The sequence below is a fragment of the Flavisolibacter ginsengiterrae DSM 18136 genome, from assembly GCF_059568575.1.
This window is the reverse complement of the sequence record NZ_JCANTR010000011.1, coordinates 57,672-173,014: the sequence shown is the minus strand read 5'-3', so window position 1 is coordinate 173,014 and position 115,343 is coordinate 57,672. Positions and strand designations below refer to the sequence as shown.

General features: G+C 42.3%; 110 protein-coding genes and 1 tRNA gene (2 of these 111 cut by a window edge). 35 read left to right on the top strand and 76 right to left on the bottom strand.

Annotation, left to right across the window (positions count from 1 at the left end):
- A protein-coding gene (dusB, locus tag BP74_RS13195; RefSeq protein WP_496374823.1) for a tRNA dihydrouridine synthase DusB crosses the window boundary here: on the top strand, positions 1–60 show its 3' end. 975 nt of this gene lie to the left of the window's left edge; the window shows 60 of its 1,035 coding nt (coding positions 976–1,035); its start codon lies beyond the left edge, outside the window; the stop codon is at positions 58–60.
- Here dusB and BP74_RS13190 read toward each other — a convergent pair.
- Positions 57–308: a CBU_0592 family membrane protein gene (locus BP74_RS13190; RefSeq protein WP_496374822.1), complete on the bottom strand. Its 252-nt coding sequence runs from the start codon at positions 306–308 to the stop codon at positions 57–59. The genes dusB and BP74_RS13190 overlap by 4 nt on opposite strands.
- A gap of 7 nt (positions 309–315) precedes the next feature.
- Positions 316–900 (bottom strand): glutathione peroxidase, encoded by a 585-nt coding sequence (locus tag BP74_RS13185; protein ID WP_496374821.1) that lies wholly within the window; start codon positions 898–900, stop codon positions 316–318.
- A 240-nt stretch (positions 901–1,140) separates the two neighbouring features.
- Between BP74_RS13185 and BP74_RS13180 the strand changes: the two genes are divergently transcribed.
- Positions 1,141–4,764: a T9SS type A sorting domain-containing protein gene (locus tag BP74_RS13180; RefSeq protein WP_496374820.1), complete on the top strand. Its 3,624-nt coding sequence runs from the start codon at positions 1,141–1,143 to the stop codon at positions 4,762–4,764.
- 63 nt (positions 4,765–4,827) lie between these two features.
- Here BP74_RS13180 and BP74_RS13175 read toward each other — a convergent pair whose 3' ends face one another.
- Together BP74_RS13175 and BP74_RS13170 are read right to left on the bottom strand one after the other, a co-directional pair.
- Entirely contained in the window at positions 4,828–5,409 is a 582-nt protein-coding gene (locus BP74_RS13175; protein ID WP_496374819.1) for a DUF2911 domain-containing protein, read from the bottom strand.
- A 58-nt stretch (positions 5,410–5,467) separates the two neighbouring features.
- Positions 5,468–6,058 (bottom strand): acyl carrier protein phosphodiesterase, encoded by a 591-nt coding sequence (locus BP74_RS13170; RefSeq protein ID WP_496374818.1) that lies wholly within the window; start codon positions 6,056–6,058, stop codon positions 5,468–5,470.
- 173 nt (positions 6,059–6,231) lie between these two features.
- Between BP74_RS13170 and BP74_RS13165 the strand changes: the two genes are divergently transcribed.
- From BP74_RS13165 to BP74_RS13150, 4 genes are all read left to right on the top strand, one after another.
- The gene (locus tag BP74_RS13165; RefSeq protein WP_496374817.1) at positions 6,232–6,672 is read left to right on the top strand and encodes a hypothetical protein; all 441 of its coding nucleotides are present in this window, start codon (positions 6,232–6,234) and stop codon (positions 6,670–6,672) included.
- Positions 6,673–6,839: 167 nt separating this feature from the next.
- Positions 6,840–7,814, top strand: a complete 975-nt coding sequence (locus BP74_RS13160) for a deoxyhypusine synthase family protein (RefSeq protein WP_496374816.1) — start codon at positions 6,840–6,842, stop codon at positions 7,812–7,814.
- A 90-nt stretch (positions 7,815–7,904) separates the two neighbouring features.
- Positions 7,905–8,402, top strand: a complete 498-nt coding sequence (locus BP74_RS13155; RefSeq protein WP_496374815.1) for a tetratricopeptide repeat protein — start codon at positions 7,905–7,907, stop codon at positions 8,400–8,402.
- Between the two features lie 323 nt (positions 8,403–8,725).
- Positions 8,726–9,538: a hypothetical protein gene (locus tag BP74_RS13150; protein WP_496374814.1), complete on the top strand. Its 813-nt coding sequence runs from the start codon at positions 8,726–8,728 to the stop codon at positions 9,536–9,538.
- Positions 9,539–9,604: 66 nt separating this feature from the next.
- On the opposite strand, the gene BP74_RS13145 is transcribed toward BP74_RS13150, so the two are convergent.
- The 5 genes from BP74_RS13145 to gmk all read right to left on the bottom strand — a co-directional run bounded on the left by BP74_RS13145 (position 9,605) and on the right by gmk (position 14,480).
- Complete coding sequence (locus tag BP74_RS13145) at positions 9,605–11,083, bottom strand: M28 family peptidase (RefSeq protein WP_496374813.1); 1,479 nt, start codon at positions 11,081–11,083, stop codon at positions 9,605–9,607.
- Between the two features lie 33 nt (positions 11,084–11,116).
- Positions 11,117–11,572, bottom strand: coding sequence for a ribose 5-phosphate isomerase B (rpiB, locus tag BP74_RS13140; RefSeq protein ID WP_496374812.1), 456 nt, complete (start codon positions 11,570–11,572; stop codon positions 11,117–11,119).
- 90 nt (positions 11,573–11,662) lie between these two features.
- Positions 11,663–12,517, bottom strand: coding sequence for a twin-arginine translocase subunit TatC (tatC, locus tag BP74_RS13135; protein WP_496374811.1), 855 nt, complete (start codon positions 12,515–12,517; stop codon positions 11,663–11,665).
- Between the two features lie 100 nt (positions 12,518–12,617).
- A complete protein-coding gene (locus tag BP74_RS13130; protein ID WP_496374810.1) occupies positions 12,618–13,874 on the bottom strand; it encodes a hemolysin family protein in 1,257 nt (418 codons plus the stop codon).
- A 27-nt stretch (positions 13,875–13,901) separates the two neighbouring features.
- Positions 13,902–14,480 carry a guanylate kinase gene (gmk, locus tag BP74_RS13125; protein ID WP_496374809.1) on the bottom strand — a complete coding sequence of 193 codons (579 nt, stop codon included), beginning with the start codon at positions 14,478–14,480 and terminating at the stop codon, positions 13,902–13,904.
- A gap of 138 nt (positions 14,481–14,618) precedes the next feature.
- Between gmk and BP74_RS13120 the strand changes: the two genes are divergently transcribed.
- Positions 14,619–15,479, top strand: coding sequence for a helix-turn-helix domain-containing protein (locus BP74_RS13120; protein WP_496374808.1), 861 nt, complete (start codon positions 14,619–14,621; stop codon positions 15,477–15,479).
- Positions 15,480–15,529: 50 nt separating this feature from the next.
- On the opposite strand, the gene BP74_RS13115 is transcribed toward BP74_RS13120, so the two are convergent.
- On the bottom strand, positions 15,530–17,995 hold the full coding sequence (locus tag BP74_RS13115) for a TonB-dependent receptor domain-containing protein (protein ID WP_496374807.1): 2,466 nt from the start codon (positions 17,993–17,995) through the stop codon (positions 15,530–15,532).
- Positions 17,996–18,172: 177 nt separating this feature from the next.
- Here BP74_RS13115 and BP74_RS13110 point away from each other — a divergent pair, with 177 nt between their 5' ends.
- Positions 18,173–18,760 (top strand): nitroreductase family protein, encoded by a 588-nt coding sequence (locus tag BP74_RS13110; protein WP_496374806.1) that lies wholly within the window; start codon positions 18,173–18,175, stop codon positions 18,758–18,760.
- 38 nt (positions 18,761–18,798) lie between these two features.
- On the opposite strand, the gene BP74_RS13105 is transcribed toward BP74_RS13110, so the two are convergent.
- Positions 18,799–19,155, bottom strand: a complete 357-nt coding sequence (locus BP74_RS13105; protein ID WP_496374805.1) for a hypothetical protein — start codon at positions 19,153–19,155, stop codon at positions 18,799–18,801.
- A gap of 92 nt (positions 19,156–19,247) precedes the next feature.
- On the opposite strand from BP74_RS13105, the gene BP74_RS13100 reads away from it, so the two are divergent.
- Positions 19,248–20,456, top strand: a complete 1,209-nt coding sequence (locus BP74_RS13100; RefSeq protein WP_496374804.1) for a hypothetical protein — start codon at positions 19,248–19,250, stop codon at positions 20,454–20,456.
- Positions 20,457–20,463: 7 nt separating this feature from the next.
- Here BP74_RS13100 and murA read toward each other — a convergent pair whose 3' ends face one another.
- Together murA and BP74_RS13090 are read right to left on the bottom strand one after the other, a co-directional pair.
- Positions 20,464–21,768, bottom strand: a complete 1,305-nt coding sequence (gene murA / locus BP74_RS13095; protein WP_496374803.1) for a UDP-N-acetylglucosamine 1-carboxyvinyltransferase — start codon at positions 21,766–21,768, stop codon at positions 20,464–20,466.
- A 107-nt stretch (positions 21,769–21,875) separates the two neighbouring features.
- Complete coding sequence (locus BP74_RS13090) at positions 21,876–22,559, bottom strand: DUF4290 domain-containing protein (protein ID WP_496374802.1); 684 nt, start codon at positions 22,557–22,559, stop codon at positions 21,876–21,878.
- A 547-nt stretch (positions 22,560–23,106) separates the two neighbouring features.
- Here BP74_RS13090 and BP74_RS13085 point away from each other — a divergent pair.
- Positions 23,107–23,814 carry a head GIN domain-containing protein gene (locus BP74_RS13085; RefSeq protein ID WP_496374801.1) on the top strand — a complete coding sequence of 236 codons (708 nt, stop codon included), beginning with the start codon at positions 23,107–23,109 and terminating at the stop codon, positions 23,812–23,814.
- A 77-nt stretch (positions 23,815–23,891) separates the two neighbouring features.
- On the opposite strand, the gene BP74_RS13080 is transcribed toward BP74_RS13085, so the two are convergent.
- The 3 genes from BP74_RS13080 to BP74_RS13070 all read right to left on the bottom strand — a co-directional run bounded on the left by BP74_RS13080 (position 23,892) and on the right by BP74_RS13070 (position 26,094).
- Positions 23,892–24,899, bottom strand: a complete 1,008-nt coding sequence (locus BP74_RS13080; RefSeq protein WP_496374800.1) for a fumarylacetoacetate hydrolase family protein — start codon at positions 24,897–24,899, stop codon at positions 23,892–23,894.
- A 243-nt stretch (positions 24,900–25,142) separates the two neighbouring features.
- Positions 25,143–25,571 (bottom strand): response regulator, encoded by a 429-nt coding sequence (locus BP74_RS13075; protein WP_496374799.1) that lies wholly within the window; start codon positions 25,569–25,571, stop codon positions 25,143–25,145.
- A gap of 394 nt (positions 25,572–25,965) precedes the next feature.
- A complete protein-coding gene (locus BP74_RS13070) occupies positions 25,966–26,094 on the bottom strand; it encodes a hypothetical protein (RefSeq protein ID WP_496374798.1) in 129 nt (42 codons plus the stop codon).
- 436 nt (positions 26,095–26,530) lie between these two features.
- Between BP74_RS13070 and BP74_RS13065 the strand changes: the two genes are divergently transcribed.
- Positions 26,531–27,967: a M48 family metalloprotease gene (locus tag BP74_RS13065; protein WP_496374797.1), complete on the top strand. Its 1,437-nt coding sequence runs from the start codon at positions 26,531–26,533 to the stop codon at positions 27,965–27,967.
- 64 nt (positions 27,968–28,031) lie between these two features.
- On the opposite strand, the gene BP74_RS13060 is transcribed toward BP74_RS13065, so the two are convergent.
- The 11 genes from BP74_RS13060 to BP74_RS13010 form a co-directional block, all read right to left on the bottom strand.
- The gene (locus BP74_RS13060; protein WP_496374796.1) at positions 28,032–28,754 is read right to left on the bottom strand and encodes a murein L,D-transpeptidase catalytic domain family protein; all 723 of its coding nucleotides are present in this window, start codon (positions 28,752–28,754) and stop codon (positions 28,032–28,034) included.
- Positions 28,755–28,862: 108 nt separating this feature from the next.
- Positions 28,863–29,303 (bottom strand): hypothetical protein, encoded by a 441-nt coding sequence (locus BP74_RS13055; RefSeq protein WP_496374795.1) that lies wholly within the window; start codon positions 29,301–29,303, stop codon positions 28,863–28,865.
- Between the two features lie 39 nt (positions 29,304–29,342).
- Entirely contained in the window at positions 29,343–29,612 is a 270-nt protein-coding gene (locus BP74_RS13050; protein WP_496374794.1) for a hypothetical protein, read from the bottom strand.
- A 120-nt stretch (positions 29,613–29,732) separates the two neighbouring features.
- Positions 29,733–30,164 (bottom strand): CBS domain-containing protein, encoded by a 432-nt coding sequence (locus BP74_RS13045; RefSeq protein WP_496374793.1) that lies wholly within the window; start codon positions 30,162–30,164, stop codon positions 29,733–29,735.
- 167 nt (positions 30,165–30,331) lie between these two features.
- A complete protein-coding gene (locus tag BP74_RS13040; RefSeq protein WP_496374792.1) occupies positions 30,332–30,787 on the bottom strand; it encodes a GNAT family N-acetyltransferase in 456 nt (151 codons plus the stop codon).
- Between the two features lie 96 nt (positions 30,788–30,883).
- The gene (locus tag BP74_RS13035; protein WP_496374791.1) at positions 30,884–31,270 is read right to left on the bottom strand and encodes a DUF7793 family protein; all 387 of its coding nucleotides are present in this window, start codon (positions 31,268–31,270) and stop codon (positions 30,884–30,886) included.
- A gap of 21 nt (positions 31,271–31,291) precedes the next feature.
- Positions 31,292–33,625, bottom strand: a complete 2,334-nt coding sequence (locus tag BP74_RS13030; protein ID WP_496374790.1) for a hypothetical protein — start codon at positions 33,623–33,625, stop codon at positions 31,292–31,294.
- Between the two features lie 130 nt (positions 33,626–33,755).
- Positions 33,756–34,469, bottom strand: coding sequence for a 3-keto-disaccharide hydrolase (locus tag BP74_RS13025; protein WP_496374789.1), 714 nt, complete (start codon positions 34,467–34,469; stop codon positions 33,756–33,758).
- Positions 34,470–34,512: 43 nt separating this feature from the next.
- Positions 34,513–35,895: a Gfo/Idh/MocA family protein gene (locus BP74_RS13020; protein WP_496374788.1), complete on the bottom strand. Its 1,383-nt coding sequence runs from the start codon at positions 35,893–35,895 to the stop codon at positions 34,513–34,515.
- A 26-nt stretch (positions 35,896–35,921) separates the two neighbouring features.
- Positions 35,922–37,058 (bottom strand): acyltransferase family protein, encoded by a 1,137-nt coding sequence (locus BP74_RS13015; RefSeq protein WP_496374787.1) that lies wholly within the window; start codon positions 37,056–37,058, stop codon positions 35,922–35,924.
- A gap of 9 nt (positions 37,059–37,067) precedes the next feature.
- Positions 37,068–37,400: a hypothetical protein gene (locus BP74_RS13010; protein WP_496374786.1), complete on the bottom strand. Its 333-nt coding sequence runs from the start codon at positions 37,398–37,400 to the stop codon at positions 37,068–37,070.
- Positions 37,401–37,548: 148 nt separating this feature from the next.
- On the opposite strand from BP74_RS13010, the gene BP74_RS13005 reads away from it, so the two are divergent.
- Positions 37,549–39,447, top strand: a complete 1,899-nt coding sequence (locus BP74_RS13005) for a M1 family metallopeptidase (protein WP_496374785.1) — start codon at positions 37,549–37,551, stop codon at positions 39,445–39,447.
- Between the two features lie 71 nt (positions 39,448–39,518).
- Here BP74_RS13005 and BP74_RS13000 read toward each other — a convergent pair whose 3' ends face one another.
- The 3 genes from BP74_RS13000 to BP74_RS12990 all read right to left on the bottom strand — a co-directional run bounded on the left by BP74_RS13000 (position 39,519) and on the right by BP74_RS12990 (position 43,897).
- Positions 39,519–41,912, bottom strand: coding sequence for a family 10 glycosylhydrolase (locus tag BP74_RS13000; protein ID WP_496374784.1), 2,394 nt, complete (start codon positions 41,910–41,912; stop codon positions 39,519–39,521).
- A gap of 148 nt (positions 41,913–42,060) precedes the next feature.
- Positions 42,061–43,563: a PAS domain-containing sensor histidine kinase gene (locus tag BP74_RS12995; protein ID WP_496374783.1), complete on the bottom strand. Its 1,503-nt coding sequence runs from the start codon at positions 43,561–43,563 to the stop codon at positions 42,061–42,063.
- A gap of 115 nt (positions 43,564–43,678) precedes the next feature.
- Positions 43,679–43,897 carry a hypothetical protein gene (locus BP74_RS12990; protein ID WP_496374782.1) on the bottom strand — a complete coding sequence of 73 codons (219 nt, stop codon included), beginning with the start codon at positions 43,895–43,897 and terminating at the stop codon, positions 43,679–43,681.
- 165 nt (positions 43,898–44,062) lie between these two features.
- Here BP74_RS12990 and BP74_RS12985 point away from each other — a divergent pair, with 165 nt between their 5' ends.
- Positions 44,063–44,893 (top strand): ion transporter, encoded by an 831-nt coding sequence (locus BP74_RS12985; protein ID WP_496374781.1) that lies wholly within the window; start codon positions 44,063–44,065, stop codon positions 44,891–44,893.
- A 52-nt stretch (positions 44,894–44,945) separates the two neighbouring features.
- Here the strand turns inward: BP74_RS12985 and BP74_RS12980 are convergent, their stop codons facing one another.
- The 3 genes from BP74_RS12980 to BP74_RS12970 form a co-directional block, all read right to left on the bottom strand.
- Entirely contained in the window at positions 44,946–46,892 is a 1,947-nt protein-coding gene (locus BP74_RS12980) for a S9 family peptidase (protein WP_496374780.1), read from the bottom strand.
- A 101-nt stretch (positions 46,893–46,993) separates the two neighbouring features.
- The gene (locus BP74_RS12975; protein WP_496374779.1) at positions 46,994–48,763 is read right to left on the bottom strand and encodes a cellulase family glycosylhydrolase; all 1,770 of its coding nucleotides are present in this window, start codon (positions 48,761–48,763) and stop codon (positions 46,994–46,996) included.
- A 43-nt stretch (positions 48,764–48,806) separates the two neighbouring features.
- Positions 48,807–50,222: a glycoside hydrolase family 30 protein gene (locus BP74_RS12970; RefSeq protein ID WP_496374778.1), complete on the bottom strand. Its 1,416-nt coding sequence runs from the start codon at positions 50,220–50,222 to the stop codon at positions 48,807–48,809.
- Between the two features lie 424 nt (positions 50,223–50,646).
- Here BP74_RS12970 and BP74_RS12965 point away from each other — a divergent pair, with 424 nt between their 5' ends.
- Positions 50,647–50,898: a hypothetical protein gene (locus BP74_RS12965; protein ID WP_496374777.1), complete on the top strand. Its 252-nt coding sequence runs from the start codon at positions 50,647–50,649 to the stop codon at positions 50,896–50,898.
- 265 nt (positions 50,899–51,163) lie between these two features.
- Positions 51,164–51,895, top strand: a complete 732-nt coding sequence (locus BP74_RS12960) for an ester cyclase (RefSeq protein ID WP_496374775.1) — start codon at positions 51,164–51,166, stop codon at positions 51,893–51,895.
- Positions 51,896–52,215: 320 nt separating this feature from the next.
- Here BP74_RS12960 and BP74_RS12955 read toward each other — a convergent pair whose 3' ends face one another.
- The 6 genes from BP74_RS12955 to BP74_RS12930 form a co-directional block, all read right to left on the bottom strand.
- Positions 52,216–52,476, bottom strand: a complete 261-nt coding sequence (locus tag BP74_RS12955) for a type II toxin-antitoxin system death-on-curing family toxin (protein ID WP_496374830.1) — start codon at positions 52,474–52,476, stop codon at positions 52,216–52,218.
- A gap of 38 nt (positions 52,477–52,514) precedes the next feature.
- Positions 52,515–52,703 carry a hypothetical protein gene (locus BP74_RS12950; protein WP_496374773.1) on the bottom strand — a complete coding sequence of 63 codons (189 nt, stop codon included), beginning with the start codon at positions 52,701–52,703 and terminating at the stop codon, positions 52,515–52,517.
- Positions 52,704–52,856: 153 nt separating this feature from the next.
- Positions 52,857–53,246, bottom strand: coding sequence for a ribosomal maturation YjgA family protein (locus BP74_RS12945; RefSeq protein WP_496374771.1), 390 nt, complete (start codon positions 53,244–53,246; stop codon positions 52,857–52,859).
- Between the two features lie 35 nt (positions 53,247–53,281).
- On the bottom strand, positions 53,282–53,608 hold the full coding sequence (locus BP74_RS12940) for a DUF5615 family PIN-like protein (protein WP_496374769.1): 327 nt from the start codon (positions 53,606–53,608) through the stop codon (positions 53,282–53,284).
- On the bottom strand, positions 53,592–53,831 hold the full coding sequence (locus tag BP74_RS12935) for a DUF433 domain-containing protein (protein WP_496374767.1): 240 nt from the start codon (positions 53,829–53,831) through the stop codon (positions 53,592–53,594). The genes BP74_RS12940 and BP74_RS12935 overlap by 17 nt, the downstream gene beginning before the upstream one ends.
- Before the next feature lie 396 nt (positions 53,832–54,227).
- On the bottom strand, positions 54,228–55,826 hold the full coding sequence (locus BP74_RS12930; RefSeq protein ID WP_496374765.1) for an N-acyl-D-amino-acid deacylase family protein: 1,599 nt from the start codon (positions 55,824–55,826) through the stop codon (positions 54,228–54,230).
- Positions 55,827–55,924: 98 nt separating this feature from the next.
- Here BP74_RS12930 and BP74_RS12925 point away from each other — a divergent pair, with 98 nt between their 5' ends.
- Positions 55,925–57,454 carry a serine hydrolase domain-containing protein gene (locus tag BP74_RS12925; RefSeq protein WP_496374763.1) on the top strand — a complete coding sequence of 510 codons (1,530 nt, stop codon included), beginning with the start codon at positions 55,925–55,927 and terminating at the stop codon, positions 57,452–57,454.
- 25 nt (positions 57,455–57,479) lie between these two features.
- Here BP74_RS12925 and BP74_RS12920 read toward each other — a convergent pair whose 3' ends face one another.
- Positions 57,480–58,703, bottom strand: coding sequence for an acetyltransferase domain-containing protein (locus tag BP74_RS12920; protein ID WP_496374761.1), 1,224 nt, complete (start codon positions 58,701–58,703; stop codon positions 57,480–57,482).
- Between the two features lie 223 nt (positions 58,704–58,926).
- Between BP74_RS12920 and BP74_RS12915 the strand changes: the two genes are divergently transcribed.
- A complete protein-coding gene (locus tag BP74_RS12915) occupies positions 58,927–59,163 on the top strand; it encodes a YgaP family membrane protein (RefSeq protein ID WP_496374759.1) in 237 nt (78 codons plus the stop codon).
- Between the two features lie 3 nt (positions 59,164–59,166).
- On the opposite strand, the gene BP74_RS12910 is transcribed toward BP74_RS12915, so the two are convergent.
- The 3 genes from BP74_RS12910 to BP74_RS12900 are packed head-to-tail and all read right to left on the bottom strand — an operon-like array spanning position 59,167 to position 61,743.
- Positions 59,167–59,703: a DUF8685 domain-containing protein gene (locus BP74_RS12910; protein ID WP_496374757.1), complete on the bottom strand. Its 537-nt coding sequence runs from the start codon at positions 59,701–59,703 to the stop codon at positions 59,167–59,169.
- A gap of 60 nt (positions 59,704–59,763) precedes the next feature.
- The gene (locus BP74_RS12905) at positions 59,764–60,966 is read right to left on the bottom strand and encodes a dipeptidase (RefSeq protein ID WP_496374755.1); all 1,203 of its coding nucleotides are present in this window, start codon (positions 60,964–60,966) and stop codon (positions 59,764–59,766) included.
- 42 nt (positions 60,967–61,008) lie between these two features.
- Positions 61,009–61,743, bottom strand: a complete 735-nt coding sequence (locus BP74_RS12900; RefSeq protein WP_496374753.1) for a peptidase associated/transthyretin-like domain-containing protein — start codon at positions 61,741–61,743, stop codon at positions 61,009–61,011.
- A gap of 94 nt (positions 61,744–61,837) precedes the next feature.
- Here BP74_RS12900 and BP74_RS12895 point away from each other — a divergent pair, with 94 nt between their 5' ends.
- Positions 61,838–62,365: a class IV adenylate cyclase gene (locus tag BP74_RS12895; protein WP_496374751.1), complete on the top strand. Its 528-nt coding sequence runs from the start codon at positions 61,838–61,840 to the stop codon at positions 62,363–62,365.
- Positions 62,366–62,465: 100 nt separating this feature from the next.
- Positions 62,466–62,786: a hypothetical protein gene (locus tag BP74_RS12890; RefSeq protein ID WP_496374749.1), complete on the top strand. Its 321-nt coding sequence runs from the start codon at positions 62,466–62,468 to the stop codon at positions 62,784–62,786.
- 48 nt (positions 62,787–62,834) lie between these two features.
- Here the strand turns inward: BP74_RS12890 and BP74_RS12885 are convergent, their stop codons facing one another.
- A complete protein-coding gene (locus BP74_RS12885; protein WP_496374747.1) occupies positions 62,835–63,575 on the bottom strand; it encodes a DUF72 domain-containing protein in 741 nt (246 codons plus the stop codon).
- 170 nt (positions 63,576–63,745) lie between these two features.
- On the opposite strand from BP74_RS12885, the gene BP74_RS12880 reads away from it, so the two are divergent.
- Positions 63,746–64,072: a hypothetical protein gene (locus BP74_RS12880; protein ID WP_496374745.1), complete on the top strand. Its 327-nt coding sequence runs from the start codon at positions 63,746–63,748 to the stop codon at positions 64,070–64,072.
- Here the strand turns inward: BP74_RS12880 and nagA are convergent.
- From nagA to BP74_RS12860, 4 genes are all read right to left on the bottom strand, one after another.
- The gene (nagA, locus tag BP74_RS12875; protein ID WP_496374743.1) at positions 64,065–65,162 is read right to left on the bottom strand and encodes an N-acetylglucosamine-6-phosphate deacetylase; all 1,098 of its coding nucleotides are present in this window, start codon (positions 65,160–65,162) and stop codon (positions 64,065–64,067) included. The genes BP74_RS12880 and nagA overlap by 8 nt on opposite strands.
- 14 nt (positions 65,163–65,176) lie before the next feature.
- The gene (locus BP74_RS12870) at positions 65,177–66,850 is read right to left on the bottom strand and encodes a hypothetical protein (RefSeq protein WP_496374742.1); all 1,674 of its coding nucleotides are present in this window, start codon (positions 66,848–66,850) and stop codon (positions 65,177–65,179) included.
- 76 nt (positions 66,851–66,926) lie between these two features.
- A complete protein-coding gene (locus BP74_RS12865; RefSeq protein WP_496374740.1) occupies positions 66,927–67,610 on the bottom strand; it encodes a response regulator transcription factor in 684 nt (227 codons plus the stop codon).
- Positions 67,611–67,637: 27 nt separating this feature from the next.
- On the bottom strand, positions 67,638–69,068 hold the full coding sequence (locus BP74_RS12860) for a sensor histidine kinase (RefSeq protein ID WP_496374738.1): 1,431 nt from the start codon (positions 69,066–69,068) through the stop codon (positions 67,638–67,640).
- A 123-nt stretch (positions 69,069–69,191) separates the two neighbouring features.
- Between BP74_RS12860 and BP74_RS12855 the strand changes: the two genes are divergently transcribed.
- Positions 69,192–69,992, top strand: a complete 801-nt coding sequence (locus BP74_RS12855) for a GLPGLI family protein (RefSeq protein ID WP_496374736.1) — start codon at positions 69,192–69,194, stop codon at positions 69,990–69,992.
- A gap of 93 nt (positions 69,993–70,085) precedes the next feature.
- Here the strand turns inward: BP74_RS12855 and BP74_RS12850 are convergent, their stop codons facing one another.
- Positions 70,086–70,673 carry a hypothetical protein gene (locus BP74_RS12850; RefSeq protein WP_496374734.1) on the bottom strand — a complete coding sequence of 196 codons (588 nt, stop codon included), beginning with the start codon at positions 70,671–70,673 and terminating at the stop codon, positions 70,086–70,088.
- Positions 70,674–70,991: 318 nt separating this feature from the next.
- Positions 70,992–73,847: a TonB-dependent receptor gene (locus BP74_RS12845; protein ID WP_496374732.1), complete on the bottom strand. Its 2,856-nt coding sequence runs from the start codon at positions 73,845–73,847 to the stop codon at positions 70,992–70,994.
- 211 nt (positions 73,848–74,058) lie between these two features.
- On the opposite strand from BP74_RS12845, the gene BP74_RS12840 reads away from it, so the two are divergent.
- Positions 74,059–74,466, top strand: a complete 408-nt coding sequence (locus BP74_RS12840; protein WP_496374730.1) for a hypothetical protein — start codon at positions 74,059–74,061, stop codon at positions 74,464–74,466.
- Between the two features lie 8 nt (positions 74,467–74,474).
- Here the strand turns inward: BP74_RS12840 and BP74_RS12835 are convergent, their stop codons facing one another.
- From BP74_RS12835 to BP74_RS12800, 8 genes are all read right to left on the bottom strand, one after another.
- Positions 74,475–78,227, bottom strand: a complete 3,753-nt coding sequence (locus tag BP74_RS12835) for a DEAD/DEAH box helicase (RefSeq protein ID WP_496374728.1) — start codon at positions 78,225–78,227, stop codon at positions 74,475–74,477.
- A 295-nt stretch (positions 78,228–78,522) separates the two neighbouring features.
- Positions 78,523–79,251 carry a 2-phosphosulfolactate phosphatase gene (locus BP74_RS12830; RefSeq protein WP_496374726.1) on the bottom strand — a complete coding sequence of 243 codons (729 nt, stop codon included), beginning with the start codon at positions 79,249–79,251 and terminating at the stop codon, positions 78,523–78,525.
- Entirely contained in the window at positions 79,248–79,724 is a 477-nt protein-coding gene (locus tag BP74_RS12825; protein ID WP_496374724.1) for an SRPBCC family protein, read from the bottom strand. Before BP74_RS12825 ends, BP74_RS12830 begins: the two co-directional genes overlap by 4 nt.
- Before the next feature lie 56 nt (positions 79,725–79,780).
- Positions 79,781–80,866: a glycine cleavage system aminomethyltransferase GcvT gene (gcvT, locus tag BP74_RS12820; protein ID WP_496374722.1), complete on the bottom strand. Its 1,086-nt coding sequence runs from the start codon at positions 80,864–80,866 to the stop codon at positions 79,781–79,783.
- Between the two features lie 216 nt (positions 80,867–81,082).
- Positions 81,083–83,263 (bottom strand): PspC domain-containing protein, encoded by a 2,181-nt coding sequence (locus BP74_RS12815; protein WP_496374720.1) that lies wholly within the window; start codon positions 83,261–83,263, stop codon positions 81,083–81,085.
- Positions 83,260–83,634 carry a PadR family transcriptional regulator gene (locus tag BP74_RS12810; RefSeq protein ID WP_496374718.1) on the bottom strand — a complete coding sequence of 125 codons (375 nt, stop codon included), beginning with the start codon at positions 83,632–83,634 and terminating at the stop codon, positions 83,260–83,262. The genes BP74_RS12815 and BP74_RS12810 overlap by 4 nt, the downstream gene beginning before the upstream one ends.
- Positions 83,635–84,282: 648 nt before the next feature.
- Positions 84,283–85,227: an isopenicillin N synthase family dioxygenase gene (locus BP74_RS12805; protein WP_496374717.1), complete on the bottom strand. Its 945-nt coding sequence runs from the start codon at positions 85,225–85,227 to the stop codon at positions 84,283–84,285.
- A gap of 172 nt (positions 85,228–85,399) precedes the next feature.
- Positions 85,400–85,831 (bottom strand): ExbD/TolR family protein, encoded by a 432-nt coding sequence (locus BP74_RS12800; protein ID WP_496374715.1) that lies wholly within the window; start codon positions 85,829–85,831, stop codon positions 85,400–85,402.
- A 149-nt stretch (positions 85,832–85,980) separates the two neighbouring features.
- Between BP74_RS12800 and BP74_RS12795 the strand changes: the two genes are divergently transcribed.
- The gene (locus tag BP74_RS12795; protein WP_496374713.1) at positions 85,981–86,775 is read left to right on the top strand and encodes a universal stress protein; all 795 of its coding nucleotides are present in this window, start codon (positions 85,981–85,983) and stop codon (positions 86,773–86,775) included.
- Between the two features lie 26 nt (positions 86,776–86,801).
- On the opposite strand, the gene asnS is transcribed toward BP74_RS12795, so the two are convergent.
- A complete protein-coding gene (gene asnS, locus BP74_RS12790; protein ID WP_496374711.1) occupies positions 86,802–88,238 on the bottom strand; it encodes an asparagine--tRNA ligase in 1,437 nt (478 codons plus the stop codon).
- Between the two features lie 420 nt (positions 88,239–88,658).
- Between asnS and rho the strand changes: the two genes are divergently transcribed.
- The 6 genes from rho to BP74_RS12760 all read left to right on the top strand — a co-directional run bounded on the left by rho (position 88,659) and on the right by BP74_RS12760 (position 94,843).
- The gene (gene rho, locus BP74_RS12785) at positions 88,659–90,305 is read left to right on the top strand and encodes a transcription termination factor Rho (protein ID WP_496374709.1); all 1,647 of its coding nucleotides are present in this window, start codon (positions 88,659–88,661) and stop codon (positions 90,303–90,305) included.
- Between the two features lie 65 nt (positions 90,306–90,370).
- Positions 90,371–90,937, top strand: coding sequence for a hypothetical protein (locus BP74_RS12780; RefSeq protein WP_496374707.1), 567 nt, complete (start codon positions 90,371–90,373; stop codon positions 90,935–90,937).
- A 75-nt stretch (positions 90,938–91,012) separates the two neighbouring features.
- Positions 91,013–92,107: a tRNA 2-selenouridine(34) synthase MnmH gene (gene mnmH / locus BP74_RS12775; protein ID WP_496374705.1), complete on the top strand. Its 1,095-nt coding sequence runs from the start codon at positions 91,013–91,015 to the stop codon at positions 92,105–92,107.
- Complete coding sequence (locus tag BP74_RS12770; protein WP_496374703.1) at positions 92,104–93,213, top strand: hypothetical protein; 1,110 nt, start codon at positions 92,104–92,106, stop codon at positions 93,211–93,213. The genes mnmH and BP74_RS12770 overlap by 4 nt, the downstream gene beginning before the upstream one ends.
- Positions 93,214–93,215: 2 nt before the next feature.
- Complete coding sequence (selD, locus tag BP74_RS12765) at positions 93,216–94,265, top strand: selenide, water dikinase SelD (protein WP_496374701.1); 1,050 nt, start codon at positions 93,216–93,218, stop codon at positions 94,263–94,265.
- Between the two features lie 29 nt (positions 94,266–94,294).
- Entirely contained in the window at positions 94,295–94,843 is a 549-nt protein-coding gene (locus BP74_RS12760; protein WP_496374700.1) for a hypothetical protein, read from the top strand.
- A 41-nt stretch (positions 94,844–94,884) separates the two neighbouring features.
- Here the strand turns inward: BP74_RS12760 and BP74_RS12755 are convergent, their stop codons facing one another.
- A complete protein-coding gene (locus BP74_RS12755; RefSeq protein WP_496374698.1) occupies positions 94,885–95,475 on the bottom strand; it encodes a hypothetical protein in 591 nt (196 codons plus the stop codon).
- A 231-nt stretch (positions 95,476–95,706) separates the two neighbouring features.
- On the opposite strand from BP74_RS12755, the gene BP74_RS12750 reads away from it, so the two are divergent.
- The 3 genes from BP74_RS12750 (at position 95,707) to BP74_RS12740 (ending at position 97,149) form a co-directional block, all read left to right on the top strand.
- Positions 95,707–96,117, top strand: coding sequence for a nuclear transport factor 2 family protein (locus tag BP74_RS12750; protein WP_496374696.1), 411 nt, complete (start codon positions 95,707–95,709; stop codon positions 96,115–96,117).
- Between the two features lie 57 nt (positions 96,118–96,174).
- Positions 96,175–96,468: an antibiotic biosynthesis monooxygenase family protein gene (locus tag BP74_RS12745; protein ID WP_496374695.1), complete on the top strand. Its 294-nt coding sequence runs from the start codon at positions 96,175–96,177 to the stop codon at positions 96,466–96,468.
- Positions 96,469–96,576: 108 nt separating this feature from the next.
- On the top strand, positions 96,577–97,149 hold the full coding sequence (locus BP74_RS12740) for a pentapeptide repeat-containing protein (RefSeq protein WP_496374693.1): 573 nt from the start codon (positions 96,577–96,579) through the stop codon (positions 97,147–97,149).
- A 1-nt stretch (position 97,150) separates the two neighbouring features.
- Here BP74_RS12740 and BP74_RS12735 read toward each other — a convergent pair whose 3' ends face one another.
- The 7 genes from BP74_RS12735 to BP74_RS12705 all read right to left on the bottom strand — a co-directional run bounded on the left by BP74_RS12735 (position 97,151) and on the right by BP74_RS12705 (position 102,559).
- Entirely contained in the window at positions 97,151–97,696 is a 546-nt protein-coding gene (locus BP74_RS12735) for an NADPH-dependent FMN reductase (RefSeq protein WP_496374691.1), read from the bottom strand.
- Positions 97,697–97,774: 78 nt separating this feature from the next.
- A complete protein-coding gene (locus BP74_RS12730; protein WP_496374689.1) occupies positions 97,775–98,560 on the bottom strand; it encodes a cupin domain-containing protein in 786 nt (261 codons plus the stop codon).
- A 231-nt stretch (positions 98,561–98,791) separates the two neighbouring features.
- Positions 98,792–99,397, bottom strand: a complete 606-nt coding sequence (locus tag BP74_RS12725; protein ID WP_496374687.1) for a hypothetical protein — start codon at positions 99,395–99,397, stop codon at positions 98,792–98,794.
- A 104-nt stretch (positions 99,398–99,501) separates the two neighbouring features.
- Complete coding sequence (locus BP74_RS12720; protein ID WP_496374685.1) at positions 99,502–100,053, bottom strand: hypothetical protein; 552 nt, start codon at positions 100,051–100,053, stop codon at positions 99,502–99,504.
- A gap of 35 nt (positions 100,054–100,088) precedes the next feature.
- On the bottom strand, positions 100,089–100,325 hold the full coding sequence (locus tag BP74_RS12715; RefSeq protein WP_496374683.1) for a 4a-hydroxytetrahydrobiopterin dehydratase: 237 nt from the start codon (positions 100,323–100,325) through the stop codon (positions 100,089–100,091).
- A gap of 110 nt (positions 100,326–100,435) precedes the next feature.
- Complete coding sequence (locus BP74_RS12710; protein ID WP_496374681.1) at positions 100,436–100,870, bottom strand: IPExxxVDY family protein; 435 nt, start codon at positions 100,868–100,870, stop codon at positions 100,436–100,438.
- A 27-nt stretch (positions 100,871–100,897) separates the two neighbouring features.
- Positions 100,898–102,559, bottom strand: coding sequence for a M28 family peptidase (locus BP74_RS12705; RefSeq protein WP_496374679.1), 1,662 nt, complete (start codon positions 102,557–102,559; stop codon positions 100,898–100,900).
- A 167-nt stretch (positions 102,560–102,726) separates the two neighbouring features.
- Between BP74_RS12705 and feoB the strand changes: the two genes are divergently transcribed.
- Positions 102,727–104,841 (top strand): ferrous iron transport protein B, encoded by a 2,115-nt coding sequence (gene feoB / locus BP74_RS12700; protein ID WP_496374677.1) that lies wholly within the window; start codon positions 102,727–102,729, stop codon positions 104,839–104,841.
- Here the strand turns inward: feoB and BP74_RS12695 are convergent.
- The 8 genes from BP74_RS12695 to BP74_RS12660 form a co-directional block, all read right to left on the bottom strand.
- Positions 104,826–105,698, bottom strand: a complete 873-nt coding sequence (locus BP74_RS12695; protein WP_496374675.1) for a serine hydrolase — start codon at positions 105,696–105,698, stop codon at positions 104,826–104,828. The two genes, feoB and BP74_RS12695, sit on opposite strands and share 16 nt — an antisense overlap.
- Positions 105,699–106,205: 507 nt before the next feature.
- Positions 106,206–107,045, bottom strand: coding sequence for an arsenite methyltransferase (locus tag BP74_RS12690; protein WP_496374673.1), 840 nt, complete (start codon positions 107,043–107,045; stop codon positions 106,206–106,208).
- A 19-nt stretch (positions 107,046–107,064) separates the two neighbouring features.
- Positions 107,065–107,400, bottom strand: coding sequence for an ArsR/SmtB family transcription factor (locus BP74_RS12685; RefSeq protein ID WP_496374671.1), 336 nt, complete (start codon positions 107,398–107,400; stop codon positions 107,065–107,067).
- Between the two features lie 135 nt (positions 107,401–107,535).
- Positions 107,536–108,687: a methionine aminotransferase gene (locus BP74_RS12680; RefSeq protein WP_496374669.1), complete on the bottom strand. Its 1,152-nt coding sequence runs from the start codon at positions 108,685–108,687 to the stop codon at positions 107,536–107,538.
- Between the two features lie 150 nt (positions 108,688–108,837).
- Positions 108,838–109,230, bottom strand: a complete 393-nt coding sequence (locus BP74_RS12675; RefSeq protein ID WP_496374667.1) for a RidA family protein — start codon at positions 109,228–109,230, stop codon at positions 108,838–108,840.
- Positions 109,211–109,939: a 3'-5' exonuclease gene (locus BP74_RS12670; RefSeq protein ID WP_496374665.1), complete on the bottom strand. Its 729-nt coding sequence runs from the start codon at positions 109,937–109,939 to the stop codon at positions 109,211–109,213. Before BP74_RS12670 ends, BP74_RS12675 begins: the two co-directional genes overlap by 20 nt.
- A gap of 57 nt (positions 109,940–109,996) precedes the next feature.
- Positions 109,997–111,100, bottom strand: a complete 1,104-nt coding sequence (locus BP74_RS12665; RefSeq protein ID WP_496374663.1) for a mannose-1-phosphate guanylyltransferase — start codon at positions 111,098–111,100, stop codon at positions 109,997–109,999.
- A gap of 98 nt (positions 111,101–111,198) precedes the next feature.
- Positions 111,199–112,167, bottom strand: coding sequence for a KpsF/GutQ family sugar-phosphate isomerase (locus tag BP74_RS12660; protein WP_496374661.1), 969 nt, complete (start codon positions 112,165–112,167; stop codon positions 111,199–111,201).
- A gap of 259 nt (positions 112,168–112,426) precedes the next feature.
- On the opposite strand from BP74_RS12660, the gene recQ reads away from it, so the two are divergent.
- Entirely contained in the window at positions 112,427–114,670 is a 2,244-nt protein-coding gene (gene recQ, locus BP74_RS12655) for a DNA helicase RecQ (protein WP_496374659.1), read from the top strand.
- 124 nt (positions 114,671–114,794) lie between these two features.
- Positions 114,795–114,867: transfer RNA gene (locus BP74_RS12650), tRNA-Phe, on the top strand.
- A 304-nt stretch (positions 114,868–115,171) separates the two neighbouring features.
- Here the strand turns inward: BP74_RS12650 and BP74_RS12645 are convergent.
- Positions 115,172–115,343 carry the 3' portion of an agmatine deiminase family protein gene (locus BP74_RS12645; protein ID WP_496374657.1) on the bottom strand. 713 nt of this gene lie beyond the right edge of the window, so 172 of the gene's 885 nt are visible here — the last part of the coding sequence; its start codon lies off the right edge, out of view — the gene reads right to left on this strand; the stop codon is at positions 115,172–115,174.

Sequence of the window (115,343 nt, the reverse complement as noted above, 5' to 3'; positions counted from 1 at the left end):
GGTTATGAATTCAAACCCCGCCAGGTGGACATGGATTCAATGGCCTATAGCTGCGACTAAGTTTTTACTTGTGTTTCTTTCCCTGCCCTTATCCACCCTATTGCAGAAACAATGGCCCAAATTCCTTCCAAAACAACAAATGGCCAGTAAGATATCAGGTAAGAAGCGTAACAGCTTAGGGCAGCACCCAGAGTATTAAGAAAGAAGAATAATTTTCCATGTGCTGACATCCATTTAAAGCTCATACAGAAATAGGCTAACAGGATAATAGCCACACCAACGGATCCGATCCAATCGCTTAGATTCATACTATTTTTATTTAACAGCTGCTACTACCTCACTGGATAAAGGAGAGACCGAAGGCTCAAAATAATGGGTCAGCACCCCCTCATCGTTGAGCAGGTATTTGGAGAAATTCCAGGATGGACCTTGATCGTTCCACCCATTTTCTTCCTTTTTGGAAAGCCATGCAAATAAAGGATTTTGTGACGGGCCTGGTAGTACAGTACTCTTTTTAGCCAGGGGGAAGGTCACTCCATAGTTTACCTGGCAGAATTGTGCTATTTCCTCATCGCTGCCTTTTTCCTGTTCTTTAAAATCATTGGAAGGAAAGCCAAGGATGACCAGCTTGTCTTTGTACTGTTCATACAGCTGCTGCAATTCAGCATATTGGCCGGTATACCCGCAATCACTGGCCGTATTCACCACAAGAACCTTTTTCCCCTTCAAACTGGCAAGTGGCAGCCTGCCGGCCTGATTCAGATCCACATTAAGATCATAGACAGGATGGATCGGCCTTTTATTTTCATTATTTATCCTGACCTGTTCAGATCCTTTGGCCTTTCCCATAAGAACCAATAAAGGGTAGATGCGTTTTAATATGCGTTGCCTCAATGTCATTACAAAAGCTCTTTTTATAATTTAGCAAGGTATTAAATCTGCTATTACCCAATCAACAATGCGGAAATGGAGCATGCAAACCGTCCAAAACCGATGAAAAGCCCTGCCGTACTGCATTTTATAGAGAAATTACGCAGGTTTTAGGGTATTTGTACCCTATTAACTGCCTTCTTTTTTTTACAACTTTGTAATATCCAATAACCTGTAGCGGGCTTGAGTTTCAAGCTGAATTAGTGGCCTATGAAAAAACTATACTCCCTAACCCTTCTGATCTTGTTCCTTGCGAAGGTCCATGCCCAGGATTGCTCCCTTTTACAATTGACCTACACAGTGCATGAATCAAGATGTGTTGCAACGGGTGCTATTGATATCAATGCTTCCGGCGGCTCCCATAATTACAATTACCGGGCAACAGGTACGATCAACACACCATTTACATCTTCCAACAGTATTACCGGCTTACCTCCCGGCTATTATTCTATCCTTGTAAAGGATCTTTACAGTAACTGTACGAAACAGGTGGACAGTGTCTATGTTCCAGGAACCTACTCAGACCCAAGGTTTCAGTTGGTTAAAACAGATGCCAGTTGTTTGGGTAACGACGGAACTATATCTGTCAGCAATCAACTATACGGTAGAAGTCCATTCACTTATACTATTGTAGCCCCTTCAGCTTCCTCCATCGGCACCAGCAATACTACAGGAAATTTTACCGGGTTGATACCGGGAGAATATGCTGTGCAGCTGCAGGATTCCTGCGGTGGCCTCCAGGAAAGAAAGGTCACTATTGAGAATTATAGCTGGTGGTTTGACAGCTATTCTGTTACCAAAACCGATTGTAATAACGCTGATGTGTTCATTGGCTTGAAGGACAATAAAGGAAATACAAATCTTGCGGGAACTGCCTTTGATGGGTATAGTTATGGTATCGTCATCAACCCGGGTGATACATCCTGGTTTACAGCAAATAACTTTAGTATAGCTATTGGCACCCACAGGCAGCTTGACCTGCTGGTGAAAGATAAATGCGGCAATATACAAACAAGGATATGGTCGCTACCCGCAGCTTTACGACCTTCAATTGCAGGCATAGCCATTACAGAGCAAACCTGCTCCACATTTACCGCAACAGTGAATGGACAACATAATCTAACCACACCTGTTTATTGCCTGTATGATTCACTGAACAACCAGCTGGCCTGTAATACAACAGGGTCATTTACCCTGCTTACCTATGGCAATTATTGTATAAAAACAACAGATGCCTGCTATGACACTACCATCAACAATTGTTTTTTGGCAGTGAGACCCGAACCCGGTGTTGACGAAACTGTTGCCATCAGTTACCAGGACTGCTCTTTATTTACAGCTACCATAACAGGTCAACATAATTTGATCGATCCCAATTATTGCCTTTATGATGCTGACAGTAATAAAATATCCTGCAACGGTACTGGTGAATTCCCAAACCTTGCCTATGGCAGCTATTGCATTCAAATCACCAATAGTTGTACGGATACTATTATATCCAGGTGTTTTACAGCAACCCATCCTATTGGACAACTAACATCCTATACTATTTCTTCCAAAACCTGCAGCAGCTTTGATGTGCATGTTTCGGGAGATAACCTTATTCAACCATTATATTGCCTGTACGACAGCACGGGCACCATTCTGACATGTGATTCGACGGGAATATTTAGCGGGCTGGCACATGGCAGTTATTGTGTAAGGGCCATCTCCTGCGCAGATACCACAGCACCTCTTTGTTTTTCAAGCAGCAGACCTGTTCCTTCCGTAGCATCATGGGTGCAGGTATGGGGACGCAATTGTAATGGATTTACAGCAGCTATTGCTGAAAGGGAAAACCTGACAGCACCGGAGTTCTGCCTGTATAACAGCAACGACTCACTGCTGATATGCAATACCACCGGAGAATTCCCAGACCTGGCCTGGGGTTCCTACTGCATCAAAATAAAAGACAGTTGTACTGATTCTACATTGACCAGGTGCTTTACTGAAACAAGGCCTTCCCCTGTCATTGATACCTGGGTACAGCAATCAAATGCTACCTGCAGTACTATCGATGCAACAGTTACCGGTAATAACTTTACCAATCCGGAATATTGCGTTTTCGATTCGCTGGGTAATAAATTAGTATGTAATACCACCGGGGTTTTCAGCAGCCTTTCTTACGGTAAATATTGCTTTACTGTGCATGATGGCTGTGTGGATACTACCATGCAGGTATGCCAAACCTTTTCACTACCTAAGGGCATGAGCATTAATTCATGGAAGTCCTGTAATATAGGCAGTACTGATGTCAGCATTCAGTTCGCTATCAATAATGGTCCCTTCCAGATTAAGATCATTCATCCGGATGGGTCAACCAGGTATGACACGGTTACCCATTCCAATCCATTCAGTATTCAACTACCCGGTCTTCCGGCAGGGAAACAATACACTATTGTTGGTATTGATGGTTGTGGGCAAAAAGACACCTCTAAGCTAACACCTGATGCCAGCAGTATTACTAAAAATGTAATAGTAAGATCTAAATGTCCTTCGGCCACATGGGTCAATGGTGCAGGAGATCTGCAGATCACACTTACTTCTAATTATAACACAATTGAACCAGCAATTATTAAAAAGAATGGTATTTCCAATTACCGCGGTTTTTCATCCGGCACTGGCGATGTGTATACATTTTCTGACCTGGAACCTGCAACCTATATTGTAGAATATACCATGCAATCATGTAATTACAGGATATATGACACGGTAACGATTCAGCCCTACGCCTATCCTTCACAGGGACAGTCAGCCATTTACCAGTGTGATAATAATACTTTAAGTCTTGGATCTGACATCAGGGGCGGCGTGAGTCCATATACGTACCAGATCATCGGCAGCACTCCAGCAACACCGGATATTACCACAGCTGTTCAAACAAGCCCGGTATTCTCTATCAATACCGGTACTGTTTATTCACTGGTGCGATTGAGGGCCATAGATGCCTGTGGTAATGCCACATTGGATGATGTGAGTGTGCTGCCCTTGCAGAATGTTTCCATCAAAGCTTCCCAATTATGCTTTTACAGGAATACAACGCTTTCAATTGACACCGTTCCGAATGCAACGTATGAATGGTACCGGAAGTTTACATCTACTGACAGTGTGCTCGTAGGCAATGGTTTGACATACAACTTTCCCTATTTTGAACCTTCTGAAGCCGGAGAGTATGTATGCAGGATGAGCGTAAACAATGGATGCCTGGTTCGTTACAGCAGATTTAAGCTTGATGGTGATTGTGGCTTTGCCATTCTTCCCCTGTCTATTCAGTTGCAGGGTAAACAAAAAGATGGCATCAACATCATTTTTTGGAATATCAATGAAGAGAAAACCATTAGTACCTATATAGTGGAAAGAAAGACTTATGGAGAAGCTGGATTTACATCCATTGGAACGATGAAGCCATCAAAGTCCTCCGGCAGCAATAAGTATCTTTTCAAAGACCAGCGACCAGGCCAGGATAACCAATACAGGATCAGGCTAATACACAAAGATGGACATACAGAATACAGTAGCATTATCAGTTTATCCGGAAATACAGGGATCAGCATTTTCCCCAACCCGGTAAAAGATCAATTGAATATTGCCTTCTCAGGAACTGAAAGTGCAGACTTCAATGTGGAATTGTATGAACTATCAGGAAGGTTGTTATTCCACACTTCATTAAGATCCATTGTCAATCATTTGTATACCTATAACAGGGACGCACAGGTGCAAAAAGGTTTGTACCTGTTGCGAATTACCAATGCAGCAACCGGGGTTCAACAAACATTTAAGGTGATCATAAATTAACTGTCGGGTAAATAAAAAAAGCAGGGCTTTGGCCCTGCTGTAAACTATTTTACTGGCATTAAATTATTTTAAAGAAACGGGCAGGCTAACAGAAACATCATCCCAGGCCATTACCAGGTCCGCACCTGTTGATGTCTTATTAAAATTCATTGAGAATATTTCTGCAACAGAAGCTGTTTTTTGCACCGGAACTGCAACACGTAATGCATCCTTCTTTTCATCATATTTAAAAGCACCCCAGATATCTGTGTCTTTATTGAATATGATGGTCCATTGCGAAGGAGTAGGAATAGCATACATGGTATAACGTCCCTTCACCAATTTTTTACCCCCAATCTTCACATCCTTAAAAAATTCTATTTCAGTGGCTTCATTGGCTCCTAATCTCCAAACAGTATTGTATTCTATCAGTTCACCAAATAAGATACGTCCGTCTTTTTGAGGCCGGCTGTATATGATACGGGCTACCAGTGGATCTGTGGCCTTGTCCTGTATCTTCAGGACCGGGTAGTCCGTAGGGAAGTAAGCCATATCCATTGGAGATTTATCAAGTACAGGAAGTTTTAATTTGAGGGAAGCTTGTGTTTGAGCCTGGATACAGGTAAAAAAACAAAGAATAAATAAGGTAGAAACCAGTTTTTTCATAATTGGACGCTTTACTTTTGCAAAAATATCACTTCACTTCTTTTTTACAACGCACAGATCAACCCAGGAGTTCATTAAGTCTTTGTTTTGCAAATTGTTTAACATCCGGGAAAAAATCATTGTAGTAACCTTCAATGGCTTTATAGTTATCCAGGAATAGCTGGAAAGCTGTATCACTTTCGGACAGGTAGGCCGCCCGGCGGATCAATCCCCTCAGGCTTTTTTGCATTCCATTGGTATTCCTGTAATGGAACAACCAGTCTTCAGTGCTCATATAGGCCAGCACAGGCACAAAGCGTTCTGGCAGTTGGGCAGTATGTTCCTCCATTACCGTGTAAACTTTGCGGGTAAAGGTTTTTAAGGAGGCTTCATTAAAAAGCAATGGATCGTTGGCCAGGAAATGGTCATATAGTATATCTATGATAGCACCACTATATAAGCGGTAGTAAGGCCTGAATATTTCTTTGGCATTTTTAGTGGCTGGATGGTTGTCTGTATATTCATCTATGTACCTGTGAAGCATGATCCCTTGCCGTACATCATTTGCATACCTGTCTTTTGCCGCTCCTTTTACAAAATCTGATATCATATTTCCTACAAGGATTTGCGGATGTTCGAAGGATAAATAAGCGTGGGCTAAAAAATTCATTCACCTAAAATTACAATTCATCCCCATTAACAATTTGGCAACCAATGTTAACAGGTTTAACAGGGCTGTCCGGTCGTCACAATTAGCTTGCGGAGAGGTGTAACCTAAAATACTTTTGTGACGTCATACTAATCAAACAAACAAAATTTAAAAACTAAATAAATTAAATGTTTATGAAACGCTTCTTAATCACCTTAACCGTTCTGTTCTCGCTGATAAGCATGAGCAGCTTTGCCTCTGATTCAAAAGTAGACTCAAGAGTATTGAAATCCTTCCAGAGCTCATTCAAAAATGCTACTGAAGTAGATTGGACTGTATCCAACAATTTCTACAAGGCCAACTTTACATTAAATGGTCAATATGTTGCAGCTTATTTTGATGAATCAGGAAACATGATGGCTATCACAAGAAATATCAGCTCAACACAACTGCCTATTTCTTTGCAAACCAATTTAAAGAATAACTACGAAGGTTTCTGGATCACTGACCTGTTTGAAGTTGCCAATGAAGAGGGTACTACTTATTATGTAACAGTAGAAAATGCAGATACCCGTCTAATTTTAAGATCATCTTCTTCAGATTGGGCTACTTACCAGAAGCAACGTAAATCTTAAGAACAAAAGCAGCAAAGTATCCAGGGAACTTTCCTGCACCAAACGAACGTCTTCTCTGTTATAAGTTAATAGTTAGTTTTAGTGTGTGTAAAACAGTCCCGCTTGTGGCTTCGGTCCGGCGGGATTTGTCTTTTTATAGACTAAATTTGCCCCTCAATTTTAAGATTATGAGTAAAGGTCCTGTTTCACAATTTATAGAACATCACTATAGGCATTTCAACGCGGCTGCATTAATTGATGCAGCAAAAGGCTATGAACAACATTTACTGGAAGGTGGAAAAATGATGGTTACCCTGGCAGGCGCCATGAGTACTGCCGAGTTAGGCATATCCCTGGCAGAAATGATCCGGCAGGATAAGATCGCTATTATATCCTGCACAGGTGCCAACCTTGAAGAGGATGTTATGAACCTGGTTGCCCACTCTCATTATAAACGTATTCCCAACTACCGCGACCTGACCCCACAGGAAGAATGGGACCTTTTGGAAAACCATTATAACCGGGTTACTGATACCTGCATCCCGGAAGAAGAAGCTTTTCGCCGCCTGCAAAAACACCTGGTGAAACAATGGAAAGATGCTGAAGCTAAAGGTGAACGCTATTTCCCGCATGAGTTTTTATATAAAACCATACTTAGCGGGGAGCTGAAACAATATTATGAAATTGATCCAAAAGACAGCTGGATCGTTGCGGCTGCCGAAAAGAATCTTCCCATTGTTGTACCAGGATGGGAAGATAGTACCACTGGAAACATCTTCGCCAGCTATGTGATCAAAAATGAGCTGAAAGCTTCCACTGTTAAAAGCGGTATTGAATACATGACCTGGCTGGCAGATTGGTATCGCAACAACAGCTCAGGTAAAGGTGTTGGCTTTTTCCAGATCGGCGGTGGTATAGCAGGTGATTTCCCTATCTGCGTAGTTCCAATGATGTACCAGGACCTGGAATGGCATGATGTTCCTTTCTGGAGCTATTTCTGCCAGGTATCTGATTCTACTACTTCCTTTGGCTCTTACTCTGGTGCTGTTCCCAATGAAAAGATCACCTGGGGTAAACTCGATATTCATACACCAAAATATATAATAGAAAGTGATGCTACCATTGTAGCACCGCTTGTTTTTGCATGGGTATTGGGATTATAAGAACCAATAATTTATAACTTGTAAAGAGGCCATCTCCCAAAGGATGGCCTCTTGTTTTGAATTTGAACAACTGCCTTTTATATTAGTGCCATGAATTCACAACAGGTAGAGATTTATCTCGAAGCAGAAAATGATGTAGCGAATAAGAATTATGTAGAAGCTTTCAGGAAATACGAGAGCATATTATTTGACGAGCCGGGCAATGCAGCCACCCATAATTCGCTGGGATGGATATACAAAACCCAGATGGATAATTATACCAAAGCTGAAAATCATTATAAAGCTGCCATTAATGGCGATCCTTCCTACCCGCACTCCTATTTGAATTATATGATCCTATTAATGGACCTGGAGCGGTATGTCGATATACAGGCACTGGCCAAGCGTGCCGGTAAGGTAGAGGCAGTGGACAAATCCTGGGTACAGCATCGACTTGGCCTGGTGGAAGAATTACAATTACATTTTGATCAGGCCATAATCCTTTTTGAAAAGGCCATACTCTACACATTGAATGATGAGAAGATCAAAGGCTATAAAGAAGATATAGCACGATGTGAAGAGAAAAGAGAGTTGCTGGTAAAGCATTAATTAGCTAATAACAGAAGTGAATGATAAAAAGAAGAGGCTTGTTGCGAAACAGGCCTTTTTTTTATTTATAACAAGGCCTGTATTACCTGTTAAGAATAGAATTATCAGGGGACAACATTCTTTTGTGCAGCTGGTACCGGTTAGAATTTCACGGCAGGATAAATACTAATGTAATCTTATAATCAAAAGAATAAGCATTTTTCCAGGCCTTTATTATTATGTAGTAATACCATCTAATTTATTGCTGGGCTTATAAACTCTATGTCATTAGCATTTATAAATAAACCTAATACCTACCTTTAAGTTACCTTAAAACTAACCATATGAGACAAACCACTATTTATGTTATAGCAGGATTGTTTTCACTGCTCTTGACAGCCTGTAAAAAAGAAATTCAGCCCCAAATTAATTCAACCCCAGACATGGAAAGCATTGCTGCTGGACAGAAAAACATTAAGGCTGAATCTAAAAACCTGGTGCTGGAATCTTTTACACATACCATTGGGAGTTTCGACCGCAAATACCAGTTTGTGTATGCACCAAATGGCCGAGTTGATTCTATTATAGTTTCCGATAATTCTTTACAGCGTTATGTATATGTTGTTTTTTACAAAGGATATCACATTGACTCTGTTAACCTTGTACAAAACAATGCTATTGTATCTACGTTTGTAAACTTTCAATATAAAGGAAACTTGATCATCGGTTTCGATTACTTCTTCCGGATTTTTGGCTTCCCGCTTCCTAATTCCTTTACAGTTACGTACGATAAACAGAAACGGATTCAATCTATAAAAGCAATATTCCTGAATACGATTAATAGTAACCAGGAATTTACTTTTGATGAGCAAGATGATGTCATTTTTTGGAAGGAGACAGCTTTTTTTACAAGTGCTAACTATACCTATGACGATAAGCTCAATCCCCTACATTTTGTCCCTGACCTTTTTGCCTTCATGTTGGAAGAGAGATGGATGTGGCAGTACATCTTCAGCCTGCATAATATAACTACTATAACCTATAGCAGCGGACAAACAGTAACTTATCAAAATCAGTATAACAGTTCTGGCCAGCTTATTAAAACATCGTTTACTGACAACAACCAGGTCAATAACTTCATCTACACTTACAAATAAATTATTTGATATAATAGAAAACGGCCTTAAAAGGCCGTTTTCTATTATTAGTCTCTTCTTTTCCTGTTATCTTGAAAAGATCGAATTATCCAAAGGTATATCACGCTTCAGCATCTGGTTACGGTTGGCCATTTCCCAGGCAGTATAAAATACCAGCTGTGCTCTCCTGGCCATTAATGGGTAATGGATCTTTTCCGGCGTATCGGTCGGGCGGTGATAATCACTGCCTAACATGCCATCATAATAAAAAATGATAGGCACACCTTTTTTTGCAAAATTGTAATGATCGCTCCGGTAATAGATGAAGTTCTTGTCATTTGGATCATTGAATTTATAATCCAATTCCAGCTTTGTATACTTTTTATTTACTGCTTCGCTGATTGTCTTTAGGTCAGAACTTAATTTATCATCACCTACCACGTAAACATAATTGGTAGTATCTCCTTTTCTGGATGAATCACTCCTCCCGATCATATCAATATTCAGGTCTGCAGTTGTTTTATCCAATGGATATACAGGATTGTTGGAATAATATTCCGAACCCCATAATCCTTTTTCCTCACCGCTCACTGTCATGAAAACAATCGATCGGCGGGGACCTTTGCCTGCAGCCTTTGCTTTTGTAAAAGCTTCTGCCAGTTCCAGCACACTCACAGTTCCTGATCCGTCATCATCCGCACCATAATAGATCACGGAATCACCTCTTTTTCCCAGGTGGTCATAATGGGCTGTAATGAATAAATATTCATCCTTCAGATCCGTTCCAGGGAGCAGACCCATTACATTACTACTTTGGTTGGTGATGGTAGTTTTTTGAATACCCAATAAAATATTGGATGTATAGGTCTTTACAATAACGCTATCTTTTTTCACCCCATCATAATCATTACCTATTATAGCCCTTGCCACTTTTTCCGATATAGAATATTGCTGTGGGGCGATATTTCTTTTATACAAATTAATGGTTGCGTTTCCCTTCCTGCTGCTGGAGCTTGTTCGGGGATAAACAGCACTCACAGTAAGGATGCCGGCAACGCCTTTCGACTGGAGCAGTGCGCTCATTCCGCCAGTTTGGCCACGCCTTACCACAGGGATGCCTCCCACTATCATTACCAGCTTGCCACCCAGGTTGGCATTTTTCAGGGAGTCCATCGATTTTGGTCCTATCAATACCACTTCACTGAAAGCGAGTGTTGCATCAATATTGCTGACCGAAGGGTTAAAATCCTTGTCTATATCATAAGATTGACCATTTACTTCCAGTGTCGCAGCTGTGAGTGAATCCTGGTAAACGTTATAATTTAACTGGTAGCTGCCGTTATTACCAGGCTGAAGGCCCAGTTGCTTAAAATAGTTCTCTATATAGGCAGCCGCTTTTTTCTGTCCCGGTGTAGCCGTTTCACGTCCTTCCATTTCAGGACCGGCGATTACATAGAGGTGTTTTTTGAGATCGTTGGCAGTGATTGTTTTAGCATAGGTTTCGGGCTTTTGAGCAAAGCAATGCAAGGTGCTTGCGCAAAGCACCGATAACAAAAGTTTCTTCATTCCTGCTTATGTGTTTTTATTAAAGTGTACGGGTTAAGAACAAGCCATCTTTTCCACTCTTTTTTCATGACGGCCGCCTTCAAAGGCCGTTGAAACAAAAATGTTTACCATTTCTTCAGCCGCAGGTGTAGATACAAACCTTGCCGGAATACAGATGATGTTCGCATTATTATGCTCACGTGCCAGCTTGGCCACTTCGCTTTGCCAGCATATGGCTGCCCTGATACCCTGGTGTTTATTAGCAGTGATGGCCACGCCATTAGCGCTTCCACAGATCAATATGCCCCACTCCGATTCACCGGATTCCACTGAATTGGCCACCGGGTGTGCATAATCGGGATAATCCACTGAAGCACCGCTGTTGGTACCAAAATCCTTTACCTGCCACCCCTTATTTTTTAGGAAATCGACAAGAACGGTCTTGTATTCAAAACCTGCATGGTCACATCCTATGGCCACTTGTTTAGTATGATCGAATATGGAATGCATACCTGATTTATTTATGTATTAGAAAGATCAACGGGTAAAATCTCCCGGTCACAACTCTATAAAAATATTCTATTTAGCCCAACCCTTGCATTAACTCCATTCTTTAGCTTCATCCTCGGCTCTTTCTTTATCCACCCTGCGGGCCAGGATGATGCTGATCTCATAAAGCAATAATAAAGGCAATGCTACTGCCATCTGGCTCACTACATCAGGTCCGGGGGTAATGACACCCGCTACCACAAAAATGATCACAATGGCATATTTGCGTGCTCCTGCCAGGTACTTGCCATTTACAATACCAATCTTAGCCAGGAAGAACATGACCAGTGGTAGTTGGAATGCCAGGCCACTTCCCAACACCAGCGGTAACATCATGTCTATATAACTGTTGATGGTCCAACGGTTCTCCACAATGGGATCAAGCTGGAAATGGAAAAAGAAATTTAAAGCATAAGGCGCTACGACAAAGTACCCAAACAGCACGCCGGTAAAGAACAGGAAGGATACCCAGAAGATCACGCCCCGGGTTTTGTTTAATTCTTTTTTGGTAAGGGCCGGCTTAATAAATTTCCAGAACTGGTGAAATACATAGGGAAAGGCCAGTATCAGGCCACTCACCAAAACCACCGTGAACCACATGCTGAACTGCCCGGATACATCGGTGCTTTGCATTTTGATGGCTATGCCTTCCATGCAAAGCGCATTGCCAAGGTTCAGCGCCTTACCTATTTTACATATAACACTATAGGTGGGAAAACTATCATTGGTGGGGCCCAGTAAGACCTTTTTAATGATAAAATTGTTGTAGATGCCTGCTACTACGGCACCAATGGCTATGGCAACCACACTTTTAAACAGGTGGCCACGCAAAACATCCAAATGGTCGATGAACGACATTTCTGCCCGTTCCTCATCTTTACTTCTTTTGAAAATACTTAGGGGCATGAGTTAAAAAAGTGCGGCAAAGATATGGCTAAGCCGAAAAGCAGGGTTAGGGTGATGAAGAGTTAACGAATCCTTCTACAATCCTACGGATCTGCGGTTATTATTTTAAGATCTTTAATTTGACCATTTCTATCCTGGTATCACTGACACTCAGAATATCAAATTCATAATCATCAATAATGATCCTTTCCTTTTGATGGGGAATGGTCTCATGATGATTGATAATATACCCCGAAAGAGTTTCAGATTCATTACCGGCAAACTCCAGGTCGTACTTCTCTGAAATATAATCCAGCTCCAGGCGACCGGAAAAAATATACTCGTTCTCCGCCAGGCGCTTTTCTACAAACTCCTCGCTGTCATACTCATCATGAATCTCTCCAAATATCTCTTCCAGCAAGTCTTCCATCGTTACTATTCCGGCAGTGCCGCCAAATTCATCAACTACCCAGGCAATACTTTTACGCTCCCTGGTGAACTTGCCGATAAGGTCAGTGGCGCTCATGCTTTCAGGCACAGCAGGTATGGGCAACAATATGGATTGAAGATCATTAGGGTTTTTAAACATATCCAGCTGATGTACATACCCCACTATGTTATCAATATTATTCTCATATACGATCAGCTTACTTAGTTTGGTTTCAATAAATTTTTCCCTGGCCTGGTCGGCAGTACATTTTAATTCCAAACCAATGATCTCTTTCCTGGGCACCAGGCATTGCCTGACTTTTACTTTAGGCAACTCCAGTGCATTTTCAAAAAGCTCCGTATTGAATTCCTGCTGCTCATATTCACTTTCATTACTTTGCTGGAACAGGGTTTCCAGGGTGCCGCTTGACAAGCTGTCCTTGGTTTCCCGGATGCGCACATTGAAAATATATTTGAGCACCCAGTCAGAAAGGTTAAGGAACATCATGGCAATTGGCTGCAGTATCTGGTAAAAGAAGTTGATCAGCCATACCATGCGGGAAAGTATCCAGTTGCTCTGGGCTCTGAAAATGGCTCTCGGAATGAATTCCGCAAAAATGAGCACAATGAACGTGGCCAGGATGATATCCAATAATAACCGGGCAATGTCATATTTCAGGCCTATGAATTCCCATAAGGGAAAGGTGACCTGTGTGAATAACAAAGCAAAGCACACCAGGAAAAGTGTGAATCCCAACAAGGTCGTGCTCAGGAAGGATTGGGGGTTTTCAATGAATTTGGAAAGCAGGATGGCACTCTGGCGGCCCTGTTTCTTTTTTAATTCAATGCCAAAGCGGTTAATGCTGTAAAAAGCCATTTCCACCCCGGCAAAAAAACCCATCATGATTATGGTGACAAAAAACCAAACGAGCGTTGTAACAGCTATCATCAAAGTAAAGATATAAAAACTGCCCGCTTAATGAATAAAGGCCGAAACTATTGCTTCCGCCTCTTTACAGGCATGGCGCAGATCCTTATTTACTATAATATGATTAAAAGAATGTTTAAAGGAAAGTTCGTAGGCTGCTTTATTTACCCTTGCATTCAGCGACTCTTCGCTTTCCGTACCCCTTCCCTGCAACCTGTTCTTTAATTCATCCACGCTTGGAGGCTCAATAAAAAGGGATAAGGTAGATTCTGGAAATTGTTGCTGTACGTGAATGGCGCCCTTTACATCTATATCCAGTACGGGTATTTTACCATCATTCCAGATGCGGTGCAATTCAGACTTTAAGGTGCCATAATATTTGCCTTCATACACCATTTCCCATTCTATGAATTCCTCATGCTGAATTTTATTGGCAAAATCTTCAGCCTCCAGGAAATAATAGTCAACCCCATTCCTTTCAGAATCCCTTGCCTTGCGGGTGGCCGCAGATATAGAGAAAGCCAGGCGGTCGGAAAAAATATCCAATAAATAGCGGGTGATGCTGGTTTTTCCAGCCCCGGAAGGAGCTGTAATGATCAGGATTTTTTGCTGCGTATTGATGGTCATTGAATCAGGAGTGTAATAATAAATGGCCTATGGCCTTTTGCACGAAGTTAGGAGAGAAAGAAAGCAAAAAGTCAAAAAGGGGAGCTTTGGTTGCAGGAAGCCATGAGTATCAAATACACATTATCCTAACTTTATTCCTTGCAACACATCGAGTTTTTTCATAGGGACCATTTCGAATTCAACTACCACCGCAAAAAGGCCAAGAGGTCTTTATCGCATTTTATTGATTTCTTCTGGGAGACGGACTTTGATGAGTTGTATAAGCAATTCCCTGGTGGATTCTCAGATGCTTTATTTCCAAATATCGGGTACACTTACCTGATCAACCTGGGCACTCCCTTTGTCATGCAACTGGAAGATGAAAAATTTGAAATGCGCTCGGATGGATTTTTACCAAGGCATAAGAATATGATCTGCCATCATTCCAGGGGCAACCGGATATTTGGTATCAAATTTAATGTCTCGCCTGTGATATTTGAAAAGAAGGTCAACTTTTCCGAATACAAGGAATACATATTCCCCCTTGCTTACCTGCTGGACAGGAAGATACTGGAGAAGATCAAAACTGCAGATAGCTTTGACAAAAGAATGCAGCTGGCCTCTGACCATTATGAACGGATCATAGAAAGATATGCAGGTTCTTTAAAGCAGGTTGACGTAGTTACACAGATCATTAAGGAATTTACAGAGACCGGCAACTTTACTATTTCCATAGAGGAATTAGCCGCACGTTACCATATCAGCTCACGTACATTACAGCGTTATTTCGAAGCCACTACCAGCATCAGCACCAAACAGGCCTTGCAAATGATGCGCATAAGAAAGGCCATAGAACACCTCACGACTGATGCTGCCAGTTTCAGCTATAGCCAGTATGGTTATTTCGATTACAGCCATTTTTATAAACACCTCAAAAACTTTTTAAACCGGCATACCCTGTCGCTGGTTCAACCGCATTTAGCTTTATTACAAAACAGGGATATTCAACAGGTGCAATAAAAAAGTGCCCCGAAAGGCACTCTTCCATCTTCCACCAGTTCTGCCTGAAATTAGTTACCAGCTCTTTGTCTTTCTTCTTCCGATGCTGTTGCTCTTTTCCTTGCCTGTTGCACCTTGCTGTTACCAAAGCGGTAAGTAAAACTCAGATTCGCCACTCGAGATTCCCTGAATGCATGCCAGTTCTCCACATAGCTACCTTTATATTCCACTTTAGCCTTGGGCAGGTTCGTCCAGAAGATATCTGTCATGTTGAACCTTACAGTGCCCTTTCCTTTCAACACTGTTTTCTGAGCTCCAACAGCAAGACCCCATTGCGGATCAAGAACCATATACCCATATTGACCACCAGTATTCAAATTTGCATTCAGCTCGGCAGACCAGCCCTTTGTGAAGGTGAAATTATTATTGGTACGTACAGTAGCTGCCGGTTTGCCGGCATTCAATTTCGACCCGGCAAGATTTCCATTGAAACGGTTATAATAAATGTCAAAGTTGTTGGTCATGTTCCACCATTTATTGATCCTGACAGGTACCGCACCGCTAATACCTATATAATCAGATGAGGTAAGGTTAACAGGTATCTGCACAGTAATGTTCGAATCCTGTCCCGGCTTTATTTCAAAATTAGGTATCACATCAAGGATCTTTGATAACACTGTGTTTTCCGCATCTTTTGTATGGCTGTAATTAAATGAAAAATTCATATGCTTCAGTGTATAGCTCAACTCTGAAGACCAGGTGGTTTGAGGCTTCAGTAAAGGATCGCCAGTAGAATAGATCGTTGCATCCACCTGGAACAGGAATGGATTTAACTGGAAGTAACCCGGGCGGTCAATGCGGCGGCTAACGGATATACCCAATGTTTGATCTTCTTTTAATTTATAGTTGAAGAAGGCACTGGGAAACAACTGGAAATAGTCATTCTTATAGCTGCTGTTTCCTTTCACCTGGAGTGTTTTGATGTTCGTTTGCTCACCCCGAAGACCAACCTGGAAATCAAATTTCTTGTAAGCCTTACTGAAATTAATATAGCCTGCGTTATTGTATTCCTGGTAATAAAAGCGGTTGGTCTTGGTTTCATCCACCAGCTTCTGGTCAGGTAGAATAGTATAAAATTTAGCATCATTATCTGATGATACATAACTGGTCTTACCCCCTAGTTCTAGCTTTGCACCCCCCGATAATGGATGAACGAAATCTACCTTGGCGGTCTTTAAAGTGAGTTTGCCATTCTGATCGCCATCCAGGATATCATCTTCCTTTCTCTTTGATCCATTCAGATTATAGAAGAAGCTGGAAGTACGGGTAAGAGATGCTGTGTTAAACACACCGTAATCCACATCCGCAGTGAACTCTGTTCCCAGTGAATCCAGCTTTTGTTTGAAATTGACATTGGCTACAGTGTTGTTATTATGGTCGTTGTTGGTACTTATGGACTGGAAACTGAAATCCGGTTGGAAATTCATATCATTCACCATTGTATTGATATCAGCACGGCGACCGAAACCATTAAAGTTGCTATTGACCACAAAGCCTACAATGGTATTTTTAGAAGGAAAGAAATCTGCTCCTATCCTTGCTGTATTGGAATTAATAGGCATAACGGCATAGTTATCCTTATCATCAGAGCCCTTAAATACACCATTCTCAAAGAAATTCCTGTTGATGATAAGGTGATTGAGTTGTTTGCGATAGGCGTAATTATAATTACCAAATATGTTCACCTTTTGGTTATGGTAATTGAATGTTGCCCCTGTATTGGCTTTGGGATAAATGCCCTGACCATATCCTGCGGTAAATGTTCCAATGTATCCCAGGCGCTGGTCTTTTTTCAGGTGTATGTCAATAATGCCCGAGTTTCCTGCCGCGTCATATTTGGCAGAAGGATTTGTAATGATATCAATCCGCTCGATAGCACTGCTTGGCAATCCCCTTAGGTAGTTGGCCAGGTCAGCACCTGTCATAGGCGAAGGTTTTCCATCTATCATAATGATCACTCCGGCCTTGCCTCTCAGGCTGATCGCATCATTCTGATCAATAGTGATGCCCGGTGAACGCTCTAAAACATCTATGGCCGAACTTCCTGCACTCACGATACTATTCTCAACATTCACTACGATCCTGTCACTGAGTTTTTGAATAAAGGGTTTTTTTGCACTCACTGTTACTCCCTGCATCTGGGTATTGGTCTTTGCTGATAATGACAGTACCGGCGGGTTTGTTACTGGTTGGTTTACAGTAAAAATGGTTGAATACTTTGTGTTGAACCCAACGGCACTAACACGAACCATATAAGATCCATAAGCAACTATTTCGTAGCTTGTATGACCAGCCTTATCTGACAGGGCTGTTTTTACCAGTGATGAATCGGTGCTTTTGAGCAATTCCACAGTCGCACTTTCTATTCCCCCATTCTGGTCGTTCAGGATGTTGAGGTTTACCGTACCTTTTTCTGCCTGGCCCAGTGAGAACAATGCGCTTAAGCAGCCCCACAAAATCAGTGTAAATCTTTTCATCGTTTAATGTGTTTACACAAATGACTTTATAATATGCGGCAGTACATAGTCAAACTATATTAAGCGCTGTCAGGACTTTTTGAAAGGAAGAAGCGGGAGTTTATACGAAAAACCTCGTGTCGGTTTTTTACACTATTAAATTTTGTCTCCCGGATTTTAAAGCTCCAATTTTGTCCTATGAATTTTAATACTGAAGCTTTTAACCAATTAATACGCAGCCGGCGATCTACTTTTCCAAAACAATTCAGGGAAGAACAGAATGTAGATGATGGCATAATAAACCAGGTATTGGAAAATGCAACCTGGGCACCTAATCATGGAAATGTACAACCCTGGCAGTTCGTGGTTTTTACTGGCGAAGGCCTGCAAAAGCTTGCCAACTTCCAAAGTGAACTGTATAAAGAAACAGCAGGGGATAAGTTTAAAGAAGCCACATATGAGAACCTGAAGGCTAATCCATTAAAAGCATCACATGTCATCGCCCTTTGCATGAAGCGTGACCCTAATAAAAAATTCCCCGAGGTAGAAGAGATGGCGGCAGTGGCAGCAGCTGTTCAGAATATGTACCTCACCATAACCGTATATGGATTGGGTGGGTACTGGACTACTGGAGGCGTTACTTATAATGAAAAAGCCAAGCCTTTTTTTGGTCTGGGTGAAGATGATAAGCTCATGGGATTCTTTTACATCGGTGAAGTGGCCGTTCCATCTCCACAGGGCAAAAGACAGCCGCTTGAAGAAAAGGTCAGATGGATAAGAGAGTGAAAGGTCCGGCAACTATAGTGTATAGTTAGAGCTCCTGATTATTTGATCTCATCCCATTGATCGTCATTCCATGATTCAGTTTCCCTGTCAGCCTTTTCTATTTCTGTGATTTCTGTCATCACCCGGTGACCAAAGAAAATGGTAATACAATCATACTCACTTTTTCCAAGTGACTCTGTATAGATCAATTCCTGGTGCTTTAGTGTGGTTGTACTTGGCCCGGGTACCAGTTCTAATAATAGGTTGGATGGGGGTAAACCCGGTAGCTCTTTTTTAACCAGCAATAATTGATGGTACGTATTGCTGGTGTTGATCTCACCTACTACATACAGAGTGAGACAATGATTGAGTTCATCCCATTCTTCCCAGGATTCCCATGATAAACTATCTGTCATATAGCGCAATTGTAATTACCAATACTAAAAAATTGCCCAGGACCAAATCATTCCATTTTCTTCCATTAATAAGTCTTTAACTTTAATTAACGATGCCGCGGAAAAAAGCACAATTAGATGCCGTTCGAATAGAAGAGCTTAAAGGCTATGTGCATCAATCCTTTGGCAAGGCTATTACCCATTCTGTGGAATGCGAACAATTAAGCAATGATATTCAAAGAGTTACGGGGCAATACCTGAGCCCCAATACCTTACGAAGATTCCTGGGTTTCCTCCATGCCCAATTCTCCCCGTCTCCAAAAACCCTGAATACGCTGGCGGCCTATACAGGCTTTTCCAACTGGCATTCTTATCTTCAAAAAGAATACAAACAAGAATACTCACCACTGACCATTGACCAGGAAATTGATCTCATCCTTGGGTTTTACCAGATTGAAATGAAAGAAGAAGGGGATATGAACTTCCACAATGCATGCCGGAATATTGCATTAAGGATCGTATCTAACCCGGCTTTGTTGGAAAAGCTTTCCCCTCAACTGGCAAAAAATCCTGTTTCACAGATCTATTTTTTTGAAAGATTTCCTTTTATTGACGGACTGTGCAGGGATTATAAAAGAAGTGTGCAATTGTATTTGCAAAAGAAAACCGGCGAGTCAAAGGTCTTTGGACAAAGTCTTCTTTTACTTTCAGAGTTTTTGTGCGGTAATTACAGGTTGGTAAGATCGCAATTTGAAAAGCTAAAGATCCACGCTCCCAATCATACCATGCATCCCTTTGTAATTGCACGTTATATTGGTAGCCATATCCTGGACCGGAAGGTCAGGAATGAAGGCATAGAAGAATGCGTGGAAGAATCAAACAGGTGGAATAATTATTTCCTGCACAAAGAAAGCAAGACCTTTTGGCAATATCCTTATTTCCAGCACATGATGGCGGGCTATTTTAACCTGGCCGGATATTTTGACGAAGCCTACCACCTGGTAAGAACGATAAAGTTTAATCCCAGGAAAATGGAAATAGAAAACGGGTACCCCCAGGCGTTAGAGATTGTTACCCAACTTGCACATCACCAACATTCACCGGAAGCATTTAAGAAATGGGTAAAAACAACTTCCGCTATGGAAGAATGCGTTCCTTTCTTTAAAAAGTTTTACAAGCTGCAGGTGTTGACTGCTTATAGAAATTTATTAAAAGAAGGAAAGCGCAAACACGAAGTGGAAACACAGATCACTGACCTGGTACATCAAACAGGATTCAGGCACTTTCTTTTACTTATGGAAAATGCAAATGATCCGGAATAAGTAATCATCACACCCTCCTGATATCAGCTCCAAGGTGTTGTAAACGTTTATCAATATATTGGTATCCCCTGTCTATCTGGTCTATGTTCTGTATGGTACTTTTCCCTTCTGCACTCAGTGCTGCTATCAGCAACGCCACTCCTGCCCGTATGTCCGGGGAACTCATTTCTATTGCTCTCAACTTATTTTTTCTTTCCAGGCCTATTACAGCTGCACGGTGAGGATCGCAGAGGATGATCTGCGCGCCCATGTCTATAAGTTTATCTACGAAGAACAGGCGGCTTTCAAACATTTTCTGGTGCACCAGCACAGAACCTTTTGCCTGGGTGGCCACAACTAAAATAATACTTAGCAGGTCGGGTGTTAGCCCCGGCCATGGATGATCATACATTGTTAGCACACCGCCATCCATATAGGTTTGTATCTCGTACAGTTCCTGCCCGGGAATATGTATATCATCTCCCTCGATGTTCATCTTTATTCCTAATTGCTGGAACCTGTCGGGGATGACACCCAGGTGTTCCAGGCCCACATTCCTGATGGTTATATCACTTTGTGTCATGGCCGCCAGCCCAATGAAGGATCCTATCTCAATCATATCTGGTAAAATATGATGCTCCGTACCACTAAGCCTATCCACTCCTTTTATGGTAAGCATATTACTTCCCACGCCCGAGATATTGGCGCCCATATGATTCAGCATCTTGCAAAGCTGCTGCAGGTAGGGTTCGCAGGCAGCATTATAGATGGTGGTAGTACCCTCAGCCATTACAGAGGCCATTACCAGGTTGGCTGTTCCCGTTACAGAAGGTTCATCCAGCAGCAGGTAAGTTCCTTTCAATCCTTCAGTGCTGAAATAAAAGAATCCATCTTCAGCATAATACGTAAAGCTGGCTCCCAGTTTTTCAAAACCAAGTATATGTGTATCCAGGCGCCTTCTGCCTATTTTGTCTCCCCCGGGTTTGGGAATAAATGCTTTTTTAAACCTGGCCAGCATGGGGCCTGCCAACATAACGGAGCCGCGTAAGCGCCCGCTCTTTTTTTTGAAGTCCGGGCTGCGCAAATAATTCAGATCCACATCATCTGCCTGGAACACACAGGTATGGCGGTCTTTCCTCTCCACTTTTACATTCATTTCTCCCAGCAGCTCTATCAGGTTATTTACGTCCAGTATATCCGGAATATTACTGATGGTCACTTTTTCCCCTGTAAGCAACACAGCACTGATGATCTGCAAAGCTTCATTTTTGGCTCCCTGTGGTTCTATCTCTCCCTTCAGTTTGATTCCTCCTGTTACTTCAAAAGATGACATGCTATTCTATTGTAATGATGAATGTTGAACCCTGCAAATTACTTGCTTAAAAGAAAAAGGCTGACAAATTACTTGTCAACCTTTGGTACTATAACGTATGAAATTTATTAATAACGCTTTTTGCCAAACTTCTGACCACCGCCGCGTTTGTCGTTGCGACCACCACCGCCGCCGCCGCCGCGGTTATTCTGAAACTTTCCACGCTGCTGTCGTCCATATCCACCACGATCCCTGTCGCGGTCCTGGGATGGTCGGTAAGCTTTTACATATGGCGTGTTGGTAAACTCCAGCTGTCCTTCCGTGATGTTGTTCAATTCACTTTGAATAGCATCATCATGCACCACATCCTTGTGCCAGTTGTTGTAGGCCAGCTTCATATAATAAGCGATGGCATTGGCAAATCCCTGGCGCTTTTCCTGGCTTTCTTCTTTCAATGCCTTGTTGATCACCAGTTCAAGGTTCTTACCCAGGTGCGAATATTTTGGATAACGCTTGGGATAAGGGATAGGTTCCGGCTTGGCCTTGTAGGTTTCTTTCCTTGGAATAGGATAAGGGCTATCCACATCCAGTTTGAAATCGCTTATATAAAAAAGATGATCCCAGAGTTTATGGCGGAAATCTTCAACATTCTTTAAATGCGGATTCAGAAATCCCATCAGCTCTATCACCACGTATGCCTGCTTCTGACGACGTTCCCTGTCCTCAATAGACAGCAGGTGCTCCACCATCTTTTGAATATGGCGCCCGTACTCACGCATCGTCAGGTAATTTCTGGTTGTATTGTATTCCATTGAAAGCAAATGTAATAAACAAGGTGATTTAGACAATAGGCAGTTCTAAAATTAACGGATAACCTTTTAAAGGGCCGCAAAAAGAAAAGAAAGGACAAATTGTCAAGTATCCAAATACATGCCTGCTCCAACTACACGTATTGACAGTTTCAACCTTAGCTCATACCTACCTAAGGTATAGCTGCGCCCTATCTCCTTCCTACCTGGAGTATAGATACTGCGTGATCATCACGCAGTATCTATACCGTAGATAGGGAGTAGGTAGGAAGTAGGTAGCCTCCAGGTAGTTTTTACCTATTACTAAATAGTTACCCTGGCATCATTCATTACATATTTATTCAATTTGATATTGACAATTAGAGTGAACTGATCTCTTTCAAATATTGCTTGGTAAGCCAGGAAGTATTTGTTTTATTCATAAGTCTTACCACTCTACCTTTTGTTTCAACCGCTCATAATTATCATCGGTATACCTGTAACAGGAAGGAGTTTACATTCGTTATACGAAGGATTTCGTTATTGTAACTAAAAACTAAAACCAATAAGTATGCGTAAAATTCTGATGGTAGCAGCTACGGGAATGTTGATAGTCACTGCTGCAAATGCACAAAAAAGAGAAACCATTGAAGGAAATGGAAAGATCGTTACACGTGATGTAACTGTTTCTTCATTCAATAGTTTAAAAGCTTCCGGCATTTACGAGCTCAAACTTTCGCAGGGAAATAAAGAAGCGGTAAAAATAGAAGCCGATGAGAACCTGCAGGATCTTTTCCAGGTGCATAACGAAGGTGATAAGCTGGTGATTGAAATGAAAAAGATGGAAAACAAGAATTTTAATAACAAGACCAAAATGAAGGTATATGTGACATTTAAGAACCTGAAAGAAATGGAATTGAGTACTGTGGGGAATGTGGCATCTGAAGAGCAATTATCTTTTGGAGACCTGGATTTAAAAAACAAAAGCGTAGGAAATGTTGACCTGAAGCTTACAGCTTCTAAAATTGATATAAAAAACACCAGTGTTGGCAATGTGCATTTAAGCGGTAAAGCTGAAAACGCAACGGTTAAAAATTCCGGCGTAGGTTCCATCGAGGCTGGAAATTTTGTGGTTCAGACCATGAATATTGAAAATACCGGTGTGGGTCATGCGGATGTGAATGCGGCTAAAGACCTGAAGGTGAAAGATTCCTTCCTGGGTAAAGTGAGAAATAAAGGTGCTGCCACTACCAGGCGGATGAATACGGTGAAGGTGTAGGATTGAGGTTGAAATGTTACAGGTTAAAAGGTTGACAAGGAAAAGATATTCCATGTCAACCTTATATTATTTTCATACTATCCTTTTTTGCGATTCAAGATACTCCAGTCGGTGTCTTCCTGCACAATGGTGTTGGAAAGCGTTCCCAGTTCTTCAATATTCATTTCCACCACGTCACCATCCTGCAGCCATTGCTCCTGGTATTCAGGGTCGTTTAATTTACCGGTTCCATTCAGTTCAAGAAAACATCCGGTTCCCACTGTTCCGCTGCCAATGATATCACCTGGCAAAAGATCAACGCCATAGGAGGCTCTTTCAATAATCTCGGCAAATGTCCAGTCCATATCGCCCAGATTTCCCTCACTTACTTGCGTACCGTTGACAGAACAGGTCATTTTGAGTTTCCAGGATTTACCCGTATGACCTTCTTTGGGTGCCACTTCAAATGGTTGCAATTCATCTAAAGTAACCAGCCATGGTCCTACAGTAGTGGCAAAATCCTTTCCCTTGGCTGGACCAAGGTTCAGCAACATTTCTTCCATTTGGAGGCGGCGCGCACTGAGGTCGTTCATGATCATCAGTCCACCAATATATTCATCGGCTTCCTCTGCTTTAATATTCCTGCCTGGTTTGCAAATGACAATAGCGGCTTCCAGTTCAAAATCTAGTTTTTCCAAATGATCTGGCATACATGCTACATCTCCAGGTCCCTTGATGCTATGGTGGTTGGTAAAGTAAAAGATCGGGTATTGGTCAAACTCGGGGATCATTTCCACCTTGCGGTTGCGCCTTGCGGCAGCCACATGCTGGCGGAAAGCATACGCATCACGGCAGGAAGGCGGATAGGGCACAGGCGCCAGGAGTTCCAGGCTTTCAACAGGCTTGCCCTTACTTCGCCCGATCTTTCCATCCAGTATCATATCTACACCTGCCTGGGCCACAGGAAAACAATCTTCCCAATAAGCCAGGAACATGCTCATATTACCCGGAAGATCAGGGTGGATAGATTCCATATCATATACCAAACCATCTACGAGTAATCCTAACTGGTCATGATCTTCGTTGAGGTAGCTAACCAACTTCATAACATTCTATTTAAGTCGCCAAAAATAGGGAGGATGTAGAGTTGTTGGTGATGTTTGTTTCAATTGTTACAATACATAAATCAGCAAGTATCACAAACCACACCATCTCCAGTGAAACTCTCAGTGATATAAGTCAGGGTTAGGCACTGCATCAAACAACAACCAGGAATATCACGATATGCCAGGGTGATAATGATAAATCGAAGCACATTATAGGGAGATTGCTTAAAAACAATGTTCCTTTCAATCCCTCTGGATATTGTTATTCGGGAACACGGTATTGGCATTGCCGTCATCCAGGAAATCCTCCACGCGGTGCAGCAGGTATTCCATATGAAATGGTTTAGGCAACAGGTCGTCCGCACCAAACAACAATGCTCTTCCGGTGCTATAATCATAGCCGGAGATGATGATCACTTTTGAATGGGGATAGTCGTCGGAGTTCTTCAATTTCCAACAGAGCTGGCGGCCATCTTCACCATTAATATTAATATCAAGCAGTACGAGGTCAGGTAAAAACTGGGGTAAGATCTCTTCAGCCTCGGGCAGGCTGGCAGCGGTTTCTACCGCATATCCTTGTTTGTCGAGTTGACGTTCTAACAACATCAGCAGGTCAAGATCATCGTCGATGATAAGGATCCGTTTCGGTAGCCTTCTAAATTCAGCACACATGGTCAGGGCAATAAATGGTTAATCAATTGGATTAGCAACGGCTTTCAACGGATAGGATTACGGGATGCTTTCACAGTGCGTTACTACAACGAACTTAGAGGATACAGGATTAAAGGGTTTTCAGAGGAAAAAAATAGAAGTTGACTGATATTGGATTAGGTTCTTCAGGATATGGAAACAAAAACTTACTGGACGGTTTTCTGGACATTGGACCCGATTGAAATCGGGAGGATTGATATATCTATCAATCAACTTCTGATACAAAACTAATTGACTCTGTAACGCAATACAAGAGCAGTTTTAACCGATTTTGTGTATATGGTATTTACTGAAACAAGTTCAGTTTGTTGGGAAGATTACGAGAAGGAATATTCGTAAATCTACGAGTCTTAATTTAGTTCCAGTTTATAGAATCCCAATCCAGTGTATAAGGCTCAAGTGGACCTGCTGCTATTTCTTCCCTTGTATCAGGAACAGGGTTTGATTCGAGGTTCATTTCCCATGTGGTTATCAATGTATCCATAATGGTTTTTTTAATTAGACGACGATTATTGGATTTTGTTTACTATAAATCTAATACGATTATTTACAAAGAAGGTTTATTTAGCAATTCATTTTGTTCACTGCTTGATAACAGGGGATGAAATGGGAGAAACGCAGGTCAAAAATCAAAATTATAAAGGATAAATGGATGATCCGTTTGACTAACCTGGACATTATAAACTACTTAATTCCAACCCGATTTTTACTGTTGAAGTTGCTTATTTAATATTCACCACATCTAGAAAAAGTGATGTCCTTATGGTATTCTTTACCAGTTTACTGATTCAAAATTTTTTGGTTACGATTTTCTTTCTCATTTGAAATAGTAAGCCGCCCATTATGCCCAAACTCCATGGCATTGTCGTTGCATAGTAGAGATTGGATAAAACTATTCCCTGGCTTTTAAACACAGAACAATGAAAAGATTATTATTTACCGGATGCATTGCCTCGCTGGTTTTCTTCAGCAACTGTGCCCGCAATCCAGTTACTGGGAAAAAGGAAGTTGTCTTAATGTCTGAACAACAAGAGCTTGCACAAGGTAAAGAGGCTGACCCCCAGGTTATTCAACAGTTTGGATTGTATCCCGATTCATCCATTCAGCGCTTTATCAATCAAAAAGGGAAACAGATGGCCGCTGTTTCACACAGGCCCAATATAGAATATAACTTCAGGGTGTTGAATTCCAACGTGGTAAACGCCTTCGCCATACCAGGGGGTTATGTTTATTTTACCCGTGGCATTATGGCCTATTTTAATAACGAGGCAGAATTTGCCGGAGTTTTAGGACATGAAATTGGGCATATTGCTGCCCGGCACTCAGTGGCACAACAAAGGGCTTCCATGCTGGGCCAATTGGGAATTATAGCCGGTATTGTGATCAATCCAAACCTTGCACAGTTTGCGGACCTGGCTTCGCAGGGCCTCCAGTTAATGATGCTGAAATACAGCAGGGATGATGAACGCCAGGCAGATGAACTTGGTGTGGAATATTCCTCCAAGATTAATTACGATGCCCAGCAAATGGCCGACTTTTTCAATACACTTAAACGCCAGGAACAAAGTAGTGGAGCCGAGGCTTTGCCTCCCTTCTTGTCCACACACCCTGATCCGGGTGAAAGAAATGTAACAGTAGCCAAACTGGCAACTGAATGGAGACAGAAACTGAATCTTACCAACCCCATGGTCAATTCAGAAAGTTACCTGAGAAGAATTGAAGGTTTGATATATGGTGATGATCCAAGGGAAGGCTACCTGGAAAACCAGGTCTTTTACCACCCTGAATTAAAATTTCAATTTAATGTACCCACAGGCTGGGCATACCAGAATTCTCCACAGCAGGTTCAGATGGCCCCAAAAGATGGAAAAGCATTGATGATCTTTATGCTGGCACCCGGCAAAACCCTCCAGGAGGCTGCCAATGCCCTTGTACAACAATATAAATTACAGCCTGTAGAAACCAGGGAAGTGAATGTAAATGGATTATCAGCAATTGCTATGGTCGCAGACCTTCCCCAGCAACAGGGTGTGATAAGAACCTTGTCTTACCTGATACAGGATGGTAATATGATCTATCACATGATTGGCTTATCAGCACCTGCTGATTTCAACGCCTATAGCTCATATTTCACTAACAGCATGCAGAGTTTCCGTCAATTAACTGACGCCAGCAAAATGAATAGAAAGCCTGAACGTATTCATATCAAGTCTGTAGCCCAGGCAGGCACGCTGGAACAGGCCTTGCGTTATTATAATATGCCTGCCACCCGCCTTGAAGAACTGGCAGTCTTAAATGGGATGAACCTGAAGGATAATCTTAAGAGCGGTACACTGATCAAAATTGTAGGTCAATAATTCTTGCCCCAATAAAAAAGCCTGTGCATTTTGGTGCACAGGCTTTTGCTTTATTATAATAAGATCAGCTATTTAATATAGAAGAAGATTGCAGGTATTCTGCTGATGGATGGTACACAAAAAGAACCGAACCATCTTTAATAATGTTGATCACTTTGGCGTATTCATTTTCAGGTAAGGCCGGGCATCCCTGGCTGCGACCCATATACCCACTATTCACCCTGTCAGCATTCACATAAGGTGCTCCATGCACCACCACCCCACGGGCTTCTGCATTTGAATTGAATCCTTCCTCAAGGCCATTGATGCGCAATGACAAACCATGCTTACCGGTATAGGTTGTTTCTGTAACATAAAAACCAAGGCTGCTTTCTTCTGAATTCATCTGGTTGGAAAACTTCTCGGCCATATCCACTCCAGAGTTCTTGCCATGAGAAACAAATGTGTTCCATACCAATTGATGAGTACGCATATCAATGATATAAAATCTTTTCTTCCTGGAAGACTGGCTAAGGTCAACAATAGTCAAATAAGGATTGTTTACTTTACCTAAACTGTCCAGTTTGCCAAATCCCTTTACAGCATACTCAACAGCCTCCTGCGTTAAACCGAGAGAGTCAAGATGAAGGCTGTCCATTAAGGTATCAGCTAATGAAGGTGCAGGAACTGAGTTTGTTGTCTTTACAGTTTTAGCAGCAATCTCATCATTGCTATCCTTATTTACGAAGGATAAAAACAATAGAGAAAAGGACATAAAAAGGGTAGAAAAGAAGATGGTTTTTTTCATGGTTATAGCTGGGTTTTAGGTGTGAAGGGAGCACAAATTTCGTATTTGGATGGCAGTTAGAAAAGTTAATACGAAAGCAATATGGAATATTAAGAAATATGCAACAGATCAGGGGAGAAGCTTGCCTCCACTAAGTTTGTAAAACTTTTCCAGTTCTGTAACCTCTGCAGTAGACAAGGTTTCGTTATTATCGTAGCGAAGCTTAAAATAGAGAACTCTTTTATGCTGGGGATATTTGGCGAGTACGCCTTCAACCATTGCGCCAATGCGCTCATCCTTTTGATACAATGGAGTAGTAGCAGGTTTATCAGATTTGTACCTGTTGGGTCTTTTTAATATTTCAGCCTGTAGTGTGGCTCTTTTATTATCAGGAATGGTGGATAAGGTCTGGGTCTTTTTAAATAAACCTTCCAATTGCTTTTTGCTCAAACCTCCGCGTTCCTGGTATTGGCCCCAAAGACTTTGCAGGAATGCTGATGATGGATATGCAGCTACTGCTGCATCCAGGATATCCATGATAACATCTACATCAGGTTTTTTGCGGTACATCGTTGAATTAAAAAGCAATGTACAGAATTAACCGATTGCTTATTTAAAAGGCTCTACTGTCCTCTTAGAAAGGACTTTGGCATCTTCAGTCCAGTCTTTGCGATCCATAAGCAACAGGACAATTCCGAGGATACAAATACCAGCTAACAGGCAAAGCCCTAAGATAAGTCCGTGCTGGGGCTCACCATAAACAACCTGCATACCATTTTCCATAACTGTAGTGCGTACACTGGTAGAGCGGTAAATTGCATATCCAAGAGAGAAAAACCCAAGGAGGGAAAAGATCAATATATACGTGCGTTTAGTCATAGCCGATACTTTCGGATTGTTATCTTTCAAAATTAATACCAAGGCTCAAGTTATGCAATAGCAGGATATAAACCATCCTGCATAGCAACATGAAACTACATATTAGTTTATGCTAATCAATCAAAGGCTGATGTATTGATGCAGGTGGTCGATCGTTTCCTGTTGCATGAGTATAGTCTCTTTTACGACATCACTCATAGAAACAATACCTTTCAGCTCATTGCCGGAAAACACGGGTATATACCTGATGTTATTCTCCGACATCAGCTCCATGCAATGTTCAACTGTATCTTTCGGGGAAACACGGGGCAGGTCCTTGGTCATAATCTCTTCAACCCTTGTATCTGTAGAACTCTTGCCCTTTAAAATAACCTTGCGGGAATAATCTCTTTCTGTAACTATGCCACAATAGTTTTGATCTTCATCCAGCACCATTACTGAGCCTATGTTCTTTTCAGCCATTAACTTCAGGGTTTCTAGTACAGTAGCATGTAAAGGAATAGAAATAGCATTGGATCCTTTACGCGAAAGTATCTGGTTGACAGTATGCATAGTAAAGATTATTTAGGGGTAATTTACCAAAAAAAAGCCCACTAAAAAATGATTTTTTACAGGTGTTCTCCAATTCCTGATAACTGTTTCAGGAAGTAAAAAATTCAATATGGTATAGATCAGTTCCATAATACAGGTAGCTGATCAGGGTGCCAGCTTTACATACATCATCCATTCTCTGTGGCATATGCTGCCGGATCATGTTTTTCCATCCATTTTTCAGGACTGGCTATTTCTGTCCATCCAAACTTTTTATACAACTTATGTGCATCACTTGTTAGTAGTATCCAGCGCCGGAAGCCCTGCAGGTTTGGATGCTTCATAACAGTCTCCAGTAACCATTTTGATAATCCCTGCCCCCTGAATTTCGTGATAATAAATACATCGCCCAGGTAAGCAATGGTGGCATAGTCAGTGATCACCCTGGCATACCCAACTTGCTGGCCCTCATGAAATACTCCAAAATTCAGCGAATTCCTGGCCGCAGCCTGAACTACCTCATATGGAATGTTTTTGCTCCAATAAGCCTCTTTGGATAAGAACTCATGGATAAATGGCAAATCAAGCTTTGAGCTATCTGTCGAAATAGTAAAGTCACCTCTATGTACTGTTAGTATATCCATTCCCGGCATAATAATAACTAATATGATAATAAATCGCCGCTTATGTAGGATCAGCAAGAATACCTAAAAAGCTTTCAAACAGTAAACATCCTCCAGTTAACGATACTGTTTTAGCCATTCCTTTGCTAACTGGTCATGTGTAAAGCTTTTCATGGGTATTGGAGGGGGTTTCAACCTGAATAAGATTTTCATAATGAATTGCGCCAACCCGGGTTTAGAGATCATTGCCATGGCTGAATAAATTATTGGTAACTGGGTAGTGGAAAATTTCCTTGTTTCTTTATCCGGAACGGGCGAATCAGAGAGATAGATCAATAAAGGCACCCTTTGGTTATGGGTTATTTGCCTTACCAGGGCCACATTAGCAGTAATGTTGGCAACAGTTCGCCTAGGGCTTTTGGATAGCGACACAAGAATGCCATCATCGAACCAGTAGGTTGCGATCTCTCCTTCATATACTGGCCTGTCTGTTGGAATTTTCATTTTAAAAATTATAATGGCCGGTTATTCAGTAGCCAGGATAAAAAGTGGCTTAGCACTATAATTTACGCTCAACTTACCATTGACATTCATCTTTTCCATATGCATGGCACTACTGCCATCCCTGAACTCTTTTTTCGTCACTGAACTTACACCCGGGAGTGGTAATTCATACATCCCGGTGGTTTCTGTAAACACGGGACGACTTTCCTTTTCTTTCTTCATTTGTTCTACACCCCAAATGGCATACATTACTTCTTTCCCCTTCCTGAATTTTAATACCCTTGGCGTTTCGCTTACCCGACTTTCAAAAACATAATCACCCAATTCACCAACCTGTTTGAAATAATCTCCTACCAACCGGCGCGAGATCGTTTTATCCTCATTCTCTCTTAATAAGGACATGGTGGAAAACTGCGTGGCATCTTTGTCAGCCCAGTTGCCATCCTGGTACAACCGATACCATTGAGCCCTGTCAATGCCATGTGCTGCATATTCCAAAATTGTCCTCATGGCCCAGTTGGCCCTGGTTTGCTCTGCTGTATATTTTCCATAGGCAGGTGCATTCATGGGAGATTCAGGATTGACATCATAACCCCATTCTCCTATCCACACTTCCCTTCCTGCTGCATACTTGTTGGAATACCATACAAATTCATCTGCAGCTTCCAGGACATTTGATAATTCAGGGGGTAGACCACCCTGCACACCACCTGCATACTGGCTTGTGCCACCGGTATAGGAATAGTTGTGAAACTGGATAATATCAAAGGGCAGATCTACAGTGCCGTCTTTTTTGATACCCCGGTTCTTTTTACTCCACCAGTACACGGCACGCATAATATCGGTGGACGCAGTTGCCAACCCGGAAGTGCTCATTTTAAAATTCGGATCGGCATTCTTTACCCCACAATTTTTAAACTGTCCCTTATGCCCGTCATACATCATGGACCAGGCAGGAGCAAGGTATCTTCCATTGAGAAAGTCGTCATACCCAGCCCAGAATGCATTGGGTTCATTCATTCCTTCAAAAAGATCAGCGGTGCCGCTTCCTTTTACCACTTCATTTGGCGCAATCCATTTGGAATGCTCCGGATCATAATCAACATGTGACCATACATTATAAGCCGGCACTTTTGTGTTTTTTCCTTTCCGTGAAGCCATCACGTAGGCCATTCTGCCCAATACTTCCCAGGTGTTCAAATCATCTCTTTTATTGTTGTCCGCATAGTAAATATTTAATTCACTACTCTGACCTTTTGTTACTAACACCTTCATTCCAGGTACATAGGGCAAGTTGCCCCCCACTCCCATTTCGACCCGCGATGGATGAGAAGTAGGAATATTCATTTGGTTGGTGGATGTAGTGACGAAATCCTTAGCCGTTTTTCCATTAGGTACAGGGCTGGCCAGTTCAATATGCCAGCGTTTGAAACCACCTGTATTTTTATTGGAATTTGATTGCAATACTAAAACTCCCCAGGTTCCATGATTAATATATTCCGAAACAGTACCTGTGAACTGGCAAGTAGGGTCAGGCACATCCCAGGAATTATGAATAAAATCAAACTGCCCCTGCATGACAGACCAGCAAACCATATCAGGACGATCCTTTTTTATTTGTGCAAAAAGGTCTTCTTCATACCAGCCCTGACGAACCGGATTGAAAGCCCATTTGTCTTTTACCGGTTGATATTCTTTTGCATTGCCATAATTTCTTAAAGAAGTAAGTCCAAGATCCATAAAGGCATTGTATTTGGCTGGAACTATAGCCGTGCCTTTCATATTCATGTTATTTAAAAAATCCCACCAATGCGCATTAACACCCAACAAATCCTTTAATGGCTTCCTGGTCCTGTTATATACAGGCTCTTTATACGGAGTATAATCTCCTATCAGTTCCAGCTCATTACCATACCCGCCATTGGCACCGCCACGCATAATGAACCTGGATGCCTCGAAAGAAGAAGGAGGCGTGAACTCTACCCAGGTTTCGTATTTATCACCAGTGTACGTACCTACTTCCACTTCCTGTTCATTGTCCTTGCGAACCAGGATCAGTTTGGTATTGAACTTATCCCCCTGTCCATCGTAGATGCGGATCTTTTTGATGGTGGCTTTGTAATCCGAAATATCCACCACCACATCATGGGGCTGGTAGATCAGGTTCCAGGCGGGAACGAAATGCGTTTTCAGATCACCATCGATCAACGTAACTGGTTTGTCGTTATAATTATTATCCTGGTAAAAATTCCGAATGGTCAGCGGCAATTTATTAGGATCTTGCTGCACATCTTTTCCTGATCCGTTATGGCAGGAAAAGGTCATCCATGCCGTGAGTAGCATTGCTATTTTCATTATGGTAGGGTTCAATGTATAAAAGTTACGATCAACAAAATTGAAGATACCAATAGAGCAACAGCCATTTGACCTCACGCCGGAATTTTAATAAAACTAAAGGGAATCTCTGCGGTTCAGTCCGCTATTATTACAGGGCTTTGATCTTTATATTCCTGAACCAGGCCTCGCTGCCATGATCCTGGAGCGCAATATGACCTTTTTTTGAGGCACCGTAACCAGGTGCATCCTTCCATTTGCCTGATTCTTTATGTTGCTTCCATTCGTCTGTCCATAACTGGTAGTCCACCACCTTGGTGCCATTCAGCCAATGCTCCACATGACCCTTATTAACGACTATGCGTGTATGATTCCATTGTCCAACAGGATTGGGTCTTGCTGCCGGAGCAGTGTTCATGGCATAATTGGCAGCAGTTTTTTGCCAGTCTTCCAGGTGTTCCGGGAAATTCAGATCATCAATGATCTGGTATTCAGGACCGCTTAAATAAGCAGTTGGATAATCCTCTGTCACCATGTACATGATACCACTGTTGCCCTTTGGAGAGATCTTCCAGTCAACGGAAAGATCGAAGTTCTCAAATTGATCTATGGTGATCAAATCTGCTCTCCTGTCCGATTTGTCAGTTGAACTTCCCTTGCAGTATAAAGCACCATCTTTTACGCTCCAGGAATCAGCTGGTTTATTCTGATAGGTACGCCAGCCATCCATGTTGCGTCCATTAAATAATAAATGATATCCCTGTTGCTCCTCCTGCCTTGCCAGGTTATTATCGGTTACGGCCTTTGTCCCGCTGCAGGCATTCAACAACATGGCTGCAAGGGATAGAATTATTAATTGTTTCATCATCATAGTTATTATTGACTTGAATGTTATGTTAATAGAATCATTAGCTATGCAGCACCTTTAATTTTTCAGGGTCCCATTGCATGATCTTATTACCAAAATAGCTGTCATTGCACAATAGGGCTGGTGCAGCAGCCCTATAACCGAACAATGAATTTTCTACTACATTTTTATTGTTCCTGATAGCCGTTGCCCAATTATAGAAATGGTCAAAATGTGCACCTTTATAACCTTCTTCAGCCGTGTATTCCAGCTTTTCCGGTGGTTGCATGCTTTTGCGTTCGTAGACATACTCTTTGCCTGTAGCTGCATTTTTTGTTTTCAGCAATGGATCACCTGCATCAACCACGTTGCGGTTCTTGTATAGGGTTACCTTGTCCCATTCCACAGTCATCGATCCTTCACTGCCTACCATGCGCAGGTAGTTGGTGCCACCTGTGCCATCCACAAAATTTACCCTGAGTGATAAGTTGAATGGGGGATGAATGCTGGTCTCTGGGTAGTCAAACATACCCAGCATGATATCGGGCACTTCACGGCCGTCCTTCCAATAGCGCAGGCCCCCGGTTGCCATGATCTTATTGGGTCCCATGGAGCCGGTAATAAAATGAAGGCTTGAAAATAAGTGGACGAACAGGTCACCTGATACACCCGTACCATAATCCCTGTAATTCCTCCAGCGAAAAAACCGGGTGGCATCAAAAGGTCTTTTGTTGGTATTGGCTACGAAGGCATCCCAGCCTACAGTGGCGGGAGAAGCATCCGCAGGGATGGGGTATTGCCAGGCACCGGTGGGAGACATCCGGGCCCAAAACCCTTCTGCATAATTCAGCTGGCCAATAGCACCCGCCTTTAATAATTCTTTTGCTTTTTCGTTTCCCAATGAACTCAATCCCTGGCTGCCTACCTGGTACACTACTTTGTTCTTTTCCTGGGCTGCCACTACGGCTGCTCCTTCAGAAATCTCATGCACCATGGGTTTCTCGCAATACACATGCTTGCCTGCATTCATGGCAGCTACCGATATATCCTTATGCCAATGGTCCGGCGTTGCAATAATCACCGCATCTATGTCCTTGCGGTTAAGAATTTCACGATAATCACGGGTGGTGGCAATATCATTGCCCCATCTTTTTTTGGCTTCTGCCAAACGTCCGTCATACAAGTCGCAAACAGCCAATAATTTTATTCCAGGCACGGTCAGTGCGGTTGTGGCATCAGCCACACCCATACCTCCTGAACCGATCAAAGCGATCTGCAACTGGTCATTGGCACTGTAATGCTGCTTTACACGTTGAAGATTCTCTAAATGCCTGGCCCTGTCCCGGGCGGTAACAATTGATGGAAACAGAGAAGCCCCTATTGCCGCTTTGGTAGCATTGGTAATAAAAGACCTCCGGGATTTATCGTTTTTCTCCTTGTCCATATTTTAAGTTACTGTTGAATTTTTTATTAAACCCTGATATAGATCTTTCTCTTATTCAGCCACCAGCCCACACTCCAGCAAAGCAGCATATACGCAATGGCGAACAGGAAAGAGCCCACCGGTCCGGGAGCAATGACCTGGAATAATACCTTGTTGATCCAGCCAAAAAAGCTGTATCCCTGGCCCATGGGTATCATGAACAATACCGTGACCAGTAATTCGGAAAGCAAATAAATCACCAATGGATTCTTACCCACTACCAGGAAGAAACTGGTCCACCCTCCCTTGTTCCAGTTACGCAATTCGATGACATAAATAAGAGCGCCTATCAGCACCATGTCAATACCAGAAGTAAGCAATACAAAAGAAGAGGTCCATAGCTTTTTATTCACCGGGAAAATCATGTTCCACCAGAGTGCCATAAAGATCAGTCCAAAACCGGCTAATGCCAGGTGAGTGACCGTTTCATAATTCTTTCCTTTCTCCCGTATGTATTTGCCGGCTAAGTAACCCGCTATCACGTTGACAATAGCAGGCAGGGTGCTCAGCCAACCTTCAGGATCGAAGGGTATGCCTTCACCGTGGTACAAATGATTTGTTCCCATCAGGAACCTGTCAAGTGACATACCTGCATTCCCCAGCATGCTGAATGGTTGCTGGTGATCTCCAAATAGTAGTAATAGGATCCAATAGCCTATCAAAAGGGAAATGCTCACAACTATTATTTGTTTGCGCGACAGGTAATGAATGCACAGGGAAGCAAAAAAATAGCAAAGTGCAATACGTTGCAACACACCCATGATCCTGGTATGACCTATCGGGGCACCGGTCATATGGTGTTGTGCATCCAGCCTGAAAAACGGAAACCAATACATCAGGTATCCCAGGAGGAATATCAACACAGTTCTTGAAAACACTTTTCTAAAGAACGCTCCTGACCCCAACTCGCGGTATTTATCCAGCGAGAAGCTCATGGCATTTCCTACAGCAAATAAAAAGGAAGGGAACACCAAATCTGTAGGGGTAAAGCCATGCCAGGTGGCATGCTCCAGCGGTGCAAAAGGAGTAGCCCCGCTACCAGGCGTATTCACAATGATCATAAAACAGATGGTCATGCCACGGAACACATCGAGCGAAAGAAAGCGTTGAAGTGGTGGACGCATAAATGAATTTTAATGGATCAAAGAACTATCGCCGGTCTTTGTTTGAATGACTGATTTGCCGTCAGGGGTAAATACTACATTCCCTTTTTCATGGCGCATGTTTCCAGATGAATCCTTGAACACATAGTCCATGGAATACTGTAAAGGATTTTTAATATTGCTGTCAGGCCAGTTGTGCAAAGTATCTTCTTTAAAAGAAGTGATATCAAATTCTGTACTCCTGTTGGGAAGTTTAGCCCGGATTTCATCCTTTGCCCTGATCTGTCTTTTATCGCTGTCGAACCCTGCGGGTTCACAACTATAGAGAAGCAATGCGGTTACAATAACAAATAATAGGCGCATGTAAGTGAGATGATGTAGAGATAGTTAAGATAAGAAATAATTTATAGTCGGTTTCATTTCCTTTAAATCTGTAATTCTACCGGCTATCACAAAAAATATTTGGAGGATACCGTTTCATTACTATTTTCCCTATAAATACATTTTAAATATGTTTCGTTTGATCGTTATCGTTTGCTTTACCCTACCATTTAACTTAGTGCAGGCCCAGAAACTGTACACACCACGTGACATTCAGAAAGCCTATAATAAGGGCACACGTTCTATGGATGGCAGGCCTGGAAATAAATACTGGCAAAACAGGGCTTACTATAATATTTCCCTTTCTGTTGCACCTCCAAACCGCACCATACAGGGAAGTGAAACCATCACCTATTTCAATAATAGTCCTGACACCTTACCCTTTCTTGCTTTCAAACTCATTGTGAATATTCACAAACCCGGTGCACCCAGGCTTGGTGGCGCACAGGAAAAATACCTGACCCAGGGTGTGCATATTGATTCCTTCCTGGTAAATGGTAAATTCCAGCCATGGAATAACCAACCCTATTACTTTACCACAGTTCCCGTAAAACTGGATAAGCCTTTGAATGCACACGATTCGGTGCAGCTATCCATAAAATGGCATTATGATGTTTCCCTTAAAAGTAACCGGGAAGGGATGATTGATTCCACAAGTTTTTTCCTGGCTTATTGCTATCCACGTGTAGCTGTCTATGATGATTACCAGGGATGGGATTTTACCGATTTCAATGATGCTCTTGAATTTTATAATGACTTCAATGATTATTCAGTACAGGTGCAGGTACCTAAAAATTACCTGGTTTGGGGCACAGGCACGCTGTTAAATCCCACCGAAGTATTGCAACCTGCCGTTGCCAAAAAGTTCAGCAGTTCTCTTACTGCAGATGATGTAATTCATGTTGTTAGCCAGGAGGATATCAACAAAAAACAGGTCACTGCGCAAAATCCCGTAAACACCTGGAAATTCTCTTCGAGGAATGTACCAGATGTGGCTTTTGGAATCAGCGATCATTTTGTATGGGATGCCTCCTCTGTTGTAGTGGATCGTAAAACAGGTAGAAGGGCTTCAGCACAGGCGGCTTTTAATGATACTGCAGCAGACTTTCACCATGTAGTTCATTTTGCAAAAGGGGCACTTGACTGGTTATCCAATAACTGGCCGGGCATTCCTTACCCATATGAAAAGACAACAGTGTTCCAGGGATATGCCGGCATGGAATACCCTATGATGGCCAATGATGAAACTTATGATGATACCTTATTTTCCCGCTTTGTTGCCATGCATGAGATAGCGCACAGCTATATGCCTTTCTACATGGGTATTAATGAAACACGTTATGGATTTATGGATGAAGGCTGGGCTACCACCTTTGAATGCCTCTTCAACCGCGATATGATGGGCATGGAAAAAGCTGATGACTGGTATAAGCAATTCAGGGTGCAAAACTGGATCAACGATCCCTCACAATCACAGGATCTACCTATCATAACGCCTGGCGCTAACCTCAGTGGAGGTGGCCTTGGCATTAATGAATATGGCAAACCTTCACTGGGTTACCTGGCCATTAAGGATATGTTGGGTGATGGACTCTTTAAAAAATGCCTGCATGACTACATGGATCGCTGGAATGGCAAACATCCGCTACCCTGGGATTTCTTTTATTCGTTTAACAGGTCTTCAGGACAGGATTTAAATTGGTTCTGGAACAATTGGTTCTTTTCACATAATTACATTGACCTCGCCATTAAAAATGTTAGCAGGACAAAAACAGGATCAGCTGTTACGATTGATAATATCGGTGGAATGGCAGCGCCTTTTGATCTGTATATTCATTACAAAGATGGAACTTCCGAAACACAACACCAGTCAGCTGCAGTATGGAAGACCAATCAGCAACAGGCCATTGTAAAGATCGCAGGTCAAAAAGAACTGCAATCAATAAAAATTGATGGAGGCCTTTTTATGGATGCTGACATTGAGAATAATAAATGGCCAGTGGAGAAAAAGGCTGCCAATACATTTTGATAATTATCATTGGATTATTTCAATAAAAAACCGGGCAAGAAAACTTGCCCGGTTTTTTATATAACTTTTGATCACTTGCTTGTCTTCAATAACTTTAAAGTTCTTACCTGTTGTCCCTGGCTGATCTCCAGGAAATACACACCTGCCTTGAAACGCGACCCCAACTGGAACACACCATTTGCGGGCAAGGACTTTCTGACCTCAATGACTCTTCCTGTATTATCAGTAACCTTAAAGCTTACTGGCAGGTCAGAAATTGATTGCGTATGAATAGTAAAATGATCAATAGCCGGATTCGGAGAAACAATGACCTCAAATCCTTTTGCCATTTCATTAGACTTCTTATTTGCTTCATTTATCCTGGCTTGAGTTACATAATCACCCTGGTCATGCGGAACAGTTACTTCGAGGTTTTGTGAAGTACTATTGCCTGAAGCATCCGTGCTTGTAATGGTAATCGTATAGATCCTGCCACTACCCGTTCCGTTGCGCTCAGCCCTCAACCTGATGCGATGATTGTCTATAACTTCCCAATCATTTTCGTTGCCCTGGTCTTCATTACTTGTTATGGAAAGTATAGATGATACAGGACCACAATGATCAGTCACTGCATAGTTAACTTTCACCTCACGCATTTTATGATTAGGTACTTGCAGAACAGCGGGATTGGTATTTGCTGCAGTGATAACAGGTGCAGTATGGTCTTCTGTAGCTAGCTCAAAATTGCAGGAAGCGCCGTTTCCAGCAGGGTCAGAAACAGTCAACATTACCTGTTGCGAACTTACACCCTGAAGGATAGTTCCTGCCGCCGGGGATTGGGTAATAGTAAGGGGTGCAGAACCTGCTACTCCATTATTGACAATAGCCAGGGCTGTAAAATCAGGCATTGCTACAGAACAAGCTGCATCCAACGTCAATACCTGTTGGCCAGGGCAGGTGATCGTTGGAGGCAGGGTAGAAGCTGTGTTGGTCGTGCTGCTTTCGTTTTGAAAACGATCCAGCGCAGTTACTACATAATAATAGTTTAGGCCGGGTTCAATATTCTTGTCAGTGAATGTTGGAGTTTCATTGGTGATAGCTACAATATTCGAAGCATTGGTAATGTCTACTACAGGATCTTCAGACCGGTACACAACATACTTCTTAGCTTTATCCAATTCATTATCAGTAAATGCCGGGGGCATCCAGTAGAGCACAACTGAATCAGAAGCATATTTTACGGCTGAAAGTGCAGTTGCTGCCATGGGTGGTGTATTATCTCTCCATGGCATCAAAGGTTGAAGCGCAGGCTTTTGGTAGAAACGCACACGCAAAGAATCACGGAAGTTCAATGTATTTGTTTTAAGGCTGGTGGAATTATAGATCGCCTGCCCATATATGTTTGGATAAGCTTCTTCCCTGTTCATACGAACCTGGTCAGGCACCTGGCTGCGGCTTGCCCAGCCTGTGGTGCCTACTTTATACCCTGCCATGCCGATATAGATATGCCGACCATTGGCCTGGTTATTCCACCAGGGTATCAGCACTTTATAGTCTGATCCTGATTGGCCGATATACCAGTAAACCTGTGGTTCGATATAATCTACCCATCCTTCCTCCAGCCATTTTTTTGAATCTGCAAAAACAGCACTGTAGTGCTGTAACGCACCGGCAGAAGTGGCGGAACCTATTTCAGGATTGCTACTGCTTCGATAGATGCCAGAAGGAGAAACACCAAATTTCATCCAGGGCTTAGTGGCGATCACCGTTTCATAAACCCTTTTGATCAGGAGGTTAACATTGTCTCTTCTCCAATCAGCTCTCCCCACACTGGTAGCAGGAAAGTTTCTTGGGTCGGCATTGTACGCCGCATCATCATTAAATGGTGCAGGAGGATAAAAATAATCGTCGAAATGAATACCGTCTATATCATAGCGGGTGACGATATCGGTTATCACATTCATGATATAATCCCTTACCTGTGTTAGTCCCGGGTTCAATGTAATGGTAGTTCCATTATTTAATAACCAATCCGGGTGCCTGTTGGCTACATGGTCCGGACTAAAAGTGGGCAACTTTGAAGCAGTTGCCACAGCACGGTAAGGATTGATCCAGGCATGAAGTTCCATACCTCTTTTATGAGCCTCATTCACAGCAAATTGCAATGGATCCCATGTAGCATCAGCCGGAGCCAATCCCTGTGTACCCGTGAGGTCCGATGACCATGGTTCAATGGAACTGGGGTAAAGCGCGTCACATTGGCTGCGCACCTGCAGGTATATGGTATTGATACCTGTTGCCTGGTGTTGATCCAAAAGGGAGATCAATGCAGCCCTTTGTGATGCCGGGGTTTGATTCTTGTTGGGCCAGTCGATACCGAGGTAACTGGCTATCCAGGCTCCCCGCATTTCTCTTTTCGGTTGGTTTTGGGTGTTGCCAGTTAAAAATAATAACAGGCAAAAGAAAGAAAGTAAATGTTTATTCATATGCAAGTAAGTTTCGGTTTTTGCGCAACCTAAGCACTAACATAATCTTAAATGCAGTAAATACCAGTAATTATTCGTGGAAAATTGCAATGAACCGCAGTTTTACGAAGTATAACTCCCTTCAGCATCAGCGTAAACATGTTACAATCTACAGCCCTGCATAAACATTCTCTGTGACTTCAGCCGGAACGCATTTATCTCCAATGATCAGAACAGGGAAATGAACAATAAGCGTAGTCCCTTTATGTAATTCACTTGCAATTTCAACGCTACCACCCAAAATGGCCGCACGGCTGCGAATATTCGTTAGCCCAATGCCGTTTGTCCTTTGGCTTGTATCGAAACCAACCCCATTATCTTTTATAAGCAGCCGCATTTGACCATCTTTTTGATCTAATCCAATGTGTACTATACCTGCTTTTGCGTATTTAATAATATTGGTCAGCTGCTCCTGGACGATCCGGTAAATGGTCAGGTGTAATTCGCTATCCATTTCTGAACAGTTTTCCAGGCCAATGCTAAGATTTACTTTCATTTGTGAAGCAGTTTCAATAGAGCCTGCCAGGTCATTTAAGGTCTCCCTGAAATTGATCTTGCCTAAAGAAGGGGCAGACAATTGCTTTGAAAGGCTACGGATCTCGTCGATGGTACGGTTAAGTAATACTGAACATTTGGAAAGTATCTCTCCACTATCTACTCTGCCATCCTTACAAAGTTCTAAATACAATTTTACAGTGGTCAGCACCTGGTTTACGTTATCATGTAATTCACTGCTTACCTTGGCCCGCTCGAGCTCCTGTCCTTTGATAGCTGCATAGGTTATTTTCCTGTTGTACAGGTCCCGCTCTGCATCGAGTTTTTTCTGAAGCAGGATCTTATCTGTAATATCATTTGCTATTCCCAGCAGCCGATTGACAGTACCATTTTCATCCACCAGGGGAATGACGCGGATCTCGCCATATTTTATTCCTGCCGGATGGGCCGCCTCTTCTACATAGTCAATGATCCTGCAGGTTCGTATCGATTCATTGTATTTTCCACGTACCAACTCGTGAGAAGATGCAGGCATTACAGCTTCAATAGGCCGGCCAATTACCTGTTCTTTCGACCATCCGGTAACCTTTGAAAAGGCCGTATTAATTCTATCAAATGTGAACCTGGAATTACCTTCCACTTTTATCAGCCACATTGGATCAATAGCTCCATTGAACATCTGTGACAACTGGTGCTCACTTGCCTGCAGGGAAATACTATTTTGCATTTGCAGGGTAACATCCTGTACCAATGACAGGATGTTGATGACCTGCTCTGCTTTATCTACCAGGGCTGAATTATACCACTGGCAATAGATCACAGATCCTGATGCAGTGTAGTTTCTATTTATGCCCTGGTTATGCAAGACCTTTCCGGAAGTAATTTCTTCAATGGTCTGGTTAACCTTGTTGGCATCTTCCACATAGACAATACTATCCAGCGAAAAGGGCTTATGTAAATAGGCATCAGGTTCCCAACCAAATATTTCCTGGGCCTTTTCCGAAGAGTAAATAATATCCAATTGCCTGTTCCATAAGATGATACCCAAAGAGGAATTTTCAAGGTGATAAGTCAAGCTAAGGTTATCAATGATCTCGTTCAAATGCGGCGCTGACATTGTAAGTATTTTGCTATTATCCTTTGTTATCCCTCAACATACACCATTGCTATAAGAAAAGGAAATGATGCATTTATTTTTTACCTGTTACCACTTTTACACGTCTTTTTTTTATTTACCATACCACGTACCATTTCCCATCCTTATCTTTTGCATAGTTCAAACCATTACTCATGGCATGAACCTCAACTCCATTTTTGTCAATAAAGGTTTTTTGTTCATACACCCGCACTCCGTTATTCTCCCTGGTCAGGTACACTACAAGGGCATTTAAGGTAGGTTGCACTTCGTGCAGCCATTGCTCATCACTTTCACGAACAAACGCCTGGCTCATACTTGTTGCTTTTTTATATCAACTATTTATTGAAAATATTATGCCCTTTGTTATACTAAGCACCTGAAGAACCAATTTAACTCATCATTTGACCAGCGATTGTTTGCAATAGACATCAAGAAAATTATGAAGCTCTTCGGGTGTTAATTACCTTTAATAAGGACAATGAAAGCAAAGACTTCACATTCCGGTGACAGCAACTGGCAGAAAAAACTGCATGATGTGATCTATGAATCCAACACTACCGCGGGAAAGGCTTTTGATGTGACCTTGCTCGTGGTCATATTGACAAGTATCCTGGTGGTTATGCTCGATAGTGTGAAACGCTACCATCTTCGATACGGAAGGCTGTTTGATATTCTGGAATGGAGCTTTACCATTCTTTTCACTATAGAATATATACTACGGCTTATCTGTATTAAAAGACCAATGCTTTATGTCCGTTCTTTCCTTGGCACTATTGACCTGTTGGCCATAATACCTTCTTACCTCAGCATTTTCTTTATAGGCGCCCAATCATTGTTGGTGTTGCGGGCACTACGACTGCTGCGGATATTCAGGATCTTCAAGCTTAATCATTTCTTAAGTGAAATGGATTTCCTGGGAAGTGCACTCAGGGCCAGTATGAAAAAGATCAGCATTTTCATGTTGGTGGTGTTGTCGCTGGTTATTATACTTGGTTCTGTCATGTACCTGGTAGAAAATGGAGAGAATGGTTTTGACAGCATACCTGACAGCATCTACTGGGCCATTGTTACTATTACAACTGTTGGCTATGGAGATATTTCGCCTGTTACCCCCATGGGCAAATTCATTGCTTCACTGATCATGTTCATTGGCTATGGCATCATTGCTGTACCTACCGGTATATTCACTGCCGAAGTGGCCATGGCGCGAAGAGAGGTAAATAAGGGATCAGAGGCTTGCCCCAATTGCGGCCGTGAAGGTCATGATAGCAATGCCCGCTATTGTAAATTTTGCGGATCAGCACTATAAAACAAAAGGTGAAGCCGTGCTTCACCTTTATAATGATCTTCCTGACTTTTATTCAAAACCCTTTCTTGTCTTTTGAAGGCATTGTTTCATTGAGCCACTTAAAGAACTCACGCTGCCATACAAGAGCATTTTGTCCGTTCAACACCCAATGGTTTTCATCAGGCAGGTACAGTAATTTGCTTTTGATACCCCTGATCTGTGCGGCCTGGAAAGCCTGCAATCCCTGTTCGATAGGCACCCTGTAATCTTTTCCACCCTGAACGATCATGATAGGTGTATTCCATTTATCAACATAGTTGATCGGGTTGAACTGGGAATAGGTTTTTTGCGCGGCAGCATTGTTTTTATCCCAATAAGGGCCACCCCAATCCCAGTTCACAAACCATAATTCTTCCGTAGTACCATACATGCTGCGCATATCAAAAATGCCGTCGTGGGCTATAAAGCTTTTAAAGCGGTTGTTGTGAATGCCTGCCAGCATGTAAACGGAATAACCTCCGTAAGAAGCTCCTACACAACCCAGGCGATCCTTGTCTACATACTTTTCCTTACTCACTGCATCTATGGCCGACAGGTAATCTTTCATAGCTTGCCCGCCATGATCCTTACTGATCTCTTCATTCCATTTGGTGCCATGTCCTGGCATGCCACGGCGGTTAGGCGCCACGACAATATATCCCTGGGAAGCCATCAACTGGAAGTTCCATCGAAAAGAATAAAATTGGGTCAGGGCTGATTGGGGACCACCCTGGCAATACAACAGGGTTGGGTATTTTTTGGCGGGATCAAAGCCTGGAGGGTACACTACCCATACCAGCATTTGTTTACCATCCGTAGTAGTAACGAATTTTCTCTCCGTCCTGCATTGGGCCAATGAATTATTCATGGAGTCATTCACATAGGTCAGTTGCTTCATATTGCCATTGCTGATGTCAACCGTGTACAGTTCTGCCGCATGATTGATATCTGTACGGGATACAATTAATGAGTTGCCTTTTTGCCCAACAATTCCTGTAATATCAAAATCCCCCTTAGTAACCTGTTGTATGCCGGGAAGTTTTTTGGTAAGACCCGTATAGTCTACTTTAAACAATTGCAATGTTCCATTGATAGGCGCCCAGAAAAACAAGTTCTTTCCATCTTCAGCCCAACGAAATCCTTCTACATTGATATCATCCCTGTGTTGCGTCAGGTTGATCACACCCGCAGGTGTAGTGGCAAGCAGGTCCTGTTTGTCTGCTTCATAACCTTCACGTTTCATGCTAAGCCAGGCCAATACCCCATTCTTATTGTAGGATGGGTTAATATCATAACCAGGGCGGTCAGCAGTCAGGTTCTTTGTTTTACCGGTTTCCATATCATATTCATACAAGTCCGTATTGGTGCTTACCGCATAGTCCTTACCATATTTTTTCTTGGTCACATAGACCACATGTTTGCCATCCGGGTTCCAAACATAATCCTCATCGCCACCGAAGGGTTTTTGAGGACTATCGAAGGGCTCCCCCGGCATCAGGTCTTTTTCCTCTGTTGGCTTTCCAACGGGCGCAACAAATACATGGTCGAAACTACCATCCTCCCAGGTATCCCAATGCCTGTTGTTCAGGTTATCAAAAACATAGGCATTGGATTGAGGCAGGTCAGGGTATATTTCGTTCCCCTTGATCTTTTTCACCTTCACCTCCTTGTTGGAAAGTATGTATATGCCATTGGGTGAAATGTTCTTATTTACCAACAAGCTATCTGCATTGGCCAGCTTTTCTGGTGTACCACCGGTGATGGGGATGCGGTATGTTTCCCTGCTATTTTTATTGGTTTCCACGTTGGGTGTACTGACACTATAAATAACATAGTTCCCATCTTTGGAAACGCCCAGGCCCGATACCCGGCCAAGTTTCCATAACAATTCAGGTGTCAGTAATTGAGTGGACGGGCCGGTTTGTGCCAATGTAACAATTGGAACCAGCCAGGTAATGATCCATGCGATTTTTCTATTCATACAGGCAATGTTTTAAGCATAGCTAAAGTACTACTAACTATCTGATGGAACCAATCTAGTCCGCACTGGTTACAGCGATCCGAAATAAATTCTATATCTCTTTATTTACTACGGTCAAATTTTATAGTACTAAAATTGAAACCACCTTTATCTGCATATACCCTGAGCGTTTGTTTGCCGGTAGCCAGGCTAATATTTTTAAACCAGTAAGTCTTCCATTGACCGGAACCACCTGTGACAGGAACCGTTTGCTTAGCGGCTGCAGCTTTATTATTTACCATAAGGCTTACTACACCCCCCGCTGAATCTGAAGAAACAGATAGTCCAATATTATAAGATCCCTTTTCTTTTACATCAATGGTATATTGTAGCCACTCACCATCCTCGATATGGTTGACATAATAGGTTTCATAATGTGAAGAATCCATGGCTATGTCAACACCGTCATTCCTGTAGGTACGGCCCCTGTTGCCCACACCTTTTATTCCTGACACTCTGTAATCTGCAGTATCCTTATCCCAATAGGCATATCCATTTTTACCAAGGTCATAATCCACTGCCTTGATCGTTGACCCATTTTTTATAGTGTTTTTAGTAAAAGGTAAGGTTATATTACTATGCGGCTGTCGCATCAATGCGTCTATTACATCCCTGTGCACCCTATTCGTACTTATCCTGGTATAAGTGGCTAGTTCCAGCAAACCACTATAGGCATTACTTTCGCCAGGCTTTTTTCCCTTTCCATTCCAATAATTGAGCACATCCTGGTAATTCAGGTTTGACCTTATCTGCAATGGGTTATTAGCTCCAAGCTTTTTCAAAGGCCACCATGCCCAGCCAATATGATTAGCCTCTAGTAAATTCACCGCCTGTGCATACCATACATTAGAGTTTTCACCAGTTTCACCCAACCATACCGGAACATTGTATTGGTCACGTGCGTCTAATAATTTCTGTATGGAAGCTTTGTCATTTTTATTCCAGTATTTATGAAAGCTAAGCACCATATTATCATCCCATGGCGGCAGCATGCCATTGTAATTGTTTCCCCAGCCATTGCCTTCTATAACGATGATGTGTTTTTTGTCCACTTCTCTTATCGCCTTTGTGATGTCAACCAGCAGCTTTTTCAAAGGCTCATTCCTGGTTTCCTTTAGTCCATTCCTATCGGCTGGATCTGTAAATCCGAAATTGGGTTCATTTAAAATATCATAAGCTCCTATCCATTGCTTGCCTGCATACCTCTGTGCCAGTTTTTTCCATAAGGCTATGGTTTTGCTCCTGTTGGCTTGACTATCCCAAAGAGAAGGAAGGGAGGGATCACGATCAGAAATGTTCAGGTCATTACCCTGTCCTCCCGGCGCTGCATGAAGGTCAAGGATCAAATAAATATGGTTGGCAGTGCACCAGGCCAGTAAACTATCTACCATTTCAAATCCTTTGGTAAGCCAGGTATTTTCTCCTGCCACTGGTTCCTTCTCTACGGGAAGCGTAAACAGGTTATAATGCATAGGCAGGCGAACAGAATTAAAGCCCCAAGCTTGTAATGAATCTATATCTGCTTTTGTTGTATGATTGGCCAGCCAGGTATCATAATACTCCTGTGTTGCTGCTGGGCCGATCAATGAATCTATCCTTTGCCGTATCCTGTATTGCTGTTGTCCTTCCGCTGATATTCCCAGCATATATCCTTCCTGCAACATCCAGCCACCTAGCCCGATGCCACGAAGCAATACATTCTGTCCTTTTTCATTGACAATATTTTTCCCTTGCGATTTTAAAAATCCCTGTGCAATCACAGGACTCTGAAGAACAATGAAGCTGCAAAGAATGAACACCGTAAGTTTTATAAAAATCCATCTCTTATTCATAACAATCGATTCAAATGAAGTTGAAGTAACAATGACCTGCTGTCTACCAAACATAGGTGGCAACAGCGTCTTTTTTTAATTGGGCAGCGATAGACTGCGACCTGTAGGTAACAGTAAATGCCTGGTCTTGTCCTGAAGTATTGGCAACCAGTAAAACCATTTTACCTGAAGGAGTTTTAAAGGCAACATTTTTCAGGCTATCGGATGCAGTTGAACCAATACGAACGGATCCTGCCGGAACAAATTTCGATACATGGGCTAATGCATAATACGCAAGGTTGCGGGTGACTTTGTTGCCATCAATGGTCACAGCTCCCTGGCACATACTGCAACCACCCCTGTCTGTAAATGGTTTGTTCTCCGGGTCGGCAGCCAGGTTCCATAACAAAACATTTTTGCACCAGTTGCGGCAGGCGCCAATGATCACCCTTTCAACCGGGTCGGCAATATGAAAACCATTGGCAGCTTCCGGCTGCACCACCATCTGTTCTGTAAAATAAATATGCTTGTCCGGATGTTGATTGTGCACTTCGGTCAGCGCTTCTATTTCACCTCCATACAAATGGAAACCCGAGCCATCAATATATTTCCGGGCAGCTTTATCATTTAAGATATCAATTGGATAATCAGGCCTGTCGGCATTATGGTCATAGATAAGGATCTTTGTTTTAATGCCGGCTTTTTGAAAGGCAGGACCTAAATGGTCTTTTATAAAAATGGCTTCATCAGGCGCTGGTAGTAACAGGCTGGGATTATTACCCGGGTGCAAAGGTTCATTTTGAACCGTTATGGCATCAATAGTAATTCCCTCTTTTGCCATACCCTGTATATACAACACGAAATATTTAGCATACGCTGCATAATATTCAGGCTTCAATCTTCCACCCCTTGTGTCATGGTTGGTCTTCATCCAGGCAGGAGGTGACCATGGAGATCCGAGTATTTTGATTTTCGGAGCTATGGCCAGTATCTCTTTCAATACCGGGATCACATCTTTTTGATCCGGACCCAGGTCAAAATGTTTCATGGCCGTATCTGTTTCACCATCAGGCAGGTCGTCATAAGAGAAAACACGTTCATTCAGGTCCGAAGCTCCAATGCTCACCCTCAGGTAACTCACACCAATGTTATTACCCATTGTAGTGAATAGCTCAGACAATAATGCCTTGCGGCTTTGAGGAGACATTTTAATAATATGCTGCGCACTGCCCCCGGTAAGGGCAAAACCAAAACCATCCATGGTCTGAAACACCTCCTTATCATTCACCCTGATAACAGGCTTAATGGATCCTGCTTTCGCTGAAGCAACGATTGCCTTTTGCTGTTGCAATACAGCTGTATTATCAGGGTTGGTCAACCACCAGTTGACCGCTGCCTTTTGAGCAGTGGCATTTAATTGAATGAATGCCGTTGCATAAATAAGGATGGCAGTTCTATAAAGTTTGAGAGGAGCAAACATGCGAAATCATTTATTAGTGATCGGAACAGGACACAATGTAAAGACCATTTACAACATAGAACATGACAACCAGGAAAAGAAACAACCGTTTGAACAAACTCAAAGCATTTAAAATCCACAATTGTTCTCCCCATTCAGACCTTTAAATCCCCAATTCATACATTTTGTCATTTACAAAACTCTGAAAACCTTACAACTTTACGTAGATATACGAGTAAAAAGCAGGCTGTAGTGTTTGGCATATCTTTTTCTTTATTAGAAGTGATCTGTATTCCTTTCGTGAAAAAGAAATTGTGTCAGAGCATCGGAATTACAGAAAACTTTGTCTATCTTATTATCCAGTTCCATCCTCTGAATTCCGACCGGAATCCGTTACATATCCTACGATTGATTTTTTAGCCTTTCATCCTGAATTATTATACACATGAATCAATTACTGGACATAACGGGTCATTTTATTTACCTCGCCCTGAGCATCATTTTATTTCCCCTGATGGTCATATTGGATTGTTTTCTTGGCTTATGGATGTTTGCTAAATATTCAAAGAAGCTGGTTCGCCGTCTTTCCATCCGTGCCCGCCAGAAACAAAAACAGGATGTCTATCCGCTGGATCTTCGCAAGGCATTGGTTTACCTCCGCTCGAAATCAATGAATGTTCATGTAAATGGAAATTGATTAAAGTAAAAAGTATAAAGTATAAACTGGGGTTGAAAAGTTGACAGGTTGACTAGTTGACAAGAAGGCTACCTCCGGACATCCCCCAATAATCCATTCTAATCTTATCAATCTTAGTTCTCTCCATCATTTCTTGTTCTATTGTTCGACATTCCCATTCTTCGTACCTTCCATCAACAAAAATCCCCCTCTCCAAACTGCTCCTTATCCCCTGAATAGTTCAGCTTAAAGATGTATTCATTCTTAACCTCATAAACTATTCGTTATGGAAGAAACAATGACTCAAAACCAGGCATTGACCACCTCTCAAAAGAACATGCTTGATTTTTTCCAGACACATGATGTAAAATATGTTGCCGAAGACGGGGTGTACCGGAACCTTAGCACAGGTGAAACCTATACAGGCAGAGCCGAGGTAGGTGCCATGTTGCATTACATTTACCATGTAGCCTTCGATGCCAAAGCGGATATAAAGAATTACATCATTACGGAAGACAAGGCCCAGCTGGAAGCTATCATCCGTGGCAGGCATATCGGAGAATTCATGGGTATAGCTCCCACTAACAGGGAAGTCAATTTTCCTGTCTGTGTAAGTTATGACCTGAAGGATGGATTGATCAAGGAAGCCCGCATCTATATGGCCAGTGATGTATTGATGCAGCAGCTTGGCGCTCCTTCTTCATCTTCCAGGCAAAAGACCACCTTCCTGGTAAGGGACATCTTCAGGCTCAAATTCGGCCATTTCCGCGAAGCCAAAAAACTGCTTGATGAGGCCAAAAGCAAACAGATGATGCCTGAGGCACAAAATATGAGGATACTCACTGACTTTACTGGTGATTCCTACCGCCTGATTATGGAGGAAGGTTTTGAGCACCTGGCTGATTATGAACTTTCACTAAGCAGCAGTATGCATGCAGAAGAATGGAAGAAATGGTACGAAGAATTTAAACCCCATGTAGAAAGCAGCCACAGGGAAATACTGAAACAAATCAGTTAGCACACAAGGTGCTTACATATTTCACTTGATAAAGTAAACAACAGCTCCATTATAAGTGAGCTGTTGTTTTATAAGCACTGGTAAGGAATGACAGTGGCTTAACTAAAAAATTGCGCAACATTTAAACAGCACGAAGGCTAAAATTAATTCTAAATGCTTAACCTATGTTTAAGGTTAATTAATGATTAACCAAAACATCTTTGGTAGGAAAAAGTGATAGTCCGTTTCGAAAAAGATTTTTTATCTGTTATTCTTCCTGGTATTGTGTTCCAACCAATAAACGATGTCATTGTAGTTGTATTTGCCTGAGGCTATATGTATTACAACTTATATTTCTCTTCTTGAGTAGCAGTTATATCAAGGCCATATTCAATTAATAATATTCTCATAAGTACATATCCAGTTCTTTTGTTTCCATCAACAAAAGGATGATTTATAAGAATGCTTTCAATAAGTGCAGATGCCTTTTGTATTGCAGTTGTATAAAGTTCTTTGCCATCAAATGTTGAGTAAGGTCTCGAAATAGCAAATGATAACGTCCCATTATCCCTGATTCCATGGCTGCCTCCAAATTGATCTATTTAAATTTTATGAATTTGCTCTACCTCACTAAGACTTATCATTGGACAAGTTTCTCAAGGAGTTCCTTATCCTCAACTAGAATTCTTTGTAACACATCAGAATTATGAGTGGCTGAATTTTTCTTTTCCTCCAGCTGTTTTAAAAAAGAAAGCAATTCTTCCAGCGCATTACTGGAGAACTTGTCCAGAACCTGGTTTATTTCATATTTGATTTCATCCTTGGACATACATTAATTTGTAAACTTAAAATTAATGACTTATGTGAGGTTTTTGATATCTACTAACATGAAGCTTTGCGTTTTGAAGGCATTTTATCTCCGGCCTACTACCCTAGGTTCAGTTTATTTTTATTTAGAGGTTGCATTATATAGAGCTTTAAATTATGCATTGCTTTTATTGCGGTAATACATATTCTTATTTTCAAAGGCAAGCACGGTAAGAATTCCCAGGGTATAAGCCACAAAATCTTCCCATTCAAAACCATATCCAATAACAGTTCTGGCAACTATGTTGTTTTCGAGTCCAAGCCTGTTTACAATATGAAAATATTGAAGTGTTTCTATGAGGAAGGAGAACAAGAGTACACCAAGGGCAACTTTCCACACTGAAGCTTTTAAAACAGTTCTAACTGCACAGTATATCAAAATAACCACAAGATAATCGCCTACATAAGGCCTCACAAAAGAATCCCTGGCAAAAACTGCAATTACAACTTCAATTACAAAAAGGAGGAAGGCGAGAAAAAAATATTTTTTGTCAAATGTGAACATATTGCGGCTGGAAATTAAGGTTCGTAAAATGGTTTTCAGGAACAAATTATAATTGGCCCTATAGGAAACGTTTCCATACTTAGGTATTCGTGAACCTTAGAAGATAATTTTGTTAGTTCCGTGTAGGTATTGTTTATTGAAGAAAGAACAAAAACAGTGAAGGTATATTTTTCAAAATTTTGTTGATGCTGAAGATTCTTGTCAAAAGTTAACAATGCATGGAAGCCATTTTCTACCATAAGCTCCAATAGTTTTCCATTGTTGATGCCATTCCACCCTTTATCTCTTACGGTGAATATTTCATGGTCTGCAAAGTCTTTCTTGAGCCGCTTAGGCAAATTTTCGTCAAGCAGCAATCTCATACAACTTTGCAATGTTTTTAGAGGTCAAAAGCTTATTGGCAATTTCAAGTGTTGTAATTGCCTGCTCTTTGGTAACCGTGGGAAAATCCTCCAAAAATTCTTCAAGGGACACTCCTGCTTCTAAATGATCAAACAGTGTCTCAACAGGAACACGAGTTCCCTTGAATACTGGTTGTCCTCCTAATATCTCCGGGTCAATAGTAATGAGGTCTTTTAGTTCCATATCTTAAAGTTACAAAATGTCAAATTGAGGAAATATACTTAAGCATGAGCCAAACGGACATTTCTATTGCTGGCTTTCTAACTGCCTTCATGGCAGCTAATCTCTAAGAATCATCCATTCTACAAGTCTAACAACAATATGCTTACTACCTGTCACCTGGCGGCCTACTCCCTATCAACGCCCTGTCATCCCCCTATCTACGGTATACATAGTGCGTGGTGATCACGCAGTATCTATACTTCAGATAGGTAGTAGATAGGGGGCAGCTATACTGTTGGTAGATAGAAGGTAGCAACTAGCTGAGGCATGGTTATAAGGAAACATTCCCTGTTTCCTGGAAAATCTTTTTGCTGGGGTAGCCGTAAAATGCAAAAATGACAGATGGTGTTCCTGGGCTTAAAAGCTTTTTGCAGTTGCAGGGTTGGCCGTATCATTTTTCAAGGTCTTACCGCTACGGGTGCCGAGGTGCTGCCCATTCTCCACTACTAGTTGCCCGTTTACAATAACATAGGTAAAGCCCACTGAGTAGGCATGCGGCTGTTCGTAGGTGGAAAGATCTTTCACCTGTTTTTCATCAAACACCAGGATGTCGGCAGCCATACCTTCTTTAAGAATGCCCCTGTCTTTTAACCCAAACTTCTGGGCGGGCAGGGAAGTCATACGGCGGACGGCTTCTTCCAGCGAAAGGACCTTTTCATCGCGGACATATTTATTTAATATCCGGGCATTGGTGCCATAACCCCTGGGGTGTGGGGCCCCCTGGTTGAAGATGCGAATGGATGCATCGGAAGCAAACATATTAAAAGGGTATTGCATGATCCTTTTCACATCTTCATCAGACATGCCATGGAACACCATCCCGGCACCGCCGGCATCCATCATATCCATCACGGTTTCTGCCTCCTGCTTGATCTTGTGTTTCCTGCCCTTCAGGCGATTGATCTCTTCGATGTTTTTCCCATTGTAAGTAGTATCTGCTTTGAAATAGGCTACATAGGCATAACTGAGGTGTTTGAGCTTGCGCTTTCTCAGCTTTCCTTTAATATATTGATATACATATTCCCTCACTTCGGGTCGTTGAAGTCTTGCCTTGATAGAGTCAGCACCATCAGCCAGTAATTCATCGGGCAATAGGGTGCTTAAGGAAGTGCTGCTGGCCGTATAGGGATACTGGTCGATGGTGACATCAATACCCTCTTCCCTTGCTTTAACGATCATGGCCACTGTTTCTTTACTCCTGCCCCAGTTTTGCTGGCCACTGAGTTTAAAATGCGAGATTTCCACCGGCATTTGCGCCTCCCTGCCTATCAGCAGTGCTTCATCAATCGCTTGTGTTACACTATCTCCTTCATCACGCATATGAGAGGCATAAACACCTTTGTAATGGGCAGCCACTTTGGCCAACCTTACTATTTCATCCGTTCCGGCATAGGTCCCGGGAATATAAATAAGACCCGTACTCAAACCTACAGCTCCATCCTTCATAGCCTGGTCAACGATGCCTTCCATACGCTGCATTTCTTCTTCGGTAGGTTTCCGGTTGGCCGTTCCCATTACCGCCTTCCGCACATCATTATGACCGATAAGTGTGGCTACATTGATGGAAAGACCTACAGAGTCCAGTTGCTCAAAATATCTTTTGATATCTACACGGGAAGCCCCGCAATTGCCCGTAACTACGGTGGTAACACCGTCCATGATAAAATTGTTGGCTGTAGGGTTTTTCTGTTCATCTCCTTCTATATGCGTATGCACATCTATAAAGCCGGGACTAATGATCTTATTAGCCGCATCGATAGTTTTGGCTGCAGTGATGCCTGCACAATTTCCCAGCTTCAGGATCTTTCCGTTTTTTATGGCAACATCTCCATACCTCCACGAATTGCCGGTGCCATCCAGGATGCGGCCATTCTTTATAACTATATCAGCAGTTTCCTGTGCAGATGTGTTAAAAGAAATGAACAGTAAAAAGAGAAAGGAGCAAAAAATTTTCATGCCTTAAAGTTATTGTAAGCCATCCGCGATGAAGGAAAGCAATGTTTTCATTGTGCCAAGCACAAATCAATTAATTTGGAATCTCAAAGACCTAAGATATGAAGCCTGTCTTATTCCTGCTTATCGCCTTACTGCTTTTTACCATTTCTTTTTCTCAACCCAATTATAAGCCTCCATTTTTTGAAGACAGTAACAGGGTAAACAAAGTAAAAAGCACAGAGGCTGTTATTGATGCACTGTATCAACAGCAGGCGCAGAAAAATCATTTCCCGGGAATGGTGTATGGAGTGATGGTGGACGGGAAGCTGGTATATACAGGAAGCTATGGTTACGCAAACATTGAAAAGAAGCTCCCTGCATCCAATACATCCTGCTTCAGGATCGCTTCCATGAGTAAAAGTTTTACAGCAATGGCTATCCTGCAGTTGAGGGATGCGGGCAAATTAAGCCTTGACGATGCTGCATGGAAATATATTCCGGAGATGAAAAATATTAAATACCTCACTACTGATGCACCTGCCATTACCATCCGCCAATTGCTTACGCATGCAGCGGGATTTCCCGAAGACAATCCATGGGGTGACAGGCAACTGGCGGATACGGATAAGGACCTGTTGCAAACCATTGCAAAGGTTTCTTTCTCCAATGTGCCAGGTATTGCCTATGAATACAGCAATCTTGGTTTTGCATTGCTGGGCAAGATCATTACCAATGTGACTAAAACCCCTTATCAGCAATACATCACCGAACATATATTCAGGCCACTGGGCATGACACATACTTATTATGAATATACCAGGGTGCCGGACTCTTTATTAGTGCACGGGTACCGATGGGAGAATAATAAATGGAAAGAAGAAGCGCTATTGCATGATGGATCTTATGGAGCCATGGGAGGCATTATCACCACTATTGAAGATTTTGCCAGGTATATGGAATTACACCTTTCTGCATGGCCATCCAGGAACGGTGCGGAAAACAAGATCTTAAAAAGAAGCTCCCTGCGCGAAATGCAAAAAGCTGCCAACTTTAGCAGCCTGAATGCACAATTCAAATATGCCAGCGGGCGCAGTTGTCCCACAGCCGCCGCCTATGCCTACGGACTACGCTGGCTTACAGATTGTGATAACAGGATATTTACAGGCCATACAGGTGGCTTACCGGGTTTTGGCAGCAACTGGACCATCATGCCTGATTATGGAATTGGGGTAGTGTGTTTTGGAAATGTAACCTATGCACCGACGGCAGTTTTCAACTTATCCATATTAGATACCCTCGTTAAATTGGCTGGCTTGAAAAAAAGAACCACACCTCCTTCCGGCATTTTAGAACAGCGGAAACAAGAGCTGGTGAAACTTTTACCAGGCTGGAACAATGCCAAACAACCAGGCATTTTTGCAGAAAACTTTTTTGCCGATTATTCACTGGATGCACTTAAAAAAGAATCAGTTAGTCTTTATGAGAAAGCTGGTAAAATAACATCCGTTGAACAACTGGTACCTGATAATAATTTAAGGGGTAGCTTTATTTTAAAAGGTGAAAAAGCAAACCTCAGGGTAAGCTTTACCCTGACCCCTGAAAGTCCTGCCTTGATCCAGGAATACCACATTACTGAAATACCAAAATGATCACCAGTTCCTGCCTAATGCTGTATTACAAATAGCTCAGCCACCACTGCCTGTGTGTTTGCTTATAGTTGCTAAACCATTTGCACACAGGGTATAGGGAAAGCACCACAAACATCCATACAGCATAGACCACCCAAAGGGAATAGCCTTCACCGGGAATGATAAAATTGGGGAAGCCCCTGGAGATACCGGACATTCCCTCTGCAACACTATGTCCGCGGGCCAGGAAAAACAAAGCACTTATGGTATGTATCAGGAAGAAATGAAGCACATAATAAAAAAAGGGCACCCTGCCATAAACCGTGATAAATCGGGTGAGGCCGTTTTTGACAGTTCCAGCCCAGGCCACAAATAGAATGGCGGGACCAATGGTCATGCACATATACAACAGGGAAGGCGGATATTTATGCGTATCGATAAAAGAGAATAAAGTAAAAAGCTGGTTCTTTTGCACTGTCCATGGTTCCGGATTCCCATAAATATTAATAGTTCTCAGGGCAATGAACAACAGAATGATGCCTGTGCCCAATAGGGTCAAAACTTTCCTTCGTTGTGCTCCCTCATAACTGGTAAATAGCTTGCCAAAACAATAACCCAGCATCATTAAACCTGACCAGGACAGGAAAGGGTATAAGACAAGCACAACATGATTTCCCCAAAGAGGAAAACTGCCGAAGTGATGTAGAAGGGAATAGGCAGGGCTATAAGGAGGCGCATGCTTTGCCTCGTAAAAATCAAGAAGGTTATGACCCAACACTATGATCAGTCCCAGTGCAAAGATCATTTGAAAGGGCAGCCAGATGACCAGGCCAAGAATGATCATACTGATGCCGATGGCCCATATGGTTTGCAGACCTATCAAAGTATAACCCGGATCGAAAGTAAATGATAGGTTAACTATAAAGATCTCTACCAGCACCAACCAGAATCCCCTTGTGATCAAAAAGGCGCTCAGTTCTTTCGTGCTTTTGCGCATATGCTGGAACCATCCGGAAGTTCCGGCCAGGAAAACAAATACCGGCGCACAATAATGGGTGATCCAACGGGTAAGGAACAGGGCAGGCGTAGTAGTAGCCATATTTAACGGATCGTCGCTAAAGCCTGTGACATGAATAAAATCCCTGACATGATCAAGTGCCATGATGATCATTACAAAACCACGCAGCAGGTCAATAGATTCAATTCTGTAGGATAACCGCTTTAAGGGAATAGTGGTTTGCGAAAGAGGTGCAGCCAGTACCTGTTCCATACAATAAGTTTAGTTAATAAGTTTTATTGGTTGCTTTTACTAAGGTGATAGATTTTATGGTAGTGCTTATAAAGGGAGTCGGAAGTCTTAAATAAATCTACAACTATTTTATAAGAAGAAATTATTGAAATCCATAATTCGTTAAACCGCTTGTTTTATCCACCTGACGGTAATCATAATAATATTCCTATGTCTTAAATAGCTTAGAAAAAATTACTTCACCATGAAAAAGAATATGGCTGTTTTGGACAGGTTGCTCCGCCTGGTAATAGCTATTGTACTGATTATAGTTTTACTCACACAGGGATTTGCCTCACCATGGAATTACCTGGTCATAGCATTCTCCTTATTATTTATCATTACGGCTATTACCGGTAGTTGCCCTGCTTATTCTTTGTTGCATATTGATACCCGGCAGTTCAAGGAAAGCCCCTTATCCTACAAAGACAAAAGAGCATAGTTATTATTTGCTGCTTTCACCAACAAACCATTGCTCCTTATTTCTGAAGAGGACATTGAAGGTAGTAAGGGAGCCATAGATACGGGTAATGTATTGCTGCAGGTTAACCTTGTCTTCATCTGTCAATACCCTGTGGGCATTGATCTGTTGTTCCATGACCCGCACCCTGTCGCGCAACATCACTATTTTATGAAAAAAGTCTTCGATGGGAACCTCTTTAGCCTTTAATGATTTGTCGGCTGGCTGAAGGATCATGGTGCCTTTCTGCCACCGCTCACCAAGCGGCACTACTTCTGAAATACCACCCCAGAGCCTCAGTATTTTCAATAACGACTTCTCCACGTCAGAATGTGTTTCTATTTCCTCCGTTACATTCTCAGGGATGATCTCTTCCAGGTGAATATCATCTTTATCAATCTCTTTGATACCATGGTAAATAAATGAGATGAGGTAGGTGGCAAAGCGAATACCTACTATTACCCCGGGCCCATGCTGCGTATGTTGCAGGCGCGTGCCAATGCCTAATGTTAGCTGGTCCATATCCAAATGCTTTATCGGTTTTGTATGGTTAAAAAACTTTGGTTCGAAATTAATGATCAATTATTGCAATGCAGTCAGGGTGGGGGATCTTCCTTCCTGGCAGGCCTTGAACACCCTGATAAAATTGCCACCAAGTATCTTATTTATATCCCCTTTTTTATAGCCTCTTTTCAACAGTTCCCTGGTTACCAGGGGGAATGAGGTTACATCGTCCAGTTGTTGAGGGGAAGAAGAAATGCCATCAAAATCAGATCCTATACCCACGTGGTCCACGCCCGCCAGCTTCACTATATAGTCAAGGTGATCCAATAAAATAGACAAAGGTGGTCTCAATTCATTAGCCTCAGCAGGATATTCTTTAGCCATCCATTCCTCTATGCTATAAGAGGCCCATTTAAGATTTTTGAGTGAATCTATTTCGTGTTGATGCCTGGCATTGAATTGCTTTTGCCGTGTTGTATAATTACTATCCAAAAAGCCTGAATAAAAATTCAGGTCTATTACCCCGTCCTTCTTTGCAATGGCAAGGATCTGTTCATCATTCAGATTACGCGGCACAGGGCAAAGCGCATACACACTGCTGTGAGAAGCGATCACAGGCCTGGTGGAAGTGTTGATGGCATCCCAAAAAGTTTGAATGCCTACATGTGAAAGATCTACCATCATCCCCAGCTCATTCATTCTGCGTACCACCTGCCTTCCAAATGGTGTTAATCCTCTTTGAGTTCCGGGTACCATAGTGCTTTCATCTGCAGCTGAACTGGCCCAGGATGTAGAGTTATTCCAGGTGAGGGTCATATACCTGGCGCCTTTTTTATAGAGGCTGTCCAGGTAAGCTATATTATCCTCTATCATATGTCCGCCTTCCACGCCTATCATACACCCCAGTTTATGTTGACGAACGGCAGCATTTAATTGGAGAGGATCTGTCACCATCATCATCCTTCCCGGGTTGCGTCTGACAATAGCATACAAAGAATCGATCTCAATATTGGCAAATTTGAATGCCGTATCCTTACCAAATTTTTCATCGCAAAAAATAGAGAACACCTGTATGTCTACACCACCTTTTTTGAACCTGGCAATATCGCATTGTGCTTTCCGGGTAAGGTCCTGTTCAATGTTCATTCCTTTCATGGTAACTGAAGACAACACATCGTTATGTGTGTCAACCAGGACTGCATCCTTATGTATTTTTTTATAAGACTGGCAGGATGAAAACAGGGAGAGAATAACTATTGCAAATAGATAAAAGCGCAGCATATCTAGAATTATCCCATCAATTTAGGTAATTCTGAGGAGGGCTTAAAAGGTTTTGGACCGGCTATACTCCTCCCCCGACTTCTTGATATAGTATTGAAAGTCGTATTCAGAACTATACAGTGCGAATTCATAGGAAGGCCTGTATATCAACATAAACTTGTCAAGATCTGCATCCCCCAGTTGGGTTAGCCTGCGCACCAGTGGCTTATTGAATTTATGGTCGACAAACTTTTGCCGTTCCTGTTCCAATAATCTTTCCCTGAATTTTTCCATTGACCTGTTCTTACGAAACTGGAATACACGAATGACCTCATCAAGATCAATTCCCACTCCCGAACTGCTGATAGAGGTCATATCTGCAATATTGGGTCTTTTGAAATTAAAACCTTTCGCATAGTCCCTCCGGTTTTGCAATGAATCTTCCTTATACACGTGGGTGCGCACCCTTACTTCCTGCATGACATTCATTTTTAGCCTCAATGCAATATCAAACCGGGTAAGATCTGCGATTTTCAGGATAGGGTATTTAGGTGTAGGCTTTCCCAGGAAAGAGAACCATATTGAATCCCTGTCACTCACATCCAGTTGATACCGGCCCATAGAGTCTGTGACAGTACCCTTTCCATTGGTGCTTAAAACCGTTACTGATTCTATGGGATAAATCCTGGAACTGTCATATACAGTTCCCTTCACTTTATATTGAGCCTGTACGGAAGAAAAAACCAGGACAAGAAAGGCAGCCAGTAAGAATTTTATGTACAGGTATCTGTTTTCCAATAAAAGCTTTGAAGCAAGTAACAAAACAAAATGTAAAAGCAATGGTAAAAGAACAAACTGAATTGTATTATTTTGGCCGGCTCAAGCTATTCTTATGCATATCAATTATGAATTCAAGGCTAAAGTGGATAATTCTTCTGAGCTGGAAGCGGCTTTGACAAAACGCTCACCTCTCTTTGCCGGGGAAGACCACCAGGTGGATACCTATTTTAATGTTCCCAATGGTAGATTAAAACTCAGGGAAGGAAATATTGAAAATGCCCTGATACATTATGAAAGGATCAACACCGCGGGGGCAAAACAATCTAATGTGCTATTGTATCAACATCAATCGGATGCATCGCTGAAACAGATCTTGATCACAGCACTTGGTGTGAAGGCTATTGTAAACAAAAAAAGAAAAATCTACTTTATCGGCAATGTGAAATTTCATTTCGACACAGTGAAAGAACTGGGAACATTTGTGGAAGTGGAGGCAATTGATAAAGATGGGTCTGTTGGTTTGGAAACATTGAAGCGCCAATGCGCTGAATACAGCTCTTTATTCGGTTTAGAAGAATCCCAATTTATAGCAGAGTCTTATAGCGACATGGTATTGGCAAAAAAATCCTCAACTGCATAAGATATAATATTTCCCAACCTTATAATTCACTGAACCTGTATGGGTTATTAAAGGAGAAATTTCTGGCATACCTTTTTGAGTAATGGTATAAACGCCGGATATGGAAAAGAACGTCTTTAAAGCTAATGAACCGGAAATTAAGAAGACCAGAGTGGAAGGAATTCAAATAGATAGACCATTCACAGAAGAAACAAAACATGTCAACGGCAATTATGCCGACCCTGATGAAGATGATGATGATGATGAAGAAGGAGAGGATGATTTGGTACTCGGCGATGAAGATGAAGTGGAAGGCGATGAGGTGGAGTATGAAGTAGAGTTAGATGATGCGGATCCTGATGAAGATGACATTGACGAGGATGATTTGATCATTGATACAGATGATGATATCGATGAAGATGAGGACGAGGATGACCTGTGAAAACGCAGTCTCGTGTTTAAAGAGCAATGAATAGAGCTTCATTGCTCTTTATTTTTTTAGCATCGCTATCAACCTTTTTGCATCAGCTGGTGCATAGCTGAAAATATCATTATTGAAATAAGCCCAAACATTGTGATCTTCTGCCTGCCAGCCCCTGAATTTTTCTGCAAAGGACATGAGGGTTTCATTAGAATAGGAAGAAGCATATAATTCTGCCGGTCCGTGAAAACGAACATATACATCCTGGGCTGTTACCATTTCTGAATAGGGAAAACGATCACCCGATTGGGAGATGACAAAACCGATATTATACTTTGACATTAAGGTTAGGCTTACTTCTTCCAGCCAGGTTGAATGCCTTACTTCCATCACGAAACGATAGTCTCTGTAAATCGTGGCCAGGAGTTTATAGAAATATTCAGCCACGTCGTAATTGAAATGCAGGTAGGACGGCAACTGGATCAATACCGGCCCCATCCTGTTCTTCATAGGCTCAAATACAGCGAAGAACCTTTCGAGTGGTTCTTCCGGGCTCCTTAATTTTTTCATATGAGACAGGAACCGGCTCATTTTAGGACAGAATACAAAATCCTGTGGAACCTGGCTTATCCAGCTTTGAACAGTTTCAATAGTTGGTATGCGGTAAAAGCTGCTGTTTATTTCAGTGGTATTGAAGTCATTGGTATAAAAGGATAGCCATTGGCGGGCGGGCAGGTTTGGCGGGTAATATATTCCCTTCCAATGTTTATAACTCCAGCCTGATGTGCCTATATGAATGCTACCTGCCATAATTCATTGATTAGAGCTGGTTTAAAAGTCCTCTTGATTGACTGTTTTCTACCCTCCTGCACTGAACGGGCCATACCCAAAGTTTTCTTAAAGAAATATGCCACACAACTTTATGGCAGGCTATTTCGTCTTTATTTCTGTTGTGTAAAAAAGCACAGCGCTTTTGAAGAATGAAAAAGTTGTTTTTCAAAAATGAAGTGAAGTATTTACCTCTTGAGGAAAAACCTTCACCTTCTTTAGTTCAATGTCTTGTCCTTGATGCCATTGGAAGTGCTGTGATCCTTATTCCGGTACTGGGAGAGTTGATCTGGGCCCCCATTTCCGCTTTCCTGTTCTGGCGCATGTTTGGTTTCCGGAAAGGCTTTTTGGGAGGTGTTTTTAGCTTTATCGAGGAGTTGATACCCGGGCTGGATTTTATCCCAACCTTTACTATCATGTGGGTCATTCAATATGCCAGGAGGAAAAAATCAATCCTTTCCATAAGCCCTGTCAGGTAATCACTTTCACAAGGTTCAAATCATTGTCAATAACCAAGAATTGCGCTGCATACCCCGGCGCAATTTTACCATATTTCCCATCGATCTTTAGCGCCAGTGCTGGATAAAGACTGCACATTTTCAATGCCTCGTCTTCATCAATACCAGCTTTTTTCACCAGGTTTCGGAATGCTGTGAACATACTGATAGCAGAGCCACTCAGCGTGCCATTGCACTCATATTTTTCTCCAGCCCTGAAGTGTTGGTAAGGACCCGCGTTTGTATCTGTCACGGCGTCTGTTATAGCAAACAACCGTTGCTGCATCACTTTTTTAGCTATGGCAATAGCCGCATAATTCACATGGTAGCCATCGGGGATGATACTTGACATTACGCCACTATGCTGCATGGCAGCACCTACCAGCCCGGGTTCCCTGTGATGAAGAGCACTCATGGCATTATATAAATGTGTGACCGTAGAAATGCCGGCATCAAACTTTTCCATGGCCTGTGCATAGCTGGTATTGCTATGACCGGCAGAAAGGATGATGTTGTAACCGAGCATTAGTTCAATAAGTTCATTACTGATAATTTCAGGCGCTACTGTTATCATGGTGATAACGCCTTTGCCATACTCCAGCAGGTCTTTAACTTCTACCCTGGCAGGTGGGTGTATTAGTTCCTGAATATGGGCACCACGCTTTGCTTCATTCAGCCAGGGGCCTTCAAGGTGGAGCCCGATCACTCCCTGTCCGCCATCATTCCAATAAGCCCGCACCGCATCAATACATTGCTTGAATACTTCGATGGTGTTGGTGGCTATGGTGGGTTGAAAACAGCAGGTTCCCTGATTTAGGAACTCCCTGTGCATGGTTTCGAGTGTTGACTTATTGCTATAAAGAGAAAAAAGTTTACCTGCTGCTCCATATACCTGCACGTCCACAAAAGCAGGTATGATACGATGTTGGTGAAATTGTGTGCATGGGATGGAATCCGGAAGCTCTGACAATGGGAGTACAGCTTCAATATGGCCATCTTGTATAAGGATCGCCTGCTCTGTTATCCAGTTATTGCCATTAAATATTTTACCCGCACTGAACGCCTTTTGCATGGTTAAAATTAATGCTATCCTGACTTGAGCATGATATTTTGCATTCCGGCAAATATGGACTTCCAGATCACGCCGAAGAATGCCTGCGTAGTAAGCCTGTAGTATTGTACGTGTGTGGCCACTCTTTCAGGCTGGCCTGGTATGGGGTTATCATGCCAGAGCACATATTTATTCAAAAGGTTGGTAATAAATTTCCGGGTGACAGTTGCACCTGTCTTTTCGTCCGTTTTATTTAAGACTACTGAAAGATCTGAATACTGCATTTTTACGTCTGACCATGCATTATAGTTGTCGGCCGTAAGTTTAAATTCAAGGTGCTTCACCTGCAAAGAGGTCAATTTTGTATTGGCCATGGGTATGGCGATCCTGTTGATCTGCGCCGCGCTGATATTGTCAACTGCACCCTGCATATCAAACCTGCCATTGGTAGAATCAAGGTAAAACTTAAAGCCAACCGATATAGGACTGCCCTGCAAAATGGTGCCCTTTGCCACAAGTGTGCATATATTATCCTTTAAAATGTTCTCCGGTATATTCGTAGCATTCTTAACCAGCAGGTCCACATGGTCAAGGTTCAATGTTCCTTCTTCACCTGTAATTCCATTTTTTTCTGTGTACGCGACATCGGCACCTGAGGCCCAAATATTTTTGATGTCAATAGGACTGTCGGTCTTGAGTAGTTTCTGATGAGGGTAGGAGCCAATCTTGCTGCTAAATTTTTTCTCCTGGCCTTTATCCAGGTAAACTGATAGTTTGGGTTGAAGCAGTACCACGCTATCCGCAATGATAATATTATCGTGGATGAAATAGTTGAAGCGCAAGCCAGTGAACCTTGCCTTGTCAACTGTCATATAGTACAAGCTGGCCTGCACACCATAATACTGATAAAAGTCTTCTTTTTTTAAGGTAGGCTGAATCTTGAAGCTGTCGATCTCAATAGTTTTCTCTTTAGAAGAAAATGTTAACCACTCCGCTTTCATCTTATAGGAAGAATCGGCTGTCCTGTATTTCAGGTCATGCACTTTCAGGTAGATCTCTTCAGCAAAGCCAATCCTGTTGGTATCGACAGAGGCAAGACTGTCGATCCTTAACTGGTCGGCATGCGCATCTATCCTGTCAAATTGCAGCTTCACAGATTCAGAAGTGTCAGCATTTTTATACAACATCTTTAATCCATCCAGCCTGATTCGATCAATGGTAATTTGTGCTATGGATGGTTGAATAGCTTTCCACAAGGGTGGTTTGCTGGTTTGGACCTTGTGCTGGTGCAAATGCCTGGAAAGCTTAATATCGGCTTCTTTAGAACCTATTTCCTGAATAGATATTTTTTTACCAACCAATAAAGAGAACACACTAACACCCCTTATATAACCCTTGCCCAATTTTAATTCCATGGTGAGCGGTGGCAGGTCCTGCTTTGCCTCCAACATTTTATAGTGATTACTATCTATTTGTATCTGTAGATTTTCAACCTCAATATTACCGCCAAAGAAATTGGCGTTTAGGTTGCCCAGGCTGTAGGTATATAGACTATCAGAGCCCTGGATGATCAATGTATGTAACTTTTTACGAAGAGTGGGCTCCACAAAAATATTAACCGCCACCAGGGACAGTAGAAAAAACACTAATAAAATGACTGCAGCAATACCAATAAACTTTTTAGCGGTGCGCTTATCAATGACCGGCATACATAAAGGGTTAAAAAACACATGCCAGTGGAGAAGCAAACAAATGTAGAGACTGGAATTATAGTGGAGTCAGGCATTAACCGGTGACAAAACGGTAGCCGATCCCCTTTATGGTAATGATTTCTATCCCCGGATCATTTTTGAGATAGTTCCTGATCTTGGTAATGTATACATCCAGATTGCGGCTGTTAAAGAAAGAATCGCTGCCCCATAATAGAGTAAGGATCTCGCTGCGTTCTACTATCTTATCCCTGTTTTCATATAACAACCGCAATAATTCACTTTCGCGGTAAGAAAGCTTGCGCTGCTCAAAAGGACTATTGAGTGTTTGCCTCAGAATGTTGAAAGTATACTGACCGATAGTTACCTCCTCCTGTTCAGGCAAAGGTTCTTCTTTTGTCTTCAGCACATTCTCGATACGCACAATCAGTTCCTCGATGCTAAACGGCTTACGGATATAATCATTGCCTCCTAATTTAAAACCATTGATCACATCTGAAGGCTGGGATTTAGCACTTAAAAAAATAATGGGGACCAGTGCATCCTTCTCCCGTATTTCATCGGCTATAGAAAAGCCATCCTTGTTGGGGAGCATAATATCCAAAACACAAACATCAGGCTTTTCATCTGTAAACTTTTGAAGGGCATTGCCACCATCGCTTTCATGTATCACCTCGTAGCCCCGGTCACGAAGGGTGTCCATAACAATACGCGCCAGGAATATTTCATCTTCTACATACAAAACCTTTGTTTTTTTCATACCGGTTATTTTAGCCATGCTATGGCATTATGCCTGGTGCCTGGGGAGGGTGATATAGAATTTGCTGCCATCACCTTCCTGTGATTCCACGCGGATGTTACCATGGTGTTTGGTAATAACATGAGATACATAACTTAATCCAAGGCCATAACCTTTTGCATTGTGCAGGTTGCCTGTAGGAACCCGGAAGAACTTTTCAAATATGCGGTCCTGGTATTCTGCAGGTATGCCAATGCCTGAATCTGTAATGATCAATTGCACTTTATTCGAGAGGCCTTTGATGGTTAAATTGATCTCAGCGTGATCGGAGCTATATTTCAGGGCATTGTCCAGCATATTGAAGATCACGCTGACAAGGTGCAGCCTGTCTCCTTCCAGGTGCGTATCCCCTTCAGCATGCGTAGTCACCTGCGCGCCTTTTTTCTCAAACTGTAATCGCATGGAGGATGTGACTTCTTCCACCAGTTCCTTCATATCGAGAGGTTCATACCTAAGCTCTATCTCTTTTTTCTCAAACATGGAAAGTTTGAGAACTTTATCCACCAGCAGGGATAACCGCTGCAATTCGTTCGCCGAGATATCGAGGTATTCTTTGCTTCGCTGTGGATCCATGGAGGCATTAAAACTGCGCAATGCTTCGATAGCTACACTTACCGTGGCAATGGGTGTCTTTAGCTCGTGGGTGATATTGCTGATAAATTCATTCTTGATATCTGCCAGTCTTCGCTGTTTCAACAGGTTGCCATACAACAATGAAAAAGATAAGAAAGTAAAACCTACCAGGAACAGGGAGAAAAGTATGGGTATGCTGATGCGTTTTAAAAGGAAGGAAGTAGTGTTCCGTAAATTCAATTCATAGGTGATGGGATTTTGAAAGCCGAGGGTAACCTGGTTAAAAACGGGCTTTTCTGTTTCTTCGGTTTTGACACGGCTGATGCTGAATGGCACAGATATATTTTGGTCTTCCAGTTTCCGGGCATAAGCCATTTGCAATTCTCTCACCCTCAGCGAGTCCTGGACCGAATCCACATCAAAAAGAAATTGCACCAAACGGTTGCGCCTTCCTGTTAGGTTCTTATTAGACAGGCGAACCGTATCGGAACCCCGAATCAATATGGTTTTGGAAGAAGAGTCCCTGACTTTCCTCGTCAATATGTCAACCATATTAATAACTTTTTGGTCAGCCCCGTGATTGCCATGTCCATGCTTTCCCTGCAATTCCTTTTGAATAAAAACTTTAGTGGCAGGAGAAGAATCCGTTACCAATTTGTCCAGCTTTAATTTGGAACCCTGCAAATCAAAAACTGTTTCCCTGAACATGAAGTTGGTGCGCATTTCAAGGTTTCGCTTCTCCCGGTCATATGCTTTGCTTAACCAGTAGATCTGGAAAGCAGCAATAGCCATAATGGTCAACACCATTAAAACCGGTAAACCTTTACTATAACTGAATTTGCGCATCCTGACAAAATTACCCTTTTCATTTACCGTTCATACGGGATTTAACCATTATTAACGTAGTAGAAACGACTATTAACAGACTGTGAAAAGCTAAGGATTTACTTTTGGTAAAATGCTTATGCGATGAAACATTTTTTATTGATTGCCGCTGTTTGCAGTTCTTTCTCTTTACATGCTCAAATGAAAGAAGGCAGAATTGTTTATGAACGCACCCTCCAGCTTCCTGCCAGGATGTTCAATGCCGATCCGGCCATTGCCTCACAGATCCCTAAATCAAGAACCGATCAATTCGAATTGCTGTTTGGCAATAATCAATCCTTATGGCAATTCCTTCCTAACGCTACAAACGAAGATCCCGGGACTTTTTCTGGAAATGGAGTAGTGCTGCGTTTCGGTGGCGTTAATGAGATCTCTTATTACAACTTTGACAAAGGCACGCGAACGGATCAAAGAGAGATCATGGACCGGAACTTTGTTGTAGCGGACAGCATACACAAAGGACAATGGAAACTGACCAGTGAGACCAAAAGTATTTTGAACTATTCTACACATAAAGCTATCGGCCAACGTATCTCCAGCCGCACACAAATGACCATGGAGAATGGAGAAATGAAACGCCAGGTAATTCCTGACACTTCAGAAGTAGTAGCCTGGTTTACTTCTGACATACCCGTACCTGTAGGTCCGGAGATGCAGGGTCAGTTGCCAGGTGCCATCCTGGAACTGGATGTCAATAAAGGACAAACTGTTTATAAGGCTATTGAAATATCTCCCAGGGTGAACCTTGGCAAATTGAAAGAACCCAATGATGGTAAAAAACTTACAGCAGCGGAATTCGCTAAAGAGCGGGAAAAGCTGATGGAGGAAATGCGCAGGAATATGCCCAATGGTGGCAATGGAAACAGGATCAGGATACAACAATAGAAACATGAAATAGCCAGAAACAAAAAAGCTCTCAATCCTTACCCGGGTTGAGAGCTTTTTTGTTTGATGGAGGCTATGGGGGTACCCTGGTGGTTAATCCTCGTTGACATCACCCCTTTCATTATCCTCCCTTTCTTTCTGGTAAACTCTTAATACCACCTTCCATTCAGGAAAATAAAACTGCATACCTACTTCCACTTTCAGTTTGGGCATGTAGGTGGCGGCGGGTGTAAGATGGAAAGTGCTGATGCTGAACTTTTTACTATCATCTGGCGCCTCATAATCACCATTTAATGAAAAAGTATAGCCATTGCCCATATTAATGGTCATCACCTTTAGCTGGTTGCAAAGCCATTTATATTTTTTACTGGCTTCTTCAAAATCCTCCGAAGTGAGAACGGTGGCCTGCCAGCTGTAAACAGGCTTGGTAGAAATATACTGGGTAACCGTATTTTCCTCTGCCCCTTCAAATTTTAAAACGGTAGCATATTCCACTGTCTGTGGATTCCGTTCTATCATACTACCCTTTATGGAACTCAGTTCCTGGGGGAAATCTGCAATAACCTTCTCCAGGTTATGTCTCAGGTCATTATTGGTCACGGGAATGCGAATCTGTCCCCTGGCCGGCGATACATACAATACAATAACAGAAGCAATTAAGCTGGTCTTAAGGATTTTCATTGGTGGGATTTTTAACAATAATTCGGTACCAAAATAGATAAAAGCTTCGTTTTGTCAATAGAAATACCTAACTTTCTTCACAGTTTTTCCACATTTCTAAAAACCATCCATTATGAAAAACAAGAACATTGTCCATGCCCATCAGGAGGTTGAGATCTATAAGGCGTATTATCGCCCTTCCTTCAATTTGTGGCGTTTTACCAAATCTATTTTGGGTGTACTGCTTTTTGGGAGGTCTACAGTAGCACGAAGCTATGTACCGGCTAATAAACGAGTACTCAAATAATTTACATCCCCGGCCAAGGCCGGGGATTTTTATTACTGGGTGATCCTTAATCCTTTGGTAGCCCTTTCCATTATAGCCGGCATTGTCCTGCCGCCCATCCGGTTTAGCTTATAGGTAAATGTCAGCATAAAGAAGCGGTTCAATACACTGCTTTGAACATCCTCGATATAATTTGCTCCGGTGTTGCGGGTAATACTCACGTTCTGGTTGAGGATGTCATATACTGATAGCTTAATTTCTCCTCTCTTGCTTTTCAATACTTCCTGGGCTATACTTCCATTCCACATGGCGTAATTGCGATTGTATCCATTCGTTCTGCCGGTATTGAAAGTATAATCAAAGTCCGAGGATATGATAAATCCAAAAGGAAAATTATAAGTCGCGTCAAGGGAATACGTATGGGTAAAATAAGAAGTGTTATTACGGGCCTGTACACTGTAATTCACGGAATTATAGGTTACACCTGCATTTACGCCCAGGTCAAGCTTCTCTTTCCAGAAATAACTTAGGCGAAGGTCCTCACCGGCCGTAACTGTCTTCGTAAAATTCTTGACCCTGTCAATAAAATTAGCGTCCCTGTTATATCCTATCCTGGTATTTGTATTGAAATTGCCGCCCTTTAATTGCTTGATCGGGAAGCCCAGGTTAAAGTTTCCATTAATGCTGTATATGCCGCCACTAATGTTCACAGGCATAGAGCGCTGGGCAAGGCCACCCTGTAACTGTTCTATGTAATTGGCTATTTTGTTTTCTGTACTGGTAAAGGTCACAAAGGCAAACAGGTTCCTGAATTTGATGATATCAAAGAAGTTATAGCTTAATGATATATTATGATTGAACTCCTGTTTTAATGAAGGATTACCCCTGGTGATGTAGGGGTAATTGGTAACATCCTCCACATCCTGCAGCTGTGTAACGTTTGGCATACGCGTGGTGCCCCGGTAACTGAAACGGAAACTCCTGCTCCGGGCAAACTGGTAGTTGAAGGAAGCAGTAGGCAGGAAATTCAGGAAGGTATGTTTGATATTGCTATTCTTGGAAAGGTTATTATTTTCCAGTGTGGCTTGCTGCACCGCAAAACCTAACTGGTAGTTATATTTCTTTTTGACCACCCTGAAATTGGTACCAAGCTTATCATAGATATTCTGAGACTCGAAATTATTGCTCAGCCTTTCATTAGGCAGGTCAAATTGATTATTTGCAGCATTATAATCAAATAACTCCCGGTCGGACTGGCTGCTGTTGTTGTTATGATTATAGTTTACCTCAAGTATCTTATCCCTGGACAATGGCTCCGTATAGGAAAATGTCACTGCATAATTATTATTGCCGCTCTCAGTCTTATTCAGATTATTGGCGGTACTGTCTTTCCATTTTGCGCCTCCGACACTATAATATTTTGCACTGAGCAGGGAATAGGCATTACGTTGTGATTCAGAAAGGGTATTGGTAAGGTTTAGTGAAAGGGTTCGTCCGGGACGTCGGAATTTACGTCTCCAGATAAGATTGTTGGTCCAGTTATATCCATCACCATCGCTAACCTTAGCAGACCTGCTTTCATTGGTACGGTAACGGGTGCCATCTTTTAAGGCATCCGTGTAAAAACTGTCAATGCTGTAAGTATTGTATGATTTCTGGTAGGTCAGGTTAGGATTATAAATGATGGAATTGAAAGAGTCAAGCGTAAATACCAGGTTGAAGTTCACCTTATGGTTGTCGTTTTCTGCTTTGGATATAGCCCTGTCATCAGTAAAAAGGGTAGAATCGGCAGTCAGGGTGGTTCGAAAGCTGTTACGGTCATTATCTGTATTTACATGATTGAAAAAGTAGCTGCCGTTCACATCAAAGTACTTGCTCCATGTATCCCTGTAATTGATTCCTATCTGCGAAGATTTGGTGACACCACTTCCAGTAGTTCCCAGGTTCAGGCCCCCAAAGCTGCCACCCCCACCACCGCCGGCCTTGACGATATTCATTCCACCTCCACCAAAGCCACCCATTCCACCACCGGTACCAAAGGCCCCGATCATATCAGAAAAGGTGAACCCAATATTATTGGTATTATTGGCCTTCGCAATAACTGATGTTTGTGTGGCTCCCTTAAACATATTGGCATTTAACCCACCGTCCCAACGTTCATGGGTACCGTAGCCGGCATAAGCCTTACCAAAAACCCCTTTCTTTTTGTCCTTCTTTAATTTCAGATTCAGTGCTTTGGTTCTGCTTCCATCATCAATTTTATTGAACTTGGCCTGTTCACTCATGTCGTCAAATACTTCTACCTGGTCCACCATATCTGCTGTAAGGTTTTTAGTGGCCAGCTTTGGATCATTGTTAAAGAACTCTTTTCCATCAACATAGACCTTCTGCACCTGCTCTCCCTGTGCCTTCACAGTTCCATCCCGCTCCACCTGCATCCCGGGTAATTTCTTTAGCAGGTCTTCCACTGTTGCATTAGGTTTTGTTTTAAAAGCATCTGCTTTGAATGCGATCGTATCACCATTCACCTTCACCGGTGCTTCATTGATGATCACTTCCTGCATGGATTTATAAAAACGATCCAGCTTTACAGGACCCATATCAATGAATTGCTTTGAAGCAGAAATGGAAAACTTTCTCTTGGCTGTTTGTAATCCCGTAAAACTGGCCATGAGATCATAATCACCTGCGTCTAAGTTTTTGATCTCGAATTGTCCTGATGGACCAGTAAGTGTAAAAGAAATCAATGTTGAATCGGGTAGTCGCACCACGGATACCGTGGCATCAGCTAAAGGAGAGGTGGAAGCTGAATCCTGTAAAACACCTTTTACCGTGCCGCTTACCTTTTGAGCATAGGTGGTTATGCCGATTAAAAAGAGAATCAAACTGAAAAGGAAGACCTTCTTCATAAGCCAAGTTAAGTGTGTACGAAGATATTCGCAAACGAAGTGAAGAGGTGTTAAATAACGTTAAGGGCTGGATGAATGGTCGTATACACCGGGTACCTGGTCATGCTACAGTTTTAGCCCAAAAGACTCTTTCATAGGTTTGGAATACAAGACCAAGATAATAGATTAAATCCATGATTAATAATGGCAATAAAATTGCAACTGTAGACTTATGAATAGCCCAAAATCCTGGCGCATCTTACTGTTTATCTTCCTGATTGCTTTTAATTCCTGCACTACTCCTGAAAAATCCAGCAGCAGGGAGGTGAAAAAGGACACAAGAGATAAGAGGAAATCTCCCATTATACTAACAGCAAAGGAAGGCGATTATTACCTGAACCTCAGGCAAAACAACTTTTTTGATTATTTCGGAAAAGATCCGGCAAGCAATAAGGCTGATCTATACGCCGGCACCTATAAGATAGAAGGAGATAGCCTGTTATTAGGGTTTTATAATAATTATGCTCCACAGGACCTTAACAATATGGGATATATTGACAGGAAAAATAGCCTGTTAACCCTTTTTTCAAAAGAGCCATCAAAAAACAGGAAAATGCAGATCCTTTTCGGCGCCAATTAAGAACCGGTTTAACTAAACAGGTATTCCACATCCTCGCGGCTCAAGGCCTTGACAAATGTAGCATCGTCAGAAATCAGTTCTTTAGCCAGCAATCTTTTCTTTTCCTGCAGCTGCATGATCTTATCTTCTATGGTATCCTTACAGATCATCCGGTAAGCAAAGATGTTTTTCGTTTGACCGATACGGTGGGTACGGTCAATAGCCTGCTGCTCAACGGCAGGGTTCCACCAGGGATCAACGATATACACGTAATCGGCAGCGGTGAGGTTAAGACCCACGCCTCCTGCTTTTAAAGAGATCAGGAACACTCTTGTTTCCTCATCGTTCTGGAAGGCTTGTATGGCTTTCTCCCGGTCGGGTGCCGATGTGCTGCCATCAAAATATTCATACTTGACGCCCAACTCTTCCAGCTTATGACGAATGAGTGCCAGCATTCCCAGGAATTGAGAAAATATCAGGGCCTTGTGATTACCGATATTCTCAGTGATCTCCCTTGCCAGTTCATCCAGCTTTATGGAATGGTTTTCAAACTTCTCCTGCTCATTCAGAATTGCCGGAGAGTCGCATATCTGGCGCAACTTCATTAAACCCTGTAAAATGGTAAGCTGCGACCTTTGAATGCCCTGCTCCTCAATAGTACCCATGATCTTGGCCCTAAATTCGTTGCGGTAGGCATCATAGATCTTTCGCTGGTCGTGCTCCATCTCACAAAACAAGACCGTCTCTGTTTTATCTGGCAGATCCTTGGCCACCTGCTCCTTGGTGCGACGCAGGATAAAAGGATAAAGTATCTTCTTCAGATGCTCTTTTTGTTCTGTCTCCCCAAATTTGTCAATCGGTATCGCAAACTCCTGGCGGAAGAATTCTACTGAACCCAACATGCCCGGGTTTAAAAAATTCATTTGTGCATAGATGTCAAAAGTGTTGTTCTGCAAAGGGGTACCACTCATGCACAAACGATTCTTGGCATGCAGCAGGGAAGCGGCCTTGGTAACCTTGCTGGAAGGGTTCTTGATAGCCTGCGATTCATCAAGGATTACATAATCCAGTGGCACCTGTGTAAATATTTTGATATCACTGCGCAATGTGCCATAGGTGGTGATGATAACATGATGTTTCTTCAGTTCTTCAATGTTCCTGATGCGCATGGAACCATGATGAATATAATATTCCAGTGAGGGAGTAAACTTCTTGATCTCATTCTCCCAGTTATAGATCAGCGTGGTAGGGCAAACCACCAAAGCCCTCAGTTCTCCATCGTGCTCTTCATAGTAATGCTGCAGAAAAGAAAGGGCCTGAACGGTTTTACCTAAACCCATATCATCTGCCAATATACCTCCCCAGCTTACTTCATTCAGGTAGTTCAACCACTGGTAACCTGCCACCTGGTAAGGACGGAGAATAGGCTGCAGGTTTTGCGGCGCTTCTATTTCTTTTATCTTGTCAAATTCACGAATGCGGCTGTACTTTTCTTCCAGCTCAATGGTTAACTCTTCCTCGTTCCTGTTCTCATACAATTCATCAATAACACTCAGGTGGTAGCGACTAAGTTTCAGCTTATCAGTACGTCCTTCACCCACCCGGAACAACAACGAATATTTCTTCAACCACTCCTCGGGTAAAATGCCCAGTGTGCCATCATTCAATTGCACAAATTGCTGCTTATTGGCCAGCGCTTTCTTCACTTCTGCCACACTCACTTTCTGATCGCCAAAGATGATATCCACCTTGGCATCGAACCAGTCTGTATGAGAGCTGATATATATGTGTGTTTGTGGTTTGGCGGTATTAAAACGGAAGTTCTTTAAACTTTCAAAACCATATACTGGTGTCCTTGCCTCGTTCATGGCATCCACAAAAAGAAAGAACCAGTTGTTCTTCAGTACATCCGAACCTTTCAAAGCCAGTGCGGCACCATCATCATAAGAAATGAAGTTAGAGTGCAGTGTCTGCAACTTTTCAAGGAAACGCAATTCGGCTTCCCGGTTGCGGTAAACAACGATCACCTTATCCTGGTAAGGAATGATCATTTCATCTTTGTCCTTAGCTTTTGTATCAAATCCCTTATAGCTGAATATGGGTTGGAATACAAGGTATTCACCTTTTTCGTGCAGGAATAATTTTACCTCGGGCTCACCATCCTTGATCTCCGACACCAGTGATTTCTCAAAGTCAACCTTGTATTCCTTGGTCAGTGGCATAACCAGTTTGCTCAGTGTGGAAGGCCAATCTTCTGCCTTGACCTTCATTACTCCCTTGGGTAAAAACTTCTCAGCTGTTTCTACAGCTTCGGCATTGTCCCAAATATAGAGCAGGTGATTATACATAAATAGCAACGCTGACTGCACTTCATTATCCTGCAAACCAAATGGTACGGCATCGGGCTTTACATAGCACTCTATCTCGAAATTCTTACCATTGGTTGTTACATTGAATTGCGGAATGATATACCTCGGGCTCAACTCCACTCTTTCCAGGTTAGCTGTTTTAAAGGTCTTTCCTTTTGATAAAACATAGGATGGAACTGTACCAGCCTCTGAGACCAGTTTCTTTAACCTGGGTAGCAAATATTCCGCTATCAGGCTCCTTGTTTCACCAGGCAATTCGTCATCTTCATGATGAATAATATTTTCCCAGATACCACTAAAAGGGGAGTTGCGGTTTACATATTTATTGATCTCCTGGTCCTGCAGCTTGCGCACCAATAACAAAACTGCTTTGTCTTCATCGTTATAGGCATCAATATTCACATACTTTCCCAGCTCAAGCTTTTGTACCGTACTGGCAAAGTTGGCTTCCTCATCCATCTCGCCTTCCACAAGGTCTACTGTGAAAAAAGGATAAGCATTCTTATTGAAATTGAATACCACCCCAAGTCTTTTGGTGATGACCTGTTCCCGCACTTCGGGTTCTTTTTCAACAACCGCGGTTATGCTTTCAAACTGGGGCCTTGATGAAGGTATGGGCGCAGCTATCCTCTTTATGGATGGGTCCAATACACGCAGGTAAGGTTTACCATCCTTATAATTGAATTCAAATTTTCCTTTCAGGTCATCTTTAAGTGTATAGCCATATGCTTCCAGCAATTTATTCTTTTCCTTATCCCAGTTACGAATGGTTTCAAAATATTGCTGGCCCTTGGTATAAAGCAGGTGGAGAAAGACGATCACTTTAGGAAGGCTCAATAAATGTTCCGTATCCTGGTAATCACTGCTGGTGTCGAAATTGCGCTCTTCGTTCCTGCGAATGATGACGGAAAAATCCTGGCCATCTAACTTCACTGTGGCTTTAACCGTTTCTTCTTTAGCGCTTTCTATTACCGGTTTGGAATTTTTGAGGTATTCTTCTGCTTCAGAAAGAATATCAGGGGACGATAACAACTGGACCGTTTTCAGATCAATTGTTTTCATTTTGGCTACCGTGTGCCGCTGGTCATAAACCACGTTATCCGATTCCAGCATGCCCTTATCAATCATCTCCTGCAACCTGATAAGTGCTGCAGCTTCGTGCCTGCAGATATCTCCTAAATTATAGGGACAGGCGCAGCGAAGCGATAATGACCTGGGATCTTTGTAATTGGATACATAAACCTTATAAAAAGTGGAATAATTATCATCTTTTACGCGGAATACAGCAGATCCAAACAGGTAATCATTTTCCACCAGTTCCACAAAGCCTATGGCATGGATCTTCTTTCCGCGGCGGATCACTTCATCACTTCCATGCGTGTATACATATTTCAATAAGTATGGTAAAGCCAAAGTAATTTCTGATTTAGGATTTCAAATCAAAACGCTGGGTAAAGAAGGAGGCGGAAATAACGGTAAAATACGCCTTCATCCTGCCCATTACGGCTTTTTCGTTCAGAAAAGGCCAATTGGCAAAAGTAACGGAATCCTTAGCAGAATACCTGAAGGAATCGAATATTTCTCCGTTAAAATTTATGTCAAAACAACAATATACCCGGAAGTAAGAACTCTTACATTATAGGTGTCTTACCATGTATAGCTTTTGAATTCGGCCCGGAAAGCGATTGGATATCCTGGCTTGTATGCCCTATTTCTGTATCACCAGCTTGCCGTTGATATATTCGGGCAGAATATTAGCCAGGTCCGGTGTAAGACAATGACGAATATCTCTTTCTAATCCAAAATTGGTGAGCCTGTGGTAATGTGAGGCGTCATTGCTTTTCATAAATTCATAGAGGTCATTTTTTGCCACATGGTACAGGTTTTCTGCCATATGAGATGCATCACAGTTCACATTGAAATGTTCCTTTACCCGCGACACTACAGCCCCTGCCAGTAAACTGTCTTCCATGTTCACCCTATCCTTCCAGGCAGCACATCCCAGTATCACATTCTTATTAAGCTGCTGCAGATGATCACACACAGCGGAAAGGTTCAGAAAAGAACCAGTAATGATCTCTGTGGCGCCCTTGGCCAAGGCCATGTGCAACAGTTTTGTGCCATTGGTAGTAGTAAGCACTAAAGTTTTCCCACCTATGAATTCCTTTGGGTATTCAAAAGAGGAATTGCCATATTGCAGGCCCGGTGCTATTTGTCCATCTCTTTCACCTGCAGTGATACATGCCAGTTCCTTTCCCAGTTGTATGCAGCGCTCGACACTGTCAACCGGAATGATCTCTTTGGCACCGTTATATAGTGCAGTGGCAATGGTTGATGTAGCCCTTAACACGTCTATCACCACTACTACGGTATTGCTAACATCATATAAATGAAGTAGAGCGGGGGAGAGGACAGTATATAAAGATGGTTTCTTCATTTTTCCAAGAATTGTTTCCACTGGTTACTTTCAGCGATCTTCCTGATCATGTTATTCCTTTCTGTAAGTAACCTTGTCATGTATTTTTCTAAATAGAACTGGCTAAACAATTTTCCCAGCCAGCCTTTTTTAGTTTCGAAACGAAACTGGTCAATCATAATTGTCCCGTTCTCTGCGGGCTTAAAATAATGTTCGTGCTTCATCTGCTTGAAATCGCCTTCCACCTGTTCATCGGCAAAATAATCAGGGCCCTTCATTTCTGTGATCTTTACCCGTAACACCCGCTCCCGAAATAAATGCTTTGCCTTCCAGGTGACATCATCATTCAAATTCATTACTCCGGACATGGTTCCTTTAACGATCTGTTCCTGGTAGTTCGTCATGGAATATTTATGAACATCCACGCTCCTGGCCAGGTCAAACACACGTTGTTGCGGCGCTGCAATAAAGGTTGTTAAATGGATAAAGGACATCAGGGTTTTTGTTCAGGATTAATGAATAGTTGACCAATGACCATACGCGATTCCTTTTAGCTAAAGGGAACTTTTACCACTTTAGCCAGCAGCAGCTTATCACGAACTTTAATAAAGATTGTCGTGTCTAGTGTAGCAAACATATTGCGCACATAACCCATGCCTATTGCTTTTCCGAGACTGGGAGATTGTGTGCCGGAAGTAACATAACCTATCAGCATACCACTATGGTCTTTTATTTCATAACCGTGGCGGGGAATTCCTTTATCGATCATTTCAAAGCCAATGAGCTTCCTTTCTATTCCTTCCTGCTTTTGCTGCTCCAAAAATTCTTTGCCGGTGAAATCTTTGGAGAATTTAGTGATCCAGCCCAGCCCCGCTTCCAGCGGAGAAGTTGTATCATCAATATCATTACCATACAGGCAATAACCCATCTCCAGACGCAAGGTATCCCTGGCAGCCAGGCCTATTGGTTTTAATCCCTGAGGACCACCCGCTTCAAAAATGGCATTCCAGATCTTGTCTGCATTATCGCCTTTGTTCTCAAAATAGATTTCAACCCCGCCTGCTCCTGTATAACCTGTGGCACTCACCAATACATTGTCCACTCCCGCAAAACGACCTTTCACAAATGTGTAGTACTTAAGGTTCATGATATCCATATCTGTCAATGGCTGTAAGATTTTGGTGGCATTAGGACCCTGAACAGCCAAAAGACAAGTATCATCAGAGATATTATGCATCTCCACCTTGTTCTTGTTTTGCTTTTGTATCCAGTTCCAGTCTTTTTCAATATTGCTGGCATTGACAACGATCATATAGACCTTGTTCTCTTCTATGCAATAGATCAGCAGGTCATCAACAATGCCGCCTTCTTCATTGGGCAGGCAGCTATACTGTGCTTTACCGGCAGTTAGCTTTGAAGCATCATTACTGGTAACGCGTTGAATAAGGTCCAAAGCATTTTCTCCCTTCAGCATAAATTCACCCATATGGCTTACGTCAAACACACCGGCATTCTTACGAACCGTTTGATGTTCTTCGTTTATGCTGGTATAACTGATGGGCATATTATAGCCTGCAAAAGGGGCCATTTTAGCACCCAGCGCAATGTGTTTTTCAGTGAAAGGAGTATTCTTCATTCTTTGAATTTAGGATTGCAAAAATAAGTCTGAAGCTCCATTTACCTGTATTTAATAAACAAGTTACGTGTGTAAACCCTGTTAATGCATTTCATGATGCGTTAACAAACATAAATAAGTCATTAGAACTTTAATCCGTAAAGCTATAAAAAAGGCTCCCAAAGAATTGGGAGCCGCAGATACCCGCCTAAGGCGGATAACTTCAACCGAATTGACTCAGATCACCAATGGCACAAAAGGCATGGTAATGAGGGTAAAGGTTTCTTTATCTTCCGTTCCTTTAACTTTTGTAGTGTTTTGTTCTGTACTGCTATCCTGGATTTGCTCCAGGCGCTGCCTGTCTTTTTCATTCTGCCTTTCTCTTTCTTCTATTTTCAATTTCAGGCTGTCTGCACTTGTTTTTAATTCTCTTACACCTTTATGATCAAGTATTACTTCTTCAGGTTTCCTTAATTTTCCATCACTGGTCATAATGTAATCCTGGTTCACATTCCAGTCAAAATAATCATCATTATCCCAGTCAACACGGTAGCGTGGTCCGCCCCAGTTACGATACTGAACAGATCTTCTAACTACCCAAGGACTGTAAGCATTCTCAAGCGTTTCATCGAAACGAATCTTTTTCCCTACAGGTATCTGAATCTCTACGATCACACCCTGACCGCGAAACTTGCTGCTGCTGTTGATGGTTAATCCACTTCCCAGGTTTAGTGTGCTGTCCTGTGCGGCAATATTGAATATAGTCTGTGAAGCCCTGTTCTGTACATCGGCCAGGTTTCTGCCAGCGCTGTATTTATAATATTTTACATGGTATGCAGAATCATCACTTTTTTCCAGGCGTATCTTAATGTTGTTATACTTCATTGAATTTTCTGAAATATCCCATCCTGCATTGTCATCATGTATCCACCATACATTACCACTGTAGCGTATCTCGGGCTCGTTCACCTTCACTGTCATCTTGTTCATAGATGAAGTCACCGGAATTTCGATAGCATTTGTCCTGTCATAAACCCTCAGGTCCTTTGCAATACTGGCAGCAAAACATACAGCACAAACCCAGCCTATTGTCCATAAGCCACCAAAGATCCATCCCAGGTACCTGTTACGAGAACGCACTCTTACAACCCTGCGTACCAGCCAGGTCATAAAACCTACAATGGGAACTCCAATGAAGAATAACAGTGTGCCCCAGGCAAGGGCTTTTTGAATCCCGGATGTCCACAGGAAGTTATTAATTGGCCAGAAAGCCACACCTCCAAAAATGATCACCATTAAGCCTACAAATAATCCAAGCGTAATACAACCGGCAATGAATATGAAGAAGGCTTTAAAAAGCACGCCAATGATATGTCCTGCACCCCGGGCAACAGGCCTTGCTGTTTCAGCTACTTCACCGGCAAAGGTGCGTCCTCTTGTGTTGGCAAAATCAGTTGCTCTTGCACTTAGTTGTTGCGCTGAAGCTTTTACTTCCTCACCCCAGCTTTCCATACGGGTCTTAAAATCGCTCATGCCTTCTTTTACATTCTGGCGAATCCTGTTCACGTCAACTTTCTCACCCCTCATCTCCATTTTTTCAAATGGGCTGTTGGCTTCTGGCAAAACGATCCAGAGAATGATATAGGCCAGGCAGAAAGTGCCGGTGAAAGAACCTATGAACAGGTTAGGGAAGATATCCCTGTGAGATATAAAGAAAATGGAATTGATCACTCCGAATACGATGTTCAACAACAGTGGTGCTGCAAAGATCATACGTATGGCCCAGGCCGGCTTGTCGAAATAAGCCGCCAGTCCACCTGCAACTCCAGAGATCACTTTATCATCCGGGTTACGAAACAAGCGTTTCCCTTCATAGGCGTCAAGGTCTCGTACCGGTAGGATGATCCACAATAAGATGTATATCAAAAAACCAAATCCAAAGCCACCAAATGTGATGACGGCAAATAATAACCGTACAACTGCCGGATCAACATTCATGTAGTTGGCAATACCGGAACAAACACCGCCTAATAATTTATCACTGGCATCGCGGTACAACCTGCTTTTAGGTTTTTTAACCTGGGTCTGGGTATAGCTGGCTGAAGATGCTGTCTGTGCAGAACCTGTAGCACCAGTGGCACCCGTTGCTGCATCTACTTCTTCAAAGTCCTCAATTCGGCCCATGGAAGTAATGATCTCCTGTATGTCACCATCAGTAATGGCTGTTGCGCCCTTACGGATCTTATCGTTCATTAACTCCGCTATACGGCTTTCAATATCATTGATAATTTCATCGCGTCCCTCTTCATTGGCGAAGTAGCGGCGCAAACTTTCTATATAACGTTGCAAACTTTCATACGCAGAATCCTCAATAGGAATCACCCTGCCAGATAAGTTTATGTTGATGATCTTTTTCATTGTATAAAGCTTTGGTTGAAGTTTTCTGAATTGCTGCTGTCTTCTTTTTTGTTGGCGAGTGCATTTACCCCATTCGATAATTCCTGCCAGGTCTGCTCCAGTTCTTTGTAAAAGGCCTCACCTTTTTCTGTCAGCAGGAAGTATTTGCGGGGAGGGCCTGAATTGCTTTCTACCCATCGGTAGGTGAGCATCTCGGCATTCTTTAGGCGGGTTAATAAGGGATACAAGGTTCCTTCCAGTATATGAAGGTTGGCAGCCTTCATTTCTTCCACTATATCACTGGGGTAGGCTTCTCCCCGGCGAATAATGGAGAGAATACAGAACTCCAGTATTCCTTTCCGCATCTGGCTTTGTGTATTTTCAATATTCATGTTTCCTCTCTTTTTGCCTTCCCTCCGTCCCTGGTCATCCAGGGACGGTAGGTTCAGCGGATATATGTTGAATTTGATTGACAATACAAATCTATGATGTTATTTGGTACTATGCAAACTATAGTACCATATTTTTTATGGTAACTGCTAAAGCTATAGAACTATAATTAGCGCTTTTAATTGATTATCAAAGAGTTGATCGATTCTTTTGGATTTTAGAAAAGTAAGACTGGTAATTATCCGGGATAACCGGCAAGAGAAATTTATATAATTTATTATTTGAACCGGGCCCGTCTATTCTTCTTTCTTTTGAATATCTATTCGCCTGAGAAGCTATCGTAACTGCGAGCCTGCGGTAAAGGAAAAGTAGTAGAACGCCGATGCTAACATATTGTATCTCCGTACCATCCCCGTTCTTTACCCGTTCACATACGGGGTTACTACGGGGATAGTACGGAGAACCAACGGGGAATGACCGGGTATATAATATCCCAACTATACCCCAAACAGGAGATGTTTATTATTGTGACCACGAGTAAATAAGTTGAGTGTCCCGGCCTGGGATCCCGGAGTGTAATAAGCGCAAAAAAAGAGACCTGCCTTTTAACCAGGCAAGCCTCTTGTTAGATTTATTTATGTAGTTGCTTGTTATTTCTTTAATCCAATCTCTCTCAATCTTTCATCTAAATATTCACCGGCTGTTATGTCTTCGTACGCTTTCGGATGCGATGCATCTATACAGCTATCAAGTCCTGCAAGGCTCATTTCACTTTTGGGATGCAGGAAGAATGGTATTGAGAATCGTGAAGTGCCCCAAAGTTCCCTTGGAGGATTTACTACGCGGTGCGTGGTCGAACGCAGCTTGTTATTGGTAAGTCGCTGCAGCATATCTCCCACATTGACTACTATTTGTTCCGGCAAAGAAGTAACACCTACCCATTCATTTTGCCTGGTAAGGATCTGGAGACCGTCAGCCGATGCACCAACCAATAAGGTGATAAGGTTAATATCTTCATGCTGCTCCGCCCTGATGGCGGATTTCGGCTCACTATTGATCGGGGGATAATGTATTGCTCTAAGGATGGAATTGCCATTATGAACGTATTCGTCAAAATAATGTTCATCAAGCCCAAGGTAAATAGCAATGGCCTGCAATAAAGCCTTACCTGATTTTTCAAAATTGCGGTATGCCTTGTATAATGTAGGAGTAAACGCCGGCACTTCCTCTACGGTGACATTTTCAGGATAATCTTCTTTAACAGCCTCGCCATCTTCTACAGTCTGTCCATACTGAAAGAACTCTTTGAGGTCCGGTGCATCAAAGCCCTTGGCATGTTCTCTTCCAAATGATGTATAACCACGCTGACCTGCAAGGTCTTTCCTTTCATATTTTTCCTTGTTCTCTGTAGGCAACTTAAAGAACTGTTGCACATTTTTATACAGGTCCGCTATAAGATCGTCAGGAATGCCGTGGTTCTTCACTGCTACAAAGCCTACCTCTTCATAAGCCTTGCCTAATTCTTTTACAAACTTTTCCTTACGGTCCTTATCGCCACTTAAAAAATCAGAAAGATCTACTACAGGTATATTCATATAGAATGATTTATGGGGCATCAAATTTAGTAACAGCGCGGCATACATCAAATTATTTGCTTCTCATCATTTAACAGAAGCAAGCTTAATGAGGTATCCTGTTTTGAATATACTGTTTTTCTTCTGGATTAGCTTCCACTATAGCATACCGTTGCACATTATTGATCATGTCTTAATCCAGGGCATCAACTACATTTTGATAAGAGGCCCCGGACAAGGGTTTGATAAGCAGCATTAGCTCTTCCTTTTTAGTTCCCGGCCTGCGCTGGCATTTTTGAATTTCCTGTCTTATACTGTTAACCGAACCATAGCCAGTTCTGCCTATATTTCCTTTCTTCAATGCATCTTCCCATCTTCCCTGGTAATAGTAGATCTCATTATTACCTGAAAGTATGATGCTGAATGCTTTGGAGGCAGGCAAGGGAGAAGGTTTCCCTTCGGCCGGCATAAAAAGTGACGTAGCCTTGCTTTCTGCCATACTTGTAGTAAAAATAAAAAATGTAATAAGCAGAAAGCCCAGGTCAACCATCGGGGTCATGTCAATATGGGGAGCGCATAGACGTTGGTGTTTTTTACCAGTATTGCTGGTTTCTATTCTGTTCATGTTGGTAGGTTTTAATAATCCTATGATGAAAATCAGGAGCTGATTCCATATGGATACCCTCTTAATGCCATCAATTCTTTGTAATTTTTCAGTACTGAAGATTTTAAGAATAGATACGTGCCTGGCTTTTTACCATAAACTTATATGTGATGAAAACGATCCTTGTTCCAACCGACTTTTCTCCTGCTGCTGATAATGCGATGCTGTATGCCGCCCGCCTGGCATCAACCATAAAAGCAAGTGTACACCTGGTGCACGTGTACCAGATTCCCATCAGCATGAGTGATGTACCGGTATTGTTGGTTTCTGTAGAGGAATTAAAGAATGCTGCAGAAAAAGGGTTGGAGAAATCAAAGGAGCTCCTACTAAAAAACTTTCCGGACACTGAAGTCAAATATGAAGGAAGGCTGGGAAATATATCAGATGAGATCAACAGTTTATGCAAGGAAATACATCCCCTTGCCATGGTTGTTGGAAAACATGGTGCTTCGGGTATGGAGAGGATTTTGTTTGGCAGCACAACCCTGTCGCTTATCAAACACGCTCACTGTCCGTTGATCGCAGTTCCTGACAAACAAGAACATTCACAAATATCCAATATAGCGTTGGCCTATGATGGCTCGGGGCTCAACAGCACAGAACAAAAGATAAGGGAATTTGTACAGGCACTCCATGCACGCCTGCACGTGATTCATGTACAGGTGTCAGGTAAAGAATCACCGGGTATAAAAGACCTGTTACCTGAGTTAACTCCTTTGCATCAAACTATTCGCAACGAGGACTTTGTGAATGGAATTGAAAAATATATACACGCCCATCATATCGATCTGCTCATAGTGTTACCGCATAAGCATAACATCATTGAAAGGTTGTTCTATCGCACACATACTTCTGAAGTGATACAAAAGGTGAACATTCCCATCATGGCATTTCCCGAGCATTAAAACTCAGGAACTTTTACAACGTAATTCTAGAATTCTGCATTCTTAGGTGTTCTTGGGAAAGCGATCACATCCCGGATATTACCCATACCGGTAACAAATTGCACCATACGTTCAAATCCAAGGCCAAAGCCTGCATGCGGAACGGTACCATACCTGCGGGTGTCAAGATACCACCACAATTCTTCTGTGGGCACATGCATTTCTTCCATGCGCTTCATAAGCTTATCCATGCGCTCTTCCCTTTGCGATCCACCCACTATTTCTCCAATGCCGGGAGCCAATATGTCCATAGCGGCAACAGTTTTCCCATCTTCGTTCTGTCGCATATAAAAAGCCTTGATCTCCTTTGGATAATTGGTCACTATCACAGGTTTTTTAAAATGTTTTTCCACCAGGTAACGCTCATGCTCGCTTTGCATATCGATACCCCACTTCACATCATATTGAAACTTTTTCTTTTTGTAGGCAGGTGATTGCAACAATATGTCTATCGCTTCTGTATAGGTGATGCGTTCAAATTTATTCTCCGTTACAAACTGCAGTTTTTGAATCAGGTCAAGCTCACTTCTTTCATTTTGTGGCTTTTGTTTTTCCTCATCCAGCAAGCGCTGACGAAGGAACTCCAGGTCATCCGCATTTTTATCCATCACATAGCGAATGATGTATTGGATAAATTCTTCTGCAAGGTTGGCATTATCCTCAAGGTCATAAAAAGCCATTTCTGGTTCTATCATCCAGAATTCAGCCAGGTGCCTGGCCGTATTGGAGTTTTCTGCCCTGAAGGTTGGCCCGAATGTATAAATGTCACCAAAGGCTGTTGCTCCCAGTTCACCTTCCAGCTGACCGCTTACGGTGAGGTTGGTGGCCCTGCCAAAAAAGTCCTCGGAAAAATCTATACTGCCATCTTCTTTTCTTGGTGCATTATCAAATGGCAGGGTAGAGACGCGGAACATTTCACCGGCACCTTCGGCATCACTGGCGGTGATAATAGGTGTATGCAGGTAAACAAATCCCTTATCATTGAAGAACTGGTGCACCGCGAAGGCCAGCGAATGACGAATGCGGAATACAGAACCAAATGTGTTGGTACGGAACCTAAGATGTGCGATCTCCCTTAAAAATTCCAGGCTGTGTTTTTTAGGTTGCAAAGGGTATTTTTCTGAATCGCTATCACCCAATATTTCCACTTCATCTGCCTTCACTTCCAGCTTCTGTCCTTTACCCAAGGATTCGATCACCTTTCCTGTTACCTTCAGAGAAGCACTGGTAGTTATTCTTTTTAAGAGTTCTTCATCAAGCTTGCCCAACTCTATCACTACCTGCAGGTTGGCATTGGTAGATCCATCATTCAGCGCTACGAACTGGTTGTTCCTGAATGTACGCACCCATCCCATAACTGTGACCGTTTGTCCCTGGGGTTCCCAGGTAAGCAACTCTTTTATCTTGATTCTCTTATTAAACATAATTTCAAATTTGACCGCTGCAACAGGCTTGCACCGAAGGCCGCAAAGATAATTGTTGAATCATTGGCTGAACTCATTTCCTGCGAATCGCTATGAGGATTTTCATTGATGCACCTATTGATACAGGTAGAGGATAACGTGGTCCGTTTAGTGTCAGCATACTGACAGTTGGAGCTTGTATGTGATATAATTTAACAATGTTGCTAGGTGTATTAATTGTTAAAAGGGACTGATTTTGTCTATATTGCAGGGTAATAAAAATTTTTGATTTTTCCTTTTTCGCCGTATACTTGCAGCGGAAACAGTTGAGAGCTCATTCCTATATTACTCACAACACCACTTTCAAACTTCATTCTTAATCAAATCATTTTAGAAAACAGACTGGTTTTATTCTGATTAGTATCAAAAACTACAGTTTCTATGTACGATATTTTGCAGTTGAACGATATGCTTGTTCCAGAACTGCTGGACATTGCAGAAGAATTAAAAATTGATAATCCCAAAAAGCTCGATAAGCAAGGGCTCATTTATAAAATCCTAGATAAACAGGCAGTTATGAGCAGTCAAAAAAAGACAAGTGCGGAATCAACTGAAAAACCCAAACGCAAAAGAATAGTAAAAGCATCAACAGCCAATTCTACAGAAGAAGCTATCGTTGAAGATATTCAGGAAGCTGAGCCTGAAGCAGCGAAAAAGCATGCGAAGAAAGCTCCGGCACCTGCTAAAAAAGAAGTTTCCAAAAAGCCAATCCGCAAAAAAAGCGACGAACAGCCACAGCTTGAAATGGCTATAGAGGAAGAACCGTCCATAGAGCAAAATGAACCGGAAGAACAGGAAGATAACAACAATAATAACCAGGAAGCACAACTTGATTATGCTCCTGAGAAGACCATCACACCTCAGATCAATAAATTCTTCCCTCCACGTCGTGAGCAAACCTTCAATATAGAATTTGATGGCATTATCATGGCTGAAGGTGTTTTGGAAATGATGCCAGATGGTTACGGCTTCTTAAGGTCTTCTGATTACAACTATTTGTCTTCCCCGGATGATATTTATGTATCACCTTCCCAGATAAAATTATTTGGTCTTAAAACAGGTGATACTGTTTATGGATCTGTACGTCCACCAAAAGAAGGGGAAAAATATTTTGCCCTGTTAAAGGTTGAGACCATTAACGGCAAGAGCCCTGAAGAAGTTCGGGACAGGGTGCCATTCGATTACCTGACTCCGCTTTTCCCTCACGAAAAGCTGAACCTCTTCACCAATCCCAATGATTATTCCACAAGGATCATGGACCTGTTCACACCAATAGGTAAGGGACAACGTGGATTGATTGTAGCCCAGCCAAAAACTGGTAAAACCATGTTGTTAAAGGCAGTGGCTAATGCTATTGCTGCTAATCACCCTGAATGTTACCTGATGGTAGTGCTGGTGGATGAAAGACCTGAAGAGGTGACAGATATGGAGCGCAGTGTAAAAGCTGAAGTTATTGCCTCCACTTTTGATGAGCCTGCTGAGAAACATGTAAAGGTTTCTACAGTTGCGCTTCAGAAAGCCAAGCGCCTGGTTGAGTGCGGTCACGATGTGGTTATCCTGTTGGATTCTATCACCCGTTTAGCGCGTGCACACAATACCGTAGCCCCCGCATCTGGTAAAGTATTATCTGGTGGTGTGGAAGCTAATGCGATGCAAAAGCCGAAGCAATTCTTTGGTGCTGCCCGTAAAATTGAAAACGGCGGCTCTCTTACCATATTAGCTACAGCCCTTATTGACACGGGTTCCAAGATGGACGAGGTGATCTTTGAAGAATTTAAAGGTACAGGTAACATGGAATTGCAGTTGGACCGCCGACTGGCCAACAGGCGCATTTTCCCTGCTATTGACCTTGTTTCTTCCTCTACACGTCGCGATGACCTGTTGCTGGAAAGAGATGTCCTTCAGAGAATGAACCTGTTGAGGGTTTACCTGAATGATATGAATACAGAAGAGGCTATGAATGAATTATTGAAGCGTATGCGCGGAACTAAGAGCAATGAGGAATTTCTTGCCTCAATGAACAGATAAGCCCGCTTCCCCACGCTTGAGGTCTCATTTTTGTAAATAGTAAGGCTGAAATAAAAACTTTAATTATGAAGAAACTAATTTTCAGCCTTATTACTTTTCTTTCCTTAGGATTTATGGCTTGTAACAGTGACAGCACTACAAGCGCAACAACAGATTCCACAACTACAACTACAACTACCACAGATGCTACGACCACTACTTCCAGTAGTGATTATTCAGCTTTGGCAGATACATTTCAGCGCAATAGCGAGGCAGGCAAATACATAGATGTAAAAACCGGCAAACCTATTAAGATCTCAGTTGACAAGACTACAGGTAATAAAATAAATATTGCGACCAACATGCCTGTAACCCGATATATTTATGTTGACAATAATGACTGGTGGGTGTACGATGGCGATGGTAGCCGTTTAGGCCGCGCTAAAATGGAGAACAATAAAGTTTTGTTTAAAGACAGTGCCAATAAAAACTGGGTAGATTATGATGTAAAGTGGAAGAACGACAGTGATGAATCAAAGATGAAGACTGATGATATAAAAGTGAAAACTGAAAAAGACGGCGATATCAAGATCAAAACAAAAGATAAAGTGATCAAGAAAGATGAGGACGGAACGAAAGTAAAAGATAATTAATCGCTTTTTGCTTATAAAAATGCCTCCCCGCCGGGAGGCATTTTATTTTAAACCAATACAGAATACATTTGCCCTGTGCAGACAAACCGCGTACATATTAGTGAATTTTTAAGCGCCTCAAAAGGACAGTTGATCCTTGACGTACGTTCTCCTGCCGAATATGGACATGCGCATATTCCAGGCGCCATTAGTTTTCCTTTGTTCAGCAATGAAGAAAGAGCCGTGGTAGGTACTGCCTATAAGCAGGAAAGCAGGGAAAAGGCAATCAAAATTGGCCTGGATTATTTCGGGCCTAAAATGCGGCCCATGGTAGAACAGGTAGAGTCTTTACTCGCCTCCATTCATGGCAAAACGGATGCAGGAACGTTTACTGGTTATCCTGTATTTGTGTATTGCTGGCGCGGTGGCATGCGCAGCGGCGCTGTATCCTGGTTACTGAATCTATATGGTTTTAAGGTTATCACCCTTGCAGGTGGCTATAAGGCTTTTCGTAATTATGTGCTGAAGACCTTTACAAGGCCTTTCAGGTTTACCATACTGGGAGGATATACAGGGTCAGGAAAAACAGCCCTTTTACAGGAATTAAAGCACCAGGGTCAATACGTGATCGACCTGGAAGGTATTGCCTGCCATAAAGGTTCGGCATTTGGCAGCATTCATATGCCACCACAGCCTACACAGGAAATGTTTGAGAACAGGCTGGCCCTGGAACTGTCAGAACTGGTGGGAGAAATAGGGCAGGAAGAGAACACCAGTTATCCAACTATCTGGCTGGAAGACGAAAGCCAGCGTATAGGCAATTTGAATATCCCCATGGATCTCTGGGAAACCATGAGAACAGCACCTGTCTATTTCCTTGATATTCCTTTTGAACAAAGACTGGACTACCTGATAGAAGATTATGGACGGGGAGATATTCAAAAATTAATGGATGCCACTTTGCGCATTACAAAGAGGCTGGGTGGACTTGAAACAAAAAATACTATTGCTTATCTTGAAGAAGGAAATATCCGTGAGGCCTTTCGTATCCTGCTTCAATATTATGACAAGCGGTACTTTAAGGGCCTGCACAATCGGGAAGACGTATCAGCGTTATTAAATAAAATACCCTGTGAAAAGGTAACCAGTTCCAATGCACAGGCCTTGCTCAACCAATATCAAACCCTATGAGATTCACTATTGTAATTTTTCTTACGCTCTCAACATTTTTTTCTTCAGCCCAGGTAGTTAGCGGTTTATATACAGGCACACTGGTAAATGACAGTACCAAAAAAGAACAACGTTATGAATTAGCCCTTAGTGAATACCGTGGGAAGATCACGGGATATTCCTATACCACCTTTGTAGTGAATGATACTTTTTATTATGGCGTCAAAAGGGTCAAAGCCACACGAAAGGGAGATGTTCTTGTTATTGAAGATGATAAGATGCTCGTGAACAATTTTCCTGAGTCACCGGCAAAAGGCGTAAAACAGATCAATACCATTCGTTTAAACAATGAAGATACCCTGCGGGCTGCCAATGGCACCTGGCAAACTACACGTACTAAGATCTACTATGCCCTACATGGTGGGGTTCAAATGCGGCTGGATAACGATAGCACGCACTCGGCACTTATTGGACAATTAAAAGAACTTAATATCATATCTCAACCCCATTACCAGGAAACGGTGGTAAAAACACAGGTAAAGGAAGAGAAATTAAAAACTCAACCGGAAAATAAAACATCAATAACTCCTGCCGGCATTGAAACAAAATCAACAGCAAGAGCAGAAGTAAAAAAGACAACAAAACCTGAGGTTGCTGAACCAAAAACAATTGAGCCCCCGGCATCTAAACCAATGGTAAAGGAAGCTTCTGTAGCCACCAATAAAAAAGTAACTGCAGCACCTGTTTTCACCCCCCAATTGCCAACTACCATTCCGCATATACAAAGAAAGAACAGGCAACAGGAAGCAATAGATATAACTTCGGACAGCGTAGTACTGGCTTTTTATGATAATGGAGTAGTTGATGGTGACTCTATCTCTGTGTATGTTAACGGAGAGAACATTATCTCTAACAACAAGCTTACAGCTGTAGCTACTAAAAAGACCATACACCTGCCCAATGTAGAAACCATTGAGATCATCCTGGTTGCTGAGAATCTTGGAACTTTACCTCCAAATACAGGATTGCTGGTGGTAACAGATGGCGACAAGACCTACCATGTAAATTTCAGTGCCGACCTGCAGACCAATGCAGCTATCCTGTTCAAAAGAAAACTGAATAAATAATTATGTCTGAACAATATAAACTTACTGAATATTCCAAAGGCGGAGGGTGCGGTTGCAAGATCGCGCCTTCTGTTTTACAACAGATCGTTCATACGCCCAACACAACCAATTTCCCACAGTTACTGGTAGGTAATGACAGCAATGATGATGCAGCAGTGTACCAGGTAAATAATGATACCGCTGTTATATCAACAACCGATTTCTTCCTTCCCATTGTCAATGATCCGTATGATTTCGGACGCATTGCTGCAGCCAATGCTATCAGCGATGTCTATGCCATGGGCGGCACGCCATTAATGGCAATTGCGGTTTTGGGATGGCCCTTGGAAAAGCTTCCCGCAGAAGTGGCACAGAGAGTCCTGGAAGGTGGAAGGTCAATTTGTGCGGAAGCAGGTATTCCTTTAGCTGGCGGTCACACCATTGATTCAAGCGATCCCATTTTTGGGTTGGCAGTTACAGGAACTGTATCATTGAAAAACCTGAAGCAAAATAACACAGCGCAGGAAGGGGATATCTTATTCCTTACCAAACCAATCGGTGTTGGGATCATGGCCACAGCAGTAAAAAGAAAATTGCTGAAGGATGAACATTATCCTGCGCTGGTAAAGCAATTGAGTACCCTTAATAAAACAGGCGCTGAACTGGGCAAACTGGAAACCGTACATGCGATGACGGATGTGACAGGTTTTGGACTCTTGGGTCACCTGGTGGAAATGACCGAGGGCAGCGGCCTGAGTGTAGAACTGGATTATAATGCTTTAAGAAAAGTGGAAGGCCTTGATGAATACCTGAAATTAAAAAGCATCCCGGATGCCACCTCACGCAACTGGAACAGCTATAGTACCAAGGTGAAGTTTGATAAAGGCGTGAATGTTATGGAAGCGTTCAACCTGCTTCCTGACCCCCAGACCAACGGAGGCCTGTTGATAGCTGTAAAGGAAGATGCAGCAGACGAGCTAAAGTCGCTCCTGGCATCAGCAGGTCTCGCAGATTTTACACAGCCTATAGGCAGGTTCACTGCTAAAAAAGAAAAAGTGGTTTACGTACAATAAGATGCACTCCATTCATACAACACCCTGAGATGAAAATCATTGGATCTTCTATATTTTTTTTGTTATGCTCCAGCATTGCATTTAGCCAGGCAAATGCCGATAACCTGTCCTGGAGTGCTACCCGCAAACTAACCGTTGAGGATTTCACTATCAAAACAAAAGACTTACAGGCCTCCACTTCCTATGGTCAATATTATATGGATTTCGAAGTGAGGGGGTTTGATGCCTTTAGTAAAAATTTCAATAAAAGAGTTCATAACTATTTGATACGGTCAGCGTCATGGATCGATACTACAAGTGATGTCACGATCGCTCTTCGGTACCAGCAAACCCTATTTGACATCTGCGAGATATACACACGGCAATTGCGTAAAGATCTGAAAGAAAACAGGAAGAAATTATTGAAAGGAACACAGATTGTCAATGAATTAAATGCTACGGCAATGAGTGCTTTCTCCCGGCGAAGGCTTGCTTATGATAGTGAAACAGGCTCTGGAACAATTGCAGAGAAACAATCACAATGGGAAGAGCAGGTGCAAAAAGAATTGGCAGCCCTGCAAGAGTATGCCCTGCAATAATTTATGGTGAAACAAAAAATGAATGTCTCCGTATCCGAAGCTTAATATCCGGCTTTTACTTCCTTATTCGCTTCTGTGCTGATGCCAGACCTGTGCAGTATCAATTTTTCAGTAACGGTATTCATGGAAAGCTCTATCCAGCCATGATAAACATTCCCATCTTTCACAATCTGGAAGGGCAGGAAGTTATGGTCAGCATTCTTCCACAATCCAATCCAGGAGTTGCCTCCATCGCTTATGATCTTCTGTGTCAATAAAATAAAAGAAAGTTCATACCAGGTATAACCCGGGTGTTCATTTTTGATCAAATCATATTTGTTGAGTATGGGCGACTCATCATCCTGGTTATTCAACAGGTTGCGTTTGATTCTTGAAAACACATAATACTGCAATTTATCAACCTTCATGATCGGGTCTCCCACCAGCTGAACAGAAAACGAACAATCAGTTATGCTATCATTATCAATGTCAAGGCTTTTGGAATGGCCTTTACTCACTTCAAAGTTTCCAAGATCCTTATAAAACATTACCGGATGTACCGGTACTGGTATTGGCTGAACTACCGTGTCTTTTTTACACCCTGCCATCATGATGAGCAGGAAGGCTGCTAACAAGTATTTATTCACTTTCATTTTATGGTAATCAAAAACCTTCTTCAAAGTATATATACCTGTTGGATGCCTAAAATGCTTTGCGGATGACCTGTTATTTTTTGTGTATGACTTGAGAAATAAGAAGGTTAAACGATGCCACAGCAGTAAAAAAAGAATACGAAGGTTTATCATTGTTACTACCTTTATTCTACCCTCAGGAAATTCTTCCCGCACCCAGGTTTCGCATTCTTTAACCTAAACATACATCACATGGAAACCTCTATTGCAACCCGCAGTAACCTCCAGGTCATTCAACAGGCTTTTAATGATTTTGCAAAGGGTAACATCCCTGCCATTATTGACACTCTTGCCGAAGATGTGCGCTGGGGCAGCTTCAAGATCCCCGGAGCATCCATGTCAGGAAATTTCTTTGGCAAAGAAGGCGTACAGGATTTTTTCAAACACCTTGACGAACAGATCAGGTTTTCCGTTTTCGAACCACGAGAGTTCATCGTGCAGGGTGATAGCATCATAGTTTTAGGACACCAGGCTGGCATTGTGAAAAGCACCGGCAAAGCTTTTGAACACGATTGGTGCTTTAGTTTTAAAATGAAGAATGGGAAAGTTCAAAACTATTTTGCCTTTACGGATTCCTATGAACAGGCCAAAGCATTTAGCTGAAATAACTGCGATCTCCACCGGTTATAGGTCTCATTTTTCATATTTAAATCATGGTTTATGAAAAAAGTAATCATCCGTTTTGATTTTCCCAATGTCAGCCAGCAACAATATGACAACGTTTGGAAAGAATTGCGAGCCAGCGGCAACGATCATCCAAAAGGATTAATATTTCATGTTGGTGGCCCCACTACTGGTGGTTGGATGGTAGTGGATGTTTGGGAGTCTGAAGAGGCATTTAAAAACTTCAGCTCCACCCTGATGCCCATTATTGCCAGGCAGGACATCCCACAGGTTCAGCCTTCCATCTCACCTGCCTATAATGTGTATGAAGGCAATTTGCACACAGCCTGATTAAATTTTTTAAGGCGGGATCACCCCGCCTTTTTTATTCCTTATCAATACATGAATATATTTAGGAGCCCAAACCCTAACATTAATACCAGGGACCTAAACTATTAAATGGAAAGAAACTATATAGAAGATCAAAACTTTGCAAATAAGGATTATTCAACAATTCCATTGCCTGTATCGGTCTACGAAAATTGCCAGTTCAGTCATTGCAATTTTGCGGGTGCTAATATTTCAGCTATTCATTTTATTGAATGCAGTTTTCATAATTGTAACCTGGCAGCAGCCAATTTAAGCAAAACTGTTTTCAGGGATGTGGTCTTTAAAGATTCCAAGCTGGTAGGGCTTCGTTTTGAAAATTGCGACAGCTTCCTCATTTCAATGGCTTTCGAAAACTGTAACCTGCAACTCTCCTCTCTTTATGGTTTAAAATTAAAAAAGACGCATTTCAATAATTGCATGCTTCACGAGGTGGATTTTACAGATGCAGATCTTAGCGGTTCTTCCTTTAACAACACAGACCTGTCAAATGCAAGCTTTTACAATACCAACCTCGAAGGTGCTGATCTTCGCACAGCTTCTAATTATGCCATTGATCCGGAGGTCAACCGCATACAAAGGGCCAGGTTTTCTATTAATGGTTTACCGGGTTTACTGTTGAAATATAAAATAAGGGTGGATTGATTTAAGCTGCTGGTTTGTTTAAAATTTTCTTGAAAGCAGCAACGAAGCTTGTCAAGGCTGCCGGGGTTTCTTTATCTGTGATCTCCCCATTTTCATTGATCTTGCCCTTAACACCCTGGATCAACAAAGTGGTTTCTTTAGTAAATACTGCCATTATCGTCTTCATAATCAATTGTAGTTCTTCATGCCCTTTTTTACCGCTTGCAGAAGCCGTGATCAATCCTACAGGCTTATCCGAAAAAACAGTAGTGGATACACACCATTCAATAGCGTTTTTAAGTCCGCTGGGAATACTGAAAACGTATTCAGGTGTACAAATAATAACACCATCAGCCCTCTCAATGAATTGCCTGAATTCTATTACTGAAGCAGGTGTATTATCAATTGAAAGTTCAGGGTCAAAATGGGGTAGCGTTTTTAAGTCTGGATAAATAGTCAAAGTCCAATCATCAGAAGTCAGACCTGCAATATAATCAATTAGCTTTTGGTTGGCAGAATTACTGCTTGCGCTTCCAATTATTACAAATACATGGTTCTTTTGTGACATTCAAGCTATTAAAACTCCACATTATTGATCATGGACTGCCTGAACAATTTAGTATAAATTAAGGAACAAAATATTATGCTACTTCCTTCCCCTCCTCACTTCGAATAAAATAGATTTTGTTGTTGTTTTTCCCACGTTTTTCACACTATGTGAACCAGCGCCCATCACCATGGCACTGCCAGCTTTCATTGTATACGTTTGCTTGTGGCCATCCTTATCTGTAAATTCCGTTGTCCCACCCTGAATCACGTACAATGCAGCATCGGGATGTGAGTGCATGGCAGAAGACTGGCCGGGTTTATAAGATACTTGTAACACCCTGATACCCATGGAATCGTTCAATACTTTATATAAGTTGGGGGCTATCCTGGTGGCATCCATTGATGAATCCTGCGCTTCACTACCATCCTGGCGATTGATCTCTACCAATATTACCTTGGTAGTATTTTTCCCTATGTTTTTTACACTATGGGTTTCCGCTGGTGAAATGGCTGACATTCCTGTTTTCAAATCCGCTCTTGTTTCCTTCCCACTATTATCTGTGAATATAGAAGACCCACCTTCTAAAACATACATAGCATTCTCAGGATGAGAGTGCATCGCAGAGGAATCTCCTGGTTTATAGGTTGCATCCAGCATCCTGATACCCAATGAATCTGCCAATACCTTGTAAAGTCCAGGTGCCACTTTTACCGCGTCCATTGCTCCGGGTTTTTCAGATGGGGGTAATGTATCAGATTTGGTTTCCGTAACCCGGGTTGAATCTGTTGTTGATGATACTTTACTATCATTTCCATTACAGGCGGTAATAAAGAGAATCATCCCAATGGCCAAAATATATTGGCAATAGAACTTTAGGCTCATAAATTATGTTTAAAACGTTGGTGAATTAGAGCAGGAAGAAAGGATGTTAACCCGGGGCAGATCTAAATTAAATTTAAGTATAACTAACGGTATTATGCAATCTTTTTTTGACAATAAGAGTGAAGCGCATCATTTCCCGTTGGGGGATTTACAATATACAGCATGGCCTTATATGCAACTGAATAAAGCTTTAAATTAAAGCTTAATAGTCTGAGAAGTTGAGTGAATAGATTAATTATTAAACTCTTTTTCAATTGTGCCGAACCGTATGCCAGATTCTTTAAAGAAGTTTTCCAGCAATTCGTATTTCTGCTCGCAGAAATCTCCCGTGTTTACCCTAGTTGAATTAACTCGGTGTCCCATGCATTCAAAACACAACTCAATGTAGGCGAATGTTTTTCCAGACACATCCACAAACAATATGGCGTTTCGTGGATTGTAACATTTAATGTCAATTTCAGTAAAGAAGGGTCCACGGTAACCAATATTATATAAGATCTGTGTTAAGGTGTTTATTTGTATGTTATTAAGTGTTTTAGTTTCATTCAGTTTTGCAAAATCAACTGTTCCGTTCTTCAATGGCACCTGGCCACCCATAACAATTGAGTCTGGTTTTTTAAAAGAAACAAGCAAGACTTTACTTGCTTTTGAAAATGGATAGATTGTTAGTCTTTTTGCAGCAGAATATCTATGCCTGATCAAACAATTTCTATTTCTTTGACTTTCTTCTCTTTCTCGCTTAGTTACAAGCCTGGGTGGACCCGGCAAAGGCGTCAATTGGGCATGAGATATTTTGGATAAATTAAATAGTAAGGCTAAAAATATAAATCTAATCATTGGTTATAAAGCAAGAGTTAACTATAGCAATTGGGCAAGTATATTGACACATAGAAAATATGAAAATAGTTTACCTGTTTTCGGTGGGGGGACTTGGGAACTAATTAATCTTCCAATTCCTCCATACTCATGGAGAAATCCGTTATGTAAAATTTGATGTTTTCATAAGCAAGTATCTTATTCATAACTTCCTCAGATTGACCATAGTCTATAAGTAAAATACTAGTCACTTTTTGGGTTTTATCCTTAAAATCTATTGTAAGTTCGCCTTTTGGAAATCCACCGCTGTCCATGGCATCATTGCAGGCAATGTGGGTGATTTCTTTGATTGAATAGAAGGTAACAATCTTATAATTGTCAACTTCAATCTTGTCGGGCAATAAAGTTAAAAGACCTGGCCGCTTAATCCTGCAGAACGTGTATAGGATAAAAAAAATTGGCGTTCCTAAAAACGCAAAAACCACCACCTTTTTTACAAACTCAGATGTGGTTAAGATGAAATAGGCGGTTTTCATCTCACCTGAAGAGTGCATCGAAGGAACCATGTGCAATGCAAACAATACAAGCACAACCAGGCACGCCATTAACAAATAATAAAATGTTTTGGTCAGCCACGTAATTTTTAAATTAAGGATGACAGGGTAACTTGTTTCCATGTACGATGAACCTGTAATATAGCTTGCTTAAACTATTATTTACCACCCAACGCATCAATCCGTTCCGCCAACTTCCTGTCCTTATCCGTTACAATATCTCCCGCATCATGTGTTGACAACCACAGTTCCACCGTGTTCCAGACATTCGTCCATTTTGGATGATGGTTCATCTTTTCAGCGATCAATGCCACCCTGGTCATAAATGCAAATGCTTCACTGAAATCCTTAAACTCGTATTTCCTGTATAGCGTGTTTTCTTTTTCCTGCCACATAACTTAGGCTTTTTAGTAAATCTTAAAATTATGAAACTATCCCACCAATCAGAAGTATAATCATGCAGCATCGAAACAGGAGAACAGAAATATAATTATGTACCCAAATCCTAAAACACCAGGTGTTCCTTATTCTTGATCTTCTCATTGGTCAGCTCCAGCACCAGTTGCACTCCATTAATAGATTTGATGGATTGCACCAGGTGTTGCAATGCTTCATCAGAAACATAATCATCCTTCAGTAACCACAGGAAATCAAGGTGCTTAAACTCGGGCAACAAGTACTCGCCATCATTCTGGTTTTTATAGAGGTAATGCTTCAGGCAGGTGGATGGCTCCGGGTATTCGTAAATGGAAAAGAAATAGCTCCTGTTCTTTTTCTTTAACTGAATCTCCAGCTCATTATTGATACGAAAATCAATGCCCAGTAATTTATTCAATTGCCAGCAGAACTGGTAATCCTTTAACGGCGCCATGATCCCCAGCAGCTTGGTCTCTTCAAAAAAGCCATCTGTCAGATCTTTTGTATCCAGGACTAATTTCATAACGATAGCTCAATAATTGGTAAAATACTAAAACTCTACAGTAGTTGAAAGTGGCTGGGCGCCACGGATATATTCCACTTTGGCGGTATCGCCTTTCTTAAATTTTGATAAGGCCTGCATATAATTTTCCAGGGAAGTGATCTTTATATCACCAAGTCCTGTAATGACATCCCCTGTTTGCAACCCTGCTTTTTTAGCTGGCCTGTTATCACTTACACCATCCACTCTTACCCCAACACCATTAAATGTATAATCCGGCATAATGCCCATGGTAACCGAGAACCTGGCCGACGTAGTGGTTTGTGCTTCCCGTGTTTTGGTAAAAGCCAGTCGCTGGTTTTGTTTATCACTCATTTGCACCAGGCTATAAATATGCTTGACCACATTCATCTCCCCGGCAAAGTTGATCTTGTTATAATCATCGGTAGGTTTATGGTAATCGCTGTGAAGCCCGGTGAAATAAAACAACACCGGAATATTCTTAAGGTAAAATGAAGTATGGTCGCTGGGGCCTGTACCACTGGAGTCAAAATGAAATTGAATGCCATCATTGTACAAGCCATGTTTCCCCTTCATACTGTAAAAACTGCCCCATGAAGGAGAGGTACCATAGCCACCGATTGTCATGGTATGTGAGCTGTCATTCAACCTGCCTACCATATCCATATTGATCATGTAATTCACGGAGCCCAGGTCAATGGTAGGATGTTGGGTAAAGTATTTTGAACCATATAGTCCCAGTTCTTCGCCTGAAAAGGCAATAAACAGGTAATTATTGTTTTTGAGTTTTGAATTCTTTAATAACCTTCCCAACTCTATAAGGGCGGCTGTACCGCTGGCATTGTCATCGGCACCATTATGTACCTGATGTTTATTTTCTACCTCTCTTGAATTGCCATCCTCTCCATATCCCAAATGATCAAAATGTGCACCCAGGATAATAGTAGTTGGTGCGCCGTTATCTATATACCCCACAACATTGGTGCCTGTGCGTTTTTTCTCAGAAATGGAGGTTTTGAACCGCAGGTCCAGCGCTGCAGAAGGATCTGAAAGGTATTTGTTGGCTATCTCTTTATTCAAATAGACAACAGGAATGGAAACGTGTGGTGTATGGTCCTTCCCGTCAAAACGAAGTCCATCATCCCTGGAAGAAGTATTGTAGATAATAAAAGCTGTCGCACCTTTTGCCGCCACTTCTCTTGTTCTGTTCAAAACTGCATTGGCGAGGTCAAAATGAGGGTTGGTGGCATTAGAATCTATCAGATCCCGAAGATTCAGGAACCAGGGCATATTTGGCTCTTCCAAAGCCAGGGAAGGCATCGCCGCAATGGATCCATCTGCACTGTAGCTAAACGGGAAAAAATCTTTACCCAGGACCAGGGTGTTGTCATCGATCATGAAAAACGTGGAAGGGTCCACCTGTTTACCTTCCGCCACTTCAAAAGGCTGGTAGTATTCATTCACGCCCTTAGGCTGTAATCCTTCTTTTTTAAAAGCTTCACTGATATAGGCTGCCGCAAGTTTCTCCCCTTCGGTGCCAGTACGCCTTCCCTCCAGTTTATCGTCGGCCAGGTACTGAATATGTTGTTCCAGGTTGGCCACTAACAGCTTGTCTTCTTTTTTTAATTTTTGGGCCTGTACTAAGGTGGCTGAAAAAAGGAACAGAACGAAAAGGCGGGTCTTGATCACGTTAAAAAGTTTTACGGAATGAACAGAGGGCAAAATTATCATTGCCTGTCCTCAGATAGACGATAAAACTCTTTTTTTAATAAATTTATTTTCCTTAAGCTTTTTCTAAAACTTCCAATATCGTAAGCCCTTGCCGACGGGGCTGTCTACCTTTGCGCGGCGATAGAGTGGCTAAAAAAACAATTCATATAGCTTTAGTAGGTAATCCCAATAGCGGAAAGACCTCCCTGTTCAATACACTTACCGGTTTAAACCAGCGTGTGGGCAACTTCCCAGGCGTTACCGTTGACAAGAAAACCGGGCATACCCCCATTTCTGATAGCCTCTCAGGTAATGTCATTGACCTGCCGGGTACTTACAGCCTGTACCCTAAAAGGCTGGATGAGTGGGTAAGCTATCGCGTATTGCTGAACCAGGATAAGGATATACACGCGGATATTTTTGTGGTGGTGGTGGATGCCAGCAATCTCAAACGCAACCTTTTATTCTGTTCCCAGATACTGGACCTGAAAAAACCGGTGGTAGTGGCATTGACCATGCTGGACCTGGCGAACAAAAAAGGGATTGAGATAGATGTGCCTGAACTGGAAAGAGAGCTGGGTGTTCCCGTGGTTTCGGTCAATCCCCGTAAAAACAAGGGCATCGTTCAATTAAAAAAAGCCATTGAACTAACCGCATCGCATTTATATAAAGTACCTGTCAGGGACTTCATTGATAATAAGGCCATGGCCACTGCGCCAATTGACGACCTGAAAAAGCTCGTTCCTTCGGCAAGTGATTATTCGGCCATTCATTATTTGATCAACCACGAAGAATTTCAATTAAGTCCTGCCATGCAGGAAGATATTGAAAACATAGAACGCAAGCATGCGTTCAACCCCACCCGTACACAGGCATCAGAGATCCTGCAGCGTTATGGCCGTATCAAGCACATTATGCAGGTAGCTGTAATAGAGCCCGATCCCATGCAGCAAACCATACTGACGGACAAGTTGGACAATGTGTTGCTCCACAGGAAATGGGGTTACCTCATTTTACTGGCAGTATTGTTCATCCTTTTTCAAAGTGTATTCTACCTGGCCCAGTATCCCATGACATGGATAGAGATGGCCTTTTCGTCCTTTAGCAGCTCATTGTCCCAGTCCTTGCCAGATACATGGTGGAGTGACCTTATTATAAATGGAATCATCGCCGGTCTTAGCGGGATCCTTGTTTTTGTTCCGCAGATTATGATCCTTTTTGCCCTCATCACCCTACTGGAAGACTCCGGCTATATGGCCCGTATCAGTTTTCTAACGGACAGGTTGATGCGCAGCGTGGGATTGAATGGTAAAAGTGTAATGCCGCTGATCAGCGGTTTTGCCTGCGCCGTGCCTGCCATCATGAGTGCCCGTAATATAGAGAATAAGAAGGAGCGTTTGCTGACGATTCTCATCACACCATTAATGAGCTGCTCGGCACGGCTTCCCGTTTATACTATCCTGATAGGACTGGTAATACCCAACCACTATCTTTTAGGACTATTCAGCGTGCAGGCACTGGTCATGATGGGATTATACCTGTTAGGATTAGCCATGGGACTATTGGTTTCATTCATTGCCAAGTGGTTTATAAAAAGCAAGGAGCGCAGCTTTTTTATATTGGAGCTACCTACCTATAGGGCACCTAGGGTAAAGAACATGGTGCAGACCATGGTGAACAAAGCCAGGATATTTGTTACTGATGCCGGAAAGGTTATTATGGTCATAAGCCTGATACTTTGGGCGCTGAGTACTTTTGGACCCGGCAGAATGGGAGAGGTGCAGGAACATTATAAAACAGAGATCGCTAAAAACCCTGCAAAAGCCGATTCCTTACGTATTGTCATGAATACTGCCAAACTAGAAAATTCCTATGCGGGCATTTTAGGAAAATCTATTGAACCCGGGATCAAACCATTGGGTTATGACTGGCGTATAGGTATAGCGCTGATAACTTCTTTTGCCGCCCGCGAGGTGTTTGTTGGTACTATGGCAACCCTTTACAGTGTGGGAGAGGATGAACAAGGAATGTTATTAAGAGACAAACTGAGAGCAGCTAAAAAAGAGGATGGCACTCCTTTGTTTACCATGGCCACCGGTATTTCCCTGATGTTGTTTTATTTATTTGCCATGCAGTGCATGAGTACTTTAGCGATCACCCGTCGCGAAACGAAGACATGGAAATGGCCCATCATCCAGTTCACCTACATGACCACTATTGCATACGTTATGAGCTTTATAGCCTATCAGTTGTTGAAGTGATCCCACAATAGTTTGGATAATTTCCTTGTCAGCTCCCATGCCTCGTTTGATTTGGCATCCCAGCTTTGATCCTTTATGTTTTTGGTACAGATGCAGAATATATATCGGGCATCATCCCCATTTACAAACAACACTTCGCTGCGCGATTCATCTACTGCACCGCCCTTGCTTGCCACGAAAACATCGGAAGGAATTTGAGAGATGGCATATTCATCCCAGTAATTTCTGCCCAGCAGCCGCAGCATTTGCGCACTGCGCTCTTTATTGATGATCTCACCTTTTACGATCTTTTCCATCAGTGTAGCCATTTCACGGGGAGTGGTTTGTCCCCAGCCATACTGGGCGCGGTTGGCTTCTCTTCCAGGCGTTCTTGAGTTCACCCTCGTTGATTGAAATCCAAGGCTATCAAGTATGGCATTGATCCTCGTTCCGGTGCCGGCAAGGCTTTGCAACCACAGGCTGGCAGTGTTGTCACTCATTACCAACATCAGCATCACTACTTTACCCAATTCAATTCTTTCAGTGTCTTTAAAAGAACCTAGTATATCTACACCTGCATATAAAAGCGAATCCCGGTAGGTAAGCTTCTGGTGAAGGTCCAATTCTCCTTTATTTACCTTATCCATCACTCCTGTTAGTATTGGCACTTTGACCATACTGGCTGTGGGGAATAGAGAATCTTCATTGATCATCACCGTTTTCCCGTTCTTTAAATTCTTTACATATACACCCACCTGCCCGTTAAAGCCCTGTAACAATTCGTGCACCTTACTGTAAAGTTTTTTATCCGTTTTCTGGGCATATGATCCCATAAAAATTCCGAGGCTGATAATACTAAGTACAATCTTATTCATCATGTTATTCAAATATTTATACTTACACACAGGAAGCTTAAATGTAAAACCAATTTTCTAACGCTCAATTGCTTTGTTAAGGATGGAGGGAAAGACATATACCTATCGGGAATGAATAATTCCATGTCTTGTTCAAATATCAATACTGACACAACGCATGCAAATTGCCTGATATCCTGGCTTTTATTTGGCTTTACTCCACTTGTGTGCCGTGTCTGCACCGCCTCTTTAAAGAGGCGGCTCATAGGCGGCTCAAAGGCGTTTCATACACGGTTCAAAGGCGGCTCATACTAGCCGGAAGTCGGTAATTGGTAGCCGGTACCCAGGTGCGAATTCTGAGTGATACCAAAACAGGTACACAGTTTTTAATGTCATTACATGAAACGTTGTTCAGATATCTGAAGTAAGTACGTAGGCTATTCTGAAGTTTTTGTCTTTTACATATCCCAAATAGAAAAAGGGCCCCCAAAGAGCCCTTAATTTATAATAGTCAAATCGTACGCTTATTTATCAACAACAGCCTGCACCTGGCTCACAACATGGCTTTTCAGCAAATACGGTAATGCTGAAAATGCCTAAACCTGATTGCTCCAGTTCTTTCAGTTCTTCAGCAGATATATACTGCAATAATATTTCACCAGGAATAGTAATCTGCTTTTCTTTCTGAAGGGTAATGTTAGTAAATCCAGTTCTTTTAATAATATCCAGGTACTCCTGTTTTTGAATGGCTCCGGATACACAACCTGCATACATTTCCGCTGCCTTTTGCAACTTTTCAGGCAACTGGCCAACCAATACAATGTCTGAAATGGAAAAATTTCCGTTTGGCTTAAGTACCCGGAATATTTCCTTGAATACATTCTCCTTATTGGGCACTAAATTCAAAACACAATTACTGATGACCACATCAGCTTTATTGGCTGTTAAGGGCATCTTTTCAATATCGCCCTGGCGAAACTCGATGTTATTGTATCCCAGCTTATCTACATTGGTCCTTGCCCTTTCCAGCATGGCTTCACTAAAATCAATGCCGATCACTTTTCCTTTTTCACCAACTATTCGACGGGCTACAAAAGCATCATTGCCGGCACCGCTGCCCAGGTCAACGACAGTGTCGCCTTCTTTCATTTGCGCGAATTCAGTGGGTACACCACAACCCAACCCGAGATCAGCATCAGGATTATATCCTTCCAGCTTTGTATAATCTTCCCACATAATAGAGTAAACTTCATCACCACAACAGGACGATGTAGCCCCGCAACAGGAGGCCTTATTTTGTTCCAGCCCCTGGCTGGCGATCTGGCTGTATTTTTCTTTAACCAGTTCTTTTAATTCTGTTTCATTATTCATATAGATCGTTTTAAAAGTTTTAACAACAGGCTTTATCGTTTTTGATTTTCAGGTTCAGGAATAAGGCACCAATGTCATTACTGAATTTTTCGAATGCCTTCCAGTTGATACAATAGCAGGACCGCGGTCCGTCTATTGTTCCATCAATCAGTCCTGCATTCTTTAATTCTTTCAGGTGCTGCGAAACAGTGGACTGTGCAAGCGGAAGTGTATCTACAATATCTCCGCAAATGCATTCATTCTTTTGTGCCAGCACTTTCAGAATGGCGATACGTGCGGGATGGCTGAGTGCTTTTGCAAACTCCGCCAGTTCCTGTTCCTTTTTCCCAAACTCTTCTTTTTTGTGAAAGGCCATTGTATAATCTTATATCGCAAATATACGATAATAACGATCCGGGCAAAAATATTTCCCATGCAGGGGTATTGGCTCTACGCCACCCATGAAATGTCATGCATGAAACCGGGATAGCCTACTATGTTAGTAGAGCCATTACAACTTCGTAAGTCTTTCCACTGCCTGTCCTAATGTTTCTTCTTTTTTGGAAAAACAAAACCGTAGCACCTGGTGATTGGTTTCCTGCTGGTAGAATGCCGAAACCGGGATGGTGGCCACACCATATTCGTTGGTCAGGCGGATGGCAAATTCTTTTTCATTTTCCATTGATATATCCTGGTAAGAGTAGACCTGGAAATAACTGCCATAACTGGGGATGGGTTTAAATCTGGTTTCTTTCATCAATGATTGCAGGTGATCGCGTTTCTGCTGAAGGAAAGAACCCAATTCGAGATAATGTTCTCTTTGTTTTATAAAGGTTGCCAGCGCAACCTGCTTAGGTGTGTCGCAGGTGAAGCAGTTGAACTGGTGCACCTTGCGAAATTCACTCATCAAATATTCTGATGCGATACTGTAGCCTAGTTTCCAGCCCGTGCAGTTATAGACCTTACCAAATGAAAAGGAGACAAAACTTCTTTCCAATAGTTCAGGATGCTGTAACACACTTTGGTGTTTCAGACCATCAAAGATCAGGTGCTCATACACTTCATCACTGATGATAATAATGCGTGTTCCTTTTACAATTGCAGCCAGTTGGTCAAGATCTTCTTTGCTCAATACACTTCCCGTTGGGTTATGTGGTGAGTTGATCATGATGGCCTTTGTCTTTTCTGTAACGCTTTTTTTGACCTTAGACCAGTCAATAGTGTAGGAAGGAAATTCCAACTGTATAGTCACAGCTTTGGCGCCATTTAATTCAATAGCTGGTATATAGGAATCATAGGCAGGCTCAAAAACAATGACCTCATCACCTGGTTGCAAGATAGTGGTCAATGCGGTGTATAGTGCATATGTGCCTCCCGGTGTAATAGTAATCTGTGTGTCGGGATTTATTTGAGATCCGTACAAATACTCAACCTTCTCAGCCAGCGCTTCCCTTAATGGAATGAATCCATTCATGTGCACATACTGGTTATGTCCTTTTTTCATGGCCTCATTCACCAATGCGATCAGTTCTTCACTCATAGGATAGTCAGGAAAGCCCTGTCCCAGGTTAATGGCATTATGCTGGACAGCCAATGAACTCATTACAGTAAAAATAGTAGTACCTACATTGGGTAGTTTGGACGGGAATTGTATTGCTGGCATATAAAGTTGCGATTCTGTAAAGAGAGCAAAATTAGGAGAATAGCAACCTGTATCAGGGAATCAAATGAAAGAATAGAGATTATCTATAGTAAAGAAGCAAGGGTAAACAGGTGTCGCTATTTGGTAGAATAAAGGGCAGGGTAAATTATTTCAGGCTATCACCGCGGTAGCTTCAATTTCGATCAAATATTCAGGCGCTATTAAACCCTTTACTTCTATCATACTGGTACAGGGCCTGATATCCTTAAAACATTCGCCATGCGCTCTTCCATATTCCTCCCATTGAGAAATATCCGTGACGAACATTCTTGTACGAACTACATGGCGTAATTCTGCGCCGGCTTGTTTTAATACAGTCTCTATTTTCTGAATAATGAATTTTGTTTGCAGGTAAGCGCTTCCTTCACCAATGAGGTTATTGTCTTCGTCAACGGCTACAGTTCCGGTTACTTCAACAACATTACCTATTTTAACGGCACGGCTATAGCCTACGATGTCTTCCCACTTGGCGCCGGAAGAGAAATTAATCCTGGTGCTGGACATATTTGATAGATATGTTTTCTGGTTTGATAAGCGCTTCACAATGAAAACGTAATAGCACCTGGGCCAGGGTGATCACATCCTTCTGGCAATATTCAACAATACGGTCAAGATCTTTTTCAACCCAATATACCGAGTTGACCATGCTGCCATCTATATCATCTTTAGGAGAAGGAATGCCCAACACTTTGGCCAGGAGTTTCAGAGAGGTAAAGCTTTTATAGTCTCCAAACTTCCACAACTCCATTGTATCGAGGTGTCGGATCTCCCAGGGTTTTCTTCCTGCTATCTTCAGTGCTTCAGGTATTTCAAGGCCATTGATGACCAGGCGCCTGCATATGTATGGATAGTCAAACTCTTTCCCATTGTGGGCACACAGGAATTTATCTGCTTCACCACTCCATTTTTGCAGCATGTCGCAAAACTCCCGTAACAGCTTTTTCTCATCATCTCCACAATACGATTTCAATACCAGTTTTTTGTTTTCTCCTGTTCCTTGCAGGCATCCGCAGGATATGCAGATGATCTTTCCAAACTCTGCGTATATACTTGCCCGTGGGTAGGAGGTTTCACTGGTCTCATCTTCCTTGTTGCGGTTAATGATGCCTGCTTTCAGGTCCCATAATTCTTTCCAGTCTTCCGGCAAATGGTTATAGGTCTCAAATTGAGAAACCGTCTCTATATCCAGGAAAAGTATATTGTTGAAATTCATACGACTATTTTTTACTGATTCGGGCAATACGTTAATCCTACGTCTTTGAAGTATAAATTACAAAAACTTATCTCCTTTATTCCTTTTTACTTCCGCTACGTAATGTTTGATCTCCTGTTCTTTATCCTTGTGACATATTAGTAAGACATCTTTTGTATCTGCCACGATAAAATCTTCGAGGCCCTGTAACACCACCAGCTTTTTATCCGGAACGTGCACCACGCATTTGGTTGTGTCAAACACGATGACATTATTTCCAGCCACTGCATTATCCAGATAATCCTTATCCATATTCTCCCAGGCGCTGTTCCATGTTCCCAGGTCGCTCCAGCCAAAGGATGCCGGTATGACAAACACGTTATCCGCTTTTTCCATGACCCCAAAATCAATGGAGATGTTGGAGCACTGAGGATAGATGTTTTCTATGATCTCCTTTTCTTCCGGTGTGTTCAGTTTTTCCTCTTCAGAGGCAAACAGCTCATACATTTCGGGCATATGCTTCTGGAAAGCATGTATGCCTCTTTTGATCTGCCAGACAAAGATGCCGGAGTTCCATAAAAAATCGCCGCTGGCAATGAATGTTTTGGCCAGTTCTTTATTGGGCTTTTCCGTGAAGGTCTTCACTTTAAACACCTTTGGAACGGCTTCCGCGCCATCATGCTGTATATATCCATACCCCGTGTTGGGATATGTAGGCGTAACCCCGATAGTCACCAGTGCATTAAAATGATTCACAAATTGCAGGGCATCCTCACAGGTTTCCAGGAACTTATCTTCCTGTAATATCAGGTGGTCGGCCGGGGCCACTATTAATGAAGCTTCCGGGTTGAGCTGTTGTAATTTGAATGATATATAGGCAATGCAGGGTGCAGTATTCTTCCTGTAGGGTTCTCCAATAATATTCTCTTTGGGCAGTTGAGGCAACTGGTGCCCGGTTATATCAATATATTCATTAGCGGTAACCACGTAAATGTTTTCGATGGGTACCAGTTTTTCAAATCTCTCGAATGTTTGCTGGATCAGGGTTTTACCTGTCCCTAAAATATCAAGGAATTGTTTGGGGTGGTTTACCCTGCTCAGAGGCCAGAAACGGCTTCCGATGCCTCCTGCCATGATGGCTACATAGGTACTGGTGTTCTTTCGATGAGTTTCTTGTTGCATTACTTCTTGTTCTGTTAGATTTCTTTTCACTTTGGTAATAGGCTGTGCAGTATGAATGGAAGCAGAGGTAAAGATGATGATTTTTATTATGGGTGTTATTAAATCAATCCTTCTTTTACGAGGTCGTGTAAATGAATGATGCCCAGGTACCGGTCATTTTCTGTTACTACCAGTTGCATGATCTCATTCTTCCTCATAATATCAAATGCATTTACCGCCATTTCGGTTGGACCAATGGTTTTAGGGCTTGGGGTCAAGATGTCCATTGCCTTAATGTGCTCAATGGATGTGCTTTTTTCCAGCATTCTTCTAAGGTCTCCATCGGTAATTATGCCGGCCAGCTTCCCTTCGCTATCCAAAACAGCTGTAACCCCCAGGCGCTTTTTGGTCATTTCCATGATCACTTCTTTTACCGATTGGTCATGCCGAACTTCCGGCCGTTCGTTTTCCACATAGAGGTCAGCTACACGCAGGTACAATTTCTTTCCCAGGGTGCCTCCCGGATGAAGCTTGGCAAAATCCTGCATGTTAAAACCCCGCTTTTCCATCAGGCACACAGCAATGGCATCACCCATCACCATTTGAGCTGTAGTGCTGGTGGTTGGAGCAAGGTTATTGGGACAGGCTTCCTGTTCTACAGTAGTGTTCAGGACAAAATCGGCTTTGCGGGCCAGGAAAGACCTGGTGTTACCCGTAATAGCTATCAGGCAGTTTCCAAAATTTTTGATCAGGGGCACCAGCACCTTGATCTCTGAGCTTTCCCCGCTTTTAGAGATTATGATCACGGCGTCTTCCTGTTGCACAATACCCAGGTCGCCATGTATGGCGTCTGCGGCATGTAAAAAGACAGAGGGAGAGCCTGTAGAATTGAGCGTAGCAACAATTTTCTGGGCTATGATGGCGCTTTTGCCAATCCCGCTGATAACGATCCGGCCCTTGCAGACCGCCAGCTTATCAATAGCATTATCAAAGTTATCGTCGAGCAGGTTTGCCAGCTGGGCTATGGCCGAAGCCTCCATTTCAATGGTACGGGCGGCGGCATTTCTTATTGAAGCTTTTAGTTCCAAGGCCCCAAAATTAGAGGTTTTGATGTCAAAAGAGGATTTCCAAAATTGGTTGTCATTTTAACTATTTAATCTTTCAAATGCGGGTAGTCCTTGCTAAATTCGCTTTCCTTTTTGACCAACGGCCTTAGTGGCTGCGCCATCCCCCTCTTATGTTAGAATTTTCTATTAGAAGGGTCAAAAGCACTTCCGCGATCGAGAGCTGTTTCAAATAAGGCAATCATTATCTATAAGCTTTATTTAAAGCTAAAATTGAAAGAAAATGCCTACCACGAAGAAAAACCCTGGCAAGAAAACTAAGGCCAGCCCCACTAATGGAATTGATTTAAACGCTGCACTGCAGGAGTATTTTGGTTTTAAAGATTTTAAAGGACAACAAAAACAAATCATAGAATCCCTGTTGGCAGGTAGGGATACCTTTGTCATTATGCCTACGGGTGGTGGCAAAAGCCTTTGCTACCAGCTTCCCGCTATGGTTAGCCCCGGTGTTGCCATTATTGTCAGCCCTCTTATTGCATTGATGAAAAACCAGGTGGACCTGGTAAGAGGCTATAGCAGCAATGATGATGTAGCCCACTTTCTAAACTCAACCCTAACTAAGAAAGAGATCAGGGAAGTACATGATGACCTGAAATCAGGTCGCACAAAAATGCTCTATGTAGCCCCTGAAACCCTTACCAAACAAGATAATCTTGATTTTTTCAGCGATCTGCAGATCTCGTTCTTCGCTGTGGATGAAGCGCACTGTATATCGGAGTGGGGCCATGACTTCCGCCCGGAATACCGCCGTCTTCGTGATATGATGGATATTATCAATCCTGATATTCCCGTCATTGCCCTTACTGCTACAGCTACGCCGAAAGTGCAAAGCGATATTGTTAAGAACCTGGGCCTCCGCAAGCCAGATATATATATATCCTCCTTCAACAGGGATAATCTCTACTACGAGATCCTTCCCAAGATTAAGAAGGACGAAACATTAAAAAGCATTGCCCGCTTTATTGTTCAGAGTAAGGGCAAAAGCGGCATTATTTATACCCTCAACCGCAAAACCACCGAGGAACTGGCTGATATGTTGATGGCCAATGGCATCAAAGCCGTGGCTTACCATGCCGGTCTAGATTCCAAACTGCGTTCGGAAAGACAGGACCAATTCCTGAATGAAGATGTCCAGGTAATCGTGGCCACCATTGCGTTTGGGATGGGTATTGACAAGCCAGATATCAGGTTTGTGATCCATTTTAATATTCCAAAGTCTATAGAAAACTACTACCAGGAGACTGGCCGGGCAGGCCGTGATGGACTGGAAGGAAAATGTATATTATATTATTCTCATAAGGATGTGTCCAAGCTGGAGCACCTGATGCGCGACAAGCCCTTGAGTGAAAGGGAAGTAGGGGCTCAGCTTATCAATGAGTCGGTTGCGTATGCAGAAAGTGGCGTCTGCCGCAGGAAGGTTTTATTAAGCTATTTTGGTGAAGAATATACTGTAGAAAACTGCGGTAACTGTGATAACTGTAAACATCCTAAGGAAAAGATAGAAGCCAAACAAAATGTAGTACAGGCTTTACAGGTAATTAAAGCACTGGATGAGCGCTTTGCGACTGATTATGTAGTGAAGATCATTACCGGTCACCTTACACCACAGATCAAGATGTTCAGGCACGAAGGATTGCCGGAATTTGGAATTGGCAAACAGCAGCCAGACCATTTCTGGAATTCGCTTGTTCGTCAAATGTTATTAGAAGATTTACTTAAAAAGGATATTGAAGAGTATGGCGTGTTGAAAATCACTAAAAAGGGGAATGACTTCCTGAAAAAGCCCAAATCTTTCATGGTCGTCCTTAACAACCTGTTTGAAGAAGCTAATGAGGATGATGAAGAAGGTGGAGATACTGCAGCCGGAGCAGTTATAGACGAGAAGCTGTTTACCATGCTCAAAGAATTGAGGCAAAAAGAAGCCAAGAAGAAAAATCTTCCTCCTTTTGTGATCTTCCTGGAAACATCATTACAGGATATGGCTACCATGTATCCAACTACTACTGATGAACTTGCGCGTTGCCAGGGTGTAAGTAAGGGAAAGGCTATAAAATATGGCAAGCCCTTTATGGAAGTGATCGCTCAATATGTGGAGGAAAACAATATTGAGAAGCCTGATGATTTCGTGATGAAAAGCGTGGTGAATAAGAGTGGCAATAAGGTACACATCATTCAACAGGTAGATAAGAAGATCCCGCTTGAGATGATTGCCAAGAATAAGGACCTCCGCCTGGATGCCTTATTGGAGGAAATGGAAACAATTGCAGCCAGTGGTACCAAGTTGAACCTTGATTATGCCATTGACCAGATGCTGGATGAATATGAGCAGGAAGAGATCATAGATTATTTCAAGGGTTGTGAGACATCTTCATTGGATATTGCACAACAGGAATTATCAGATAGTAATTATAACTGGGAGCAGTTAAAAATAATGCGTATCAAGTTTTTGAGCGTATATGGTAATTAATAAGGGAAGAGGGGAGGGAAGAATTTTTAGAAAACTATTCACAACTTTTCCTCTTTATATCGCTTAGTTCCTTATTTTTGCTGCCCCGAATAAATAAGGACGAAAGTTATTATTTGTTTAAGGAGGTGCGGTAGCTCAGTCGGTAGAGCAAAGGACTGAAAATCCTTGTGTCGGCGGTTCGATCCCGCCCCACACCACAAAAAAAGAGATCACAGAGATGTGGTCTTTTTTTTGTTTGTTTTGCTCTTCCGGACTGCGTTTCACTGGATGTATGCATCATAATACGCTTACGAATTTACTGAATTTCGTTCTCACTTATATGGAACCATCAGCCCTGTTATCTTCTTTTTACTGACGCATCTACTGACGCACGAGAAGCTTTTATTAACATTTCGCGGATTTTTAACCCCCGTGGTTCATAGTTCATTTGTAGCCTAAATACTTAAACGCCGGGTTGAACGCTTAACAGAGTAAAGAATATACTGTGTTCTTGTGTTCGTCTCACAAGTAGATCGATGGATCCGGAAACAGGAAGGTGATCTCTGCAGGTATCGGTGGTACGCACCAGGAGATACAGTTCAGTCCACCGCCAAGAGGTGTAAGAGCTGATATGTCTACCTGCTCTATTTTGCGATTTGGAAAGATCCCACACATCAGAGATAGAACTTCATCA

Excerpts from the sequence above, each read along its gene's own strand:
- BP74_RS12675 (WP_496374667.1), bottom strand. The coding sequence starts at position 109,230 with ATGTCCAGCACCAGGATTAATTTCTCTTCCGGCGCCAAGTGGGAAGAC.
- BP74_RS13175 (WP_496374819.1), bottom strand. The coding sequence starts at position 5,409 with ATGAAAAAACTGGTTTCTACCTTATTTATTCTTTGTTTTTTTACCTGT.
- BP74_RS13025 (WP_496374789.1), bottom strand. The coding sequence starts at position 34,469 with ATGAAACAATTAATAATTCTATCCCTTGCAGCCATGTTGTTGAATGCC.
- BP74_RS12735 (WP_496374691.1), bottom strand. The coding sequence starts at position 97,696 with ATGTCACAAAAGAACCATGTATTTGTAATAATTGGAAGCGCAAGCAGT.
- BP74_RS13070 (WP_496374798.1), bottom strand. The coding sequence starts at position 26,094 with ATGGATACATTGATAACCACATGGGAAATGAACCTCGAATCAAACCCT.
- BP74_RS12965 (WP_496374777.1), top strand. The coding sequence starts at position 50,647 with ATGAATCAATTACTGGACATAACGGGTCATTTTATTTACCTCGCCCTG.
- BP74_RS12680 (WP_496374669.1), bottom strand. The coding sequence starts at position 108,687 with ATGCCAGCAATACAATTCCCGTCCAAACTACCCAATGTAGGTACTACT.
- nagA (WP_496374743.1), bottom strand. The coding sequence starts at position 65,162 with ATGCAAAAGGCGTTCAGTGCGGGTAAAATATTTAATGGCAATAACTGG.
- gmk (WP_496374809.1), bottom strand. The coding sequence starts at position 14,480 with ATGACCATCAATACGCAGCAAAAAATCCTGATCATTACAGCTCCTTCC.
- tatC (WP_496374811.1), bottom strand. The coding sequence starts at position 12,517 with ATGCCCCTAAGTATTTTCAAAAGAAGTAAAGATGAGGAACGGGCAGAA.
- BP74_RS12750 (WP_496374696.1), top strand. The coding sequence starts at position 95,707 with ATGGAAACCTCTATTGCAACCCGCAGTAACCTCCAGGTCATTCAACAG.
- BP74_RS12905 (WP_496374755.1), bottom strand. The coding sequence starts at position 60,966 with ATGCTGCGCTTTTATCTATTTGCAATAGTTATTCTCTCCCTGTTTTCA.
- BP74_RS12940 (WP_496374769.1), bottom strand. The coding sequence starts at position 53,608 with ATGAGATTGCTGCTTGACGAAAATTTGCCTAAGCGGCTCAAGAAAGAC.
- BP74_RS12670 (WP_496374665.1), bottom strand. The coding sequence starts at position 109,939 with ATGAATTTCAACAATATACTTTTCCTGGATATAGAGACGGTTTCTCAA.
- BP74_RS12925 (WP_496374763.1), top strand. The coding sequence starts at position 55,925 with ATGAAGCCTGTCTTATTCCTGCTTATCGCCTTACTGCTTTTTACCATT.
- BP74_RS13065 (WP_496374797.1), top strand. The coding sequence starts at position 26,531 with ATGAAAAGATTATTATTTACCGGATGCATTGCCTCGCTGGTTTTCTTC.
- murA (WP_496374803.1), bottom strand. The coding sequence starts at position 21,768 with ATGTCATCTTTTGAAGTAACAGGAGGAATCAAACTGAAGGGAGAGATA.
- BP74_RS12725 (WP_496374687.1), bottom strand. The coding sequence starts at position 99,397 with ATGATTAGATTTATATTTTTAGCCTTACTATTTAATTTATCCAAAATA.
- BP74_RS12760 (WP_496374700.1), top strand. The coding sequence starts at position 94,295 with ATGAAAATCATTGGATCTTCTATATTTTTTTTGTTATGCTCCAGCATT.
- BP74_RS12975 (WP_496374779.1), bottom strand. The coding sequence starts at position 48,763 with ATGAATAAGAGATGGATTTTTATAAAACTTACGGTGTTCATTCTTTGC.
- BP74_RS13115 (WP_496374807.1), bottom strand. The coding sequence starts at position 17,995 with ATGAAAAGATTTACACTGATTTTGTGGGGCTGCTTAAGCGCATTGTTC.
- BP74_RS12985 (WP_496374781.1), top strand. The coding sequence starts at position 44,063 with ATGAAAGCAAAGACTTCACATTCCGGTGACAGCAACTGGCAGAAAAAA.
- BP74_RS12860 (WP_496374738.1), bottom strand. The coding sequence starts at position 69,068 with ATGCGCAAATTCAGTTATAGTAAAGGTTTACCGGTTTTAATGGTGTTG.
- BP74_RS13150 (WP_496374814.1), top strand. The coding sequence starts at position 8,726 with ATGAGACAAACCACTATTTATGTTATAGCAGGATTGTTTTCACTGCTC.
- BP74_RS12730 (WP_496374689.1), bottom strand. The coding sequence starts at position 98,560 with ATGAGCCTAAAGTTCTATTGCCAATATATTTTGGCCATTGGGATGATT.
- rho (WP_496374709.1), top strand. The coding sequence starts at position 88,659 with ATGTACGATATTTTGCAGTTGAACGATATGCTTGTTCCAGAACTGCTG.
- BP74_RS13145 (WP_496374813.1), bottom strand. The coding sequence starts at position 11,083 with ATGAAGAAACTTTTGTTATCGGTGCTTTGCGCAAGCACCTTGCATTGC.
- BP74_RS12850 (WP_496374734.1), bottom strand. The coding sequence starts at position 70,673 with ATGAAAATCCTTAAGACCAGCTTAATTGCTTCTGTTATTGTATTGTAT.
- BP74_RS12845 (WP_496374732.1), bottom strand. The coding sequence starts at position 73,847 with ATGAAGAAGGTCTTCCTTTTCAGTTTGATTCTCTTTTTAATCGGCATA.
- BP74_RS12855 (WP_496374736.1), top strand. The coding sequence starts at position 69,192 with ATGAAACATTTTTTATTGATTGCCGCTGTTTGCAGTTCTTTCTCTTTA.
- BP74_RS12930 (WP_496374765.1), bottom strand. The coding sequence starts at position 55,826 with ATGAAAATTTTTTGCTCCTTTCTCTTTTTACTGTTCATTTCTTTTAAC.
- BP74_RS12885 (WP_496374747.1), bottom strand. The coding sequence starts at position 63,575 with ATGGCAGGTAGCATTCATATAGGCACATCAGGCTGGAGTTATAAACAT.
- BP74_RS12935 (WP_496374767.1), bottom strand. The coding sequence starts at position 53,831 with ATGGAACTAAAAGACCTCATTACTATTGACCCGGAGATATTAGGAGGA.
- BP74_RS13165 (WP_496374817.1), top strand. The coding sequence starts at position 6,232 with ATGAAACGCTTCTTAATCACCTTAACCGTTCTGTTCTCGCTGATAAGC.
- BP74_RS12780 (WP_496374707.1), top strand. The coding sequence starts at position 90,371 with ATGAAGAAACTAATTTTCAGCCTTATTACTTTTCTTTCCTTAGGATTT.
- BP74_RS13185 (WP_496374821.1), bottom strand. The coding sequence starts at position 900 with ATGACATTGAGGCAACGCATATTAAAACGCATCTACCCTTTATTGGTT.
- BP74_RS12800 (WP_496374715.1), bottom strand. The coding sequence starts at position 85,831 with ATGAACAGAATAGAAACCAGCAATACTGGTAAAAAACACCAACGTCTA.
- BP74_RS12945 (WP_496374771.1), bottom strand. The coding sequence starts at position 53,246 with ATGTTCACATTTGACAAAAAATATTTTTTTCTCGCCTTCCTCCTTTTT.
- BP74_RS12745 (WP_496374695.1), top strand. The coding sequence starts at position 96,175 with ATGAAAAAAGTAATCATCCGTTTTGATTTTCCCAATGTCAGCCAGCAA.
- BP74_RS13045 (WP_496374793.1), bottom strand. The coding sequence starts at position 30,164 with ATGCATACTGTCAACCAGATACTTTCGCGTAAAGGATCCAATGCTATT.
- BP74_RS13190 (WP_496374822.1), bottom strand. The coding sequence starts at position 308 with ATGAATCTAAGCGATTGGATCGGATCCGTTGGTGTGGCTATTATCCTG.
- BP74_RS12695 (WP_496374675.1), bottom strand. The coding sequence starts at position 105,698 with ATGATGAATAAGATTGTACTTAGTATTATCAGCCTCGGAATTTTTATG.
- asnS (WP_496374711.1), bottom strand. The coding sequence starts at position 88,238 with ATGTTTAATAAGAGAATCAAGATAAAAGAGTTGCTTACCTGGGAACCC.
- BP74_RS13105 (WP_496374805.1), bottom strand. The coding sequence starts at position 19,155 with ATGACAGATAGTTTATCATGGGAATCCTGGGAAGAATGGGATGAACTC.
- BP74_RS12810 (WP_496374718.1), bottom strand. The coding sequence starts at position 83,634 with ATGAATATTGAAAATACACAAAGCCAGATGCGGAAAGGAATACTGGAG.
- BP74_RS12830 (WP_496374726.1), bottom strand. The coding sequence starts at position 79,251 with ATGAAGAAACCATCTTTATATACTGTCCTCTCCCCCGCTCTACTTCAT.
- BP74_RS12950 (WP_496374773.1), bottom strand. The coding sequence starts at position 52,703 with ATGTCCAAGGATGAAATCAAATATGAAATAAACCAGGTTCTGGACAAG.
- BP74_RS13000 (WP_496374784.1), bottom strand. The coding sequence starts at position 41,912 with ATGAATAAACATTTACTTTCTTTCTTTTGCCTGTTATTATTTTTAACT.
- BP74_RS12770 (WP_496374703.1), top strand. The coding sequence starts at position 92,104 with ATGAGATTCACTATTGTAATTTTTCTTACGCTCTCAACATTTTTTTCT.
- BP74_RS13015 (WP_496374787.1), bottom strand. The coding sequence starts at position 37,058 with ATGCGTCCACCACTTCAACGCTTTCTTTCGCTCGATGTGTTCCGTGGC.
- BP74_RS12805 (WP_496374717.1), bottom strand. The coding sequence starts at position 85,227 with ATGAATATACCTGTAGTAGATCTTTCTGATTTTTTAAGTGGCGATAAG.
- BP74_RS13035 (WP_496374791.1), bottom strand. The coding sequence starts at position 31,270 with ATGAAAATTCCAACAGACAGGCCAGTATATGAAGGAGAGATCGCAACC.
- BP74_RS12895 (WP_496374751.1), top strand. The coding sequence starts at position 61,838 with ATGCATATCAATTATGAATTCAAGGCTAAAGTGGATAATTCTTCTGAG.
- BP74_RS13050 (WP_496374794.1), bottom strand. The coding sequence starts at position 29,612 with ATGACTAAACGCACGTATATATTGATCTTTTCCCTCCTTGGGTTTTTC.
- BP74_RS12740 (WP_496374693.1), top strand. The coding sequence starts at position 96,577 with ATGGAAAGAAACTATATAGAAGATCAAAACTTTGCAAATAAGGATTAT.
- BP74_RS12920 (WP_496374761.1), bottom strand. The coding sequence starts at position 58,703 with ATGGAACAGGTACTGGCTGCACCTCTTTCGCAAACCACTATTCCCTTA.
- BP74_RS13060 (WP_496374796.1), bottom strand. The coding sequence starts at position 28,754 with ATGAAAAAAACCATCTTCTTTTCTACCCTTTTTATGTCCTTTTCTCTA.
- BP74_RS12665 (WP_496374663.1), bottom strand. The coding sequence starts at position 111,100 with ATGCAACAAGAAACTCATCGAAAGAACACCAGTACCTATGTAGCCATC.
- BP74_RS13055 (WP_496374795.1), bottom strand. The coding sequence starts at position 29,303 with ATGTACCGCAAAAAACCTGATGTAGATGTTATCATGGATATCCTGGAT.
- BP74_RS12870 (WP_496374742.1), bottom strand. The coding sequence starts at position 66,850 with ATGCCGGTCATTGATAAGCGCACCGCTAAAAAGTTTATTGGTATTGCT.
- BP74_RS13040 (WP_496374792.1), bottom strand. The coding sequence starts at position 30,787 with ATGGATATACTAACAGTACATAGAGGTGACTTTACTATTTCGACAGAT.
- BP74_RS12970 (WP_496374778.1), bottom strand. The coding sequence starts at position 50,222 with ATGTTTGCTCCTCTCAAACTTTATAGAACTGCCATCCTTATTTATGCA.
- BP74_RS12720 (WP_496374685.1), bottom strand. The coding sequence starts at position 100,053 with ATGGAAACAAGTTACCCTGTCATCCTTAATTTAAAAATTACGTGGCTG.
- BP74_RS13180 (WP_496374820.1), top strand. The coding sequence starts at position 1,141 with ATGAAAAAACTATACTCCCTAACCCTTCTGATCTTGTTCCTTGCGAAG.
- BP74_RS12795 (WP_496374713.1), top strand. The coding sequence starts at position 85,981 with ATGAAAACGATCCTTGTTCCAACCGACTTTTCTCCTGCTGCTGATAAT.
- BP74_RS13075 (WP_496374799.1), bottom strand. The coding sequence starts at position 25,571 with ATGTGTGCTGAATTTAGAAGGCTACCGAAACGGATCCTTATCATCGAC.
- BP74_RS12825 (WP_496374724.1), bottom strand. The coding sequence starts at position 79,724 with ATGTCCTTTATCCATTTAACAACCTTTATTGCAGCGCCGCAACAACGT.
- BP74_RS12840 (WP_496374730.1), top strand. The coding sequence starts at position 74,059 with ATGAATAGCCCAAAATCCTGGCGCATCTTACTGTTTATCTTCCTGATT.
- selD (WP_496374701.1), top strand. The coding sequence starts at position 93,216 with ATGTCTGAACAATATAAACTTACTGAATATTCCAAAGGCGGAGGGTGC.
- BP74_RS13130 (WP_496374810.1), bottom strand. The coding sequence starts at position 13,874 with ATGATAGCTGTTACAACGCTCGTTTGGTTTTTTGTCACCATAATCATG.
- BP74_RS12960 (WP_496374775.1), top strand. The coding sequence starts at position 51,164 with ATGGAAGAAACAATGACTCAAAACCAGGCATTGACCACCTCTCAAAAG.
- rpiB (WP_496374812.1), bottom strand. The coding sequence starts at position 11,572 with ATGCATTCCATATTCGATCATACTAAACAAGTGGCCATAGGATGTGAC.
- BP74_RS12915 (WP_496374759.1), top strand. The coding sequence starts at position 58,927 with ATGAAAAAGAATATGGCTGTTTTGGACAGGTTGCTCCGCCTGGTAATA.
- BP74_RS12710 (WP_496374681.1), bottom strand. The coding sequence starts at position 100,870 with ATGAAATTAGTCCTGGATACAAAAGATCTGACAGATGGCTTTTTTGAA.
- BP74_RS12990 (WP_496374782.1), bottom strand. The coding sequence starts at position 43,897 with ATGAGCCAGGCGTTTGTTCGTGAAAGTGATGAGCAATGGCTGCACGAA.
- BP74_RS12880 (WP_496374745.1), top strand. The coding sequence starts at position 63,746 with ATGAAAAAGTTGTTTTTCAAAAATGAAGTGAAGTATTTACCTCTTGAG.
- BP74_RS13155 (WP_496374815.1), top strand. The coding sequence starts at position 7,905 with ATGAATTCACAACAGGTAGAGATTTATCTCGAAGCAGAAAATGATGTA.
- BP74_RS12690 (WP_496374673.1), bottom strand. The coding sequence starts at position 107,045 with ATGAATAATGAAACAGAATTAAAAGAACTGGTTAAAGAAAAATACAGC.
- BP74_RS13005 (WP_496374785.1), top strand. The coding sequence starts at position 37,549 with ATGTTTCGTTTGATCGTTATCGTTTGCTTTACCCTACCATTTAACTTA.
- BP74_RS13010 (WP_496374786.1), bottom strand. The coding sequence starts at position 37,400 with ATGCGCCTATTATTTGTTATTGTAACCGCATTGCTTCTCTATAGTTGT.
- BP74_RS12995 (WP_496374783.1), bottom strand. The coding sequence starts at position 43,563 with ATGTCAGCGCCGCATTTGAACGAGATCATTGATAACCTTAGCTTGACT.
- recQ (WP_496374659.1), top strand. The coding sequence starts at position 112,427 with ATGCCTACCACGAAGAAAAACCCTGGCAAGAAAACTAAGGCCAGCCCC.
- BP74_RS12685 (WP_496374671.1), bottom strand. The coding sequence starts at position 107,400 with ATGGCCTTTCACAAAAAAGAAGAGTTTGGGAAAAAGGAACAGGAACTG.
- BP74_RS12755 (WP_496374698.1), bottom strand. The coding sequence starts at position 95,475 with ATGAAAGTGAATAAATACTTGTTAGCAGCCTTCCTGCTCATCATGATG.
- BP74_RS12910 (WP_496374757.1), bottom strand. The coding sequence starts at position 59,703 with ATGGACCAGCTAACATTAGGCATTGGCACGCGCCTGCAACATACGCAG.
- BP74_RS13110 (WP_496374806.1), top strand. The coding sequence starts at position 18,173 with ATGAATTTTAATACTGAAGCTTTTAACCAATTAATACGCAGCCGGCGA.
- BP74_RS12865 (WP_496374740.1), bottom strand. The coding sequence starts at position 67,610 with ATGAAAAAAACAAAGGTTTTGTATGTAGAAGATGAAATATTCCTGGCG.
- BP74_RS12980 (WP_496374780.1), bottom strand. The coding sequence starts at position 46,892 with ATGAATAGAAAAATCGCATGGATCATTACCTGGCTGGTTCCAATTGTT.
- BP74_RS13100 (WP_496374804.1), top strand. The coding sequence starts at position 19,248 with ATGCCGCGGAAAAAAGCACAATTAGATGCCGTTCGAATAGAAGAGCTT.
- BP74_RS12815 (WP_496374720.1), bottom strand. The coding sequence starts at position 83,263 with ATGAAAAAGATCATCAACATAAACTTATCTGGCAGGGTGATTCCTATT.
- BP74_RS13085 (WP_496374801.1), top strand. The coding sequence starts at position 23,107 with ATGCGTAAAATTCTGATGGTAGCAGCTACGGGAATGTTGATAGTCACT.
- BP74_RS13080 (WP_496374800.1), bottom strand. The coding sequence starts at position 24,899 with ATGAAGTTGGTTAGCTACCTCAACGAAGATCATGACCAGTTAGGATTA.
- BP74_RS13170 (WP_496374818.1), bottom strand. The coding sequence starts at position 6,058 with ATGAATTTTTTAGCCCACGCTTATTTATCCTTCGAACATCCGCAAATC.
- BP74_RS13090 (WP_496374802.1), bottom strand. The coding sequence starts at position 22,559 with ATGGAATACAATACAACCAGAAATTACCTGACGATGCGTGAGTACGGG.
- BP74_RS12890 (WP_496374749.1), top strand. The coding sequence starts at position 62,466 with ATGGAAAAGAACGTCTTTAAAGCTAATGAACCGGAAATTAAGAAGACC.
- BP74_RS13030 (WP_496374790.1), bottom strand. The coding sequence starts at position 33,625 with ATGAAAATAGCAATGCTACTCACGGCATGGATGACCTTTTCCTGCCAT.
- gcvT (WP_496374722.1), bottom strand. The coding sequence starts at position 80,866 with ATGAAGAATACTCCTTTCACTGAAAAACACATTGCGCTGGGTGCTAAA.
- BP74_RS12715 (WP_496374683.1), bottom strand. The coding sequence starts at position 100,325 with ATGTGGCAGGAAAAAGAAAACACGCTATACAGGAAATACGAGTTTAAG.
- BP74_RS13160 (WP_496374816.1), top strand. The coding sequence starts at position 6,840 with ATGAGTAAAGGTCCTGTTTCACAATTTATAGAACATCACTATAGGCAT.
- BP74_RS13020 (WP_496374788.1), bottom strand. The coding sequence starts at position 35,895 with ATGGACAAGGAGAAAAACGATAAATCCCGGAGGTCTTTTATTACCAAT.